The organism is Sphaerisporangium sp. NPDC005289, assembly GCF_040607455.1.
In the GTDB taxonomy this organism is placed as follows: Bacteria; Actinomycetota; Actinomycetes; order Streptosporangiales; family Streptosporangiaceae; genus Sphaerisporangium; species Sphaerisporangium rhizosphaerae.
Genome location: NZ_JBEXGS010000007.1, coordinates 1 through 114477 on the forward strand (window position 1 = coordinate 1; position 114477 = coordinate 114477).

97 protein-coding genes, 1 tRNA gene and 1 pseudogene (1 of these 99 only partly in view) are annotated in these 114477 nt (G+C 72.3%); 48 read left to right on the forward strand and 51 right to left on the reverse strand.

Annotated features, from left to right (window positions below; all coding sequences use genetic code 11):
• Positions 1-763: pseudogene (locus ABZT47_RS14165) on the reverse strand (carbamoyltransferase N-terminal domain-containing protein); the annotation flags it as partial.
• Between the two features lie 164 nt (positions 764-927).
• Here ABZT47_RS14165 and ABZT47_RS14170 point away from each other — a divergent pair.
• Together ABZT47_RS14170 and ABZT47_RS14175 are read left to right on the forward strand one after the other, a co-directional pair.
• Positions 928-1452 carry an HAD family hydrolase gene (locus ABZT47_RS14170; protein ID WP_354840656.1) on the forward strand — a complete coding sequence of 175 codons (525 nt, stop codon included), beginning with the start codon at positions 928-930 and terminating at the stop codon, positions 1450-1452.
• Positions 1453-1465: 13 nt separating this feature from the next.
• Entirely contained in the window at positions 1466-2413 is a 948-nt protein-coding gene (locus tag ABZT47_RS14175; RefSeq protein ID WP_354840658.1) for a glycosyltransferase, read from the forward strand.
• A 149-nt stretch (positions 2414-2562) separates the two neighbouring features.
• Here the strand turns inward: ABZT47_RS14175 and ABZT47_RS14180 are convergent, their stop codons facing one another.
• The 3 genes from ABZT47_RS14180 to ABZT47_RS14190 form a co-directional block, all read right to left on the reverse strand.
• Positions 2563-3288: a hypothetical protein gene (locus ABZT47_RS14180; protein WP_354840661.1), complete on the reverse strand. Its 726-nt coding sequence runs from the start codon at positions 3286-3288 to the stop codon at positions 2563-2565.
• Entirely contained in the window at positions 3246-4994 is a 1749-nt protein-coding gene (locus ABZT47_RS14185) for a histidinol-phosphatase (protein ID WP_354840664.1), read from the reverse strand. The genes ABZT47_RS14180 and ABZT47_RS14185 overlap by 43 nt, the downstream gene beginning before the upstream one ends.
• Before the next feature lie 166 nt (positions 4995-5160).
• Complete coding sequence (locus ABZT47_RS14190; RefSeq protein WP_354840667.1) at positions 5161-5541, reverse strand: VOC family protein; 381 nt, start codon at positions 5539-5541, stop codon at positions 5161-5163.
• Between the two features lie 463 nt (positions 5542-6004).
• Between ABZT47_RS14190 and ABZT47_RS14195 the strand changes: the two genes are divergently transcribed.
• From ABZT47_RS14195 to ABZT47_RS14220, 6 genes are all read left to right on the forward strand, one after another.
• On the forward strand, positions 6005-8053 hold the full coding sequence (locus tag ABZT47_RS14195) for a glycoside hydrolase family 6 protein (RefSeq protein WP_354840669.1): 2049 nt from the start codon (positions 6005-6007) through the stop codon (positions 8051-8053).
• A 267-nt stretch (positions 8054-8320) separates the two neighbouring features.
• Positions 8321-8989, forward strand: a complete 669-nt coding sequence (locus ABZT47_RS14200; RefSeq protein WP_354840672.1) for a HEAT repeat domain-containing protein — start codon at positions 8321-8323, stop codon at positions 8987-8989.
• A 6-nt stretch (positions 8990-8995) separates the two neighbouring features.
• Positions 8996-10000 (forward strand): MerR family transcriptional regulator, encoded by a 1005-nt coding sequence (locus ABZT47_RS14205; RefSeq protein WP_354840675.1) that lies wholly within the window; start codon positions 8996-8998, stop codon positions 9998-10000.
• A 360-nt stretch (positions 10001-10360) separates the two neighbouring features.
• Positions 10361-11803, forward strand: coding sequence for an MFS transporter (locus ABZT47_RS14210; protein ID WP_354840677.1), 1443 nt, complete (start codon positions 10361-10363; stop codon positions 11801-11803).
• Positions 11800-12216, forward strand: coding sequence for a MarR family transcriptional regulator (locus tag ABZT47_RS14215; RefSeq protein WP_354840680.1), 417 nt, complete (start codon positions 11800-11802; stop codon positions 12214-12216). The genes ABZT47_RS14210 and ABZT47_RS14215 overlap by 4 nt, the downstream gene beginning before the upstream one ends.
• 237 nt (positions 12217-12453) lie before the next feature.
• On the forward strand, positions 12454-14052 hold the full coding sequence (locus ABZT47_RS14220; RefSeq protein WP_354840683.1) for an AAA family ATPase: 1599 nt from the start codon (positions 12454-12456) through the stop codon (positions 14050-14052).
• A 264-nt stretch (positions 14053-14316) separates the two neighbouring features.
• Here ABZT47_RS14220 and ABZT47_RS14225 read toward each other — a convergent pair whose 3' ends face one another.
• The 4 genes from ABZT47_RS14225 to ABZT47_RS14240 all read right to left on the reverse strand — a co-directional run bounded on the left by ABZT47_RS14225 (position 14317) and on the right by ABZT47_RS14240 (position 19653).
• Positions 14317-15693 carry a hypothetical protein gene (locus ABZT47_RS14225; RefSeq protein WP_354840686.1) on the reverse strand — a complete coding sequence of 459 codons (1377 nt, stop codon included), beginning with the start codon at positions 15691-15693 and terminating at the stop codon, positions 14317-14319.
• Between the two features lie 342 nt (positions 15694-16035).
• The gene (locus ABZT47_RS14230; RefSeq protein WP_354840689.1) at positions 16036-16602 is read right to left on the reverse strand and encodes a dienelactone hydrolase family protein; all 567 of its coding nucleotides are present in this window, start codon (positions 16600-16602) and stop codon (positions 16036-16038) included.
• Between the two features lie 203 nt (positions 16603-16805).
• Positions 16806-17969, reverse strand: coding sequence for a family 2 encapsulin nanocompartment cargo protein polyprenyl transferase (locus ABZT47_RS14235; RefSeq protein WP_354840692.1), 1164 nt, complete (start codon positions 17967-17969; stop codon positions 16806-16808).
• 295 nt (positions 17970-18264) lie between these two features.
• Complete coding sequence (locus ABZT47_RS14240) at positions 18265-19653, reverse strand: family 2B encapsulin nanocompartment shell protein (RefSeq protein WP_354841469.1); 1389 nt, start codon at positions 19651-19653, stop codon at positions 18265-18267.
• Between the two features lie 760 nt (positions 19654-20413).
• Between ABZT47_RS14240 and ABZT47_RS14245 the strand changes: the two genes are divergently transcribed.
• The 15 genes from ABZT47_RS14245 to hypE all read left to right on the forward strand — a co-directional run bounded on the left by ABZT47_RS14245 (position 20414) and on the right by hypE (position 34926).
• Complete coding sequence (locus ABZT47_RS14245) at positions 20414-22423, forward strand: erythromycin esterase family protein (RefSeq protein WP_354840695.1); 2010 nt, start codon at positions 20414-20416, stop codon at positions 22421-22423.
• A gap of 93 nt (positions 22424-22516) precedes the next feature.
• Positions 22517-23197: an alpha/beta family hydrolase gene (locus ABZT47_RS14250; RefSeq protein WP_354840698.1), complete on the forward strand. Its 681-nt coding sequence runs from the start codon at positions 22517-22519 to the stop codon at positions 23195-23197.
• 134 nt (positions 23198-23331) lie between these two features.
• Positions 23332-23943: an SIS domain-containing protein gene (locus ABZT47_RS14255; RefSeq protein WP_354840701.1), complete on the forward strand. Its 612-nt coding sequence runs from the start codon at positions 23332-23334 to the stop codon at positions 23941-23943.
• 63 nt (positions 23944-24006) lie between these two features.
• Positions 24007-24780 (forward strand): SIS domain-containing protein, encoded by a 774-nt coding sequence (locus tag ABZT47_RS14260; RefSeq protein ID WP_354840703.1) that lies wholly within the window; start codon positions 24007-24009, stop codon positions 24778-24780.
• A 10-nt stretch (positions 24781-24790) separates the two neighbouring features.
• A complete protein-coding gene (locus ABZT47_RS14265) occupies positions 24791-25867 on the forward strand; it encodes a hydrogenase expression protein HypE (RefSeq protein ID WP_354840706.1) in 1077 nt (358 codons plus the stop codon).
• A gap of 40 nt (positions 25868-25907) precedes the next feature.
• A complete protein-coding gene (locus ABZT47_RS14270; protein ID WP_354840708.1) occupies positions 25908-27695 on the forward strand; it encodes a nickel-dependent hydrogenase large subunit in 1788 nt (595 codons plus the stop codon).
• Entirely contained in the window at positions 27682-28263 is a 582-nt protein-coding gene (locus ABZT47_RS14275) for a NifU family protein (protein WP_354840711.1), read from the forward strand. The genes ABZT47_RS14270 and ABZT47_RS14275 overlap by 14 nt, the downstream gene beginning before the upstream one ends.
• Positions 28260-29192, forward strand: coding sequence for a DUF5947 family protein (locus tag ABZT47_RS14280; protein ID WP_354840714.1), 933 nt, complete (start codon positions 28260-28262; stop codon positions 29190-29192). The genes ABZT47_RS14275 and ABZT47_RS14280 overlap by 4 nt, the downstream gene beginning before the upstream one ends.
• Positions 29185-29817: a DUF6084 family protein gene (locus tag ABZT47_RS14285; protein WP_354840717.1), complete on the forward strand. Its 633-nt coding sequence runs from the start codon at positions 29185-29187 to the stop codon at positions 29815-29817. The genes ABZT47_RS14280 and ABZT47_RS14285 overlap by 8 nt, the downstream gene beginning before the upstream one ends.
• Positions 29814-31298 carry a hypothetical protein gene (locus ABZT47_RS14290; RefSeq protein ID WP_354840719.1) on the forward strand — a complete coding sequence of 495 codons (1485 nt, stop codon included), beginning with the start codon at positions 29814-29816 and terminating at the stop codon, positions 31296-31298. The genes ABZT47_RS14285 and ABZT47_RS14290 overlap by 4 nt, the downstream gene beginning before the upstream one ends.
• On the forward strand, positions 31295-31948 hold the full coding sequence (locus ABZT47_RS14295) for a hydrogenase maturation protease (RefSeq protein WP_354840721.1): 654 nt from the start codon (positions 31295-31297) through the stop codon (positions 31946-31948). The genes ABZT47_RS14290 and ABZT47_RS14295 overlap by 4 nt, the downstream gene beginning before the upstream one ends.
• 15 nt (positions 31949-31963) lie before the next feature.
• Complete coding sequence (locus ABZT47_RS14300) at positions 31964-32356, forward strand: hydrogenase maturation nickel metallochaperone HypA (RefSeq protein ID WP_354840723.1); 393 nt, start codon at positions 31964-31966, stop codon at positions 32354-32356.
• Positions 32331-32582, forward strand: a complete 252-nt coding sequence (locus ABZT47_RS14305; protein ID WP_354840726.1) for a HypC/HybG/HupF family hydrogenase formation chaperone — start codon at positions 32331-32333, stop codon at positions 32580-32582. Before ABZT47_RS14300 ends, ABZT47_RS14305 begins: the two co-directional genes overlap by 26 nt.
• A 5-nt stretch (positions 32583-32587) precedes the next feature.
• Complete coding sequence (hypD, locus tag ABZT47_RS14310) at positions 32588-33715, forward strand: hydrogenase formation protein HypD (RefSeq protein ID WP_354840729.1); 1128 nt, start codon at positions 32588-32590, stop codon at positions 33713-33715.
• Entirely contained in the window at positions 33712-34926 is a 1215-nt protein-coding gene (hypE, locus tag ABZT47_RS14315) for a hydrogenase expression/formation protein HypE (protein WP_354840732.1), read from the forward strand. The genes hypD and hypE overlap by 4 nt, the downstream gene beginning before the upstream one ends.
• A 78-nt stretch (positions 34927-35004) precedes the next feature.
• Here the strand turns inward: hypE and ABZT47_RS14320 are convergent, their stop codons facing one another.
• A complete protein-coding gene (locus ABZT47_RS14320) occupies positions 35005-35505 on the reverse strand; it encodes a MarR family transcriptional regulator (RefSeq protein ID WP_354840735.1) in 501 nt (166 codons plus the stop codon).
• Between the two features lie 78 nt (positions 35506-35583).
• Between ABZT47_RS14320 and ABZT47_RS14325 the strand changes: the two genes are divergently transcribed.
• Positions 35584-36114 (forward strand): cupin domain-containing protein, encoded by a 531-nt coding sequence (locus ABZT47_RS14325; RefSeq protein ID WP_354840737.1) that lies wholly within the window; start codon positions 35584-35586, stop codon positions 36112-36114.
• Between the two features lie 118 nt (positions 36115-36232).
• Entirely contained in the window at positions 36233-36640 is a 408-nt protein-coding gene (locus ABZT47_RS14330; RefSeq protein ID WP_354840740.1) for a hypothetical protein, read from the forward strand.
• A gap of 66 nt (positions 36641-36706) precedes the next feature.
• Here the strand turns inward: ABZT47_RS14330 and ABZT47_RS14335 are convergent, their stop codons facing one another.
• From ABZT47_RS14335 to ABZT47_RS14350, 4 genes are all read right to left on the reverse strand, one after another.
• Complete coding sequence (locus tag ABZT47_RS14335) at positions 36707-37798, reverse strand: hypothetical protein (RefSeq protein ID WP_354840743.1); 1092 nt, start codon at positions 37796-37798, stop codon at positions 36707-36709.
• Between the two features lie 63 nt (positions 37799-37861).
• Positions 37862-38326 carry a GNAT family N-acetyltransferase gene (locus tag ABZT47_RS14340; RefSeq protein ID WP_354840746.1) on the reverse strand — a complete coding sequence of 155 codons (465 nt, stop codon included), beginning with the start codon at positions 38324-38326 and terminating at the stop codon, positions 37862-37864.
• A gap of 70 nt (positions 38327-38396) precedes the next feature.
• A complete protein-coding gene (locus tag ABZT47_RS14345) occupies positions 38397-39488 on the reverse strand; it encodes an HD domain-containing protein (protein ID WP_354840749.1) in 1092 nt (363 codons plus the stop codon).
• On the reverse strand, positions 39476-39805 hold the full coding sequence (locus tag ABZT47_RS14350) for a helix-turn-helix transcriptional regulator (protein WP_354840752.1): 330 nt from the start codon (positions 39803-39805) through the stop codon (positions 39476-39478). The genes ABZT47_RS14345 and ABZT47_RS14350 overlap by 13 nt, the downstream gene beginning before the upstream one ends.
• A 162-nt stretch (positions 39806-39967) precedes the next feature.
• On the opposite strand from ABZT47_RS14350, the gene ABZT47_RS14355 reads away from it, so the two are divergent.
• Entirely contained in the window at positions 39968-40642 is a 675-nt protein-coding gene (locus ABZT47_RS14355; RefSeq protein WP_354840755.1) for an SDR family NAD(P)-dependent oxidoreductase, read from the forward strand.
• A 74-nt stretch (positions 40643-40716) separates the two neighbouring features.
• Here the strand turns inward: ABZT47_RS14355 and ABZT47_RS14360 are convergent, their stop codons facing one another.
• The gene (locus tag ABZT47_RS14360) at positions 40717-41736 is read right to left on the reverse strand and encodes a glycoside hydrolase family 11 protein (RefSeq protein WP_354840758.1); all 1020 of its coding nucleotides are present in this window, start codon (positions 41734-41736) and stop codon (positions 40717-40719) included.
• Between the two features lie 617 nt (positions 41737-42353).
• Here ABZT47_RS14360 and ABZT47_RS14365 point away from each other — a divergent pair.
• A complete protein-coding gene (locus tag ABZT47_RS14365; protein ID WP_354840760.1) occupies positions 42354-43382 on the forward strand; it encodes a cellulose binding domain-containing protein in 1029 nt (342 codons plus the stop codon).
• A gap of 46 nt (positions 43383-43428) precedes the next feature.
• On the opposite strand, the gene ABZT47_RS14370 is transcribed toward ABZT47_RS14365, so the two are convergent.
• Positions 43429-44418 (reverse strand): DUF2332 domain-containing protein, encoded by a 990-nt coding sequence (locus ABZT47_RS14370; protein ID WP_354840763.1) that lies wholly within the window; start codon positions 44416-44418, stop codon positions 43429-43431.
• Positions 44419-44706: 288 nt separating this feature from the next.
• Between ABZT47_RS14370 and ABZT47_RS14375 the strand changes: the two genes are divergently transcribed.
• From ABZT47_RS14375 to ABZT47_RS14385, 3 genes are all read left to right on the forward strand, one after another.
• Positions 44707-45576 carry a DUF4328 domain-containing protein gene (locus ABZT47_RS14375; RefSeq protein WP_354840766.1) on the forward strand — a complete coding sequence of 290 codons (870 nt, stop codon included), beginning with the start codon at positions 44707-44709 and terminating at the stop codon, positions 45574-45576.
• Positions 45577-45844: 268 nt separating this feature from the next.
• On the forward strand, positions 45845-47383 hold the full coding sequence (locus tag ABZT47_RS14380) for a cellulase family glycosylhydrolase (protein WP_354840768.1): 1539 nt from the start codon (positions 45845-45847) through the stop codon (positions 47381-47383).
• A gap of 55 nt (positions 47384-47438) precedes the next feature.
• Positions 47439-48314, forward strand: coding sequence for an alpha/beta hydrolase (locus tag ABZT47_RS14385; protein ID WP_354840771.1), 876 nt, complete (start codon positions 47439-47441; stop codon positions 48312-48314).
• Positions 48315-48448: 134 nt separating this feature from the next.
• Here the strand turns inward: ABZT47_RS14385 and ABZT47_RS14390 are convergent, their stop codons facing one another.
• The 3 genes from ABZT47_RS14390 to ABZT47_RS14400 all read right to left on the reverse strand — a co-directional run bounded on the left by ABZT47_RS14390 (position 48449) and on the right by ABZT47_RS14400 (position 50020).
• On the reverse strand, positions 48449-48820 hold the full coding sequence (locus ABZT47_RS14390) for a hypothetical protein (RefSeq protein WP_354840773.1): 372 nt from the start codon (positions 48818-48820) through the stop codon (positions 48449-48451).
• 44 nt (positions 48821-48864) lie between these two features.
• Positions 48865-49245, reverse strand: coding sequence for a roadblock/LC7 domain-containing protein (locus ABZT47_RS14395; RefSeq protein ID WP_354840775.1), 381 nt, complete (start codon positions 49243-49245; stop codon positions 48865-48867).
• A gap of 73 nt (positions 49246-49318) precedes the next feature.
• Positions 49319-50020, reverse strand: coding sequence for a hypothetical protein (locus ABZT47_RS14400; protein ID WP_354840778.1), 702 nt, complete (start codon positions 50018-50020; stop codon positions 49319-49321).
• 455 nt (positions 50021-50475) lie between these two features.
• Here ABZT47_RS14400 and ABZT47_RS14405 point away from each other — a divergent pair, with 455 nt between their 5' ends.
• Positions 50476-50979 (forward strand): DUF523 domain-containing protein, encoded by a 504-nt coding sequence (locus ABZT47_RS14405; protein WP_354840781.1) that lies wholly within the window; start codon positions 50476-50478, stop codon positions 50977-50979.
• 401 nt (positions 50980-51380) lie between these two features.
• Here ABZT47_RS14405 and ABZT47_RS14410 read toward each other — a convergent pair whose 3' ends face one another.
• Positions 51381-52616 (reverse strand): DUF4032 domain-containing protein, encoded by a 1236-nt coding sequence (locus tag ABZT47_RS14410; RefSeq protein ID WP_354840784.1) that lies wholly within the window; start codon positions 52614-52616, stop codon positions 51381-51383.
• A gap of 786 nt (positions 52617-53402) precedes the next feature.
• Here ABZT47_RS14410 and ngcE point away from each other — a divergent pair.
• The 6 genes from ngcE to ABZT47_RS14440 all read left to right on the forward strand — a co-directional run bounded on the left by ngcE (position 53403) and on the right by ABZT47_RS14440 (position 59997).
• Positions 53403-54851, forward strand: a complete 1449-nt coding sequence (gene ngcE, locus ABZT47_RS14415; RefSeq protein ID WP_354840787.1) for an N-acetylglucosamine/diacetylchitobiose ABC transporter substrate-binding protein — start codon at positions 53403-53405, stop codon at positions 54849-54851.
• A gap of 6 nt (positions 54852-54857) precedes the next feature.
• Positions 54858-55811, forward strand: a complete 954-nt coding sequence (locus ABZT47_RS14420; protein ID WP_354840790.1) for a sugar ABC transporter permease — start codon at positions 54858-54860, stop codon at positions 55809-55811.
• 2 nt (positions 55812-55813) lie between these two features.
• Entirely contained in the window at positions 55814-56719 is a 906-nt protein-coding gene (locus ABZT47_RS14425) for a carbohydrate ABC transporter permease (RefSeq protein WP_354840793.1), read from the forward strand.
• 138 nt (positions 56720-56857) lie between these two features.
• Positions 56858-58966: a M6 family metalloprotease domain-containing protein gene (locus tag ABZT47_RS14430; protein WP_354840796.1), complete on the forward strand. Its 2109-nt coding sequence runs from the start codon at positions 56858-56860 to the stop codon at positions 58964-58966.
• A 97-nt stretch (positions 58967-59063) separates the two neighbouring features.
• On the forward strand, positions 59064-59630 hold the full coding sequence (locus ABZT47_RS14435) for a carboxymuconolactone decarboxylase family protein (protein ID WP_354840799.1): 567 nt from the start codon (positions 59064-59066) through the stop codon (positions 59628-59630).
• A gap of 67 nt (positions 59631-59697) precedes the next feature.
• The gene (locus ABZT47_RS14440) at positions 59698-59997 is read left to right on the forward strand and encodes a 4a-hydroxytetrahydrobiopterin dehydratase (RefSeq protein WP_354840802.1); all 300 of its coding nucleotides are present in this window, start codon (positions 59698-59700) and stop codon (positions 59995-59997) included.
• 106 nt (positions 59998-60103) lie between these two features.
• Here the strand turns inward: ABZT47_RS14440 and ABZT47_RS14445 are convergent, their stop codons facing one another.
• Positions 60104-62707, reverse strand: coding sequence for a PEP/pyruvate-binding domain-containing protein (locus tag ABZT47_RS14445; RefSeq protein ID WP_354840805.1), 2604 nt, complete (start codon positions 62705-62707; stop codon positions 60104-60106).
• Positions 62704-63489, reverse strand: a complete 786-nt coding sequence (locus tag ABZT47_RS14450; protein WP_354840808.1) for a helix-turn-helix domain-containing protein — start codon at positions 63487-63489, stop codon at positions 62704-62706. Before ABZT47_RS14450 ends, ABZT47_RS14445 begins: the two co-directional genes overlap by 4 nt.
• 180 nt (positions 63490-63669) lie before the next feature.
• Here ABZT47_RS14450 and ABZT47_RS14455 point away from each other — a divergent pair, with 180 nt between their 5' ends.
• A complete protein-coding gene (locus tag ABZT47_RS14455) occupies positions 63670-64461 on the forward strand; it encodes a class II aldolase/adducin family protein (protein WP_354840811.1) in 792 nt (263 codons plus the stop codon).
• Positions 64462-64476: 15 nt separating this feature from the next.
• Here the strand turns inward: ABZT47_RS14455 and ABZT47_RS14460 are convergent, their stop codons facing one another.
• On the reverse strand, positions 64477-65298 hold the full coding sequence (locus ABZT47_RS14460; RefSeq protein WP_354841472.1) for a fused MFS/spermidine synthase: 822 nt from the start codon (positions 65296-65298) through the stop codon (positions 64477-64479).
• A gap of 92 nt (positions 65299-65390) precedes the next feature.
• Between ABZT47_RS14460 and ABZT47_RS14465 the strand changes: the two genes are divergently transcribed.
• Together ABZT47_RS14465 and ABZT47_RS14470 are read left to right on the forward strand one after the other, a co-directional pair.
• Entirely contained in the window at positions 65391-66944 is a 1554-nt protein-coding gene (locus ABZT47_RS14465) for a penicillin-binding transpeptidase domain-containing protein (RefSeq protein ID WP_354840813.1), read from the forward strand.
• A 110-nt stretch (positions 66945-67054) separates the two neighbouring features.
• The gene (locus ABZT47_RS14470; RefSeq protein WP_354840816.1) at positions 67055-67729 is read left to right on the forward strand and encodes a hemolysin III family protein; all 675 of its coding nucleotides are present in this window, start codon (positions 67055-67057) and stop codon (positions 67727-67729) included.
• A gap of 201 nt (positions 67730-67930) precedes the next feature.
• Here ABZT47_RS14470 and ABZT47_RS14475 read toward each other — a convergent pair whose 3' ends face one another.
• The gene (locus ABZT47_RS14475; RefSeq protein WP_354840819.1) at positions 67931-69136 is read right to left on the reverse strand and encodes a M20 family metallopeptidase; all 1206 of its coding nucleotides are present in this window, start codon (positions 69134-69136) and stop codon (positions 67931-67933) included.
• A 156-nt stretch (positions 69137-69292) separates the two neighbouring features.
• On the opposite strand from ABZT47_RS14475, the gene ABZT47_RS14480 reads away from it, so the two are divergent.
• On the forward strand, positions 69293-69895 hold the full coding sequence (locus ABZT47_RS14480; RefSeq protein WP_354840822.1) for an HdeD family acid-resistance protein: 603 nt from the start codon (positions 69293-69295) through the stop codon (positions 69893-69895).
• 156 nt (positions 69896-70051) lie between these two features.
• Positions 70052-71362: an L-lysine 6-transaminase gene (gene lat / locus ABZT47_RS14485; RefSeq protein ID WP_354840824.1), complete on the forward strand. Its 1311-nt coding sequence runs from the start codon at positions 70052-70054 to the stop codon at positions 71360-71362.
• Positions 71363-71601: 239 nt separating this feature from the next.
• Here the strand turns inward: lat and ABZT47_RS14490 are convergent, their stop codons facing one another.
• The 7 genes from ABZT47_RS14490 to ABZT47_RS14520 form a co-directional block, all read right to left on the reverse strand.
• Positions 71602-71844 carry a response regulator transcription factor gene (locus ABZT47_RS14490; RefSeq protein WP_354840827.1) on the reverse strand — a complete coding sequence of 81 codons (243 nt, stop codon included), beginning with the start codon at positions 71842-71844 and terminating at the stop codon, positions 71602-71604.
• Between the two features lie 202 nt (positions 71845-72046).
• Positions 72047-72122: transfer RNA gene (locus tag ABZT47_RS14495), tRNA-His, on the reverse strand.
• A 71-nt stretch (positions 72123-72193) separates the two neighbouring features.
• Complete coding sequence (gene orn / locus ABZT47_RS14500) at positions 72194-72790, reverse strand: oligoribonuclease (RefSeq protein WP_354840830.1); 597 nt, start codon at positions 72788-72790, stop codon at positions 72194-72196.
• Positions 72791-72811: 21 nt separating this feature from the next.
• Positions 72812-74329: a DUF2510 domain-containing protein gene (locus tag ABZT47_RS14505; protein WP_354840833.1), complete on the reverse strand. Its 1518-nt coding sequence runs from the start codon at positions 74327-74329 to the stop codon at positions 72812-72814.
• 57 nt (positions 74330-74386) lie between these two features.
• The gene (locus tag ABZT47_RS14510; RefSeq protein WP_354840836.1) at positions 74387-75811 is read right to left on the reverse strand and encodes a hypothetical protein; all 1425 of its coding nucleotides are present in this window, start codon (positions 75809-75811) and stop codon (positions 74387-74389) included.
• On the reverse strand, positions 75812-77503 hold the full coding sequence (locus tag ABZT47_RS14515; protein WP_354840838.1) for a serine/threonine-protein kinase: 1692 nt from the start codon (positions 77501-77503) through the stop codon (positions 75812-75814). It lies immediately after the preceding gene.
• Between the two features lie 154 nt (positions 77504-77657).
• Complete coding sequence (locus ABZT47_RS14520; protein WP_354840841.1) at positions 77658-78305, reverse strand: pyridoxamine 5'-phosphate oxidase family protein; 648 nt, start codon at positions 78303-78305, stop codon at positions 77658-77660.
• Between the two features lie 66 nt (positions 78306-78371).
• Between ABZT47_RS14520 and ABZT47_RS14525 the strand changes: the two genes are divergently transcribed.
• Positions 78372-79892, forward strand: a complete 1521-nt coding sequence (locus tag ABZT47_RS14525; RefSeq protein WP_354840844.1) for a PLP-dependent aminotransferase family protein — start codon at positions 78372-78374, stop codon at positions 79890-79892.
• Positions 79893-80014: 122 nt separating this feature from the next.
• On the opposite strand, the gene ABZT47_RS14530 is transcribed toward ABZT47_RS14525, so the two are convergent.
• From ABZT47_RS14530 to ABZT47_RS14540, 3 genes are all read right to left on the reverse strand, one after another.
• Complete coding sequence (locus ABZT47_RS14530; RefSeq protein ID WP_354840847.1) at positions 80015-81169, reverse strand: DegT/DnrJ/EryC1/StrS family aminotransferase; 1155 nt, start codon at positions 81167-81169, stop codon at positions 80015-80017.
• A 184-nt stretch (positions 81170-81353) separates the two neighbouring features.
• Positions 81354-82436, reverse strand: coding sequence for a GNAT family N-acetyltransferase (locus ABZT47_RS14535; protein ID WP_354840850.1), 1083 nt, complete (start codon positions 82434-82436; stop codon positions 81354-81356).
• A gap of 96 nt (positions 82437-82532) precedes the next feature.
• A complete protein-coding gene (locus ABZT47_RS14540; protein WP_354840853.1) occupies positions 82533-83111 on the reverse strand; it encodes a hypothetical protein in 579 nt (192 codons plus the stop codon).
• A 319-nt stretch (positions 83112-83430) separates the two neighbouring features.
• Between ABZT47_RS14540 and ABZT47_RS14545 the strand changes: the two genes are divergently transcribed.
• On the forward strand, positions 83431-84816 hold the full coding sequence (locus tag ABZT47_RS14545; protein ID WP_354840856.1) for a xylan 1,4-beta-xylosidase: 1386 nt from the start codon (positions 83431-83433) through the stop codon (positions 84814-84816).
• 18 nt (positions 84817-84834) lie between these two features.
• Here the strand turns inward: ABZT47_RS14545 and ABZT47_RS14550 are convergent, their stop codons facing one another.
• The 10 genes from ABZT47_RS14550 to ABZT47_RS14595 form a co-directional block, all read right to left on the reverse strand.
• Positions 84835-88071, reverse strand: coding sequence for a hypothetical protein (locus ABZT47_RS14550; RefSeq protein WP_354840858.1), 3237 nt, complete (start codon positions 88069-88071; stop codon positions 84835-84837).
• A complete protein-coding gene (locus tag ABZT47_RS14555; protein WP_354840861.1) occupies positions 88068-89459 on the reverse strand; it encodes a hypothetical protein in 1392 nt (463 codons plus the stop codon). The genes ABZT47_RS14550 and ABZT47_RS14555 overlap by 4 nt, the downstream gene beginning before the upstream one ends.
• 49 nt (positions 89460-89508) lie before the next feature.
• Positions 89509-90309, reverse strand: coding sequence for a polysaccharide deacetylase family protein (locus ABZT47_RS14560; protein WP_354840864.1), 801 nt, complete (start codon positions 90307-90309; stop codon positions 89509-89511).
• Between the two features lie 5 nt (positions 90310-90314).
• Positions 90315-91301: a glycosyltransferase gene (locus tag ABZT47_RS14565; protein ID WP_354840867.1), complete on the reverse strand. Its 987-nt coding sequence runs from the start codon at positions 91299-91301 to the stop codon at positions 90315-90317.
• Positions 91302-91305: 4 nt separating this feature from the next.
• Positions 91306-92028 (reverse strand): glycosyltransferase family 2 protein, encoded by a 723-nt coding sequence (locus ABZT47_RS14570; RefSeq protein ID WP_354840870.1) that lies wholly within the window; start codon positions 92026-92028, stop codon positions 91306-91308.
• 259 nt (positions 92029-92287) lie between these two features.
• Complete coding sequence (locus ABZT47_RS14575) at positions 92288-93301, reverse strand: GNAT family N-acetyltransferase (protein ID WP_354840873.1); 1014 nt, start codon at positions 93299-93301, stop codon at positions 92288-92290.
• 101 nt (positions 93302-93402) lie between these two features.
• Positions 93403-93756: a hypothetical protein gene (locus ABZT47_RS14580; RefSeq protein WP_354840876.1), complete on the reverse strand. Its 354-nt coding sequence runs from the start codon at positions 93754-93756 to the stop codon at positions 93403-93405.
• Positions 93757-94039: 283 nt separating this feature from the next.
• Positions 94040-95809 (reverse strand): sigma factor-like helix-turn-helix DNA-binding protein, encoded by a 1770-nt coding sequence (locus ABZT47_RS14585; protein ID WP_354840879.1) that lies wholly within the window; start codon positions 95807-95809, stop codon positions 94040-94042.
• Between the two features lie 508 nt (positions 95810-96317).
• Positions 96318-98039 (reverse strand): substrate-binding and VWA domain-containing protein, encoded by a 1722-nt coding sequence (locus tag ABZT47_RS14590; RefSeq protein ID WP_354840882.1) that lies wholly within the window; start codon positions 98037-98039, stop codon positions 96318-96320.
• A gap of 667 nt (positions 98040-98706) precedes the next feature.
• The gene (locus ABZT47_RS14595; RefSeq protein WP_354840885.1) at positions 98707-99345 is read right to left on the reverse strand and encodes a hypothetical protein; all 639 of its coding nucleotides are present in this window, start codon (positions 99343-99345) and stop codon (positions 98707-98709) included.
• Between the two features lie 123 nt (positions 99346-99468).
• On the opposite strand from ABZT47_RS14595, the gene ABZT47_RS14600 reads away from it, so the two are divergent.
• Both ABZT47_RS14600 and ABZT47_RS14605 read left to right on the forward strand, forming a co-directional pair.
• A complete protein-coding gene (locus tag ABZT47_RS14600) occupies positions 99469-100341 on the forward strand; it encodes a DUF4184 family protein (protein WP_354840888.1) in 873 nt (290 codons plus the stop codon).
• Complete coding sequence (locus tag ABZT47_RS14605) at positions 100334-101221, forward strand: RNA methyltransferase (RefSeq protein WP_354840891.1); 888 nt, start codon at positions 100334-100336, stop codon at positions 101219-101221. The genes ABZT47_RS14600 and ABZT47_RS14605 overlap by 8 nt, the downstream gene beginning before the upstream one ends.
• A 242-nt stretch (positions 101222-101463) precedes the next feature.
• On the opposite strand, the gene atzF is transcribed toward ABZT47_RS14605, so the two are convergent.
• From atzF to ABZT47_RS14630, 5 genes are all read right to left on the reverse strand, one after another.
• Positions 101464-103338: an allophanate hydrolase gene (atzF, locus tag ABZT47_RS14610; RefSeq protein WP_354840894.1), complete on the reverse strand. Its 1875-nt coding sequence runs from the start codon at positions 103336-103338 to the stop codon at positions 101464-101466.
• 58 nt (positions 103339-103396) lie between these two features.
• Positions 103397-104995 carry a hypothetical protein gene (locus ABZT47_RS14615; RefSeq protein WP_354840897.1) on the reverse strand — a complete coding sequence of 533 codons (1599 nt, stop codon included), beginning with the start codon at positions 104993-104995 and terminating at the stop codon, positions 103397-103399.
• On the reverse strand, positions 104992-105678 hold the full coding sequence (locus ABZT47_RS14620) for an isochorismatase family cysteine hydrolase (RefSeq protein WP_354840900.1): 687 nt from the start codon (positions 105676-105678) through the stop codon (positions 104992-104994). Before ABZT47_RS14620 ends, ABZT47_RS14615 begins: the two co-directional genes overlap by 4 nt.
• A 307-nt stretch (positions 105679-105985) precedes the next feature.
• A complete protein-coding gene (locus ABZT47_RS14625) occupies positions 105986-106633 on the reverse strand; it encodes a GntR family transcriptional regulator (RefSeq protein WP_354840903.1) in 648 nt (215 codons plus the stop codon).
• A gap of 34 nt (positions 106634-106667) precedes the next feature.
• Positions 106668-107519 (reverse strand): serine hydrolase, encoded by an 852-nt coding sequence (locus ABZT47_RS14630; protein ID WP_354840906.1) that lies wholly within the window; start codon positions 107517-107519, stop codon positions 106668-106670.
• Positions 107520-107839: 320 nt separating this feature from the next.
• Between ABZT47_RS14630 and ABZT47_RS14635 the strand changes: the two genes are divergently transcribed.
• Positions 107840-108388, forward strand: a complete 549-nt coding sequence (locus tag ABZT47_RS14635) for a hypothetical protein (protein WP_354840909.1) — start codon at positions 107840-107842, stop codon at positions 108386-108388.
• Between the two features lie 266 nt (positions 108389-108654).
• On the opposite strand, the gene ABZT47_RS14640 is transcribed toward ABZT47_RS14635, so the two are convergent.
• From ABZT47_RS14640 to ABZT47_RS14650, 3 genes are all read right to left on the reverse strand, one after another.
• Entirely contained in the window at positions 108655-112029 is a 3375-nt protein-coding gene (locus ABZT47_RS14640) for a BTAD domain-containing putative transcriptional regulator (protein ID WP_354840912.1), read from the reverse strand.
• A gap of 208 nt (positions 112030-112237) precedes the next feature.
• Complete coding sequence (locus ABZT47_RS14645; RefSeq protein ID WP_354840915.1) at positions 112238-113299, reverse strand: lysylphosphatidylglycerol synthase transmembrane domain-containing protein; 1062 nt, start codon at positions 113297-113299, stop codon at positions 112238-112240.
• 123 nt (positions 113300-113422) lie between these two features.
• Positions 113423-114286, reverse strand: a complete 864-nt coding sequence (locus ABZT47_RS14650) for a PIG-L family deacetylase (protein ID WP_354840918.1) — start codon at positions 114284-114286, stop codon at positions 113423-113425.
• Between the two features lie 172 nt (positions 114287-114458).
• Between ABZT47_RS14650 and ABZT47_RS14655 the strand changes: the two genes are divergently transcribed.
• On the forward strand, positions 114459-114477 hold the beginning of the coding sequence (locus ABZT47_RS14655) for a glycosyltransferase family 4 protein (protein WP_354840921.1). Its footprint extends 1118 nt past the window's final position; only the first 19 of its 1137 coding nucleotides appear in the window; its start codon is at positions 114459-114461; the stop codon falls past the right edge of the window.

Below are 114477 nucleotides of genomic sequence, written 5' to 3' on the forward strand. Positions count from 1 at the left end.
CTGGCCGCCAGATCGGCGTGGTCGGCGGTCCACGACTCGCCCCGGCGCAGCGCTTTGGCGTACTGACCCCAGTCCACCGCCTCCACCCGGAACCCCCGTCCCCGGTGGTGTAGACGCGCTCACGCAGCTCACCCAGATGACGCGGCTCACCGTAGGAGGCCAGCGCCATCACCTTGTACTCATCACTCGACCGCAGGAACCCCAGATGCTCGGTGACCTCCTCGTACATCAACCCGAGCGAATGCGGCAGCTCCTGGGTGGCGAGCACGGTCAGTTCGCCGCCGCGGTAGTGGCCGGCCAGGTGCGACACCGCCTCACCCCGCCCGTCGCACACCAGCACCGCCGAATCACGATAGGGCGCGGCCAGCCCGGCCGAGGCGGCGTGCGCGATGTGGTGCGGCACGTAGGCGACCTGGTCGGGATCCAGTCCCGGCAGGTAGGTGGACAGGAACGACGGGGCGCGGCGGGCGTACGAGGTCCGCAGGTCCTCCCAGCGCTGGTCCTGACCGGGGCCGCCGGGGCGCACGAGCGCGGGGTCGTAGGAGTAGGCGACCGCGTCCAGGTCCTCGGGGCGCAGCCCCGCCTGGCTCAGGCACCACGCGGCGGCCTGCTCGGGGAGCTCCCAGGCCGAGAAGGGCACGGGACGCTTGCCATGTTTGCGGCGGCTGAACCGTTCCTCCTCCGAGGCCGCCACCACGCGCCCGTCGACCACGAGCGCGGCGGCGGGGTCGTGGAAGATCGCGTTGATGCCGAGGAACCTCATCGCTTCTCCCTCCATCGGCGGGGGATGACTACCGAGAGAAGCGCTCCCCACACAGTAAGCAGCGGCATAACGGGCAATAAGGAAGGAGCACGCTGCGTGTCGTCACCCAAAGTAGTCGTTTGTCCCATTCGAAAATGGGCATCCGGCAGGCTGGAGGTCTCCCCGTGCCGATCCGCCCCCGTCCACGCGCGGTCCTGTTCGACCGCGACGGCACGCTCATCCACGACGTCCCCTACAACGCCGACCCGCGGCTGGTCAGCCCCATGCCCGGCGCACGGGCCGCCCTCGACCGGCTGCGCGGGGCCGGAATGCCCCTCGGCGTGGTCACCAACCAGGCCGGCGTGGCCAAGGGCCTGTTCGACGCCGCCGCCCTGCGCAGGGTCAACGCCCGCGTCGAGGAGCTGCTCGGCCCGTTCGGGGTCTGGGCGGTGTGCCCGCACGACGACGGCGACGGGTGCGCCTGCCGCAAGCCCATGCCCGGCCTGGTCCTGCGGGCCGCGCGGGCCCTCGGCGTCGCCCCGGCCGACTGCGTGGTCATCGGCGACATCGGCCGCGACATGGAGGCCGCCCGCGCGGCCGGGGCCAGGGGCATCCTGGTCCCGACCCCGGTGACCCTCCCCGCCGAGGTCGACGCCGCCCCGGAGGTCGCCCGCGACCTCGCCGACGCCGTCGAGCGGGTGATGACATGAGAGAGGCGAGGCCATGAGGGTGCTGCTGTGGCATGTGCACGGGTCCTGGACGACCGCGTTCGTCCGGGGCGGCCACGACTACATGGTGCCGCTCACCGCCGACCGCGGCCCCGACGGGCGCGGAAGGGCGCGCACCTACACCTGGCCCGCCTCCGTCCGCGAGGTCCCGTGGGACCGCCTGCGCGAGGAGGACGTCGACGTGGTCGTGCTCCAGCGGCCGCACGAGCTGGACCTGGCCGAGCGCTGGCTCGGCCGCCGCCCCGGCCGGGACGTGGCCGCCGTCTACGTCGAGCACAACACCCCTGCCGGGGACGTCCCGGCCACCCGCCATCCGCTGGCCGGCCGAGACGACATCCCGCTGGTGCACGTCACGCACTTCAACGAGCTGTTCTGGGACGCGGGGCGGGCGCCCACCCGGGTCATCGAGCACGGCGTCGTCGACCCCGGCCACCGCTACACCGGCGAGCTCGCCCGGGCCGGCGTCGTGGTCAACGAGCCGGTGCGCCGCACCCGGGTCGCCGGGACCGACCTGCTGCCGGCGTTCGCCGCCGCCGCGCCGCTGGACGTGTTCGGCATGAAGGTCACCGGCCTGCCGTACGGCGTCTTCGAGGACCTGCCGCAGCGCGAGATGCACGCCGAGCTGGCCCGGCGCCGGGTCTACCTGCACCCCTACCGGTGGACGTCGCTGGGCCTGTCGCTGATCGAGGCCATGATGCTGGGCATGCCGGTGGTCGCGCTCGCGACCACCGAGGCCGTCGAGGCCGTGCCGCCGGAGGCCGGGGTGATCTCGACCCGGCTCGCGACGCTGACCGCCGCCCTGCGGTCGTTCACCGCCGACCCGGCGGCGGCGGCCCAGGCGGGCAAGGCGGCCCGGGCCGCCGCCTGCGCCCGCTACGGGCTGGACCGCTTCCTCGCCGACTGGGACCGGCTCCTCGCCGAGACCGCGACGGCCCGCGCCTGACGCGTGGGCCGTCACAGCCTGTGGCGCGGCCGCCGCGCCTGTGGCGCGGGCAGTCGTGCCTGTGGCGCGGGCAGTCGTGCCAGACGCGCGGGTCGTCCCGCCCGAGGTTCGGGGCCGCCGGTGTCGGCCCGCGGCCCCGCCTCAGGCGGTCAGCCGTGGTCGGCGCAGCACGGGGTGGGGTTCGGCACCTCGGCCGGCATGAGCATCCCGCCCGCCGCCGGCATGGCGAGCAGGACGATCCGCCCGTCGCGCCACTGCGGCCGGACGAAGTCGTTGGTGGCCAAGGGCGCGTCCGGCGCGGGGTCCTCGGTCCGGCCGAGCACCACGACCCGCTCGACCGCCGAACGGGCGAGCACCTCGGCCGTGGTCAGGGTGCCGGTGAGCGCGTCCCTGCCCGGGAACAGCACCAGACGGCCGCTGGACCCCGCGGCGTGCGCGGCCGCCGCGAGCGCGGCGCCCTCCGCGAGGTCGCCGGGCCCGGTGCGGGCGTCGCCGAGCGCCGCCCCCAGATGGGCCGGCAGCGCGCCGAGGTCGACGACGCCTGCCGGAGCCGTGCCCGCGCCGCCGGCCGAATCGGCCCGCGTACCGCCGGCCCGGGGCGCGCCCGTACCGCCGGCCGAGGTCGTGCCCGCGCCGTCGGTGGGGGCCGTGTCCGCGTCGCTCCCTGTCGCGGCGGGGATGGACAGGGAGCAGGCCACGTGCGCCAGGTCCGTGGTGCGGACGAAGTGCGTGCAGCCCACGGTCCCGGCCGGGAGGCCGAGCGACTCCGCCATCTCGTGGAGAAGGTGCTCGGCCTCCGCGACCGTCCGCGAGCCCGCGTCCAGGCCGAGGATCATCCGCGCGGCGCGATCCAGATCGGGTTGCTGTAGAACCACAGGTCCTTCCACGGGTCGGCGTCGCCGAAGACGTCGATCGCCGGGCCGGCCGGGTCCACCGACGCGCCCAGCAGGCCCACGGCGCCGCGGTTGCCGTCGGTGCCGCGCAGGCGCACGTACACCGGCCGGTCGACGGCGCCGACCTGGTAGGTGAAGGTGACCGTGCCGGTGTTCTTCTTCACCTCGAAGGACTTCACGACCTTGGTCGCCGGGGTGGTGAAGACGTCCTTGTCGGACACCGGGCCGGTCACCTCGCCCTGGATGACGTCCACGCGGGCCAGGGCCGGGATGAACTGCGCCCAGTTGGGCTGGTTCGCCAGGGTGATCTCGATGGCGATCTCCACCTTGGCGCCCTTGCGGACGTGCAGGGTGTCGCCGAGCGTCACCCCGCGCTGGCCGGTGCCCGTCTGGCGGGCGCGGACGACCAGGGCGGTGATCAGGCCGCCGTGGTCCACCCAGACGCGGCCCTGGCGGATGCCGTCCATGACGGCGGTGTAGGAGAACTCGCGCGACCCGACGTGGGTCTTGCTGTAGTAGCCCGGCCAGAAGTCGCCGTTGGAGGTGTTCGGCACGCCCTTGTAGATCGGGTCGTTGTACCGGCCGTCGGTGTCGAAGTTCCCGCCCGGCCCGCGGTCGCTGGTGTCGAGGTACACCGTGTGGGAGTCGGAGTTGGCGGTGATCCACCAGCTCTTGCCCTCGGCCAGGAGGCTGTCCCACAGGCCGCCGACGGTGGCGGTCATCCAGTCGAACCCGCCGAAGGTCTTGTAGCTCTCGGGCGGGTAGGCGGCGAAGGAGTCGGCGCTCGGGCTGTTGTCGTAGAAGCCGCGCCCGCTGCCGGCGCCGTTGGGCTTGGCGATGCCCGCGGCCTGGTGGCCGGGCGCGCCCTCCATGCCGACGGCGATGGACGGCTGCGCGTCCCGCCAGCCGCGGATCTCGTGCGGGGTGTCCAGGCCCTTGCGCGCGGGGTGGTTGGCGAGGAACAGCGCGTCCTCGACGCGGCGCCGGCGCACGGCGTCGGCCAGGAAGTTCAGGCCCGCGATGGCCAGCGCCTCGTTCTGCGGGGTGCCGGCGGTCGCGCCCTTGACCGAGCCGTCGAAGGAGTTCTCGAACTCCTTCAGCGTGGCGACCTCGTTGCGGCCCGGCGCCACGAAGACGGTGCCGTGCTCGGCGGCCGGGATGTTCCACTCGAGCCCCTGGAAGACCAGGGTGTCCTTGACGGCCTTGCGCGTGGCGACGATGTCCGGGTTGACCTTGTCCACGCCGATCTTGGCGTGCGCGACGCTGCCGTGGTCGGTGATGACCATCCAGTCCAGGCCGTAGGCGTTGCCGTGTCTGACCTGGTCGCTCACCTTGTACATGCCGTCGCTGCTGTGCTGGGTGTGGATGTGGTGGTCTCCGGCCAGCCACAGGTAGCCGTCACGGGGCTCGGTGCTCGTGCGGGTGCGCTGCGTGGCGGCGGCCGCGGCGCCCTGCGTGCCCAGCACGCCGGCGGCGGTCAGGCCCGCGCCCAGCAGGCCCGCGCGGCGGAACATCTGGCGGCGCGAGAGTTCGCCGGGGGAGAGCTCGGCGTCGGGAACCGACAGGTCCACGACCGGTGCGAGGTCGCCCTGGCCGGCGTGCCCGGCGCCGTGGGAGTGGTCGTGGGGGTGAGCGTGCGAGTGCTCGTGAGGGTGGTCGTGCCCGTGGCCCATTTCTTGCCCTTCCATCCCGCCGGAGAGATCTTGCTCCGGCTACGTCAGGCAGATTGGCAAGAGCGGCTGAACCGCGCGTGAACAACCCGGATCGGCGGAAGGGCGATCGGCTTGCGACGTCGCGTACGACCCGGGCGGTCAGCGGCCTGGTCAGAGGGCGGTCAACGACGGACGTCGCCGGCTACTCGGTGGTGAACAGGCAGAAGGGGTGGCCGGCCGGGTCGAGGTAGACGCGGACGTCGTCCTGTGGCTGGAAGTCGGCCAGGACCGCGCCCGAAGCCGCGGCGTGCGCGCCGGCGACCTCCAGGTCCTCCACCTTGATGTCGAGGTGGACCATCATCCGCTGGTCGCCGGGGGCGGCGGGCCAGGTCGGCCGGGTGTACGCGGTCTCGGTCTGGAACGACAGGCCCGGTCCGCCGTCCGGGGCGGCGAGCTTCACCCAGTCCGGCTCGTCCTGCGACAGCGTCCAGCCCAGGAGCCGGCGGTAGAACGCCGCCAGTTCCTGGGCGTCGGGGGCGTCGAGCACGATGCCCGACAGCGACATGCTGGGCCTGTCCGACATTCCGCCTCCTGTGACGTGGGGTTCCGTCCCCGGTTCCTGCACCGGCGGAAGCTGGTTAAACGACGGGTTTCAATTGCTTTCAGCGGAGCGTGGGACGGCGGTGGGCGCGGCGAGCGCCGGACCACCGGTCCGTGACCGGCGCGAAAGCACCCAGAACGCGGTTCCAGATGAATGTTTCATCGGGCTGCCCGGTGATCCACTGTGCTGTGACCCGCGTTTGCCAAGGCCATCGCGGGTCCGGTGGGCCACGCGGGACGGCGGCGGTCGCGGCTTTGCGGGGGCGGCGCGCAATCTGCTGTACATCCTCTCGAAACACTCCGACGATGGGAGCGCTCCCACAGGCGATGTCGAGCTGGGTGCTGCTTGGCCGTCTCAAGAAGGCGGCGAACCCCATCAGTTTTATGAGGGAGACAAACAGACAATGGGACCCCACCAGAGATCCTGGCGACGAGGCTTGACGGCGGTGACAGCGCTAGTGCTCACCGGCATCGGGCTCGCCGCGGCCCCGACCACGGCCCACGCCGCGGTCGCCTGTGATGTCACGTATACCAAGTCGTGGGAGGGCGGTGGCGGGTTCGGTGGCAACCTCGTCATCAAGAACCTCGGCGACGCGCTGTCCAACTGGACGCTGACGTTCACCTTCCCCGGCAACCAGCGGGTGACCAACGGGTGGAGCGCCCAGTGGTCGCAGTCGGGCGCCAACGTGACCGCGCGTAACGAGTCCTACAACGGCAGCCAGGCCAGCGGCGCCTCGTGGACGCTCGGGTTCAACGGCAGCTTCAGCGGCAGCAACAGCAACCCGACGAGCTTCGCCATCAACGGCACGACGTGCAACGGCGGCCCTCAGCCGACGCCGACCCCCACGCCGACGCCCACCCCGACCCCGACTCCCACGCCGACCCCCACTCCGACTCCGACCCCGACTCCGGGCGTCCAGTCGCTGGTGGTCAGCCCGACGTCGGTGACCGTCCCCGAGGGCAGCACCGCCACCTACGGCGTGCGCCTGGCGCGGCAGCCCAGCTCCAGCGTGACGGTGACCTCGACCGCCGGCAGCGGCGACTCCGACCTCACCGTCAGCAGCGGCTCCAGCCTGACCTTCACCACGTCGAACTGGAACACCGCGCAGAACGTCACCCTGGCGGCCGCCGAGGACAGTGACACCACCAACGGCACGCGCTCCTTCAGCGTGGCCTCCTCCGGGCTGTCCTCGGTGTCGGTGACCGCCACCGAGGCCGACAACGACGGCGGCACCACCCCGACGCACGTCGACAACCCGTACTCCGGCGCGACCGGCTACGTGAACTCCGACTGGTCCTCCAAGGCCGCGGCCGAGCCGGGCGGCTCCGCCGTCGCCAACCTCTCGACCGGCGTGTGGCTGGACCGCATCGCCGCCATCGAGGGCAGCTCCAGCGTCAAGGGCGTGCGGGCGCACCTCGACGCGGCCGTCCAGCAGGACGCCGCCAACGGCAGCACCCCGCTGACGATCCAGTTCGTCGTCTACGACCTGCCCAACCGTGACTGCTCGGCGCTGGCCTCCAACGGTGAGCTGAAGGTCTCTGAGAACGGCCTCAGCCGCTACAAGAGCGAGTTCATCGACCCGATCGCCGCCATCCTGGGCGACTCGAAGTACTCGAACCTGCGCATCGTGACGGTCATCGAGATCGACTCGCTGCCGAACCTGGTCACCAACACCAGCATCGCGGCGTGCGCCGAGGCCAAGTCCAGCGGCGCCTACGTTCAGGGTATTCAGTACGCGCTGAACAAGCTGCACGCCATCAAGAACGTCTACACCTACATCGACGCCGGGCACCACGGCTGGCTCGGCTGGGACAGCAACTTCCGTCCCTCCGCCCAGCTGTTCGCCGACACCGTGCGCGGCACCACCGCCGGCTTCGCCAGCGTCGACGGCTTCATCACCAACACCGCCAACTACTCGTCCCTGACCGAGCCGTACTTCACCATCAACACCACGGTGGGCGGCCAGTCGGTGCGTCAGTCCAAGTGGGTCGACTGGAACTACTACGTCGACGAGCTGACCTACGCGCAGGCGTTCCGCCAGGAGCTGGTCTCCCAGGGGTTCAACTCCGGCATCGGAATGCTGATCGACACCTCGCGCAACGGCTGGGGCGGCTCGGCTCGGCCCTCCGGGCCCAGCACCTCGACCAACGTCGACACCTTCGTGAACGCCTCCAAGGTCGACCGTCGCGTCCACGCCGGCAACTGGTGCAACCAGAACGGCGCCGGCATCGGCGAGCGGCCCAAGGCGGCTCCCGCCACCGGTATCGACGCCTACGTCTGGATCAAGCCTCCGGGTGAGTCGGACGGCTCCAGCAAGGCGATCGACAACAACGAGGGCAAGGGCTTCGACCGGATGTGCGACCCGACCTACGGCGGTAACGAGCGCAACGGCAACAACCCGACCGGCGCCCTGCCGGACGCCCCGATCGCCGGTGCGTGGTTCTCGGCACAGTTCCGCCAGCTCCTCGCCAACGCCTACCCGCCCGTCAACTGACAACCGAAGACTGCGGACCTCGCCCCGGCTGACACGGCCATGGCGAGGCCCGCCACCACCACCCAGCGTGGTCCCGCTCCGGACAGGGGTCCTTCCGGAGCGGGACCACGCTCTTTTGTGTCCACCGCTGTCCACCGCTGTCCACCGCTGTGCCACCGCGCCCGGGGCGGGCGCGGGGCCTGACCTCTCCTGGCGACCTCACGGCGTAATGCCGCTTGACCTTGACACGGTGACAAGGTCTTCACTGTGGCCGAGGAGGTGGTCCCGATGACCATGCCGGACCAGGACACCGAGACGATCCGAGCCGTCCAGGGGCTGGAGAACGGCGACCCGTCAGTGCGGCTGCGGGCGGCGCTGGCGGTGGGCACGAGCCCCGACCCGCGGTTCGTCGACGCGCTCGTCGAACGGTGCGCGGTAGAGCCGGAATTCTACGTACGCGACATGCTCACGTGGGCGCTCACCCGCCACGCGGCGTCGATGACGGTTCCCAGGCTCATCGACGAGCTCCGCTCGGAGCGCGCGCAGGCACGAAGCCAGGCGCTGCACACGCTGTCCAAGATTGGCGATCGGCGGGCGTGGCCGGCGATCACCAGGGCGCTGCTGACCGACGCCGACGACGAGGTGGCGCGGAGCGCCTGGCGGGCGGCGGTCGTGCTCGTGCCCGAAGGTGAGCGGTCCGAGCTGGCCGGAGTGCTGGCCACACAGCTCGGACGCGGCGAACGTGCGACACAGTTGAGCCTCAGCCGGGCGCTGGTCGCGCTCGATAGTGTGATCACGCCGGCCCTGCGCGCCGCCATGACGCATCCCGACCCCCGTGTGCGTCAGCACGCGATCGCCACGGAGCGGCTGTCACGCGATCCGGATGCCGGATTCGAGTTCGCGATCGAGGAGGCGAAGCGCGTCGTCGCCCTCGGCGGCTCCGGCAAGGAGGAGTGATGGGCAGTGTTGATCGGTGATGTGGCCCGGCGGTCCGGGGTCAGCGCCCGCATGCTCAGGCACTACGACGCGCTCGGCCTCGTGCGGCCGACGGGCCGTACCCGGGCCGGCTATCGCGAGTACTCCGGCGAGGACATCCGGCGGATCTTCCATATCGAGAGCCTGCGGTCGCTGGGGCTGTCGCTGCGTGAGATCGGGCGCGCGCTGGATGACCGCGACTTCACGCCCTCGGAGCTCGTCGACGACCTCATCCGCCAGACGCAGGAACGCATCGCGGCCGAGACGGAGCTGCTCACCCGGCTCCGCCGGATCGGCGCGGCGGAACCCGCGGGCTGGGAGGACGTCCTGCAGATCGTCGCACTCCTGCGGGACCTGGGGGCCACGAGCGCCGGCAGGCGCCAGCGCGCGGCCCTGTCCTCGGCCGGTGAGGTCCCGGTGCCGGTGGAAGCGCTGGTCGAGGCGGCGCTGAGCGAGGCGGACCCGAACGTCGCCGGAGCCCTTCGATGGGCTCTGGCGCAGTCGGGCGATGACGCGCTGGCGCCGCTGGCACAGGGCCTCGGCTCACCGGCGGCCGAGGTGCGCGTCCGTGCCGTCCGGTCGATCGCCGAGATCCCGGACGGCGGAGCGACCACGCTGCTGCGCGACGCGCTCGCGAGCCCCGACGTCGTGGTCCGCAGGTACGCGGCGCTGGCCCTGGGGACACGTGGCGTGGCCGACGCGGTTCCGACGCTCGTCGACATGGTCGTCGAGGGCGTGAACGACGTCGACGCGGCCGACACGCTGAGCGCGCTGGCGAGTCGTCCGGCTTCGGCGGAGGAGATCGCCGCCAGGCTCGTCGGTCGTCTCGCCCTCGGCACCGTCGAAGCGTCCGCCCGTCTACGGGTGACCCAGGCGCTCGCGGAGATCCCGGGAATCACCGCCTCACGAGCCCTCGCGGACCTGGCACAGGACGAAGACCGTGCCGTCGCGCTCACCGCGGCGTACATCCTCCGGATACGCGACGCACGATAACCGCCCTTCGCCGTTGGACGCTGCCCCGGACCTCACCTGAGGGCGAGATCGGGGACGGGTGGGGGACAGCCACGTGACCGCGCCATCGTCGCGGCCGGACGAGATCGGCCGCGGCGAGTCGCGGCAGGCCGCTGTCCCCCAGAGCGCGGCGACGGCGGAGCCCGGCCCGAACGCGCTGCGCGGTCCCCGGCGGACGTCCGTGAACGGAGTCCGGATCAGGAGACCGGCCGTCGCACGCCCCCACGAAGTCGTCCTTCCCCGGCGTTCGCCATGTATCCGCAGCTCATGGGCATAAATCCGGCTATCGCGGCATTGGTTGTACTATTAAAACCATTGTAGGCCTACAAGTATGGAGGCGTCGTGCCGGAGCTCAGCCGCCGCAGGCGAATGCTCATCCTGGTCATCTGCTGCATGAGCCTGTTCATCGTCGGGCTCGACAACACCATCGTGAACGTCGCCCTCCCGGCGATCGAGCGCGACCTGCACGCGCCCGTCTCGGGCATGCAGTGGACCATCGACGCCTACACCCTCGTGCTGGCCAGCCTCCTGCTGCTGGCCGGCTCGACCGGCGACCGCGTCGGACGGCGGCGCACGTTCCAGACCGGCCTGGTGGTCTTCGCGCTCGGCTCCCTGCTGTGCGGGCTCGCGCCGAGCCTCGGCTGGCTGGTGGCCTTCCGCGTCCTGCAGGCCATCGGCGGCTCGATGCTCAACCCCGTCGCCATGTCGATCGTCACCAACATCTTCACCGACCCTCGCGAACGCGCCCGCGCCATCGGCGTGTGGGGAGGCGTGGTCGGCATCAGCATCGGCCTCGGCCCGGTCGTCGGCGGCGCGCTCATCGACTCGATCGGCTGGCGCGCCATCTTCTGGATCAACGTGCCGGTCGCCGCGGCCGCCCTGGTGCTCACCGCCGTCTTCGTCCCCGAGTCGCGGGCCTCGCGCGCCCGCCGCATCGACCCCGTCGGGCAGGTGCTGGTCATCGTGACACTGGCCGCGCTCACCTACGCGATCATCGAGGCGCCGGGGCACGGCTGGGGGTCGCCGCTCATCATCGGGTTCTCGCTCCTCGCGGTCGCCGGGCTCGCCGGCCTCCTCATCTACGAGCCGCGCCGCCGCGAACCCCTCATCGACCTGCGCTTCTTCCGAAGCGTCCCCTTCTCCGGCGCCTCGGTCATCGCGATGAGCGCGTTCGCCGCCTTCGGCGGATTCCTGTTCCTCAACACCCTGTACCTGCAGGACGTCCGTCACCTGTCCCCGTTCCACGCGGGCCTGTGCACGCTGCCGATCGCCGCGATGACCCTGCTCTGCGGCCCGCTGTCCGGACGGCTGGTCGGCGAGCGCGGGCCCCGGCCGTCCCTGGTCATCGCCGGTGTCGCCTTCACCGTGAGCGGGCTCATGCTCACCCGGCTGAGCGCCGACACGCCCTTGCTCTGGATCCTGGCCGCCTACACCGTCTTCGGCCTGGGCTCCGGCATCGTCAACGCCCCGATCACCAACACCGCCGTCTCGGGCATGCCGATCTCGCAGGCCGGGGTCGCCGCGGCCGTCGCCTCGACCAGCCGCCAGGTCGGCCAGTCGCTCGGCGTCGCCATCGCCGGCTCGGTGCTCGCCACCGGCCTGTCCGGATCGCTCCGCGACGGCTTCGCCTCCGCCGGGCGGGCCGGCTGGTGGATCACCGTCGCGTACGGGACTGTCGTGCTCGCTCTGGGTATCATCACCACGGGCAGATGGGCGAAGGGCACCGCGGAGCGGACCGCGGCGCACCTCTCCGTCGAGGACACGAGGATTCCCGTCACGTCATGAGCCACGACCCCCAGATGGCCGCCCGAGCCTGGCACGGCATGCGCACGCTCATCCTCGACCGGTACGACCGCCGCAAGGAGGTCACCGCCGCCCTGGACATGAGCTTCATCCGCGTCAAGGCCCTGCGCCACCTCGCGGGGTCACCGATGACCATGCGCCAGCTCGCCACCGAGCTTTCCATCGACGCGCCCTACACCACCCTGGTCGTGGACGACCTGGTCCGCCGCGGCCTGGTGGTGCGCGACGTCCACCCCGACGACCGCCGGCAGAAGATCGTGACCGTCACCCCCGAAGGCGAGAAGGCCGCCGCCCGCGCCGAGGGCATCCTCGACGAGCCCCCGCCCGCCATCCTCGCCCTCGACCCCGCCGACCTCGCCACCCTCGACCGCATCATCGCCACCCTCACCCGCTGAATGACGATGCTGGTTGGATCAGAGCTCACTGCACCCCGGACCTCCGGCCGGGGCGCTTGCCGGCAGCGCCCGGAACTCGGTGACCGACGGCCGGTCCTGCCGCTCACGCGGCACAGCCCGCAGCACTAGGCGCCCGGTTTCGATGATGTGCTGACTCCGATAGGCGGGCGTGAGAACGGCGGATCTGCATGGTTCCGGCGGCAGGACGCGAGCGCCGGGGAATGGCAGACTGTGACCATGCGGCCACCCCGAGCGAGGTACTTCAACACCACCGGCCCGTGCGGTCCTCTGCACCACTACATGTTGCCCGCCGCGCAGCGGCTTCCGCAGGCGCGGGTGCTCGTCGAGATGGACCGGTACTTCGTGCTGCACGCGCCCCGGCAGACCGGGAAGACCACCACGCTAGGCACCCTGGCCTCCGAGCTGACCGCCGAAGGCGACACCGCCGCCCTGATGTTCTCCTGTGAAGAGACCAAGGTGGCCGGTGACGACTTCGCGGTAGCGGAATCGATTCTGCTGGATTCCATCCGTGAGGCCGCCGAGCGGGCGGGATGGCCCGATGAGCTGATGCCACCCGATGAGTGGCCGCAGTCGCCCCCTGGTACCCGGGTCCGTACGGCGCTGAGCGAGTGGTGCCGCCGCTGCCCGCGCCGGGTGGTGCTGTTCTTCGACGAGATCGACGCCCTGCAGGGAAATGGCATGGTCAGCATCCTCAGCCAGCTCCGCGCCGGTCACAACGCGCGGCATGAGAGCTACCCGTTCCCCGCTTCCGTGGTGCTGTGCGGGTTGCGGGACCTGCGTGACTACAAGGTCGCCTCGGGCGGCGAACCCGGCCGCTCCAACCCGGCCAGCCCGTTCAACATCGTCGCCGAGTCACTGCGTCTCAGCGACTTCAGCGCCGACCAGATCGCGGAACTGTACGACCAGCACACCCAGGCGACCGGCCAGGAGTTCACCAAGGACGCGATAGAGCGCGTCTTCGAACTCACACAAGGACAACCATGGTTGGTCAACGCCCTGGCCTTCGAAACCATCCTCCAGGTAGGGATGACTCCCACCATCACCGTCGGGCAGATAGAGGACGCCAAGGAGCGGCTGATCCGCAAGCGCGCCACTCATCTGGACGCGCTGGTCGCCCGGCTGCGGGAGCCCAGAGTGAAGCGGGTGATCGAGCCCATCCTGGCCGGGGACTTCCCCGACGTCGACCTCACCTTCTCCGACGACCTGTCCTATGTCCGCGACCTGGGCCTGGTCAAGGAGCAACCACCGCTGCAGGTGGCGAACCCGATCTACCGGGAGGTCATCCTGAGGGTGCTCGGCAACCCGTCGGAACAGTACGTGATGGCCGATCCGCGCAGCTTTGTGCTGTCGGACGGCCGGTTCGACCTGCCGCGCCTGTTGCGGGAGTTCGTCGTGTTCTGGCGCGAGCACGGCGAGGTGCTCGTCCGGCAGGAGGGCTACCACGAGGCCGCCTGCCAGATCATCCTCATGGCCTTCCTGCACCGGCTGGTCAACGGCGGAGGCCGGCTCGACCGGGAGTACGCCGCCGGCACCAAACGCCTGGACGTGCTGGTCCGCTGGCCTTACACCGGCCCAGAAGGCGAACGGCTCACGCAGCGCGAGGCCATGGAGCTGAAGGTCTGGCGAGCGGGCGGGAACGACCCGATGCCCGACGGCCTCGCGCAACTCGACCGGTACCTGGACCGCCTCACCCTCACCACCGGCGCGCTGGTGATCTTCGACCGGCGCACCGAAGCCCCGCCGTGGAGCGAACGAGGCGCATTCGAGCAGGCGACCACGCCGTCCGGCCGCCAGGTCACCGTTCTGCGAGTGTGACGAGATCGGCGTCGTCTCCGCCGTCGAAGGGTTCGATCAGCCGATCGGACAGAGGGGGAGTCGGGTCACTATGGGACGTATGGATGGGGCATTGGCGCTGGATGAGATGACGGGGAACGTGCTGACCGGTTCCACGGTAGGCGTGCTGACCGTCCAGGGATGAGGCGCGCTGCCTCGAGCGATCGTGACGGCCGGCATGACTCTGACGTGTCGGCCTTGGATCATCCCTGGTCGCCTGATGGACCCGTGTGGTGCTTGAGGTGCTCAGGCGGGGAGCAGGGCCAGCAGGTTGGCGGGGAAGTTGACGAAGTCGTCCGGGCGGATGGCGCGCAGGACGGTCGCCGCGAGCACCGGGTCGCGCTGGATCATGAGGGTGGCGGTGTCGGGCCGGCTGAAGAACTGCACGGTCATGGACAGCAGTTCGGTGTCGCCGGAGACGTACAGCTTGGCGGGGTAGTACTTGCCGCTTCTCTGCGCATCCGGGTTGGTGTAGTACGCCTCGAACGCCGGCATGGCGCTGACGTCGAAGGCCGGTTCGGCCTTCTCTGACTTGGGATAGATGTTGACGAGCTGAGCGCCCACCATGCGCATTCTGATGATCTGGTGCAGGCGCATCCATTCGACCGCGGGAAGGTAGAACTCGACCTGGTGCCCGATCTCGTGCACGACCGTGGAGACGTCGTCCATCACCGACAGGCGCACCTTGTTGCCCACGCGCGCGGCGTTCGCCCGGTACTGCGTCACGCGGGTGCCGAGCCAGAACCGGCCGGGCTCGACGGTGTCCTCGGTGACCTCGATGTTCGACACGTGCCTCGCGGGAGGCCTGCGAGACGGCTGCACGAGTGCGGCATAGATCACCATGCCGGTCGGCGCGTTCTTGAAGAACTGGTCGGCGTACTTGCCGAAGTGCTTCTGGGTCTTGCAGGCGGCGGTCACCACGATGGTGGGCAGAGAACCGCCCTCGGCCCCGGCGCCGACGGCGAGCTTGCCGTTGTACATGGCCTGGACCACCGGGAGGGCCTCCAGGGCCTGGACCAGCGCGGCCTTCTCGGCGTTGGTGGGATCGGCGGGCGTGTGCGCCGCCTGCAGGATCTGCTCGGCGGCCTCCACCAGGGGGTCCTTGACCGAGCCGCCGGCGTGGTTCTGGATGAGGGCCTTCAGGTCGGCGGGGACGTCCGCGTGGTTGAGGTACAGCTGCCGCTCACAGGCGACCACGTACGGGTCGAAGCGCGCGCGAACCGCCAGGCCCACCTGCGCGACCAGGTGCTCGTCGGCGGCGACGTTGGTGGCCGACGCGTAGGTGTTGGTGGCCTTGGAGGTGACCATGGACGCGTAGGACGAGACCGAGGCCCCGGGGGCCATCAGCGAGCACGCGTGCATCGCCGCGTCGATGTGGTTGCTCAGGACGCCCAGCGCGGGCATGGCGAGGGTGTCGATCCCCGGGTCCTGGATCGCCGCGAGATAGCTTCGGACCGCGCCGTCACATACCGCGTTCTGGGTGATCCCGGCCTCCTTGACGTGGTCCTCCAGGCGCGTCAGCAGCAACGGGAAGGCGGTCGGCGCCACCGCGCCGGGATCGGAGTTCGTCTTGGAACGGTCCTCGCGCATGCCGCTGTCGGGGGACGGTTGAGCGGGAAACATGGTGGGCCTCTTTCGGGAGAGGAACGCTGAACCTGGTGCGAGCACGCCGAATAGGCGCGGTGCTCAGCGGAAGGGGTGGCTTGTGCAGCGTAAGCCGGGCACGTCGCCCCGGCAATCGCCAACCGTCCCGTGTCCGCATCAGGCCAGAGGACCGCAATATCCCACTCGACCGCACCTCGATGTCCCCCGTGGCCCCAGACCGAATCCCGGACGTGGTCTGTCGGCGTACGAGGAGAGCCACCCGGCTACAGCGCAGAGCCGGGTCGGCTTCACATCGAGCGCATCCGATGGTCCATTCGTCCTCTCCTCCCGCCTCGGCGCCGGTGTTCCCCCATCGGCGGTTCAGAGGTGGCGGAGGAAGTCCATGCTTCGCTGCCACGTGAGGGCGGTGGCTTCTTCGTCGTGTTCGCGCAGAGTCGCGTCGGTGTAGAAGTGCCCGGCTCCCGGATAGGTGAAGACCTGTACGACGGAGCCGGCGTCCGTCGCGGCACTTTCCCATGCGGCGACGGCGGCGGGAGGCGCGAACGCGTCCGGGTCGGCGACGTGCAGTTGCACGGGCAGGCCGGCCCGAGCCGAGGCGGGGATCTCGGCTATGCCGTGCACGAGCAGCACGCCCGCCGTGTCGCGCCGATCCGCCAGCAGGTCGCCGATGACCCCGGCGCCCATCGAGACGCCGGCGAGGACCGTGCCGGCGGGCATCTTCCGTACCGCGTCGCGCGCCCGTTCGACGATGACCTCCCAGCCGATCCGTTTCTGCAGGACGAACCCGTGGTCGATCGTCGTCGCGCTCTCACCTGCGTACAGGTCGGGCGTGACGACCTCGTGCCCGGCGGCGCGGAAGCGGTCGGCGGCGGCGCGTTCGACGTCGCGCAGCCCGTAAACGGAATGGAACAGAGCGATGTGAGCCATCCCGCCATCCTCCCCGACCGCCACCACCACCTTTGGCCGTCCAGACCCGGCCGCGCACGTCTTCCCTGGTGACAGAGGCCGACCCGGTTGCGTTGTATCAATTCCTCCGCCTCCAGGGGGTGGAGGGGGAGGAATTGATACACGCGTCTCGCCGAGACCGTGCCTCGCCGCCGGCTCGGACATGGAGCGGGCAGGCCGGTGGATCAGTGGTCGCGCTTGGCGAGGAGGTGGGCCAGGGCGTGGAGTTCGGCGGCGGGGCGGGGGGCGGGGTCGGCGGAGGCGAGGTGGGCGAGCGCCTCGGCCAATAGGTCGTCCGCCCGGGCCTGGGTCCAGGCGCGGCCGCCGGCGGCCTCGATGAGTGAGGCGATGCGCGCCAGTTCGGGGGTCCCGGGCGCCTGTTCGGCGGGGGCGAGAACGGACGAAGCGGACGAGGCGGGTGGTTGACCCACCGGGGAGATCCCCGGTGCGGCTGCGGCGTGCTCGGATCCGGCGGGGGTGGATGGCCGTGCCGGTGAGGTGGGGGGTTGGGGGCGGCGGTAGAAGGCGGCCAGTTCGGCGGCGGGTGGGGTGGCGGAGGTGAGGGCGGCGACGACGGGGAGGGACTTCTTGCGGTTGCGCAGGTCGGAGAAGACCGGTTTGCCGGTCACCGATGGGTCGCCCCAGATGCCGAGCAGGTCGTCGACCATCTGGAAGGCGAGCCCGAGACGCGAGCCGAACGCGCGCAGGGCCTCGATGACCTCCCGACCGCCGTCGCCGGACAGGGCGCCGAGGGCGCAGGAGGCGGCGAGCAGGGCCGCGGTCTTCCCCTCGGCCATGCTCACGCACTCGGCCAGAGTGACCTCGTCGCGGGTCTCGAAGGAGGTGTCGGCGCTCTGGCCCTCCACCAGGTCGAGCACCGCCGCGCCGAGGATCCGCGTCGCCTCGTCGGCGACCGGGCCGCCGCCGGCCTGCAGCACCTCGAAGGCGAGCGTCAGCAGGGCGTCCCCGGCGAGGATCGCCCCGCTGACTCCGAACACGCTCCAGGCGGTCGGACGGTGGCGCCGGGTCGCGTCGCCGTCCATGACGTCGTCGTGCAGGAGCGAGAAGTTGTGCACCAGCTCCACCGCCACCGCCGCGGGCACGGCCGAGGCCGCCGAGCCCCCGGCCGCCTCGGCGGCCAGCAGGACCAGCGCGGGTCGCACGGCCTTGCCCGCGTTGCCCGACGCGGGACGGCCCTGCTCGTCCAGCCAGCCGAAGTGGTAGGCGGCGATGCGCCGCATGGAGGGCGGCAGCGACTCCACCGCGGACCGCAGCGGCGGCCCGGTCAGCTCGCGGCTCCACGCGAGCACCTCCCGGGGCGGCCGCCCGGTGGTCACCGTTTTCGCCATGAGCACGGCTCCTTCCCGCTCGCTCATCGTGCCGGCCATGCGCGTCACGCCCTTTCACCGGCCCTCGGGGCGTCCCGGCGCCCGGCCGGTGGGCGCGCGGGACGTGCGACGACCGCCGGGCGCGGCCGGGGTCGTTCGCACGGCCCTGGCGTCACCCGGTTCGTTCCCCGGGTGGTGCGCCGGCCGTCGGTCCGTCAGTGACCCCGACGGTGGTCGGTCGCCGGTCTGTCAGTGTCCCGGGCGGTGGTCGGCCGCCCGTTGGTTTGTTCCCCGAACGGCGTGTCCGACCGCGGTTTCAGTGACCGATCTCGACGTGTTCGAGCACGCCCAGTGCGTCCGGCACCAGGACCGCGGCGGAGTAGTAGGCGCTGACCAGGTAGGAGATGATGGCGTGCTCGTCGATGCCCATGAAGCGCACCGACAGGCTCGGCTCGTACTCGTCGGGCAGGCCGGTCTGGTGCAGGCCGATGACGCCCTGGTCGTCCTCGCCGGTGCGCAGCACCAGGATCGAGCTGGTGCGGGTCTTGGTGATCGGGATCTTGTTGCAGGGCAGCAGCGGTACGCCCCGCCAGGCCGGCACGGCGTGGTCGAACAGCTGCACGGTGTCGGGGTACAGGCCGCGGCGGCTGCACTCCCTGCCGAACGCCGCGATCGTCTGCGGGTGGGCCAGGAAGAAGTGCGACTTGCGGCGCCGGCACAGCAACTCGTCGAGGTCGTCGGGGGTGGGCGGGCCGGTGCGGGTCTGGACGCGCTGCCGCAGGTCGGCGTTGGGCAGCAGCCCGAACTCGGGGTTGTTGATCAGCTCGTGCTCCTGGCGCTCGCGCAGGGCCTCGATGGTGAGGCGCAACTGCTCGTGCGTCTGGTTCATCGGCTGGTTGTACAGGTCGGCGACGCGGGTGTGGATGCGCAGGATGGTCTGCGCGACGCTGAGCTCGTACTCGCGGGGGCTGGCCTCGTAGTCGACGAAGGTGGTCGACAGCGACGGCTCGCCGGAGTGGCCGGAGGTGATGTCGATGGCGGCCTCGCCGTGCTTGTTGTGCGGGGGCCGAGGGTGCCGTTCGTGCTCCTCCACGTGGTCGCGCAGCGCCGGCGACTGGTCGAGCAGCTCCTGGAACGCGTGGCGGGAGAGGGTGAGGACGGTGGTCGGGGTGACCGCCTTGATCGTGTGCTCCCACGTGGCCGGGGTGGCCGCCGACAGGGAACGGTCGCCGTAGTACTCGCCGTCGGCCAGGACGGCCAGCGTGGTCTGGTCGCCGTACTCGCCGGCGCCGATCTTGTTGACCTTGCCGTGCGCGATGAGGATGAGCCGGTCGGCCGGGTCGCCGATCTGCGCGATGGTGCTGCCGGGCTCATGCTGGTGCTGGGTGAAGCGGCTCGCCAGCGCCTCCAGCACGCCGTCGTCGCCGAAGTGGCGCAGCAGCGGAAGCTCGCGCAGCTCGGGCGGGACGACGCGCACGTCGTTTCCCTGGTTGGTGAAGCTCAGCCGCCCGTCGCCGACGGCGTAGGTGAGGCGGCGGTTGACGCGGTAGGCGCCGCCGGGCGTGTTGACCCAGGGCAGCATGCGCAGCAGCCATCGGGAGGTGATGTTCTGCATCTGTGGCTGCGACTTGGTGGTCGTGGCCAGGTTGCGTGCCGCCGTGGTGGCCAGGCTCTGCTGCGGCCTGCCGTTTTCCGTGCCTGTCATCTCGCTGGTCGTCTCGGTCACGACCACACCACCAATCCCTATCGCATCGAACGGAGGAGACGCTGAAACAGGAGCGAGGTCTTCCCGGATGACTCCGGGTCGTACGGTGCGCAGTGATCGGGTGTTCGCCAGGTGTATTTGAAGGAATAACCGTGGAAACCCGCGCCGGCCCTGGCGGCCGGGGGTCCGGTGATTTCCGGGGCGGAGGCGGAAACACCGGGAACGCGGGGCGAAGCGCTGTGATGCCGTTCGTCTTTCATGGTGCCGGTCGAATGCGCGATGGTGCGCTCTTCGCCGTGGTCGGGGGATCGTCGCTGAGTCGGGAACGGGGGGCTCTGGCCACGTGTCGCTTTCCGCGGCCTGCTCGGACGCAATGATTATGGAGCCTTGATCTTCGGTGTGTCAATTACCGTTTTCCCTGGCCATTGCCCGTGGGGTGAACCAGATGTCAATGGCGAGAAGACGCGCTGGTCGATATTTCATAAAGTGCCGCGTTTATTAATTGAATGTGGTTTGGCGGGTTTGGTGGTCTTCATCGGATGCCCGCCGCGGGCCGGCGCTCCGGCTCGCCGCCCGCCCGATCGCCCGCCCGATCGCCTGCCCGCCGGCGGCTGCGTCACCCGTGCCCGAAGGCCGCCGCGGGAGAAGGCGTAGGCTCGGCGATATGGCCCAGGACCACCCGTCCGAGGCCCGTGCCGCCGGCTCGGCCGGCGCGTCGTGCGGCCGGGTGGCCCGCCGCCGAGCACGATAGGGGGCCTCGATGCCCGACCGCCTCTTCTCGGACCGCAGGGATGCCGGGCGCGCGCTCGCCGGTCTCCTCGACCACCATCGGGGGCGGCCGGACCTGCTGGTGCTGGCGCTGCCGCGCGGTGGCGCCCCGGTGGGGTACGAGGTGGCGCGGGCCCTCGGCGCGGACCTGGACGTCTTCGTCACCCGCAGCCTCGGCGTGCCCGGCCAGGAGGACCTGGCGATGGGCGCCATCGCGGGCGACGGCGTCATCGCCCTCAGCGACGACGTGGTCAGGGGGCTGGCCATCCCTCCCGGGGTGGTCGAGCACGTCGCCGGCCTGGAAGGACGGGAGATCACCCGCTGGGAGCGGCACTTCCGCCAGGGTCGTCCCGCGCAGCCGGTCGAGGGCCGGGAGGTGATCGTCGTGGACGACGGCCTGGCCACCGGCGCCGCCATGACCGCCGCGCTGAAAGCCCTGCGGCGGCAGCGCCCCGCGCGCGTCGTCGTCGCCCTGCCCGCCTGCTCGGCCGCCACCTACGAGGAACTGCGGATGACGGCGGACGAGGTCGTCGTCGCCACCACGCCCTCGCCGTACTTCGTCGTCGACCCCTCTTACTGGGACTTCGTGGAGGTGACGCTGGAGGACGTGCGCGACCTGCTGCGGGCCTCGGCCACCTCGGTGCAGGCCAGGGCGGCCGGGCAGGGGCCCGGGGCCGTCGCGGGCCTGCGTGCGGAGGCGATTCCGCTCGACAACGGCGTGCCGTCGCCGGACGTGCTGTTCGACCTGGTGGGTGAGGCCAGGTTCGTGCTCATCGGCGGCGCTTCCCACGGCACCCATGAGTTCTACGCGGCGCGCGCCGCCATGACCCGGCGCCTCATCGAGGAGCGCGACTTCCGTGCCGTCGCCGTGCAGGCCGACTGGCCCGACGCCTACCGGGTGAACCGGTACGTCCACGGCCGCGGCCACGACGCCACCGCCGAGCAGGCGCTGGGCGGCTTCGAGCGGTTCCCGTCGTGGATGTGGCGCAACGCGGTCGTGCTGGACTTCGTCACCTGGCTGCGCGACCACAACGACGGCGTCCTCGCCGGGCTCTGCGGCCAGGCCGGCTTCTACGGGCTCGACGTCTACGGCGCGCACCGGACGATGCGGCGGGTCGTCGACTTCCTCCAGGAGACCGACCCGGTCGCCGCCGCCCGCGCCCGCGACCGGTACGCCTGCTTCGACCACCTCGGTCCCGAGGACCGGCCGTACGGGCTGAGCCCGGCCTGCGGCGCCGGCGAGAGCAGCGAGGAGGCGATGATCGCGCGGCTCGTCGCCCTGCGGCGCGAGGCGATGAGCTCCGCCCGCGAGGAGGGCCTGCTGCCCGAGGACGAACTGTTCTACGCCGAGCTCAACGCCGCGGCCACGCGGAACGCCGACGAGCACTACCGGTCCATGCTCGGCGGCCGCATCTGCGCCTGGAACCATCGCGACCGCCACATGGCCGACACGCTGGACGCGCTGTCGGAGCACCTCGCGCGACGGCGCGGCGGCTCCGCCAAGATCGTCGTATGGGCGCACGACGCCCATGTGGGGGACGCTCGGGCGACGGAGGCGGCGTGCCGGGGCGAGATCAACCTCGGCATGCTCGTGCGCGAACGGCACGGGGACGCCTGCCGCAGCATCGGAATGACCACCTACACCGGCACGGTCACCGCCGCCGACCAGTGGGGAACGCGGCCCGAACGCAAGTGGCTGCGCCCCGCCCTGTCCGACAGCGCCGAGGAACTGTTCCACGAGGTCGGGGAGAAGCAGTTTCTCACCTGGTTCGCGGCGGCGCCCCGCAGCGCCGACGTGCTGCGCTCGGCCCGTCTGCAGCGCATGATCTCGGCGGTGTACCGCGCCAGGTCCGAGCGCCGGTGCCACTACTTCCGCGCCCGCCTGAGCGACGAGTTCGACGCCGTCCTGCACATGGACGAGACCCGCGCGGTGGAGCCGCTCGACCGGACGCCCGAATGGGACCACGACCGGCTTCCCCGCGCCTGTCCCCCCGGGGGGTGATCGCCGGCGCGGTCCTCACGACGCCGTGGGCCGCGCCGGCCGGGCAGGGCCGGAGGACACCGGCCGTTTCCGCCGACCAGGAAGGAGGAGGTGATGGCGGAACCGCGGAGCCTGGCCGTTCCGGCGGGGGACGTCTCGCTCGGGGCGGACGTGGCCGTGCCGCCGGACGCCCGGGGTGTGGTGGTGTTCGCCCACGGCAGCGGCAGCGGGCGGCACAGCCCCCGCAACCGGCACGTCGCCGCCGAGCTGAACGAGGCCGGGCTGGCCACCGTGCTGATGGACCTGCTGACCCGCGAAGAGGAGGAGATGGACGCCTTCACCGGCGCCCTCCGCTTCGACGTCGGCCTGCTCGCCGACCGGGTGGTCGCGGTCACCGACTGGGTGGCGCGGCAGGAGCGGCTGTCGGCCCTCGGCATCGGGATCTTCGGCGCCAGCACGGGCGCGGCGGCGGCCCTGGTGGCCGCGGCCCGGCGTCCGGACACGGTGCGGGCGGTCGTGTCGCGCGGCGGGCGGCCGGACCTGGCCGGCGACCACCTGCGCGAGGTGCGTCAGCCGACCCTGCTCATCGTGGGCGGCGACGACCCGATGGTGATCGTGCTGAACCGGGAGGCCATGGAGCGGATGCCCGGCCCGACCGGGTTCGCGGTCGTCCCCGGCGCCACCCACCTGTTCGAGGAGCCCGGCACGCTCGACGAGGTGGCCCGCCTGGCCGGAGAGTGGTTCGTCCGCCACCTGAGCGGCGCGCACCCCGGCGGCGCGCCCCCCCATTCCTGAGGCGCCTTCTTCACGGCGCTCAGGGCCCCCAAGGTAGGAGATCAAGCCTTTACTCCGGGTTGTCCGCCTTGGGGTGTCGGCACCGTGTGTACGCATCGTAGCCTGACGACTACGGTACATAACGGAGTGTGAACATGCCTGTGACGTCGACCACGCGCGAGGCGGTCAGCGAAGCCTTCTCCCGGCGGGAGTCCGCGGGGCGCCGGCTCGCCGAGGACTCCGAGCGCATCACGCGCGCGTGCCGTGCCATGGCCGTGCGGTTCCACCGCGGCGGCAAGCTGATCGTCTTCGGCAACGGCGGCGCGGGCACCGACGCCTCCCACATCGCCGTCGAGTTCATGCACCCCGTCGTCGTCGGCAAGCGCGCCCTGCCCGCGATGGCGCTCGGCAACGACGCCGCCACCGTCTCCGCGGTCGGCGCCCGCGACGGCCTGGCCGAGGTCTTCGCCCACCAGGTGCGCCACTGGGGCGCTCCGGCCGACATGGCCCTCGGCGTCTCGTCCGACGGGTGGTGCGCCAACGTCCTGAAGGGGCTGGAGGCCGCCCGCGAGCAGGGCCTGTTCACGATGGCCCTGCTCGGCGGCGACGGCGGCGCGATCGCCCGCAGCGCGGCGGTGGACCACGCGCTCATCGCCGGCTCCGAGGACCCCGCGGTGGTCAAGGAGATCCACGTCACGATGTACCACGTCCTGTGGGAGCTGGTCCACGTCTTCCACGCGCGCACCCGCCCGGACACGGCCCGATGACCCCTCGCGAGGGCACGCCCGCGCCCGTCCGCCGCGCCGCCGCGCGCGCGGGGAGGAGCGCCGATGGGCGCCGGTGACGAGGCGGCCGCGGAGGGGACGGACGGCCTGTACCCCTTCCTGCGCGGACGCGGACGCGGCCACGGGCCCGGCGGCGAGCACGGCCGGCGCGGCGAGCTGGAGGAGCACGCCGTCCGCTCGACCGCGGCCAAGGCGGAGGAGATCCTGCGGCTGCGCGCGCAGGTGGGCGAGCTGCACGCCGAGCGGCTCGCCGCGTGCGCGCAGGACATGGCGGACCGGTTCGCCGCGGGCGGGCGGCTGTTCACCTTCGGCAACGGCGGCAGCAGCACCGACGCCCAGGAGGTCGCCACCCTCCACCTGCGGCCCCGGCACGGACCGCCGCTGCCCGCCCTGTGCCTGACCTCCGACGTCGCCGTCGTCACGGCCCTGTCCAACGACGTCGGGTTCGACGTCGTCTTCGCCCGGCAGATCGCGGCCCTGGCCCGTCCCGGCGACATCGCCCTCGGCCTGTCCACCAGCGGCGGCTCCGCCAACCTCGTCCAGGCCTTCGAGGAGGCGTGGGGGCGCGGCCTGCTCACCGTGGGCCTGGCCGGCTACCAGGGCGGACGGCTCGCCGAGCTGGCGGAGCTGGACGTCCTGGACCACCTGTTCGTCATCCCGTCCACGTCCGTGCACCGCATCCAGGAGGCGCAGACGACGCTCTACCACGTGCTCTGGGAGGTCACCCGGCACCTGCTGCAAGACGCGCCCACCGGCCGCGGCGACGGGCGGGGGCGCGTCCCGACGCTCACCGACACCGGCCAGGAGTGCCAGGAGTAATGGAGGCGGTATGGGCACCATGACAGAGTCCGCGCAGGACAGGGCACGGGAGCAGAAGGAACCCGTCGTCCACATCCTGTGGATCAACGCCGGCATGAGCTGCGACGGCGACTCGGTCTCGCTCACCGCGGCGACGCAGCCGAGCATCGAGGACATCGTGCTGGGCGGCCTGCCGGGCCTGCCGGCCGTGGACGTCCACTGGCCGCTGATCGACTTCCACAGCGGGCCGATGCAGGGCGCCGACGCCATGATCGAGTGGTACTTCCTCGCGGCGCGCGGCGCACTGGAGCCGTTCGTCCTGGTCGTCGAGGGCTCGATCCCCAACGAGTCGATCAAGCAGGAGGGCTACTGGTCGGGGTTCGGCAACAACCCCGAGACCGGCCAGCCGATGACCCTGCCCGAGTGGCTGGACATCCTGGCCCCCAAGGCGACCGCCGTCGTCGCGACCGGCACCTGCGCCACCTACGGCGGCATCCACGCCATGGCCGGCAACCCGACCGGGTGCATGGGACTGGCCGACTACCTCGGCTGGGAGTGGCGGTCCAAGGCCGGCGTCCCGATCGTGAACGTCCCCGGCTGCCCGGTGCAGCCCGACAACATGTCGGAGACGCTCCTGTACCTGCTCTACCAGCTCAACGGGCAGGCGCCGATGATCCCGCTGGACGAGGCGCTGCGCCCCACGTGGCTGTTCGGCCAGACCGTCCACGAGGGCTGCGACCGGGCCGGGTACTACGAGCAGGGGCAGTTCGCCGTCGAGTACGGCTCGCCGAAGTGCCTGGTGAAGATCGGCTGCTGGGGGCCGGTGGTGAAGTGCAACGTGCCGAAGCGGGGCTGGATGGCCGGCCTCGGCGGCTGCCCGAACGTCGGCGGCATCTGCATCGCCTGCACGATGCCCGGCTTCCCCGACAAGTTCATGCCGTTCATGGACGAGCCGCCCGGGGCGATGGTGTCCTCCTCGATCAGCACGGTGTACGGCGGGGTCGTGCGCAGACTGCGCGGGATCACGCTGCACACGGTCGACAAGGAGCCGAAGTGGCGGGCCAAGGGCCGCGCCCTGCTCACCGGGTACCGGGCGCCGTGGAGCTGACACATGACCGCCCGAACCGCACGGCGCCCTGGGAGCTGACATGACCACCGCCAAGGATGAGAACCGCGACCTGGTCGAGATGGCCTGGGACCCGATCACCCGCATCGTGGGCAGCCTGGGCATCTACGCCAAGATCGACTTCAAGGCCCGCGAGGTCGTCGAGTGCCACAGCACCTCGTCGATCTTCCGCGGCTACAGCGTGTTCATGAAGGGCAAGGACCCGCGGGACGCGCACTTCATCACCAGCCGCATCTGCGGGATCTGCGGCGACAACCACGCCACCTGCTCGGTCTACAACCAGAACATGGCCTACGGCGTGCGCCCGCCCGCGCTCGCCGAATGGATCATCAACCTGGGCGAGGCGGCCGAGTACATGTTCGACCACAACATCTACCAGGAGAACCTGGTGGGGGTCGACTACTGCGAGAAGATGGTGCGCGAGACCAACCCCGGCGTGCTCGACCTCGCCGAGCGCACCGAGTGCCCCAACGCCGGCGCGCACGGCTTTCGCACCATCGCCGACATCATGCGCTCGCTGAACCCGCTGGAAGGCGAGTTCTACCGTGAAGCGCTGGTCATGAGCCGCGTCGCGCGCGAGATGTTCTGCCTCATGGAGGGCCGGCACGTCCACCCCTCCACCCTCTACCCCGGCGGGGTCGGCACGGTCGCCACCGTTCAGCTCTTCACCGACTACCTGACCCGCCTCATGAGGTACGTCGAGTTCATGAAGAAGGTCGTGCCGATGCACGACGACCTGTTCGACTTCTTCTACGAGGCGCTGCCCGGGTACGAGCAGGTCGGGCGGCGGCGGGTGATGCTCGGCTGCTGGGGAAGCCTCAACGACCCCGAGCACTGCGACTTCACCTACGAGAACATGAGCTCCTGGGGCCGGGAGATGTTCGTGACGCCCGGCGTCATCGTCGACGGCGAGCTGATCACCAACAACCTGGTGGACATCAACCTCGGCATGCGCATCCTGCTCGGCAGCTCCTACTACGAGGACTGGGCCGACCAGGAGCCGTTCGTCACCCACGACCCGCTCGGCAACCCCGTCGACATGCGTCACCCGTGGAACCAGCACACCATCCCGCGGCCGCAGAAGCGCGACTTCGCCGACAAGTACAGCTGGGTTATGTCGCCCCGCTGGTACGACGGCACGGACATGCTCCCGCTGGACACCGGCGGCGGGCCCATCGCCCGGCTCTGGTCCACGGCGCTGTCCGGCCGGGTGGACATCGGCGGCGTCGAGGCCACCGGGCACAGCGTGATCATCCGGCTGCCGAAGACCGCCACCAAGCCCGAGACGACGTTCGAGTGGAAGATCCCCGAACGCAACGGAGAGCTGCTGTCCAACGCGCTCGAACGCAACCGGGCCCGCACCTACTTCCAGGCGTACTCCGCCGCCTGCGCCCTGTACTTCGCCGAGAAGGGGCTGGACGAGGTGCGGCGGGGGCGCACCCAGACCTGGGAGCCGTTCGAGGTGCCGGAGGAGGCGATCAGCTGCGGCTTCACCGAGGCGGTGCGCGGCCTGCTGTCCCACCACATGGTGATCAGGAACGGCAAGATCGCCAACTACCACCCGTACCCGCCGACGCCCTGGAACGCCAGCGTCCGCGACAGTTACGGGACGCCCGGCCCGTACGAGGACGCCGTGCAGAACACGCCCATCTTCGAGGAGAACCCGCCGGAGAGGTTCAAGGGCATCGACATCATGCGGACCGTCCGCAGCTTCGACCCGTGCCTGCCGTGCGGGGTGCACATGTACCTCGGCGGGGGCCAGGAGCTCCGCAAGCTGCACAGCCCCCACGCCTTCAATGCCGGCACCTGAGCGGACGCGCCCGGCGCGGGACGTGCGGGCCGCCGGGGAGCGCGTCGAGACGCTGATCGACCAGCTCGGCGCGCTCGCCGACCCCGCCGCCCGCGCCCGCGCCGAGGAGCTCGTCCGCACCCTGGTCGGCCTCTACGGGGCCGGGCTGGAGCGGGTCATGGCCATCGTGGTCGAGAGCGAGGCCGCCGAGGTGCTGCGGCGGCTGGCCGGCGACGAGCTGGTCTCCGGCCTGCTCGTCCTGCACGACCTGCACCCGCTCGGCACCGAGGAGCGCATCCGCGCCGCACTGGACGCCGTGCGCCCCTCCCTCGGCCTGCACGAGGGAGGGGTGGAACTGCTCGGCGTCGACGAGGCGGGGGTGGTGCGGCTGCGGCTGTCCGGCAACTGCCACGGGTGCGCCTCCTCGCGGGTCACCGTGACCCAGGCCATCGAGCGGGCCGTGCTCGGCGCGGCCCCCGAGGTGACCCGGCTGGAGGTGGACGGGATGACGCAGGACGCCCCGCCGCTCATGCAGATCGGGCGCCGCCCGCCCGGCCCGTGCCCGGTCCCCGAGGAGGCCGCGCCATGACCGCGTCCGGCTCGCCGGTACCGCCCTGCCCCGGTGGAGCCCGCGGGTCCGGAGCGGTGGCCGGAGCGGTGGCCGGTGCGGGTGTGCCGTCCGCGCCGGCGGCGGTCGCGGGTCACGGCCGGGACGGCGTGGGGCTGCGCCGGTTCCGGGAGCCCGTCGAGTCACGGGGGCCCGTGGCGGAGGTGTGCGAGATGTGCGCCGAGCCGCTGGGCGAGCGGCACGGCCACGCCGTCGACACCGGCACCCGCGCGCTGCTGTGCGTCTGCGTGGCCTGCCGCCTGCTGCTCTCGCGCGGCGGCACCGTCGCCCGGGGCCGCTACCAGGCGGTGCCCGAACGCTACCTGTACCTGCCGCGGATGCGGCTGTCGGCGGCCGACTGGGAGGAACTGCAGATACCGGTGCGCACCGCGTTCCTGTTCCACAACTCCGCGCTCGGCCGGTTCGCGGCGTTCTACCCGAGCCCCGGCGGGGCGACGGAGTCGCTGCTCGACCTGTCCACCTGGGAGCGCGTCCTGGCCGCCAACCCGGAGCTGCCCCCGGCCGAGCCGGACGTCGAGGCGTATCTGATCGACCGCCGCCCGGACGGCTTCGCCTGCCACCTCGTCCCGATCGACGCCTGCTACGAGCTGGTCGGCCTGGTCCGGGTGCACTGGAAGGGCTTCCACGGCGGACAGGAGGCGCAGGAGACCATCGCCGCCTTCTTCGACGGGCTCCGCCGCCGCGCCGAGACGATCCCGGCGGACGCCCAGGGGGACGCGGTTTCAACGGACGCGGTCTCGATGGACCCGCCGCCGGCGGACGACTCGGCGGAGGCGGCCCCGGTGGCCGCAGCTCCGGTGGACGCGGCTCCGGTGGACCCGCCGTCGGGCGCCGGCCGCGGTGGCGCGCCGGTGGCGGCGGCGCGGGAGGAGGGACGAGGGCGTGACTGAGATCGGGTTCCGGTGCCTGGGCGTGCGCCCCGACGCGTACGGGGTCTTCCCGACGCTGCTGTTCCGGCTCGGCATCACCGCGCCGGACGACGGCGCCGTCCACGCCATCGCGCTGCGCTGCCAGATCCGCGTCGAGCCGCGGCGGCGGACCTACGGCGCCGCCGAGAGCGAACTGCTCGCGGACCTGTTCGGCGACCCCTCCCGGTGGGACGAGACGGTGCGCCCGTTGCAGTTCGCCAACGTGTCGGTCATGGTCCCGAGGTTCACCGGCGCCACCGAGATCGACCTGCCGGTGCCGTGCGGCTACGACCTGGAGGTCGCCGCGGGCAAGTACTTCGCCTCGCTGGACGACGGCGAGGTGCCGCTGCTGCTGCTGTTCAGCGGCACGGTCTTCGCCAGGGCGGGGGAGGGGTTCACCGTCCGTCAGGTGCCGTGGGACCGCGAGGCCCGCCAAGGGCTGCCGGTCTCGACGTGGCGGGAGATGATCGACCGCTACTTCCCCGGCGGCGGCTGGCTGCGCCTGTCCACCGACACGCTGCGGGCGCTGCAGAGGTACAAGTCCGAGCGCGCCCTGCCCACATGGGACGAGGCCATGGAGGCCCTGCTCAAGGAGGCCCGCCGATGAGGGCGCCGATGGACGTCGCCCGCAAGGTGGCCGACGCCGTGCTGTACGAGGGCTACCTGCTCTATCCCTACCGGGCCTCCGCCGCCAAGAATCGGCTGCGCTGGCAGTTCGGCGTGCTCGTGCCTCCCGCGTACACCGCCACCGCCGAGCCGTCCGCGAGCGTGACCGAATGCCTGGCGGACGGCGCCGCGCACGCCCTGCTGCGTCTTCGCCTGCGGTTCCTGCACGTCAAGGAGCGCAGGGTCGAACGCTTCCGGCAGGGCCGGTTCGTGCCGGTCGCCGAGTTGGACTGCGACGGCGTCACCCATCTGACCTTCGACGAGGCCACCGCCCGCGAGGTCGAGGCCGTCGTGCCCATGCCCGGACTGGTCGGCGCCGAGCGGGCGGTCCGCGTGCGCCTGCCCGGTGACCGCGCCGAGCGGCCCATCACGGCGGCGTCCGGCGAGGTGCTGGGCCGCGTCGTCACCGCGCACCGGCCGGTGCGGGCGGTGCTGCGGATCGCGGCCGAGCGGCAGGACGGCCCGTACGGGCTGCTGAAGGTGCGGGTCAGGGTGGAGAACGCGGCCGAGGCGCCGCCCGCCGCCACCCGCGAGGAGGCGTTGCGGCACTCGCTGGTCGCCGCCCACCTGCTGCTCGCGGTCACCTCCGGCGCGTTCCTGTCGCTGACCGACCCGCCGGAGTGGGCGCGCCCGGCCGCGCGGGGCTGCCGCAACGTCAACACCTGGCCGGTCCTGGTCGGCGAGCCGGGGCGGCGCGACGTCGTGCTCTCCTCCCCGATCATCCTGGACGACCACCCCGGCATCGCGCCCGAAAGCCCCGGCGACCTGTTCGACGCGACCGAGATCGACGAGATCCTCCACCTGCGGACGCTCACGCTGACCGAGGCGGAGAAGCGCGAGGCGCGGGCCACCGACCCGCGGGCGGCGGAGATCATCGACCGGGCCGGCGACCTGCCGCCCGAACTGCTGGAACGCCTCCACGGCGCGATCCGCCGCCTCGGCCCGCCCGCCACGCCGCCGTCATCGTCGCCATCGCCACCGTCCTGGTCGGCTTCGCGGCCGTCCTCGTCAGGGCCGTCGCCCGGACCCCGCCGGCGGGGATCGTCGTCCGGACCTTCCGGACCTTTCGAACCTTCCGGACCGTCCGAGGCCGAGGAGGACGGGAGGGTGACCGTGGGCGGGGTGGAGATCGGCCGGGGCGCGCGCGTCCGGCTCACTCCCGGCGCCCGGCGCGCGGACGCGCACGACATGTTCCTGACGGGCAGGACCGCCCAGGTGGAGGCGGTGCTCCGCGACGTGGACGGCACCCGCTACCTCGCCGTCACGCTGGACGACGACCTCGGCGCCGACCTGCACCGCTCCCACGGTCGCTTCCTGTACTTCGCCCCCGACGAGGTGGAGCCGGTCGTCCCGGACGGGGCGGAGGCGGTCCTTCCGGACGGGATGGAGCCGGTCGTTCCGGACGGGGAGGCGGGGGCGTGAGGACGCTGGTCGCGGGCGTGGGCAACGTCTTCCTCGGCGACGACGGCTTCGGCGTCGCCGTGGCCCGGCACCTGGCCTCGGCCGGCGTGCCGGAGGGCGTCGTGGTGTCCGACTTCGGCATCCGCGGCGTCCACCTGGCCTACGAGCTCACCGGTGGCGGGTACGACCTGGCGATCCTGGTCGACACCGTCGCCCGGGACGATCCGCCCGGCACCCTGTACGTCCTGCGTCCCGTGCCGGAGCAGGTGCCCGGCACGTTCGTGGACGCCCACGACATGACCCCCGAGGCGGTCCTGGCGCTGGCCGGGACGCTCGGCGGGGACCTCGTCCCCGTCCTGCTCGTGGGATGCCGGCCGGCGGACCTGTCGCCCGGCATGGAACTGAGCCCGCCGGTCGCCGGCGCCGTCGGCCGGGCGGCGGACCTCGTCCTCGAGATCGTCGAGGACCACGGAAAGGAGACCGATGGTGAAGCGACTGATCATGTTGACGGCCGTGGTGGCGGTCGGCGTCATGGTGTACCGGTCGATTCCGGACCTCAAGCGGTACATGAAGATCCGTCAGATGTGACCCGCGCGCCGGCGGGCGAGGTCGCCCGCGACCGGCCGGCCGGTGCCCGCACAGGGAGTCGGACACCGACCTTCCAGATCTGAGAGATGAGGTGGACCGTGCACGAATACGGGATCGCGGAGTCGATCCTCGCCGCGGTGGAGGGACGGGCGGACGGCCGTCGGGTGCGCCGGGCCCGGGTGCAGGTGGGCGCGTTGCTGCGCGTCGCCGAGCCGTCGATCAACGACGCGTGGAGCCTGGTCACCGAGGGGACGCTGGCCGAGGGCGCGCGCCTGGACCTGGTCACGCTCCCGGTGCGGCTCACCTGCCGTGACTGCGGGAACGCCACCACCTCGGTGGACCCCTACGCGGTGTGCCCCGCCTGCGGGACCACCGACGTCGACACCGAGGGCGGCGACGATCTCGTCCTCGAATCCATCCAGCTCGCGGAGGCGACTCATGTGCCTGGGGATCCCCGGGGAGATCGTGGAAATCCTGTCGGATCGTCCTGACCTGGCCAAGGTGGACGTCAGCGGCGTGCGGCGGGCCGTCAACATCGGCCTGCTGGAGGGGGAGGCGCTCGCGCCGGGCGACTGGATCCTCATCCACGTCGGCTTCGCGCTGTCCAAGATCGACCAGGTGGAGGCGCGGGCGGCGCTCGACTTCCTGGAGAGCATCGGCCAGGCGTACGAGGACGAGATGGCCGCCCTGCGCGACTCCGTGATCGAGCAGGGGTGAGGCCGATGCGGTTCGTCGACGAGTACCGCGACGCCGGCAAGGCCCGGGCCCTGGCGGCGCGCATCGCCGCGCTGTGCGAGCCCGGGCGGGCGTACAAGTTCATGGAGGTGTGCGGCGGGCACACCCACACGATCTACAAGCACGGGCTGGAGGACTACCTGCCCGCGTGCGTCTCGCTGGTCCACGGCCCGGGATGCCCGGTCTGCGTCATCCCGATGGGCCGGGTGGACGACGCGATCGCCATCGCCGAGCAGCCGGAGGTGATCATGACGTCGTTCGGCGACATGATGCGCGTCCCGGGCGGCAACGGCTCCTTCCTGGACGCCAAGGCGCGCGGCGCGGACATCCGCATGGTGTACTCACCCCTGGACGCCCTCAAGATCGCGCGCGACAATCCGGACAGGCGCGTGGTCTTCCTGGCCATCGGGTTCGAGACCACCGCCCCGTCCACCGCGATGACCGTCATGCGCGCCGCGGCCGAGCGCATCGGCAACTTCTCGGTCTTCTGCAACCACGTGACGATCATCCCGGCCATCAAGGCGATCCTGGACTCGCCCGACCTGCGGCTCGACGGGTTCATCGGCCCCGGGCACGTCTCGACGGTGATCGGCTGCCGGCCGTACGAGTTCATCGCCCACGACTACGGCAAGCCGCTCGTGGTCGCCGGGTTCGAGCCGCTGGACGTGCTGCAGGCGGTCCACCGCAACCTCGTCCAGCTCGCCGAGGGACGGGTGGAGATCGAGAACCAGTACGGCCGCGTGGTGCCCTGGAACGGCAACCCCAAGGCCCTCGCGGTGATCAACGAGGTGATGGAGCTGCGTCCCACCTTCGAATGGCGGGGCCTGGGCTTCATCTCCGACTCCGCGCTGTGCGTGCGCGAGCGGTACGCCGAGTTCGACGCCGAGCGCGTGTTCCAGGTCCCCGGCTTCCGGGTGGCCGACCCGAAGGCCTGCCAGTGCGGCGAGGTGCTCAAGGGCGTACTCAAGCCGTGGGAGTGCAAGGTGTTCGGCACCGCCTGCACGCCCGAGACCCCGATCGGCACCTGCATGGTGTCCTCGGAGGGGGCCTGCGCGGCGTACTACAACTTCGGCCGCTTCTCGCGCGACCGGGTCAAGGAGGCGACGCGCGCATGAACCGCGACGAGCAGGTGCTGAACCCGGCTCCGCCCGAAGCCCAGGACCGCGAGCGGCTCGTCCTCGCGCGCATCGAGCGGGCGCGCCGCGCCCGGCCGCGGCTGCGCGAGGAACTGGTCACCCTCGCCCACGGCGCGGGCGGCAAGGCCGGCCGCACCCTGGTCGAGGCGGTCTTCTTGGAGGCCTTCCGCAACCCCCTCCTCGAGCCGCTGGCCGACGGCGCCATCCTCGCGCCCGGGACGTCCCGCGAACGGTCGGACGCCGAACGGTCGGACGCCGAACGGCCGGTCGAGCGGTCCGCCGATGGGCGGGTCGACCAGGCGGCGAGCGCCCCGGCGCTGGCCTTCACCACCGACTCCTACGTGGTGACCCCGCTGTTCTTCCCCGGTGGCGACATCGGGGACCTCGCCGTCAACGGCACCGTCAACGACCTGGCCATGTGCGGGGCGCGGCCGGAGCACCTGTCGGCGGCGTTCATCCTGGAGGAGGGGTTCCCGATCGCCGACCTGCGCAGGATCGCCGCCACGATGGCCGAGGCGGCGCGGGCGGCCGGCGTGACGATCGTCACCGGGGACACCAAGGTCGTGCAGCGCGGCAAGGCCGACGGCTGCTACATCACCACGGCCGGCGTCGGCACCGTGGCGCCCGGGGTGCGGCTCGGCGCGTCCGAGGTCCGGCCGGGGGACGCGGTCATCGTCTCCGGGCCCATCGGCGAGCACGGCGTCACGGTGATGCTCGCGCGCGGCGGGCTGGACATCGAGGCCGACGACCTGGTCTCCGACACCGCGCCGCTCAACGGCCTGACCGCCCGTCTGCTCGACGCCTGCCCCGGCCGGCAGGTGCGGTGCCTGCGGGACGCCACCCGGGGCGGGGTGGCCACCGTGCTCAACGAGGTGGCGCAGACGGCCGAGGTGGCCGTGGTCGTGGAGGAGGAGGCGGTCCCGGTGCGCCCGTCCGTGCGCGGCGCGTGCGAACTGCTCGGCATCGACCCGCTGTACGTCGCCTGCGAGGGCCGCATGGTCGCCGTGGTCGCCGGCGACCGCGCCGACGCGGCCCTCGCGGCCCTGCGCGGGCATCCGCTGGGGGAGGGCGCCGCCGTCGTGGGCCGCATCGGGGAGGACCCGCCTGGCCTGGTCCTGCTCAAGACCGGCTTCGGCGGCACCCGCATCGTCGACCTCCTCGTCGGTGACCCGCTGCCCCGCATCTGCTGATCGACAGGGTGGAGATCAACCCGGGGGCCTCGCCGGTCAGGACGCCGGTGAGAAGCAGGTCGGTCGGGTTCCGCGCCGTCAGCCGAGCGTGTGGAGAAGGGTCCGCAGGGCTCGGTCGAGGGTGCCGGCCTCGCCGGGCGGGAGGGAGGAGACGAGCCGCCGCAGGTTGGCGGCGTGGTCGGTCATCGTCGCGTCGATCACCTCGCGTCCCCGGGGAGTGAGCGCGACCAGGAAACTACGGCGGTCGGCCGGGTCGAGCCGGCGTTCCACCAGACCCGCCTCCTCCAGCCGGTCCAGCCGGTTGGTCATGCCCGCGCGCGACATCATCAGCATGTCGGCCAGCTCGGACGGGATGAGTGTGTAGGGCTCGCCGGCGCGCCTGAGCGCCGCGAGCACGTCGAACTCGCCGCGCCGCAGCCCGTGCCGGGTGAAGACCTCCTCCACGAGCGGCTGCAGCACCTCGGCCAGCCGCCAGAGCCGGCCGAGCGTGCCCATGGCCGACAGGTCCAGGTCGGGACGCTCGCGCCGCCACTGCCCGAGGATCACGTCGGTCAGGTCGTGCTCATCCTGCTCGCTCATGGCGGCAGCATATTTGACGCAAGATAGTTAGCCCTCGTACTATTCGGATCATAACTATCAGCGAGCGAAGGATGGACGATGTCCTCTACCGATGGCCGCGCGACCGAGCCGGTCCTGACGCGTGCGGGTGAGGCCGAGCACCTCGGCGGGTCGCCCAACGGCACCTGGCTGCTGGCCGACGCCGGCGATACGGGCGGCGTCATGAACGCCGTCCGCACCACCTTGGGCCCGGGCACCGACGGCCCGCCGCCGCACTTCCACAAGCGGGCGCCCGAGCTGTTCTTCATGCTGGACGGCGCGCTGCGCGTCCTGACCGGCGAGCGCGTCGTCACGATCGAGAAGGGCGACTTCCTGCTGGTGCCCCCGCTGATGACGCACGCGTGGGGCACGCCGGACGGCGTGGGCGCCGACGTGCTGATCATCAAGGCGCCGGGCGACGACCGGTTCGACTACTTCCGGCTGGCCGACCGCGTCCGCCGGGGCGAGGCCGGCCCGGGGGAGATCTTCCAGACCCAGGAACGCTTCGACAACCACTTCGTCGACAGTCCCGTCTGGCGACAGGCGACCGGAGCGGGCGGCCAGGCCCGGGCCAGGCTGGTGGACCTCTGACCGCGCCGGAACACCGCCGCGGCGGCGGCGGATCCGGGCGATGCCCAGGTGGGTGGGTATGTACATGGACGGCGGCGCATGTGCGATGACGTCGCCGGCCGAACGGGGGGTGGAGATCATGACTGAGCCACGAGGGCCTGGCGGTGCCGCCGGGAGCATGCCCGACATCGAGGAGATCCGCCGGCAGGTCCACCGGGACGTCGCCATGGCCGGCGACCGCGCGTTCGACAGCCCGCCGCGCGGCGGCGTCCGTCCGCCGCGGGTGATGACCGAGGTGGAACGGCACGGCGTGTCCCCGATCGACAGCCAGGCCAGTTCACCGCTGGGAGTGGGCACGAGCAGCACCGCCCGCGCCGAGCGCATCGCGCACCGCAAGGAGGAGCCCGGGCGCAGGAAGGTCGGCGTCGAGCACCGGGCCCGCCGCCCGTACGGCGTCTCCACTCCCGAACACGGCACCGGCGTCGGCCCCTCGGGGCCCGTGGACGAGGAAAGCCCCTACTTGCCCCCCGGCGACCAGGCCGGCTGACCGGACGGCCGAGCCGGCCCGGGCCCCGCGCACCGGAGCCCGGGCCGGCTCACCTGGCCGCCGGCGTCAGCCGCCGCAGGCGGCGAAGACGAAGGTGTTCTTGACCCGGTAGGTGTCGCGGACCCGGACGGCGCCGGTCCCTGGGTCCACCTGGAGAATGTGCATCGTGCCGTTGCCGGCATCGCCGGTGAGGACGTGCAGGGTGACCTGGCGGGCGCCGGTCCAGTCGACCATGTCCGGCGCCCCGCCCCCGGGCAGTTTCACCCGCACGCTGTTCACCACGGCGTTGGAGCGCAGGTCGAACAGCTTCAGAGCCCGGGAGCCCTCGGAGTAGAAGGCGACCAGGTCGCCGTCCGCGTGCAGCGCCATCGGCACGTCCTGCGCCGCGATCTGCGGCGGCACCTGCCGCGTCGCCTCCGCGCCGCTCAGGTCATAGGTGATGATCTCCGTGGTGTTCTCGTCGGTCTGCCTCCTGGTGAGCACCTGGTCCTCGTCGCCGCTGAACCCCAGCAGTTCGTCCCCCGCAGGCAGGGAGCCGAGCCGCCTGCCGGACGCCACGTCGTAGAGCCACAGGAACTTCTCGTTCGCGCCGTCGTGTACCGCCAGCGTGCTCCCGTCGAGCGACAGGGCCAGGTCGAGGCCCATCATGTTCGTCTTCGCGGGCAGCGCGGCCGCCGGCATGACGTGGACCTTCCCGGTGAGCTCCCGTACCACCAGGCGGTCGTCGCGTTCGCGCACGTACGCGATGTGCCCGCCGTTCCCGCTGACCGCGATCGGGGCCGGCGAGTCCTTGTGCACCTTGCGATGCCCGTCGCGGGGGAACACCCGCGCGTCGGGCAGTTCCCTGACCTTGCCGCTGTGCAGCATGAGCCGCCAGGGCCCGCAGGGCCTGTCCTCCTTCTTCTTGTTCGTGCACGTCCTCAGCGCGGCATAGCGCACCGCGTCTCCGGTGTCTCCCGCGTGCTCGTGCCCGGACATCCCCCGTCCGGTCGTGCCCGTCCCGGCGGCGCTCCGGGGGCCGGCGGCGGCCATGGTGGTGGCCGCGCCGAGGCCGGCGGCGGTGGCCGGGCCGCCGTGGCCGGGCGCGACGGCGGCCGACGCCGGTGCGGCGACCATGAGCCCCCCGAGGACCAGCGCGGCCAGTGTGCGTATTCTCATGACTTCTCCCTTCGCACTGGTTAGAGCGCCGGCCAGGGAAGAAAGTTCGCGCAGGAAGAGGGTTCAGAGCGTCCGGGTCATGTAGACGCTGTTGGGGTCGTGCCCGTAGTCCGCGAACGGCTCGCAGCAGGCGAAGCCGAGCTTCTCGTACAGCCTCCTGGCGGGCAGGAAGAACTCCTGCGACCCGGTCTCCAGGCTCAGCCGGGTGAACCCCTCGCGCCTGGCCTCGCCGATGATGTGCTCCAGCAGCAGGGTGGCGACGCCGCTCCGCTTGCGCCGCGGCGCCGTGCGCATGGACTTCACCTCGGCGTGCCCGGCGTCCAGCCTCTTGATCGCGCCGCAGCCCACCAGGATGCCGCCGTCCATGACCGACCAGAAGGTGACGTCGGGCTTGCGGAGGGCGTCGAGGTCGAGGGCGTGCACGCTCTCGGGAGGGGTGATGGACCGCATCTCCGCGAGGTGCGCCTGGAGGAACTCGGCGATCGGCGGACCGGAGAGGTCGTCGACCACGATCTCGATGCTGCTCACTCTGTCTCCGGGGCTCGGCTTCGGCGGGTGCGTTCCCAGCGTAGGCGGCTTCGGGCGAGGTCTCCCGTCGTCAGCAGCGGTCCTTGGAAGGGCGGGGATGGGGCACGCCGAGCCGCGAGCGCAGCGTGCGCACCCCCGCCTGCAGCACCGGAGGGAGTGACAGCAGCATGGCCAGGGCGTCGCCGAGGCCGGTCGCCGCCGTCTTGACGACCACCCACCCCACCGGCGGCGCGAGCAGCGTCCACGCGCGGACGTCGCTCGCGATGGCCCAGCGGACGACGCGGGCGCCGCGTTCCAGCAGCCGCCGGACCGGGACGGGCGTCGTCCGCCGGAGCGCGAGCGCCATCCGCGGCATGCCCGCGAGAAGCTGCGCGGTGAAACGGGCGCGGGCCCGCCCGCCGGGCAGCGCGTGCAGCTCGCCGCGCCACTCCGCCAGCCAGCGGGCACGGGCCGAAGCGGGAAGCAGGGCCGCGCCCAGCGAGATCGCCCCGAAGGCCATGCGCATCCCGCTCTGGTCGTCCGCGGAAGGTCGCGACCGCGGGACGGCCTCGCCGTGGCCGGTCAGGGCGGTCTGGGCGGTCTGGGCGGCGATCGTGGCGGTCGCCAGCTCCTCGATCTCTCTTTCGATCTCCGCCACGCCCAGCCGCCGGGCGACGGGCACGAACACCTCCAGGGACTGCCGCGACTTCAGGCGCTGCTTGGCGGGGCTGAGGAACCGCAGCGTCCGCAGGTTGTGCAGCCGGTCGGCCAGCTTGAGCATGAGCACGCGCGTGTCGGTGGAGGTCGGCCAGCCGTCAGGGGGGCCCGCGGGGTCCTCCAGGCGCCGCAGGACCGCGAGCAGGCCGGTGACGCCGGCGCCGAACTCCCCGGCCAGCTCGGCCTCGGAGCAGCCGGTGTCCTCCAGCACGTCGTGCAGCAACGCCGCGCACACCACCTCGTGATCCATGCCCGCCTCGGCGAGGATGACGGCGACCGCCACAGGATGGGTGATGTAGGGGTCGCCGCTGCGGCGTCTCTGATCGCGATGCCAGTACGCGGCCACCGCGTACGCGCGCTCGACCAGCTCGGCGCGTTCGCCGGTGGGAGCCTCGCGGAACGCGCGCAGCACCGCGCCGGCGCCGCAGGCGCCCTCGGCGGGCGCGCGCCGGGTCACGACGCCCATCCCGTCGTCCCGGGGCCGGCGAGCCAGGCCGGGACGGGCTGCCGCCGGGAGCGGTAGGCCCGTGCGATGGCGTCGCGGCCGAGGGCCGCGCCGTCCGCCGTGATCGTGTAGTAGCGGCGCCGCGGACGGCCCTCGCTGACATGCGCGGCGGGATCCTCCCACCGGCTCTCCACCCAGCCGATCTGCTCCAGCCGGGCCAGTATGGGGTAGACCGTGCCGCTCGGCAGGCCCGTCGCCTCGCACACCTCCAGCCCGTAGCGCTGTGTGCCGGGCTCGTCGAGAAGCGCCCGGAGCACCTCCTGCACCTGCGTCGTCATCCGGGGACCACCTGGCATACTGGAACTCTACATAGGTAGAGATAGCCCGCCAGATCTCCCGGCGGCGACAGTGTGCTCACCTGGGCGACGCCCCCCGGGCGTCCGGGTCTCCCGTCGCGGCGGCGTCTCGCCGTTCGTCGAGCGAGGCCGAAGGAGGCGCAGATGTCCGGAGCTGTGATCATCGGAGTCGGCCCCGGCATCGGGCAGGCGGTCGCGCGCCGGTTCGCGCGCGAGGGGCTGCCCATCGCCGTCATCGCGCGAGGGGAGGCGACGGTGCGGGAGGCGGTCGACTCTCTGGCGTTCAGCGGGGTGCCGGTCGAGGGCCTGGTGGCCGACGCCACCGACGAGGACGCTCTGCGGGACGCCCTCGACGCGGCGGCCGACCGGCTCGGCCCGCCCGACGTCGTGGTCTACAACGCGGCTCTGGTCAGGGCCGACCGGCTGCGAGAGCTGACGGCGAAGACCCTCCTGGACACCTGGGCGGTCAACGTGGCCGGAGCGTTCACCGCCGCCATGCACGTCCTGCCCGCGATGGCCGAGCGCGGCGCCGGCACGTTCGTCATCACCGGGGGGATGCCCGAGCCGGAGCGGCGGTACGCCAGCCTCTCGCTCGGCAAGACCGGTGTGCGCACGCTCCTCGCGCTGCTGGACCAGGAGTACGGGCGCTCCGGCGTGCACGTGGCCACCGTCACCGTGGGCGGGGTCGTCGGGCCGGGCACCGCCTTCGACCCCGACGAGATCGCCGAGCACTACTGGCGGCTGCACACCCAGCCACGCGACCGGTGGGAGCGGGAGGTGCTGTACAGCGGTCGCGAACCGGCCGCGAGCGAGGAGTGAGGCCCCACGGTGGTGTGGCGCGGCGGCCGGGGGCCGCCGCGCCACGCGGTGCGTCGTTCGGGTTCGTACGCCGGTCAGCCTGCGCTGCAGGAGACCGAGGGCCAGTTGTAGTTGCCGTTGTGCTGGATGGTGACGCCGAAGTTGTTGCCGCTGCCGTTGGGCTTGGCGGTCAGCACCTGGGCGCTGGGGTAGCTCGCGCTGATGTTCCAGGTGGAGAGGATCTTGGCGGGAGAGGGCACGTTCATCGTGACGGTCCAGTTGCTGGAGCCGGAGACCGCGACGTTGAGGTTGTAGCGGTCGCTCCACGACTGGCCGGCCGACAGGGTCGCGGTGCAACCGCCACCGCCGCCACCGCCACCGCCACCGCCACCGCCGCCACCGCCGCCACCGCCGCCACCGCCGGAGGTGCCCAGGGTGATGTTGGAGTTGCCGCTGCTCTGGTAGCCCTCGGTGGCCAGGATCATGTAGTCGTGGGAGCCGAGGTTCATGCCGTAGCGGGCCCAGGCGTCGAAGTGGTTGCCGGTGGTGATGGTGCCGCCGGTCTTCTTGGACTGGCGGACGCTCCAGTACTGGTTGAAGGTGCTGCTGTTGCCCTCGATGGAGGGGGCGTTGTACCGGGTGGTCATGTAGATGTCATAGGTGCCGCCGTCGCTGGTGACGGTGCCCTTGTAGGTCCCGGTGGGCCGGTAGGTGCCCCAGTTGTCCAGGATGTAGTACTCCACCAGCGGGTTCCTGGTCCAGCCGTACAGCGCCAGGTAGGCGTTGCCGGAGGGGTTGAAGCTGCCGGAGTAGTTCACCGACATGCGGCCGCCGTTCCTCCAGCCCTTGCCGGCGACGAAGTTGCCGACGTTGCTCCAGGAGGTGCTGTAGTTCCCGCCGCCGCCCAGGTTCATGGACGACGATCCACCGCCGTCACTCCAGAAGGAGTAGAAGTAACCGCCGTCGGTGCCGGTCTGGTTGCTGGTGATGGCCGCGTGGGCGGTGCCGGGGAGCATGGTGATGATCGAGACCAGGGCTATGACCCAGGCGCGGCCGATGAGCGCCCAAGGACGGCCAGGTCTGCGGATCTTCGGAAGGATGGGGACGTCGTTCATGTGCGCGCTTCCTCCTCGTGAAAGCTGGCGGTGCCAGGCGGCGTGGCACGATCCGGCGGGGCGCTTGCCGGTGACCGGGTGAGGGCCACGGCACGCCGGCGTCGTGCGACGCGGCGGAGGTGTCCGGCCGTCTTCCGGTGGACGGCCGGAGGACCAGGTCGCGGCTGGTGACCTGGATCGACAGCTTCATGCCTGCCGATGGCGCCAGTGTTCGCCCGGTTTCCTGAAAGTGTCAATCAGATGCCGAAAGATTGCGACTGCCTCACCTTTGTGGATGACGCGTTCAAACTGCTCACGGACAGCGCACGGCGGTTTGTCATGGATGAGGCGTCATGAAATTTTCGGCTATCCGCCGAAATGTGCAGAGGACGGAACGGGTTGAACGCTCGACATCGGCCGCGCTGAGCGGTGCCACGGCGTGAACCGCCCAGGAGCGGGGGTGCGGCCAGGTTCGGCGGGCTGAAATTTCCATCCGCGACCTGTGACTTCGCGGGCCCGCCTGGCCGCGGTGTCGACATACGGCGACACGCGGTCCTACCGTCGGCGTAGCGCGTCGATCGGTATGGCGGGGCCGGCAGGCCACCGCCCCCCCACCTCCTGGCCGCCAGGGAGTCACCATGCAACGGCGAGTCATCTCCATCGTTCTCGCGGCGCTCACCGCACTGGCCGGGCTCGGGGTGACCACGCCCGCGTTCTCGGCCACGGCTCCCGCGCGGATCACGTCGCTCGCCGACACCAGTCCGCCGACGGTTCCCACCGGGCTGAGCACCACGGTCAGATGCAATCCCCTGTCGGTGACGCTGAGCTGGACCGCCTCCACCGACAATGTCGGGGTCACCGGCTACGACGTGTACGCCGCGTCCTACGGCGGTTCGTTCACCTCGGTCGGGACGACCACGGCGACCTCGTTCACCCAGCCCATCAACGGGCTGTACCAGTACGAGGTGCGGGCACGCGACGCGGCCGGCAACACCTCCGCCTTCACCGAGCCGGTGCGGGTCGTGCCGCCCCCCTGCCCGACGATGCCGCCGGACCCGCAGCCGCCCACGACGCCAGGTACGCCGACCGCGACCGTCACCTGCGGCTCGGTGACGCTGACCTGGACCGCCTCGACGGACAACGTGGGCGTCACCGGATACGAGATCTGGCGTGCGCCCGGCGCCACCGGCGGCACGTTCGCCCTGGTCGGCACCACGACGACCACGTCGTTCACCCAGTCCGGTGTGGGGGTCTACCGCTTCCAGGTGCGGGCGCGTGACGCGGCGGGCAACTACTCCGCCTTCACCTCACCGGTCACCGTCTACGTCCCGGCCTGCCCGACCAGGGGCTGTACGGCCGTGTACAGCCCGGCCGGTGACTGGCCCGGCGCGTTCCAGGGGAAAGTGGTCGTGACCAACACCGGCACCACGGCGACCACCGGGTGGACGGTCACCCTCACCTTCTCCGGTGGCCAGCAGATCACGCGGACCTGGAATGCCGCCATGAGCAACACCGCCAACCCGTACACGATCACGAATTTGAGCTTCAACGGAGCGCTGCCCCCCAACGGCTCCACCACGTTCGGCTTCCAGGCGACCACCACCAGCGGCGCCGACGACACCCCCACGACCACCTGCATCCGAACACCGTCCGGCACGATCGGGTGATGGAGGGAACCGTCGAGGGACACCTACATGGAGGAGCTGATCTCCTTCACGGTGCCTCGCCCAGATCGTGGCCGTCGTTGAGCCAGCGCAGGTGGCCGCCGTGGATGGCGGAGAACGCGACGGGGCGCCCGTCGAGCGCGACGGTGTAGGTGAGGGTGTCCGCCGGGGGCCGCCGCCCGAGGCGAGCGGCGACGTCCGGCAGGATCTCGGCATCTTCCTGGGAGATCCAGTGCCCGTCGAGCCGCCGCACCCGGTCCACGAACGTTGCCCGGCCGGCTTCGGGCACGTAGTAGAGCACCGCGGTGTGGAAGACGACGAGCGTGGCCGACGGGGGCGCCTGGGCCGCCACCTCGCCGAGGCGCGCGTTGAGATCTCCCCGCACGACGCGGGGAGGGTCCTGCCGGGCCAGCTCGATCGCGGCGTCCAGGCGCCGCAACCGTTCGTGGTGTTCGGGCCAGACCAGCGTCCGCAGCCATCGGACGTCGTCGGGATCGGTGACGTCGAGCGGGTTCAGGTCGATGCCGGCCCGCCACGCGACGGTGACCGCCCCCGGCCCGGGCAGGGGCGGCTCGCCCTCGACCTGGCACCGCACCCGCAACGGGCTGTCCACCGCGCCGGCCAGGGTGCCGTCGTAGTCGTACCCGTAGCGGTCGGGGAGCAGGCACAGCCCGGCCGACGCCCCGGCCTCCAGCAGCGCCAGCGGCTGCGGCAGCGAGGCGAGCAGGGGGTACAGCGCGGCGCACCGCGCCGGCTCGTTGGTCTGCGTGCGCCGGGAGAGCATCGTGGCCACGACCGCGTCACGGTGGTCAAGGACGGCCTCGCGGAACGCCCGGTAGCCGTCCGGAGTCCCGGTGACATGCCGGGCGGCGGCGAACAGCAGGTTCGGCTGCCGCTTGGCCGCCGGGAGGCCGGACAGCAGGCCGAGCAGGTCACGGTCGTCCGCCACCCCGAGGGCGAGTTCCTCGTAGAGCGGCGAGCTGCCCCGCGCCTCCATGGACGCGAACCGCCGGTACAGCTCCGCGGTCGCCGGTGCCATGACCGCACCCTAACCCGGGGGGAGAGCGGATGCATGGGCGGTGGCGCGCGCGCCAGGGCGTGCCTGCCGACCGGTGGGGCGCGGGCGGGGGGCGTTCCTGCCGGCCGCGGGCTCCCCGGCACGGACCGCGGCGAGGTCCCCGGCGCCCCGCACTGAACGCATGACGGCCGGCGGGCGGTCCGTTCCGGCGGGCGCGGGTGCGGGTAATCACGGATGCCGCGGTCGTGGCGTGCTCAATAGCATTGGGTGCTTGATCGTTGTTGTCCGTCAGACCCGGCAGGAGTCCCCATGGCTTGTCCGCGGTGCGGGTTCGCGCTGCCCACCGACGCCGTGAGGTGCCCCACGTGCGGCATCGCCGCCGACGCGCACCTTCGGATTCCCGCCGAGGTGTATGGCGCCGAGGCCGAGCCCGGCTCGCCGCTTCCCGGCGCCCACGCTCCCGGTCCGGCCGTTCGGGACTTCGCCGGTCGCGGCCTGGGTGGTCACCAGGGTGCCGGGTCGGGGCCTCTGCGGCCCATCCACGGTCAGGCGGTCGGAGTGATCGTGGCGCTGGCCCTGTGGGTCGTGGGCGAGCTCGTCGCGTGCCTGACCACCGTGGTCCGCATCTTGGTGCTCAACCGGCTGGGCTCCGAAGGGTCGTCGATGGAGGAGGACCTCGAGTTCGCTGGTGGCCTCGACGTGCTCGGCGCTCTGGTCCGGACGGTCGTCCTGGTGATCGCCGCCGTCGCCTTCCTCGTCTGGCTGTTCCGCGCCCGGGCGAACGCCCAAGGGCTGAGCTGGGTGTATCAGCGTCATGGCAAGGTCTCGCTGGTTCTGGGGTGGATCGTCCCGGGCGTGAACTTCATCGTTCCCAAGCAGATCATCGACGACATCTGGCTGGCCAGCCGGCCCGGGACGCCCGCCCAGACGTGGGACGGTGAGCGCCGCTCATGGCTGGTGCGGTCCTGGTGGGCCGGCTATCTGCTCTCCATGTACGGCATCCGGTTCGCTCAGCGGGCGATGGAGCTGGGGACGGACGGAGACCCGGTCGTGGTCGTCACGTGGCTGGAGGTCATCGCCACGCCGATCGGCATCGCCGCGGCGGTCCTCGCGGCGATGGTCGTCTGGCGGATCAGCGCCTTCCAGGAACTGCGTCGCGGCGTGGGCGCCGGGGGCTGAACCTTTCAGTGGATCTGTGCCGCGTCGCGACGGTGATTAATCGGTTCAATTTCCGTGGGGTGTGCGCGTTTGTCCTGGCCGGGATGGGCTGGGGTGCCCGCGGTGCCCGCATGGCGCCTGACCGGTGATGACCAGCGGCCACGCGGAGCGTCCGCCGTAGCGGTGGAGGGTCGCGACCGCCGACTTAATCGATTAATTTCGGGACGCTTCATTCGGCGGTCCATCGCGTGCCGTACCGGTGGCCGTTCATTCCCGGAAAGGACGCCTGATGAGACGAAGTCTCGCCACTTTCGCGGCGGCCGCGCTGGTCGCCGCGGGTGGGATCGCAGCGGTGATGGCGCCGGCCGCCGGCGCCGCCGCAGGGTGCACGGTGGCCTACAAGATCACCAATCAGTGGAGCGGCGGATTCCAGGGCGACGTGGCCATCACCAACCTCGGTGACCCGCTGACCGGCTGGAAGCTGGAGTTCGACTTCCCCGACTCCGGCCAGAAGGTCGCCTCGGGGTGGAACGCCACCTGGACGCAGTCCGGCGCGCACGTCACGGCCGTCGGCATGTCGTACAACGGCTCCATCGCCACGAACGCCACCGTCTCCGGCATCGGGTTCACCGGCACCTTCGGCGGCGCCAACCCCGTCCCCACCGCCTTCTCGGTCAACGGTGTGGCCTGCACCGGAGTGCCGACCGTGTCCCCGACGCCCACCCGGACGCCCACGCCGACGCCCACTCCCACAAGGACGCCGACCCCGACCCCGACCCCCACGCCGACCCCCACGCCCACGCCGAGCGTGCCGCCGGGTTCGGCGCCCAAGCTGCACGTCTCAGGCAACAAGCTCGTCAACCAGGCGGGGCAGGCCGTCCGGCTTCTCGGCGCCAACCGCTCGGGCGGGGAGTTCGCCTGCATCCAGGGCAACGGCATCTGGAACGGGCCGATGGACGACGCGTCCATCAACGCCATGGCCGCCTGGAAGATCAGGACCGTCCGCGTTCCGCTCAACGAGGAGTGCTGGCTCGGCACCGGCAACGTCCAGCCGCAGTACGCCGGCACGACCTACCAGAACGAGGTGAAGGGGTACGTCTCCAGGCTGCTGGCGCACGGCATCACCCCGATCGTGGAGATGCACTGGAGTTACGGCTCCTACACCGGCAACTCCTCCGCCTGCACCGACGTGCACGCTTCGTGCCAGAAGCCCATGCCGGACGCGCAGTACGCGCCGAGCTTCTGGACCTCGGTCGCCAACACCTTCAAAAACGACACCGCGATCGTGTTCGACCTGTTCAACGAGCCCTACCCCGAGCGGGCCACCGGCAGCGCGGCCTCCGGCTGGGCGTGCTGGAAGAACGGCGGCACCTGCGCGGGCATCGGCTACCAGGTGGCGGGCATGCAGACCCTGGTCAACGCCGTGCGCGCGACCGGGGCGCAGAACGTGATCCTGCTCGGCGGGCTCGCCTACTCCAACGACCTGACCCAGTGGCTGTCGTACAAGCCGTCCGACCCGGCCGGCAACCTCGTCGCCGCCTGGCACTCCTACAACTTCAACGTCTGTGCCAACCAGAGCTGCTGGGACAGCCAGCTCGCCCCGGTGGCCGCCCAGGTGCCGCTCGTGGCGGGGGAGATCGGTGAGAACGACTGCGCCCACGGGTACATCGACCAGCTGATGAGCTGGCTGGACCAGAAGGGCCTGTCCTACCTGGCGTGGACGTGGAACAACTGGGACTGCTCCAGTGGACCGTCCTTGATCACCGACTGGAACGGCACGGCCACGAACTACGGGGCCGGCTTCAAGGCCCACCTCGCCACCCAGTGACCGCCTCCGGCGGGGGGTCTTGTCGCCGAGCGAAACAGAATGGAATTCTGTCGGCATGAATCGCGCGACGACCAACGGCGTCGAGATCGCCTACGAGGCCTTCGGGCCCCCCGCCGGCCGGCCGCTACTGCTGATCATGGGTCTCGGCTCGCAATTGATCAACTGGGACGTGGAGCTCTGCGAGCTGTTCGCCGACACGGGGCACCGCGTCGTCCGCTTCGACAACCGGGATGCCGGCCTGTCCACCCACTTCCACGAGGCGGGCGTGCCCCACTTCAACCCGGGACCGGACGGCGTGCTCGCGCCGCCGCCGTACCTGCTGGAGGACATGGCCGACGACACCGCCGGCCTGGTGGACGCGCTGGGCTGGGACGCCGCCCACGTGCTCGGCGCGTCCATGGGCGGGATGATCGCGCAGAGCTTCGCCATCCGCCATCCGTCCAGGACGCTCAGCCTCACCTCCATCATGTCCACGCCGTCTCCGCACATCGGCTCGCCCACCCCTGAGGCCATGGCGGTGCTGGTCACCAGGTCGGCCCCCGAGCGCGACGCCGTCGTCCGGCGGGCGATCGAGTCGCGCCGGGTCATCGGCTCGCCCGGCTACCCGGCGGACGACGAGCGCGTCGCCCGGCTGGCCGGCGAGAGCTTCGACCGCGCCTACGACCCGGCCGGGTTCGCCCGCCAGCTCGCCGCCATCCGCGGGTCGGGCGACCGCACCGCCGCGCTCAGGGAACTGTCGGTTCCCGCCCTGGTCATCCACGGCGAGGCCGATCCGCTGGTGCGACCGCCCGGCGGCCAGGCCACCGCGGACGCCATCCCCGGGGCCAAGCTGCTGACCTTCCCGGGGATGGGACACGACCTGCCGCGCGAACTGTGGCCGGACATCGTCGCCGCCGTCACCGACCTCACCGAGCGCGCCCACCGCCCCTGATCGAGGACGCGCCCGCCGCCCTGAACACGCGTGCCGTGATCAGGGGCGCGGTGCTGCCCTGAACACGCGTGCCCTGATCTCGGACGCGGTCGTCGCTGTGGACGCGCCTCCTCCGTCGCGGGGCGCGTCCACCGTCAGATGTCGAGCTTCTCGTCGATCGCGCGGAGCGAGTGCCGCGCCATCGCGAGATTGGCGCGACCCCGGTCCAGTGCCAGGTACAGGAACAGGCCCTTGCCGCCCCGGCCCGACAGCGGGCGGATGATGTGGTACTGGTTGCTCAGCGTGATCAGGATGTCCTCGATGCCCTCCTTGAGGCCGAGGGCGTCCATCGTGCGCAGTTTGGCCTTGATGACCTCGGTGTTCCCGGCGGCCGCGACCTGAAGGTCGAGATCCTTGGAGCCGCCCAGCGTGCCGAGCGCCATGCCGCTGTTGTAGTCGACCACCGCGGCGCCGACCGCGCCGTCGACGGCCATCATCTCCTTGAGGGAGACATCAATGCCGGCCATGTTCGTCGTTGTTCCTCTCGTGGGTGCGAGCGCGCCGGCCGCCGCTATCCGGCCGCCGGCGCGCGTTCGACGATGGCGGCGAGCCGCGCCGCCGTCCTGCGTCCCTCCATCCGCAGCAGCCCGAGGTTGGCCCCCCTGGCCGCCAGGACGGTGAGAACGAGCTTGGGGCCCGCGGCGTAGCAGGCCGCGTGGCCGCCGGCGCCGGAGATCAGCGTCTCCTCCAGGGCGCCGGCGTGGATCAGGCCGGTCATGCGGTGGCTCAGCGCGTGCAGCGCGGAGGTCAGCGCCGCCGCCTGCTCGGCCTCGGCCCGGATCTGTGCCGTCACGAGCATCCCGTCCACCGTGCACACCAGGGCGCCGGTCACCTCGTCCATGCGCTCGCGCAGGAGGAGCATCTCTTCGTGCACGTCGCGGCGTAGATCCATCGGTAGCCTCTTTCCGGCCCGCTTGAGCGACTGCAGCCTCATCACGCCGTCTCGTCCTGGTCGTCGGCACCGTTCACGGCAGCTTCTCCAGGGCGTCGCGCAGCCTGAGCAGCATGCCGACGTCGCCTGGATCGCCGCTGACCCGCGGCAGCCCCGGCGCCTCCGGGACTCCGGGCGGGGGAGTGGCCGCGGACGGGACGGCGTCCGGACGGATTCCCGCGTGCCCGGCCCGCTTCGGCAGCACGAACGCCGAGCCGGCCGGAGCGGCCGATCCCGGAGACGGGCCTGCTGGAGCGGCTGATCCCCGGGACGGGGCGGGCGCGGATCGGGCGGGGGTGGACGGGCCGGGCGGGGACTGCGTGACCAGGCGGCCGGAGATGGCGCGCAGGCGGTGGCGCGCGAGCGCGAGGTTCGCGCGCTCCAGGTCCAGCCGCAGGTAGAGCAGGATCGGGCCGGTGAGCGCCGTCTCCAGGGGCCTCAGCAGGTGGTGGCCGGTGTCGGCGGTGATGATCACGTCCTCCACCCGCACGGTGCCGTCGGGCGAGGTCAGGGCCAGCCCGTCCAGCGTCGCGCGCAGGGTGCGGCGCAGCGCGGCGGCCGACTCCTGCGGATCGAGGTCGGTGACCGTCCGTCCCGCTGCGACGGCCTTGCTGTCGGTGCTGCCGGTGTCCTCGATGACGAGGGCGTCCAGCGCACCCGGAATGGCCAGGATGTCGGTGAGACAGTCCTCGATGTCGAGCATGGTCGACTCCTCGCCGGTCGATCCAAATCGCATGTGGCGGCCAACTCTAGGGAAATGACCGGGGGATTCCATTCGGCGTAAATAGCTGTGAAAGATATGAGATAGAAGGATGTCTCACCAAGTAGAAGGATCGATCCCCCAAGTGGCAGGCGCTGGCTCGAATACCACTCGGTGTGACGGGGAAAATGTCTGGCTGGCGCTATTTGTCCCACAATGAAGCGGGGAAACGGGGATTTATTGCCCTGTTTGTCTCCCCTGCCCGGAGCGTCCAGCGCCGCTACCGCGAGCGACTCGGCGCTGCTCCGAGGGTCCCGGGGCTGCTGCCACGGGACCAGGGACTCGCCATCAGGGAACCAGGGACCGCTGCCACGGGACCGGAGGATCCTGGGGAGCGCTGCTACGGGACCGGAGGACTCTGGGAGCGTTGCCAGGGGAACCGGGCCGCTGCCGGGAGACGCTGGGGCAGCGGCGGTGGCTACCGTGGAGGGATGGAGAGGATCCTGGTCAGTGCGTGTCTGATCGGTCGTCGGGTGCGGTTCGACGGCCGCGCCAAGACCCTCGACGACGCGCTGCTCGCCCAGTGGCACGCCGAGGGGCGACTGGTGCCGTTCTGCCCCGAGGTGGAGGGCGGGCTGCCGGTGCCGAGACCGCCCGCCGAGATCGAGGGCGGAGTCGGCGGCGCCGCCGTGCTGTCCGGGGTCGCGCGCATCCTCACCCCTGACGGCGCCGACGTCACCCGGCACTTCCTGGCCGGGGCGCAGGCCGCGCTCGCGGTCGCCCTGTCGATGGGCGTCAGGCTCGCCATCCTCAAGGACGGCAGCCCGTCGTGCGGCAGTCTGCGCGTCCATGACGGCACCTTCCGCGGGCGGACGACCCCCGGCGCCGGCGTGACGGCCACCCTGCTCGAGGCCAACGGCATCCGCGTCTTCACCGAATCCCACCTCCCCGACGCCGCCGCCCACCTCCACCACCTGGAATCCACCCCGACTTGACCCCGGAGCCCGGTGGGCCGCCGTACGAGTGGCGCCGGCATCGCCGTACCGCGTCCCACCGCCGCGGCGCCATTGGAGCAGGTGCCGCGGATGCGTGGGGATGGCCGGTGGTCCGATGTGCGTGGGCCGGTTGGGTCCGGGCGGCCGGTGGGCCGCCGTACGGGTCCCGCCGCCATGGCGCCATTGGTTAAGGGGGGCCAAAGTCCAGTGTGGGCGGATCGGGGTGGCCGGTGGGCCGCCGTACGAGTGGCGCCGGCATCGCCGTACCGCGTCCCACCGCCGCGGCGCCATTCAGGGGCTCGTTGTGGGAGAGGAGTCGGGGCGTTGTGGAGAGGGCGGTGGCCTTCGCACGCGTATTTCGGGGGGGCGTGCTGTTCGGGGGTGGTTCTGGTGGCGAAGGGTCAGGGGTTGAGGGGGTCGGATGGGTGGGCGTCGCCTATTACGGCTTTTTCGTCGGGTTTGAAGACCAGGACGGTGTCGATGTAGGACTTCACGGCCGCTTCCAGGCCGACGTCGCGGCCGGCGGCCTCGGACATGAACCAGCGGTGGTCGAGCACCTCGTGGAAGAGCTGGGCGGGTTCCAGCTTGCCGCGCAGCTCGACGGGGATGGCGTTGACGGTCGGCTGGAAGGTCTCGGCCAGCCAGCGGTGCGCGACGATCGCCTCGTCCTCGTGGCGCAGCCCTTTGGCGACCCGGAAGGCGTCCAGGTCGTTCAGCAGCCGCCTGGCCTGGTTCTCCTCGACGTCCAGCCCGGTCAGGCGCAGCAGGCGGCGCTGGTGGTGGCCGGCGTCCACGACCTTCGGCCGCACGATCAGCCGGGCGGTGCCGGCCTTGCGCCTGACCATCATCTCGGCGACGTCGAAGCCCAGGGAGTTGAGCCGCCGGATGCGCTGGTCGACGCGGTGCCATTCCACGTCCTCGACGATCTCCTCCTGGGTGAGCTCGTCCCATAGCCGGTGGTAGCGCTCGATGAGCTGCTCGGCGAAGGCCAGCGGGTCGATCGAGGGGTGGAGCAGGCCGCCGGCCTCCAGGTCGAGCATCTCGCCGTAGATGTTCACGTGGGCGACGTCGATGTCATGGGAGCGCTGGCCCTGGGTGAGCACCGGGTGCAGTTCGCCGGTCTCGGCGTCCACCAGGTAGGCGGCGAACGCGCCCGCGTCCCGGCGGAACAGCGTGTTGCTCAGCGAGCAGTCACCCCAGAAGAAGCCGGCCAGGTGAAGGCGCACCAGGAGCACCGCGAGGGCGTCGAGCAGGCGGATCAGCGTGTCGGGGCGCAGCGTTCCCGACAGCACGGCCCGGTAGGGCAGCGAGAACTGCAGGTGACGGGTGATCAGCGCGGAGTCCAGCGGCTCCCCGTCGGCCGAGGTCCTGCCGGTGACCACGGCCACCGGCTCCACGGAGGGAGTGTCCAGGCGGCTCAGGTCCCACAGCAGCTGGTACTCGCGTTTGGCGTACCGCTGGCTGATCTCCTTGATCGCGTAGACCCGCCCGGACAGCCGGGCGAACCGGACGACGTGCCGGGAGATGCCGCGCGGCAGCGTCACCAGGTAGTGCTCGGGCCACTGTTCCAGCGGTAGGTCCCACGGCAGGCGGATCAGGTCGGGATCGCTGGGGGCGCCGGTCATCTGGAGCGGCAAGCTCGTGCTCCTCGGAGATCGATGGGATCGGGCGGGATCGGGGGGATCGGGGGGATCGGGGGGATCGGTGGTGCGAGCCGGGTCGCGGGGACGGGCGGGGTGACAGGCTCGATCGTGGACAAAGGGTCGTATAAGCCTATTCGTTCCGTTCCTTCCGGCTCCGACGCTAGCCGTTCCGCGCGCGTGACGCCGGACCGGTCCGCCTGGCGGACACCAGGCCCCGCCGAGGGCGAGATCGCCGGTCTGTGGAGGTGATCCTGTCCGGTCTCGCCTGGTGGACCCCCGGCCCCGTCGGGGACGAGATCGCCGGTCCCGTGGAGGTGATTTCGTCGGGTTCGCCGTCCGCCGCCGCCGGAGCGGGCTCTCCGGCGGCCGGTCGCGTCCGGGGAGGCGGCTCTCCGGACGCCGGGCCGCGCCTGCGGTGGCGACAGGCCTGGGCGCGGTCGGCGTTATCCGATCGTGACGATCGGGCTGCGTGGGCGGGAAGGCGACCGGACCTGTGAGGGCGTGTGGCGGGGTCGGCGGGCATCTGGTCTAGACCGGGTATGGGGGGTGTCGAATTACGGGCTGTTTGTGCCATCATCGGCCCATGACCTGTGCCGTTGTGAGATTACGCCGGGGTTTCCTCACGCCTCCGGCGTGCCCCTCTGTCGCGGGTCGAATGCTGGTCGGCCACAGCTCGATCACGGGTTGGCCCATACCACTTGACGGTGTAGGGGGATGGACGTACGTTCCTCCAAACGTTTAGGAAACTTTCCTAATTGATAGCCCATTCTGGAGGGTTGCATGTCCAACTCCGCCGGCACGCCCCGAGAGATCACCCGGCGGCAGATGCTCCGCCGGATCGGCCTGACCGCACTCGTCGCAGGACCGGCGGCCGGCGTGCTCAGCGCCTGCGCGACCAGCGGCACCGGCACCGCCGCCCCCAGCGCCACCGCGAGCGGCGCCGCGACCTCGGCGGCCAACCCCTTCGGGGTCAAGGCGGACGCCCCGCTCGAAGTCGTCATCTTCAAGGGCGGCCTGGGTGACAGCTACGCCACCGACGTGCACGAGCCGCTGTACAAGAAGGAGTTCCCGAAGGCCTCGGTCAAGCACGTCGCCACGCAGCAGATCTCCCAGACGCTGCAGCCCCGCTTCGCCAGCGGCGACGTCCCGGACTTCATCGCCAACTCCGGCTCCGACCTGATGGACAACGGGGCCCTGCAGTCCGAGGGCCAGCTCCTCGACCTCACGCCGCTGTTCGACGCGCCCTCCATCGACGACCCGAGCAAGAAGGTCAAGGACACGCTGATCCCCGGCACCTACGAGTCGGGCCTGGTCGCCGGCAAGCCCTACATCCTGAACTACGTCTCCAGCGGCTACGGCCTCTGGTACAACGCCAAGCTGTTCCAGGAGAAGGGCTGGGCTCCGCCGAAGACCTTCGACGAGTTCAAGACGCTCTGCGAGACGATCAAGAAGGCGGGCCTCACGCCGTACGCCTACGCCGGCAAGAACGCCTCCTACTACCAGTACTGGATGATCCTGATCACGGCCGCCAAGGTCGAGGGGAACCAGGTGCTGATGGACATCGACAACCTCGTGGACGGCGTCTGGAACCGTGACTCGATCAAGCAGTCCGCCGCCGCGTGGGCCGAGATCGGCAAGTTCATGGACAAGAGCTACGAGGGCCTGATCCACACCGAGGTCCAGACCAGGCAGAACCAGGACAAGGTCGCGCTGTACCCGTCCGGATCGTGGCTGGAGAACGAGCAGAAGTCCAACACCCCGGCCTCGTTCGAGTACGCCGTCACGCCGACCCCGAGCCTGACCACGGCCGACAAGATGCCGTTCGAGGCGATCCGCTCGGCCGCGGGCGAGCCGTACATCATCCCGGCCAAGGGCAAGAACACCGCCGGCGCGCTGGAGTACGCCCGCATCATGCTCTCCAAGGAGGGCGCGAAGGGCTTCACCGAGAAGTCCGGCAGCCTCACCGTCGTCTCCGGCGCCGCCGAGGGGCTCTCGCTCAGCCCGGGCCTGAAGAGCGTCAACGACGCCCTCACGGCCGCGGGCAGCAACATCGTCACCTACAGCAGCTTCGAGAACTGGTACAAGGAGCTGGAGACCGAGCTGCGCAAGCAGACCAACTCGCTGATGTTCGGCCGCATCTCGGCCGAGGAGTTCTGCGCCAACATGCAGAAGAAGGCCGACTCGGTGAAGGCCGACTCCTCCATCACCAAGCAGAACCGGACGGTGTAGTCGATCATGCGGCATGGCGACGGCGGGCTGGCCGGGTGGCTGCTCTCTGCCAAGATGCGGACATACGGGTTCATCGTGTCCTTCCTGGCGATCCCGGTGGTCCTGTACGTGGTCTTCGTGATCAGCCCGTACATCCAGGCGTTCTACATCTCGCTGACCAACTGGAAGGGCATCTCGGCCAACCCGCAGTACATCGGCTTCGAGAACTTCGGCCGGCTGCTGGGCGACGAGGTGTTCTGGGCGGCGGTGCGCCACCACGCCCTCCTGCTGCTCGCCATGCCGCTGATCACCATCGCGATCGCGCTCTTCTTCGCGTTCCTGCTGAACATCGGGGGCGGAGGCGGGAGCGGGAAGACCAAGGGCGTCTGGGGGTCGCAGTTCTACCGGGTGGTGTACTTCTTCCCCCAGGTTCTGGCCGTCGCCGTCGTCGGCGTCCTGTTCCAGGCGATCTACCGCCCCGACGGCACCGGCGTGCTGAACGGCCTGCTGGCCACCGTCGGGCTCGGCCCGGTCGGCTGGCTGATCAACACCAACCTCGCCCTCTGGGCGATCATGGCCGTGGTCGTCTGGCAGTCGGTCGGGTTCTACGTCGTGCTGTTCTCCGCCGGCATGTCGGCCATCCCGCGCGACGTGTTCGAGGCGGCGGCCCTGGACGGTGCCGGCCGGTTCCGGCTGTTCTTCAGCATCACGCTCCCGCTCATCTGGGACACCATCCAGGTCGGCTGGGTGTACCTCGGCATCGCCGCCTTCGACTGCTTCGCGCTGGTGCAGGTGCTGTCGGTGGACCGGGGCGGCCCGGACAACGCCACCACGGTGCTGCCTCTGGAGATCTGGCGCACGGCGTTCACCTTCTCCAAGTTCGGCTACGCCTCGGCGATGGGCGTGGCGCTGTTCTTCCTGACCATCACGTTCGCGGCGCTCAGCCTGCGCGTGACGCGGCGCGAGAGGATCGAGTTCTAGTCATGGCGCTTCAGACCGATGCGGTGCGGGTGGCCAAGGCGCCGCGCGCGGCCACGACCCGGCGCCGGCAGAACCCGGTGGGCGTGTTCGGCGCCCTGTCGCACGTCGCCCTGATCGTGTGGACCATCCTGGTCGTCGGCCCGATCCTGTGGACGTTCCTCGCCTCGTTCAAGACCAACCCCGAGATCGTCGGGGACGCGCCCCTCGCGCTGCCGCACGACTACAGCTGGGCGGCCTGGGGCCGGGCTTGGGACAAGGCCCACGTCGGCAGGTACATGCTGAACACCGTCTTCGTGGTGGGCGTGAGCACGTTCTTCACCATGCTGTTCGGCTCGATGGCCGCGTACGTGCTGGCGCGCTACCGCTTCTGGGGCAACCGGGCGATCTACTTCCTGTTCGTGTCCGGGCTGTCCTTCCCGGTGTTCCTGGCGCTGGTGCCGCTGTTCTTCGTCGTGCGGAGCTTCGGCCTGACCGACACCTTCACCGGCGTGATCCTGGTCTACATCGCTTACTCGCTGCCGTTCACGGTGTTCTTCCTGACCGCCTTCTTCAAGACGCTGCCCACCTCGGTGGCCGAGGCGGCCATGATGGACGGCTGCTCGCACACCCGCACGTTCTTCCAGATCATGATGCCGATGGCCAGGCCGGGCCTGATCAGCATCACGATCTTCAACATCCTCGGCCAGTGGAACCAGTATCTGCTCCCGATCGTGCTGCTGTCGGGCAACGTCGAGGACAAGTGGCTGATCACGCAGGGCATCGCCAACATCAACACCAGCGCCGGGTACGAGGCCGACTGGCCGGGGCTGTTCGCGGCCCTGAGCATGGCGATCCTGCCGATGCTGATCGTCTACATCGTCTTTCAGCGGCAGATCCAGTCCGGACTCACCGCGGGCGCCGTCAAGTAGCGCCGCACACCCCTCTGCCATCTCTTTCGCTAGTTGTCGGATAAAGACTCTTTCGTACTTCCGGCAACTGGTGGAAGATCTCCGGCAAAGACGTCTGTCACGTCCTGGGCCGGCCGGCCCGGGCGGAGGGGTGAGGCCGTGAGCGAGTCGTCGACCCATCGCAGGAAGAGACGACTGACCGTACTGTTCATCGCCGCCGTGCTGGCCCCCGTGGGGCTGGGGGCGGCTCCGGCCCTGGCGGAGCCGCCGCCCGCGCCGGCCCATCCGTGGCAGGCCGACCTGTGGCCGCAGCGGCAACCGTGGCAGGAGGGGGAGCCCGCCGCCCTGCTCCGGGGCAGACCCGGCGGCCCGGCCGTGATCGACCCGCAGAACTGGAAGAACCCCGACCACATGACCTGGGAGGACTACAAGCCCGTCCCGGGCACCGACTGGTCGGACCCGGCGGGCGCCGCCTCCAAGCGCACCTTCAAGGGCGCGCTGGTCCTGCTCGACTACCCCGGCCAGTCGTTCGTGGTGACCCGCCCGCCGCACTCCACGGTCTTCGGCAACCCGAGCACCGAGGCGCACGACATCCCCCGCGACAAGGTCGCCCAGTTCTACAAGGACTTCCTCAACACCCCGAACCAGCTCAACCGGGGCCACACCATCAACGAGTACTGGATGGAGGACTCCGGCGGCCGGTACGGGGTCGACCTCACCGCCTTCGGCCCGTACGAGATGCCCGGCAAGTCCCACGAGTACGCGATGGAGTTCCAGAGCGGCACCGCCTGCCCGGCCGGGGACACCTGCAACCGCAACATCCGCACCGACGGACGCGCGGCCTGGGCCGCCGACGCGGGCGAGGCGACGATCGGCCAGTACGACTTCGTGTTCTACCTGAGCGCCGGCCAGGACGAGTCGTCCACCTGGCAGGAGTTCGGGCCGATCAAGTTCCCCACCAAGGAGCAGGTCACCGACCCCTTCGGGCCGCCCGACCCGGCCCTGCCCAACTGGGCGAGGACCCGGTACGTCGAGTGGACGTCCTGGGCCTCGGCGTCCACCATCTGGCCGAACGCGGGCGGCGGCTCCTCCACCCAGGCCGAGAGCTCCGGTCAGGGCGTCTACGCCCACGAGTTCAGCCACATCCTCGGCATCGGCGACAACTACAACAACCCGTTCGGGGTCCCGCCGCGGCGCGCGTACACCGGCATCTGGGAGATGCTCAGCCGGGGCAGCTTCAACGGCCCCGGCGGCCCGCACAGCCGCTGGACCATCCCGCCGACGGGCGGCGGCTCGATGGGCGCCCAGCACATGCTCCGCAACAAGATCAAGCTGGAGATGGTGGACGAGAAGAACGTCCTGCGGCTGTCGCGGGAGGCGCTGGCCGCGTCCGGCCTGGTCGTCGCCCGGGTGAAGGCCCGCGAGGCGCAGCCGGGCGACAGCGAGCTGTCCGGGGTCAACATCGCCCTCGGCACCGGCGACCTCAGCCCCAAGTGCGACGTCGCCACCGACCCGCTGTGCGACGGCGGCGGCTACCAGAACTACACGGTCGAGGTGGTCGACCGCATGGGCGCCGACTCCTTCACTCCCGACTCCGGCGTGCTGCTCGCCAAGACCAAGAACCAGGACCAGGCGCCGTTCGAGTGGGTGATCGACGCCAACCCGCAGGACATCGGCATGACCGACTACGTCCTGCCGGACGGCACGCGGGTCCCGATCACCATCGGCGACTACCGGCAGCTCTCCGACGCCCTGTTCCACGCGGGCACCGACTCCGGCAGCGAGTACGAGTACGTGGACCAGGCCAACCGCCTGCACTTCTACGTGCTCGGCCTGCAGCGCGACAAGAAGGGCATCCTCTCCTACACGGTCGCGATCCGCTCGCTGGACGGCGCGGGGCCGCAGCGGCACGGCGTCAGGGTCCTGCCCAGCGCGGCGGTCGGCACGGGCACGCAGTGGGCGGCCTGCCGCTTCCCGCTCGCCAACACCGGCAAGGCCGCGGCGCCCCAGGGGCAGCACCCGGAGGACGTCGGCGCGTACCTGAAGTCCGACGTCTACCGCCTGTCGGCCAGTGTGGAGGGCAAGGGCTGGTCGGCCTGGACGCCGAACACGCTGGCCGCCGTCGGGTTCGGCGACTCCACCCTCGTGCCCGTCTACGCCCAGCGGGCCAAGGGCGGCGACCACCTCGGCCGGCTGAAGCTGACCGCGACCTCCGAGAGCGACCCCGCCAAGACCTCGACGGCGACCTGCCGGCTGGTCGGCCTCTGACCACACCGTCCGTACCACCGGCGCCCGCGGGCCCGGTGGTACGGCGTCGCCCCGCCCGCGGGCGGGCATCCGTCACCGACACACATGAGAGAGAGCCATGGCGCACATCGAATTAGGGAACGACGCACCCGGCATCGTCGGGCTGATGCTGTACCGGCCGGACACCGCCAAGGTGCTCAACGAGCTCGCCGAGATCCTGCTGCGGGGCGAGAACACGCTGACCAGGGGCGAGCGCGAGCTCATAGCCTCCTACGTGTCCGACCTGAACCGCTGCCGGTTCTGCCACGGCTCGCACGCCGCGTTCGCCGCGGCGCAGCTCCCCGGCGGCGCCGAGACCGTAGCCCAGGCCTGCGCCGACCTCGACACCGCCGACATCTCGGCGAAGATGAAGGCGCTGCTGCGCGTCGCCGGCGCGGTCCAGCGCATCGGCACCGACGTCACCCCCGCCCTGGTCGAGGCGGCGCGCGAGAACGGCGCCACCGACCTGGAGATCCACGACACCGTGCTCATCGCCGCGGCGTTCTGCATGTACAACCGGTACGTCGACGGCCTGGGCACCTACGCCCCGGAGGATCCCAAGGCGTACGAGGAGATGGCCGGCCTGATCGTCGAACGCGGCTACGGGGCCTCGGTGGCGGCCATCCAGGAGGCCTCGGCAGGCTGACCCGCCGGGTGAGCCGGGCCGCCGGGCCCGCGCGACAACCCTTCCCGCCGCGTGCGAGACTCCTGGCATGAACAGGTTGGACGAAGCGGCGATCGCCACCCGGCTGAGCACGGTGCCCGACTGGAAGCGCGAGGGCGACGAGATCCGGCGCACGATCGTCGCCCCCGACTTCCGCACGGCCATCGCCATCGTCAACGACGTGGCCGAGCAGGCGGAGGCCATGAACCACCACCCGGACGTCGACATCCGGTGGCGGCGGCTCCACCTGGCCCTGACCACCCACGACGCCGGCGGCCTGACCGAGAAGGACTTCACCCTCGCCGCCCGCGTGGACGCCATCGCCGCCGACCACGGCGCCACGTCCTGATCCCGACGCCCGCGACCGGGGGCCGCCGTGCGGCCCCCATCGCCTGTCATGGCTTGTCACGGCCTGTCACGGCCGCCGTGCCGCCGTCCGGACCTCTGCCGGGCCGTTATGGGCGGCGGGCCGGCGTGAGGACCTCCACGGTGCCGTGCTCGCCGTCCACGCGCAGCAGGTCGCCGGTGCGCACCCGGTCGGTGGCGTTGCCGCAGCCGACGACGGCCGGGATGCCGAGCTCGCGGGCGACGATCGCCGCGTGTGACAGGGGGGCGCCCACGTCGGTGACGACGGCCGCGGCCCGCGGGAACAGGGGCGTCCATCCCACGTTGGTGACGGTCGTGACCAGGATCTCGCCCGGCATGAGCGCCTCGCCCTCCTCCACGCTCGCGATGACCCGCGCCCGGCCCTCGACCACGCCCGCCGCGCCGGGGAAGCCGGTCACCGCCTCGGCCGCCGGCGCCTCCCGGTCGTGCTCGTCGTACACGTCGCCGCGCCGCGCGGGGTCGGCCGCCCACCGGAAGGGGTCGAACCGGCCCCTGATCAGCGCGGGGTACGGCGGCAGCGCCCGGTAGCGGTCGTAGAGCCGGCGTCGTCCGGCGACCGCCGCGAGCGCGGACACCCCGTCCGCCGCCCCGTCCGCCGCGCTGCCGGCGCCCGGCGCGTCCCCGGCGCCGCCGCCGGGCGACCGGGCGTCGAGGACGGCGAGGATCTCCTCGACGGACAGGAAGAACAGGTCCTCGCCATGTCCGGTGATCTCGCCGGCGCGCAGCACGAAGTCGCGCACCGGCCAGAAGGCCCGGACCACCTCCGAGCGCGCCACCTCCCGGTCGCGGAGCGCCCTGGTCATGCGCGCGACCGTGCGCCGGGCGCGCCGCACCTGATGCGGGTGCTCTTCCTCCAGCCGGCGCCACGCGGCGGCGCGCCGCTCGCTCTGGCGGGCGAGGAGCGCGTCGAGGTCGTGCTCGGCCTCGCGGAGGCCGGCGAGCTGGGCGTCGATCCACCGGGGATCCTCGCCGGGGCGTGCGACGGAGACCTCGAACTCGCTCGGCCCCCGGTGGCCCCACTCGCGGGCGAAGGCGTCGCGGTCGATCTCCCCGCGGGACAGCCGGTCCAGGCCGACGAGCAGGCCGAGGCTCGCCAGAGCGGAGTCGCCGCCGTGCAGGCCGCTGCTCAGCGCGGCGACCTCGGACTCGCCGACCAGCTTGGCGAGCCGTATGCGGCCGAGGCCGAGCGCCCCGCTGTCCTGGCGGGTGGCGGCCTCCAGCATGTGCGAGCATTCGAGCAGGTACGGGCCGAGCTCCTCACGCCAGAGGGCGGCCAGAGCGGCGGCCGTGGGTGCCGCCGCGACGCGTCCGCGCAGCGCTTCGCACCGCCCCGGCGCCGTGGCGAAGAACTCCGGCAGCCGGCGGGTGTTGACCCGTACTTCCCGCTTGACCGCCACCGCCGCCGGGAGGATCAGCCGGGCCATCCGCCACCACGACAGCGGCACCGTCGGGATGTCCATGCCGGCGGGCAGCCTGCCGAACACCGGCTCGATGAACATGGCGAAGCGCTTGCGCAGGCCGAACGCCGCCGCGAGCGTCATGGCCAGGCTGAGGTTCATGTAGAAGCGCCCGCCGATGCGCCCGTAGGCGCGGAACTCGGCGACGGACGAGGTGCGCATCGCACCGGACATGAAGATCTCGACGAAGGAGTAGGTGCTCGGCGTCATCACGTCAGGGATGGCCTCGCCGAGGTTGCCGTTGCTCCACAGGTAGTCGCCGGAGAGGCTGTCGTTCCACAGGTCCGCGGGCGCCGCGGCCTCCAGGGCGGTGATCGGGCGGGCCTGCAGGATGGACGGCCGCCCGGCGTGGAGGGCCCACTCGACGTCCATGGGAAGGCCGTACAGCTCCTCGACGCGCTCGCCCAGGCGGGCGAGGGCGGCGATGGCGGCGGCGTCCAGCACCGGGGCGGCGCGCAGGTCCTCGGGCACCGGCACCTCCGCGGTGCCGGCTCCGGCGCGCACGGTCATCACGGCCTTCTCGGCGGTGTGCCGGGCGATGACCGCTCCTCCCGGCCGGGCCACGACCACCGTGTCCGGGGTGACCTGGCCGCCGACGACGGCCTCTCCGAGACCCCACGCCGCGTTGAGTACCATGCGGTCGCGCGCCCCGGTGACCGGGTCGGCGGTGAACAGGACGCCGGCCGCGTCGGCGGGCACCAGCTCCTGGACGACCACCGCCATCGTCACCTCCTCGTGCGCGACGCCGTTGCCGGCGCGGTAGGCGATGGCCCGGGCGGTCCACAGGGAGGCCCAGCAGCGCCGGACGGCGGCGATGAGGGCGGCCTCACCCTGGACGCCCAGGTAGGTCTCCTGCTGCCCGGCGAAGGACATGCCCGGCAGGTCCTCGGCGGTGGCCGAGGAGCGCACGGCGACCACGGGCTCGCCGAGGGCCTTGTACGCCGCGCGGATCGCCGCGCTCACCGGCTCGGGGACCTCGCGCCCGGCGAACAGCGGCCCGATCGCCCCCTCGTCCTGGGCGGCGACGGCGGCCAGGACGGCCTCGCGCAGCCCACCGGCGACGAAGCGCTCGTAGGCCGTGGTGGTGACGTGGAAGCCCGGCGGGACCGGCAGCCCGGCGGCGGCCATGCGGGCGAGCGAGGCGCCCTTGCCGCCGGTGAGGGCCAGGTCGGCGGCCGGGTCGGCCAGGGGCAGCACCAGAGGGGGCTCGCTCACTGTCGGTAGTCCTCTCCGAGGTCGGTCGTCGTCAGGGACAGCCCGAGCCGTTCGCGGGCCACGCGCAGCGCCTCGTCCAGAAAGGCGAGGGCCGCCCCGGTGGCCTCGGCGGTCTGGTCGGGGGTGAGCGGGCGGCCCGCGTCCAGGGCGCGGTGCAGGGTGTCGGCGAGGAGTTCCGCCAGGTGCTCGCCGGAGAGCCGGTGGTCCTCCGGCATCCGCGGAGTGATCATGAAGAAGCCGTACATGGTGCCGGTGATCACGTTCACCTGCTCGACCGCCGACAGGTCGGTGCGGACGGCCCCGTGCTCGCGCAGCGCGCCCAGGTAGACCTCCGACAGCGAGCGCATCGCCGCGGTGGTCTGCACGGTGGGCTTGTTGCGGATCAGCTTGCCGAGCACCTCGGCGTCGCTCAGCAGGCTGGCCTTCATCAGCGGCCGGGTCATGACCGCCAGGGCGAGGTGCCGGAACAGGGAGCGGGGCGTGGCGCCGTCGGCGTCGGCGGCCAGGCCCGCGCGCACCTGTTCGAGCATGGCGACGCGGTCGCGGCGCAGCAGGGCGGCGAACAGCGCCTCCCGCGACTTCCAGTGCAGGTAGATCGTGCCCTTGGCCACCCCCGCGGCGCGGGCGATGTCGTCGATGGTCGTCTTGTCGTAGCCCCAGCGCAGGATCAGCTCGGCGGCGGCGTCGAGGATGCGGTGGGCGCGTTCTTCACGGCCTGGCCCGGGGGGAGCGCCTCGGCCGGCGCGAGGTTCGGTGTCGGGGGACGGCATGGCCTCACTCACGATGGACGGATGACCAGATAAGCTCATTTGGTCATCGGTTGGTCATCGAACGGTAAGCCCCGGTCGTCCCCGTGGTCAAACCGCCGCGTCCGGCGGACGGCGGCAGGGCCTTCACCGGCCGGGCGACGACGGCCATACTGGGTGGTAACCGACAGATGTTCGGGCAATGAGGAGACCCAGATGAGCCTCTCGGACCTGCGTCCGGTCCCCGGCGAGCAGCTGACCTTCCGGCTGCCCCCGAAGTTCGAGAACGTGGCCGACGAGCGGCGCCACCGCCAGGAGCGGCTGGCCGCGGCGCTCAGGTTGTTCGGCCGCTTCGGCTTCGAAGAGGGCGTCGCCGGCCACATCACCGCGCGCGACCCCGAGCACCTCGACCACTTCTGGGTGAACCCCTTCGGCATGAGCTTCAAACACGTCAAGGTCAGCGATCTGATCCTGGTCAACCACCAGGGCGAGGTCGTCGAGGGGCGTTACCACGTCAACAAGGCCGCGTTCGCGATCCACGCGATGGTCCACCAGGCCCGGCCGGACGCCGTGGCCGCCGCGCACAGCCACTCCGTGCACGGCAAGGCCCTGTCGTCGCTCGGGCAGTTGCTGGAGCCGCTCACGCAGGACGCGTGCGCCTTCTACGAGGACCACGGCCTGTTCGACGACTACACCGGCGTCGTGGTCGAGACCGAGGAGGGCCGCAGGATCGCCCGGGCCCTGGGCTCGCACAAGGCCGTCATCCTGCGCAACCACGGCCTGCTGACCGTCGGCGACTCGGTGGACGCCGCCGCCTGGTGGTTCGTCACCATGGAGCGCTCGTGCCAGGCCCAGCTCCTGGCGAAGGCCGCCGGTGAGGTCGTCCCGATCACCCACGAGAACGCCAAGCTCACCCACGGGCAGATCGGCAACGACCTGGTGGGGTGGATCAACTTCCAGCCGCTGTACGACCAGATCGCCCGCGACGAACCCGACCTGTTCGACTGAGGCCGGGCGGGCGCGTCAGGTGAAGAGCTCGGGCGGCGGGACGGGGGTGAGCACCGCGTCGCCGTCCCTGATCGGCGCCGCGCCCGCGACGAACCTCACCAGGTCCTCCTCGTACACGCACCGGGCCTGGGTGAGGCCGCCCGCCGCCTTGCGGGTCAGCTCGGGCAGCGGCAGCGGCGCCGCCGAGGCGGTCACGATGAGGTTGCCGAACCGGCGCCCGCGCAGGATGCCCGGCTCGGCAAGCAGCGCCACGTGGCGGAAGGTGCCGCGCACGGTGGCGACGACGCGGCGCGCGAAGGCCAGCCCCTTGCCGTCGGCGATGTTGACCAGCAGGGTGCCCGGGTCCTTCAGCACGCGGGCGATGTCGCCCATGTACTCGGCGGTCGCCAGATCCACCGGCATCGTCGCGCCGCTGAAGGCGTCCAGGATGAACAGGTCGGCCGAGGCGTCGCGCAGGCCGGCGGCGGCGCTGCGGCCGTCGGCCACCCGCACCTTCAGCCGGGGCACCGACCGCAGCCGCAGCTGGTCGCGGACGAGCTGCACCAGCGCCGCGTCCGGCTCGATCACGATGTGCCGCGAGCCGGGCCGGGTCGCCGCGACGTACCGGGGCAGGGTGCAGGCGCCCGCGCCCACGTGCACCACGTCCAGCGGACCCTCCTCGATCGCGTCGATCACGTCGGCCATCAGCCGGACGTACTCGAAGTCGAGGTAGGTGGGGTCCTCCAGGTCCACGTACGACTGAGGGACCCCGGCCATGCTCAGCAGCCAGCCGTGCGGCCGGTCCAGGTCGCGCAGCAGCTCGACCTCGCCCATGTCCACCGGGTAGCGGCCGGGCATGGGGCCCGCCTCGGCCTTACGCTTCCCCACACGGTCTCCCATGGTTCTGATATATCGGGATGTGCCATACCCGGCACTCTTGGGAGAACCGTATGCGCCGCCGAGGACTGCTCGCTCTCTTCGGGGTGACCGTCGTCATCATCGCGGCCTCCCTGGTGGCGCTGGTGCTGGACGCGCGCCGGATCACCGGCACCCCCGAGGCGGCGGGGCGGGCCTACCTGGACGCCTGGGCGGCGGAGAACCTGCCTTCGATGAGGGAGATGGTGTTCTCCCCGCCCGCCGACTTCCTGGACCAGCACCGCCGCCTCAGCACCGACCTGCAGGTGCTGTCGATCAAGCTGACCCCCGGCACGCTGGTGCGGCACGGCGAGCGGGCCGCCGACCTGCCGTTCGAGGGGGTGCGGCAGATCGGCGAGCTCGGCCAGTGGCGGTTCTCCTCGGTGCTCCATCTGGCCGTCAGGGACGGCGCGTGGAAGGTCGTCTGGACGCCGCAGACGCTCCACCCCGGCGTCGCGGCCGGTGAACGGCTGCGCCTGGCGGAGATCCCGGTGCCGGGCACCGAACTGCTGACCCGCCAGGGACGGCCGCTGCCGCACGCCAGCGGCGCCGAGACCTACCTCCGTGACCTGTCGGGCAAGGTCGACGACTTCTACGACGCACCGTCGGCGGGGTGGGCGATCGAGGCCGGCACCTCCGCGGGCAGGTCAAGGAACCTCGTGGTGTTCCGCCGGCCGGCCGAGCGGACCTTCCGCACGACGCTGGACTGGTGGACGCAGGCGGCGGCCGCCCGGGCGCTCGACGGGCTCGACCGGCCCGCGGCCGTCGTCGCGGTGCGGCCGTCCACCGGCGAGGTGCTCGCCGTCGCCGACCGGCTCGCCGGCCAGGGGGCCTTCTACCAGCCCGCCCCGCCCGGCTCCACCTTCAAGATCGTCACCGCGGCGGCGCTGCTCGGCGACGGGATGAGCGCCGACACCCCGGTGCCGTGCCCCGCCCGCTACACCATCCCGAACGGGCGCACCTTCACCAACCACGACGACCAGGACCACGGGACGGTCAGCCTCCGCCGGGCGTTCGCCCTGTCGTGCAACACGACCTTCGCCCGGCTCGCCGTCGAGCGCCTGGGCGATGGCGCGCTCCGGCGGGAGGCGACGGAGCTGGGGTTCGGCGGCGACCTGAAGTCGGGCATCGGGGGGACGTGCGGGACGATGCGCAGGGCCGGCGACCGCGACGAGCTGGGCGCCGACGCGATCGGGCAGAACTCGGTACAGGCCACCCCGTTGTGCATGGCCCTGGTCGCCGCGGCGGTCCGGGACGGCACCTGGCGCCCGCCCCGGCTGATGTCGGAGAAGGCCGTCAAGCGCCTGGAGATCGACGGCCGGCCGAAGCCGAGACGCATGCCCGGCCCGGTCGTCGCGCAGCTCAGGTCCATGATGGCGGCCGTCGTGACCGAGGGGACGGCCGCCGGCTCCGCCCTGCCCGGCGGGGTGGCGGGCAAGACCGGCACGGCCGAGACGGGGACGGGCGAGGATCACTCATGGTTCGTCGGCTACCGCGGGGACCTGGCGTTCGCCGTCTTCGTCGAGCACGGCGGCGCGGGGGCGGGCGCGGCGGCCACCGTGGCGGCCCGCTTCCTGGGCGCTCTTTGAGGCTGTTCCGTAAAGTCTGGGCGCTCTCTGAGGTCGTTCAGTGCAGTGAGGGAACTCACCGCCTACGGAACCGTAGGTTACGGTACCGTAGGTTGGCAGGAGGTTCGATCATGTACGCACCGGTTCTCGACCGCCCCTCAGGCCCGGCGGTGTCCCCTCCCCGGCTGCGCGGCTGGCTGCACGCGGGCGCGCTGCCCGCCACGCTGCTCGCGGGGTTCGTGCTCGTGGCCTTGGGGCCGACGCTCCAGGCCCGCCTGGCCGCCGCCGTCTACGCGGTGACCTCGGGCCTGCTGTTCGGCGTCTCGGCGACCTACCACCGGGGCCGCCCGGCGCCGCGCCTGGCCGAGGCCCTGCGGCGGCTCGACCACGCCAACATCCACCTGATCATCGCCGGCACGTACACGCCGTTCGCGCTGCTCGCGCTGGAGGGCACGGCGCGGGTCGTCCTGCTCACGGCCGTCTGGACCGGCGCGGCGGCCGGGGTGGTCTTCCGCGCCGTGTGGATGGGCGCGCCCCGCTGGCTGTACACGGCGCTGTACATCGCGCTGGGCTGGACGGCCGTGCTCCTGCTGCCCCAGCTCGTGCGCGGCGCCGGGGCGGCGGCCGTCACGCTCGTCGTCGCCGGCGGCCTGCTCTACAGCGCCGGGGGAGTGGTGTACGGCCTGCGGCGTCCGGACCCCTGGCCCCGGTGGTTCGGCTTCCACGAGGTGTTCCACGCCTTCACCGTGGCCGCGTACGTCGTGCAGTACGTCGCGGTCTCGCTGGTGGTCTACGCCGCCGCCTGACCCATGCTCCACGCCCCGGTCCGGCCCGTGCTCCACGCCCCGGTCCGGCCCGTGCTCCACGCCCCGGCCCGGCCCGTGCTCCACGCCGCGGCCCGGCCCGTGCTCCACGCCGCGGCCCGGCCCGGTGGTCCTCGCCGTCCGACCCGGTGGCCGACCCCCGCCGTCCCGCCCGGCCCGCGGCGCGGCAGGGGGAAGGCGCGCTCAGGCGGTGGCCGCCTCGAGGCCGAGCCGGCGCTCGGCCAGCTCGGCGTACAGGGCCGCGCCGTCGGGCAGCACCGTGTCGTCGAAGGCGGCCTCGGGCGCGTGGTTGTAGGCCGCCCGCGCGGGGTCGGCCCCGTCCGGGCAGGCGCCGAGGGCGACGAAGGCCGAGGGCACCTGGTCGCAGACGAAGGAGAAGTCCTCCGAGCCGGTGAACGGCTGCGGCGCGGTGATGTAACGGTGCTCGTCGAAGACCTCGCGCACCGTGTCCCCGGTGAAGTCGGCCTCGGCGGAGCTGTTGACGGTCACCGGGTAGCTGACGTCGTACTCCGCGTCGACCTCCAGTGCGTGCGCGGCGGCGATGCCCTTGAGCAGCGTGAGGATGCGCTCCTGGACGCGGCCGTGCGCGGCGGCCGAGAACGACCGCACGGTGGCCTCGAACGTCGCCTCCTCGGGGATGATGTTGTCGGCGGTGCCGGCGTGGAAGCTGCCCACGGTGACCACCACCGGGTCGAACACGTCGAAGCCCCGCGTCACCATCGTCTGCAGCGCAGTGACCATCTCGCAGGCGGCGGGGATGGGGTCGGCGGCCCGGTGCGGCATCGACCCGTGGCCGCCCCTGCCGCGCACCGTGACCTTCAGCCGGTCGGCCGCCGCCATGATCGGCCCGCCCCTGCTGACGAAGAGGCCGCGCGGCAGCACCGAGCTGATCACGTGCAGCGCGTAGGCGGCGATCGGGCGCCGTCCCGAGGCGTCCAGCACGCCTTCGTCGATCATGATCTTCGCGCCCCCCTGGCCCTCCTCGCCGGGCTGGAACATGAACACCACGTCGCCGGCGAGCCGGTCGCGCCGCGCCGCCAGCAGGTGGGCCGCGCCGGCGAGCATGGTGGTGTGCAGGTCGTGGCCGCAGGCGTGCATCCGCCCGGGCAGCGCCGAGACCACCGCGGCGCCGCTGCGCTCGGAGACGGGCAGGGCGTCCATGTCGCCGCGCAGCAGCACGGTCGGGCCGGGCCGCCCGCCGCGCAGCACCGCCGTGACCGAGCTGAGCCGCTCGCCGGTGGTCACCTCCAGGGGCAGCCCCGCGAGGGCGCCGAGCACCTTCTCCTGGGTCCGCGGCAGGTCCAGGCCGAGCTCGGGCTCGCGGTGCAGGGCGTGGCGCAGCCGGACGAGCTCCTCGCCCAGGTCCTTGGCGGCTTCGCGGAGCGACACCGGGCATCCCCTCCAGGTTCCTCACCGATACATCCCAGACTTCAGACGATATAGCCCGACTTGGCGGCAGGTAGACAGCATTTGGCGACTTTTTGGTCTGTTACCAGGGTCTTTCCGGATAGGAACGGAACGGTAGCTCGACGGGGGAGATTCGACATGCATGAGGTCAGCGGCCAGGCAGGCCGTCACTGGACAGAGATGGGCCGTCACTGGTGGGTCCAGGCGGCGCGCGGCGCGTGCGCGATCATCTTCGGCGTCCTGGCCGTCGTGTGGCCGCTGATCACGCTGCTCACGCTGGTCATCCTGTTCGGCGCGTACGCGATCGTCAGCGGGGCCTTCGCCCTGTTCGGCGCCTTCCGTGGCGTCCATCCCCGCGACTCGCGCACCTGGCTGGCCATCTCGGGCGTCCTGGCGATCGTCGCCGGCATCGTGGCCTGGGTCTGGCCGGGCATCACGGCGCTTGCCCTGCTCATCCTGATCGCCGCCTACGCGGTCGTCATCGGGGTGTCGGAGATCGTCGCCGCGGTCGCCCGGCGCAAGGCCGGCGAGACCGACTGGGCGTACCTGGTCAGCGGCGTGCTCGCGGTGATCTTCGGCATCCTGCTGTTCGCCTGGCCGGCCTCCGGAGCCCTCGCCCTGACCTGGCTGATCGGCCTGTTCGCCATCCTCTACGGCGCCTCGCTGCTGCTGCAGGCCTACCGGGTCCGCGAGAGCGCGCGCAGGGGGAGCACCGCGGGCCCCGCCGCGCACGCGGTCTGACCGTTCCGCCGTCGCCCGTTCCGCCCGCCGGAGGGCCGCCTGTCCTGCATGATTCCGCGTGGTAAGCCGGATGTGCCGGAGGACTTCCACATAATCATGGACTCGGCCGGGAATATTCTTGCCGACTATCGGACAGGCTCCTCATGGGGAGGGCACATGAGCGTGCTCGACCGGCTGGCCCGCCACCTGCTCGTCGACGGTTACCGCTTCGAACTCGACCTCGACCGGAGCCGGGGATCGTGGATCGTGGACGCCGGCACCGGCCGGCGCTACCTCGACTTCTACACCTTCTTCGCCTCCGCGCCGCTGGGCGTCAACCCGTTCGACGACGATCCGGAGTTCCTGGCCCTGCTCGGCCGGGTGGCCGCCAACAAGCCGGCCAACTCCGACATGTACACCCGCCACCTGGCCGACTTCGCCGACACCTTCGCCCGGGTGCTGGGCGACCCCGCGCTTCCCCACCTGTTCTTCGTCGAAGGCGGCGCGCTCGCCGTGGAGAACGCCCTGAAGTGCGCGTTCGACTGGAAGAGCCGCCAGAACGAGGCGCACGGCCGCCCGCGCGAACTCGGCACCAAGGTCCTGCACCTCACCCGCGCCTTCCACGGCCGCAGCGGGTACACCCTGTCGCTGACCAACACCGAGCCGGTCAAGACCGAGCGCTTCCCGATCTTCGACTGGCCGCGCGTCGAGGTGCCCGCGATCCACTTCGGCGAGGTGGAGGCGGCCGAGGAACGGGCGCTCGCCCAGGCGCGCGCGGCCTTCGACCGCCACCCGCACGACATCGCCTGCTTCATCGCCGAGCCGATCCAGGGCGAGGGCGGCGACAACCACATGCGGCCGGAGTTCCTGCTGGCCGTCCAGCGCCTGTGCCACGAGCGGGACGCGCTGTTCGTCATGGACGAAGTGCAGACCGGCGTCGGGCTCACCGGCACGCCATGGGCCTACCAGCAGCTCGGCCTGGCCCCCGACATCGTGGCGTTCGCCAAGAAGGCCCAGGTCGGCGGCATCATGGCCGGCCGCAGGGTGGACGAGGTGCCGGGCAACGTCTTCCAGGTCAGCGGGCGGATCAACTCCACCTGGGGCGGCGGGCTGGTGGACATGGTCCGCTCGCGCCGCATGCTGGAGATCATCGAGCGGGACGGCCTCATCGCGCGCGCGGCGGAGCTCGGCGAACGGCTGCTCGGCGGCCTGCGCGAGCTGGAGGCCGGGTTCCCCGGCCTGGTCCGCGCCGCGCGCGGGCGCGGGCTCATGTGCGCCTTCGACGTGCCGGACCGCCGTGACGATGTCGTGCGCGCGCTGCGAGAGGACCAGGGCGTGCTGGTGCTGCCCTGCGGCGAGCGGTCGGTGCGGCTGCGCCCCGCCCTCTCGGTCACCGCGGAGGAGATCGCCCACGGCCTGACAGCGCTCACCCGGACCCTGACCACCGTCCGCGAGACCACCCCGAACGCCCTCCGCGTGCCCGCCTGACCACCGGACAGGCCGCCCGCGAAGCGTCGCCGGGTCGTCCGCCGTAGCCGGCGCCGGCCTCGCCGTACCACGACCCGCCGGCCCGGCGCCGATCACCTACAGCACGTGGCCGTGATGGAGAACCGCGCCCGGTGAACGTTCTGGTCACCGTGCTGGTCGCGGGCGGGGGTGTGTCGCTCGACGCCGGGCCGCGGGTGCCACGCCGGCCGCCTCCCCGTGGCCGGCGTGCCGTTCGTCCGTCAGGTGGGCGGGCGGGCGGGGGCGTTGGCCTTCCACAGGCCGATGGCCGTCATCCGGCAGTCGGCCCCGAGCTTGGAGTAGATGCGGTTCACGTGGTTCTTGACGGTCTTCTCGCTCAGGAACAGCCGCTGGGCGATCTCACCGTTGGAGTGGCCCGTCGCGATCAGGTCCATCACCTCGGCCTCGCGTTTGCTCAGCCCGGCGTGCGCGTGCTCGTTGTAAGTGGCGTCATCGACACTCATCCGGCCTCCGTGGCACGAATCATTGTCTGATCGCCGAGCCCCCCGCGCTGGCGGTGTGCGGTTTTTGCGAGCATAGCCCGCCATCGCGGCCTTTGGGGGCCAGCCAGTCCGAGAAATGCTCACTTTCCGCGAAAGCGATGGAGAGGGCGGTGACGCCGTGAAAGCGCGATGGCCGGTCCGAGAGGGACCGGCCATCGACCGCTGGGGTGAGTGATGGGACTTGAACCCACGACATCCAGGACCACAACCTGGCGCTCTGCCAACTGAGCTACACCCACCATGTCCGCGGTCATCGCCGCGGCACAGGAAAAGTGTAGCGGGCTTTGGGGGGTTCTGGTGCCGTGCCGCGTCAAGATCCGGTTATGGCCTCCGCCACCTCACGTGCGGTGGCGGTGTCGGGGCCCGGCTGCGGCACGAAGACGGCGGCGCGGTAGTAGCGCATCTCCTGCACGCTCTCGGTGATGTCGGCCAGCGCCCGGTGGCCGCCCTGCTTGGCCGGGGAGGCGAAGTAGACCCGTGGGTACCAGCGGCGGACCAGTTCCTTCACCGAGGAGACGTCCACCATGCGGTAGTGCAGGTAGGCGTCGACGGCCGGCATGTCGCGCGCGATGAAGGAGCGGTCGGTGGAGATGGAGTTGCCGCACAGCGGCGCCTTCTTCGGCTCCTGCACGTGCCGCTGGATGTACGCCAGGACGAGCGACTCGGCCTCGGCGAGCGTCACGCCGTCCGCAAGGGCGCTGAGCAGGCCGGAGGAGGTGTGCATCTGCCGCACGACCTCCGACATCTGCTCCAGCGCCTCCTGCGGCGGCTTGATGACGACGTCGATGCCCTCGTCCAGCTGGTTCAGCTCGCCGTCGGTCACGACGCACGCGACCTCGACGAGCGCGTCATTGCCGAGGTCGAGCCCGGTCATCTCACAGTCGATCCAGACCAACAGGTCACTCATAATGCTCAGCGTAGTGCCCGGTCATGAGGCCTTGAGAGAGTCCAGTACGCGATCGATCAGCGATGTGTCCAAATTGTCGGGTACGGAGGCGTAAAGGACAGAAGGTCGCTTGCCCAGACCCTGGTCCACCAGGGCGATCACCCCGTGCTCCTTCTTGAAGTCCCAGCCCGCCTTCTTGGCCTCGGGCGTGAAGTCCATCTCGAACCTGAGCATCCACGCCTTCTTGCCGCTGACCTCGAAGCTCTCGTCCTTGACGATCTTGCGCTTGTGCGGCGGGCTGTAGAAGAGCTTCTCGTAGTTGATCAGGAAGCTCCCGGCCGCGTTGCGCAGGTCCTGCGGGCCCGAGTAGTCGAAGACCTGGGGGAGCGTGCACACCGTCACCGTGCCCACCCAGTCGTGGTCCTGGCCGTCGTAGTTCTTCTGCGAGGTGGCCTGGTAGCCGCTGGTCCACAGCGGGAAGCGCGGGTCGGGCCGCCCGGTGCCGTTCAGCTCCGCCCACGTCGGCACCGACCACTTGCCGCCGGGGAAGGTGAAGGACAGCCCGTTGCGGGGGTCGGTGATGGTGTCGCCCTTCGGCGGGGGCAGCTGGGCCGGGAAGTCCGTGACGCTCGGATCCGGGGTCGGGGTGTCCAGCGGCGGGTCGGTGGCCGGGGCCGACGGCTCCGCGGTCTCGCTCGGCAGGGGCGTCGACGCCGCGGTCGGGGTGCCGTCGCGATTGACGAAGGTGAAGGCGAGCACCAGGGCGATGACCACGAGGATCGCGACGGCGCCGCCGCCGAGCACCCACGGCAGCGGGCTCTTCTTCGGCGGCGGGGGCCCCTGCGGGCCGAACTCCGGCACCGGCATCTGGGCCGTGGCCCCGGGAGGGCCCCACTGCTGCGGCCCGCCGTACGGGCCCGGCTGCCCTGGTTGTCCCGGCTGCCCGTACTGCCCGGCCGGCTGGCCGTAGGCGCTGGTGGGCTGGGCGTACGGACCCGTCGGCTGACCGTACTGGCCCGGCGGCTGCCCGTACTGGCCGCCCGGCCCGCCGAACTGCGGCTGCCCACCGGGAGGGGCGAAGGCGCCGGGCTGCTGGTGCGCCCCGGTGCCCTGCTGTCCCCCGGGGCCGGGCGCGCCCGGCTGCGGGTACGGCCCGGTGCCCTGCTGCCCGCCGATCGCCCCCGGCTGCGGCTGCGGCTGGGGGCTGGGGGCCCCGGGCCGCGGGTACGGGCCGGTGCCGCCCGCGCCCAGGTGAGGCTGCGGCCCCGTCTGCGGCCCCGTCTGCGGACCGGTCCCCGGCTGCGGGGGCGCGTCCTGCGGGGTGCCGGCGCCCGGCGGGGAGCCGCCCGCCTGGGACGCCTGGGAGGAGTCGTCCGGGGCGGACCCCGCGCCCTGCTGGGGCGTGCCCTCCGGCCGGCTCCACTGGCCGGTCGTCACCGGGGCCTGGCCCGAGGAGGCCTCCAGGGGGTGGGTGGCGTCGGTCCACTGCGTGCCATCCCACCACCGCAGTTGCGGTGATCCGTATGGGTCCGGGTACCAGCCGGCGGGGGTCTGCGTCATGTCGTCAGAATAGTGACATCCCCGTTATTACGCGCATTTGGCGAGCGATCTGCGCGGTCAGCATTTATAAGTGAACGTCGCCGCGTCCTCGATCGGGGCGCCCGAGGCGCCGACCGGCGACAACACGCGCAGCCGCGCCGTCAGTTTCCGGGTGCCGTGCCCGCTCACGTCCCATTCCAGGGTGACCTCGTGGCTGGACCGCCCGGACGGCACGGCGTCGGTGTGCTTGATCGGCTTCTGCTTGCTCAGCAGCCATTCGTAGGAGACCTGGCCGGCCGATCCGTTCGTGGTGAGCACCCCGACGACGTTCACGGTGGTGTCGCACCCGGCGGCCTTGGGCTGCTTGACCTGGACCGCCGTCACCGAAAGCGGCGCGCCGCGCTGGAACCACAGGAAGGCCGCGGCCAGCAGGATCAGCGCGAACAGCACGGCGGACCCGACGAAGCCGCCGCGCCGGCGCCGCCGCCTGCGCGGAGCGGCCAGCCGCTCGGCGGCCGCCACGGTGGGCTGCTCGCGCCCGGCCCGCCAGATCTGCGCGGCGGTCGTGTCCGCGGGCACCCCGGGGCCGAACCGCATCTCGCCGCCGGCCGGCGTCGTGGCCGCGGGCGGGGCCTGCCCGGTCTCGGCCGCCGGGTGGGCCGGCCGCTCACCGGCGCCCGCCGGCACGTACAGCAGGGTCACGACCTCGCCGGTGTCCACGCCCTGCGGCGACGGGGGCAGGTGCGGGGGCTGCCCGGTGGGCACCGCCGACGCCGACCACCACTGGATCGTCTGGACCAGCCGCTCACGGGTGGCGAACCCCGAGGGCAGCAGGTCGCGCCCGTTGACCAGGGCGTCGCGCGCGGCGCCGAGGCCATGGGTGGTCGCGGTGGCCGCCGCGCGGTCGAACAGCCGCGCCGCCTGCTGGTCGCCGGCCGCCCACGCCGCCGCGAGCCCGCGGGCCAGCGAGGCCCACGCGGCCAGATCGCGCTCCACCGAGGCGTGCGCGCCGCGCAGCGCCGGGACCAGCCCGCGCTCGGCGAGCAGCGCCGTGCCGTCCTCGGCGATCACCACGGTGCCGGCGTGCAGCGCGCCGTGCACCAGGCCCGCCGAGTGGACGGCGAGCAGCGTCTGCGCGGTCTCCACCAGGATCGTGGCCGCGCTCCCGGCGTCGGGGACCGGGCCGGAGGCCGTGGCCCGCATCAGCTCGGCCAGCGACGGCGTGCCCGGCCGGGCGGTGAGCAGCCACACCTGTCCCCGGGCGGCGACCAGGTCGGTGATCGGCACCAGGCCCGCGACGCCGCCGCGTGTCAGGCGCCGGTCGGCGGTCACCTCGGCGACGACCCGGTCGCGTGCCCCGGGGTCCACCAGGACCCCGGGATCGATCCACAGGACCCCGCCGCGTCCGCCGTCCGGCGTGACCGCGTCGGTCCAGGTGCCGGTCTCACCGGCGCGAGATCGGCCCGTCAGCCGGTATCCCGCGATACTCTCGCCATCTGGCATCTACCGCCGCCTCCGGTGCCGTCCCGCCATGCGCTGTCTGAGGACAAGTGTGGCGGGAACCGCCCCGGTCGTCACCAGGCCGACCGCCAGCACGCCTGCCGCGTCCCTCCGCGGGGTCGTCTCGGGCGACGGGGTGTCGCCGACGTCGCCCCTCGGCGGCGGTGACGACGGCGACTCCGAGGGCCGCGTCGAGGGACTGGGCGACGGCTCGGGGGAGGGCTGGGGCGGCTGCTGGGTCGGGCGAGGAGTCGGGGTTGGCTTGGGCTTGCCGGAGGGCAGCGTGTCGTCCACGTTGGGATCGGAGGTGTCGGGCTTGTCCGACGGGCTCGGCTTGGCCGAGGGCTTGGCGGACTTCGTCGGCTTCTTGCTGGGCGAGGGCTTCGGCTTCGGCGAGGTCTTGGTGGCGGTGGGCTGGGGGGCGGTCGAGGGGACCGCGGCGGCCGTGGTCTGGGGAGGAGCCGCCGTCGGCTCGGCCGTCGGGCTCTCGGACTCCTCCGCCTGCTCCGTCGGCTCCTCGGAGGGCTCCTGCGCCGGCGACTCGGCGATCGCCGGCTCGGGCGAGCCTCCGGCGATGGCGGGCGTGGCCGACGGCGTGGTGGTCGTCGTCTGCGCCTGCAGCGAGCTGTCGCCGAGCGTCCCCACCAGGACCGCGCCGCCCGCCGCGACGACCGCCAGGCCCACGGCGCCCACCATGAGCTTGACGCTCAGCTTGCTCAGGCCCCGGCGGACGCCGCCGAGCTCGGTCTCCGCCAGCGAGGTGCTGGCGCCGGGCAGCTCGTCGACCAGCGGGAACAGCAGGGCGAGCAGCCCCGCCAGCGCGGCCAGGCGGCGGCGTCCCTTGTCCTCCCAGTCGGGCCCGTACGCCTGGAGGGCGACGTCCTCCAACTCGGCCAGGAACGCGTCGGCGGTGGCGGGCCGCTCGGAGGCGCGCTTGGCCATGCCGCGCTCGATGAGCCCCCGCAGCGGCGCGGGAACCTGCTCGACCGGCGGCGGCATCGCCTGGTGCTGCCGCGCCAGCGCCGCCATGTTGCGCGACTGGAACGGCCGGGTGCCGGTGAGGCACTCGAAGAAGACGATGGTCGCGGCGTACACGTCGGTGCTGGGGCCGGCGGGAGCGCCCGCCCACTGCTCGGGCGCCATGTACGGGGGCGTACCGGCGCCGCTGACCCCGTCGCCGGAGCGTACGGCGATGCCGAAGTCGATGAGCTTGCTGTCCCCGGTGCCCTCGATGACGACGTTCTCGGGCTTGAAGTCGCGGTGCACGACGCCGCTGGCGTGCGCGGTGGCCAGGCCCAGCAGCGACCCCTTGAGCAGCACGAGCGCCGCCTCGGCGCCGGTCGGGCCCTCCGAGCGCAGCATCGCGCGCAGGGAGACGCCGTTGACCAGCTCCATGATGATGGCGGCGCCGCCCTGGTGCTCGATGTACTCGTAGAACCGGGCGGCGTGCGGGCTGTCCATCAGCTCCAGCAGCCGCGCCTCGTGGCGGAAACGGACGACGAACCCCGGGTCGGCGCACAGCTCGTCGGACAGGTACTTGATCGCGACGTAGGTCTGGTCCGCGTCGTAGCGAGCCATGACGACACGTCCGGACCCTCCGCTGCCCAGGTCACGAATCTCGGTATATCCGGGGACTCGCCATGCCCCGCTCTGGCCGTCCATGCGGTCTCCTTTTGTGGCCGGGCCCCCACCCATGACGCGACAACGAAGCCTAATGGCGACGTGGCTGATCCGTGATGTTTAAATAGATATTTGCTATATTGTCGGCGCCATTGTCAGCGATGGGCGCGGCCCGGTGGCGCTTTACGCCCGGCCTTCCGCGCGGTCGTCCAGGGCCCTTTCCGTGCGGTCACCCGGCGTCCGGCCGCCCCCTGCCGGCGATGTGGGCGGGCACCGGCGTCCCCGGCGGCAGCGCCGGGTCGGGCTCGGGCTCCCCCCAGCTCACCCGCAGCGGCAGCACCCCCGCCCACAGCGGAAGCGCGTAGTCCTCCTCGTCGTCCACAGGAGGCCCCTGGCGCACCTTCACCGACGCCTCGGCGAGGGACAGCGCGACGACCGCCGTGGCCGCCAGCTCCTTCCCGCCCGGTGGCCGGGTGGCCTCCCACTGGCCGGGCGCCAGGTTCTCGGTGATCGCCCGCAGCCCCGCCAGCCGCTCGTCGGCGTCCTCGACCGGCCGCGGCGTGCCGTAGATCATCGCCGAGCGGTAGTTCACCGAGTGGTGGAACGCCGAGCGCGCCAGCACGACGCCGTCCAGATGGGTGACGGTCACGCAGACCTCCCCGCCCGCGCGCAGCGACGCGGCGCCGGTCGATCCGTGCAGGTAGAGCGTGTCGCCGATGCGGCCGTACCCGGTGGGAACCACCATGGGCGAGCCGTCGACCACCACGCCCACGTGGCAGATCAGCCCGGCGTCCAGGACGGCGTACAGCTCGGAACGGTCGGTGCGGCCGCGCGGCTTGCCGCGCCTGAGGGTGGTGCGCGAGGTCGAGGACAGCATGTGATTACCGTACGAAGAAGTGAACCTGTGCTGCAGGTCCACTGGCGCGCCGTTTCAGGAGACCACTTGCCGCTCCACGTCGACCTTCCCCTCGTCCTCGACCGGGACGCGTCCGTGCCGCTCACGGTGCAGCTCGGCGACCAGCTCCGGGCCGGCATGCGCGCGGGCATGCTCAGGTCGGGAGAGCGCCTGCCGTCCAGCCGCGCGCTCGCGCGGCTGCTCGGCGTGAGCCGCACGGTCGTCACCGACGCCTTCCAGCAGCTGTACGCCGAGGGCTGGCTGGAGGGACGCCACGGCTCGGGCACCTACGTGGCCGACCTGTCCGGGATCGCCGGTCCGGCCGGCGGCGCCTCGCACGCGCCCCCGGCCGAGGGCGCCGGTCCGGCGGGCGGCGCCCCGCACGGGCCGCCGGAAGGGGCGCCCTCCGGGAACGGCCCGGCGACGCGGGCGCCCGCCGGACCGGCGGGCCCGGCGGCCGGGTGGGCGGGGCGGGACACGGTGTTCGCCGCCGCCGGCGCGCAGGACGTGCCGGACGCCGGGGTCGTCGACCTGCGGCCCGGCCGGCCATGGGTGCGGGACTACGACCGGGCGGCCTGGCGGCGGGCCTGGCGCGGGGCCGCCGACCGGCCGCCCTGCGACGTCATCGACCCCTACGGGCATCCCCGCCTGCGGGAACTGCTGGCCGGCCACCTGCGCAGGGCGCGGGGCGTCCCGGTGGGCCCGGAGAACGTGATGGTCACCCGGGGCACCGGCCACGGGCTCGACCTGCTCGCCGCCGCCCTGCTGCGACCGGGCGACCGGGCCGGGGTGGAGGAGCCCGGGTACGGCAAGGCCCGCTCGATCATCGCCGCGCGCGGCGGCCGCATCGCCCCGTGCCCGGTGGACGAGCAGGGCGTCCTGACCGCGGGGCTGCCCGACGACCTGCGCATCCTCTACACCACGCCCGCGCACCAGTACCCGCTGGGCGGCAGGCTGCCCATCCCGCGCCGCGAACGGCTGCTGGCCTGGGCCCGCCGCACCGGCGCCACCGTGGTCGAGGACGACTACGACGCCGAGTTCCGCTACGACGTGGCGCCCCTGCCGGCCCTGTACGGCCTGGACCCCGGACGGGTCGTCCTGCTCGGCACGCTGTCGAAGTCGCTGGCGCCGGACGTGGGCATCGGCTGGCTGGTGGCGACGCCCGCCCTGCTCGGCGAGCTGGCCCGCGTGCGCGTGGAGCTCGCCGACCGGACCTCCGGCCCGGTCCAGGAGGCCGTCGCGGTGCTGCTCGAACGCGGTGACCTGGACCGCCACCTGCGACGGGCGCGGCTGTCCTACGCGCGCCGCCGCGCCGCCATCGTGGAGATCCTCGGCGGGCGGGTGAGCGGCGACTCCGCCGGCCTGCACGTCTTCCTCAGGCTGCCCGCCGGCCAGGTGGGCCGCCTGGTCGCCGCGGCGGCCGAGCGCGGCGTGTTGCTGGACACCACCGAACGGCACCACCACGGCCCGGTGCGCCACCACGGGGTGGTCATCGGATACGGCTCGGCGTCCCTGGCCGAGGTCCGCGAGGGCTGCGCCGTCATCGCCGCCCTGCTGTCCGGCCGCTGACCACGGCCCGCTGACCACGGCCGCCGGCCAGGGCCGCGGGCCACGGCCGCGCCGGACGGGGGAGGCGACGGGCGCGGGGCCGGAGCCGTGTGCGGCCGGGGCCGGGAGTCAGGGGACGGGAGTCAGGCGGCGCGGGGGAGCAGGTGGTCGCCCGGCGGGGGCGGAGCCGGGAGCAGCGACTCGACCACCGGCAGCGCGCGCCCGGCGTACAGCGGGTCGACCGGCAGCACGTGCCGCGCCCACCAGCGGGCCGTCTCGCGCTCCGGCGACGGCTCGACGAACCCCTCGGCGTAGTCGTCGTAGGGCGGGTCGTAGAGGTAACCGGTGGGCACCCCGCGGCGCTCCAGCGCGGCGATGGCGCCGTCGCGGTCGGCGACGAGCAACGGGACGCGGAACAGCGGCTGGTCGATCTGGGCGCGGACCCCGGCGGCGGCCGTCGGCAGCTCGGCCAGCCGGGCGACGCCCGCCAGCCGCGCCGCCCGCTCCTTGGGCAGGCGCGCGAGCCGCCGCCCCTGGTACCACCGGGCGACGGCGCCGCGAGAGCCGCGGTAGTCGTGCAGGTCGGCGCGGACCCACGCGTCGAACGCCGGCAGGCCGTGCCCGCCCGCGAGCGTCGCGGCGAGCTCCTGCGGACGCAGGGCGATGCGGTAGCCCTGGCGCGGCTCCTGCAGGCCCAGAACGCGGGCCAGCCGCATGGCGGGGCGGGCCATGTCCAGGCGCAAGGCGGTGCGGCGGGCGGCGGAGGTGGCGACGCCGAGCAGGTCCCTGCGCAGGGCGCCCGGCTGGAGCAGCAGGTCGCGCTCGCGCTCCAGCTCGCGCCGGTCGGCCGGGCTGTCCACGGCGAGCACGCCCCCCGACCCCGCCCCCGCGTGCTTGGACATGCTGAAGACCCCGGCCACGCCGAATGTGCCGAGCGGCCGGCCGTCCACCGACGTCTCGGCCGCGTGGGCGACGTCCTCGATCACCAGCAGGCCGGTCATGCCGAGCACGTCGTCGGGCAGGCCGTACAGGTTGGTGGTGAGCACGGCGTCCACCGCGCCCAGCAGCACCCGGGCCAGCTCGATGTTGCCGTCCAGGACCGAGACCGGCGCGATGACCGGGATGAGCCCGGCGGCCAGGACCAGGAAGAGGATCTCGTCGGCCGAGATCGGAGACATCAGCAGCCGCTGCCCGGGTGTGCACCAGTGCCGCAGGGCCAGGTACAGACCGAGCCGGTTGGACGGCAGGTACACGGTCTCGCGCCCCGTGCGCGCCGCGAGATGTCTTTCGGGACTCACTGCTCCCTCTTTCCGCCGCCTGGTGGTGCCTGGACCAGGTCCGGCAAAGCAGAAAGGTAGCGCATGGGAGCCGGGCGGTTACCCCATCTATGCGGGCCCGTTACCCGGCTGGGCGGGCGCCTGTTACACGGCGAGCCCCGTGTGGACGCCGGTCATCAGGGATGACGCGCGGACGCGGAGCAGGTCACGAGGCGATGGTGGTGCGGATCCTGCCGTAGGTCTTCAGCGCCAGGTCGGCGGTCTCGCGGAGCACCGAGTTGGCGAGGACCGTTCCACGGGCCTTACGGACGGGCACGCGGACGAGCCAGTGAACTCCGGCCCCCGGAGTCGGCCGGGCGACACGGCCCTCGGTGACCCACAGCTCGCCGGTCTTCAGCTTGTCCTTGTACTCCTTCTCGCCGCGGCCCATGTCGATGAGGCGGATGCCGGCCTCGGCGGCGCGCTCGGCCATCGCCAGGTGGTGGATCAGGCCGGGGGAGTACTTGGCGTAGGCCGGGTCGTAGGCCGGGAACCAGCCGGCGAGGGTCGTCTTGGTGCGGAGCCCGAAGTGCCCGGCGACCGGCCGGCCGTCGACGTACACCATGTCGAGCTGCCCGCCGAAGTGCTCGGTGTCGATGTGCAGCAGGTTCTCCACCAGGCGCACGATCCACGGCCGCGCGAAGCGGTCGGTGCGGCCGGTGCGGCGGTACTGGTCGGTCTTCCAGTCGAGCAGCGTGCGCAGGACGGCCTCGTCGGTGACGCCGAAGTCGTGGCGCATCGGGCCGAAGTCGCGCTGGAGCTTGCGCGTCTTGTACGCGGTGGACTTGTAGGTCTTGCCCGACACCTGCTTGAGCGTCTCGACGTAGGCCGCGTAGCCGTCGGACAGGTCGATGACCGGCGAGGGGTGCCGAGTGTGCTTGGCGGGCACCAGCGGCTGGCCGGCCAGCAGGTGGTCGAACTCGAACACCGCCAGCCCGCAGGCCTTCATCAGCTCGTTCGGGTCGAGGTCGATGTCCTTGGCGTGGACCATGCCCTGGGCGTCGGTGAGCCCGGCGGCCACCGGCATGCCGATGCCGAACTGGTGGCGCTCGAAGGGGAAGAAGCCCACGATGTCGGCGCCGTCGGTGAGGACGGCCACCCGCGCCTGCTCGCGCACCCGGCCCGTCTCGATCGTGAACTCGGGCGAGAGGAAGGGGCTGTCGAGTGCGGGGTCGGCGGCCTGCAGAGCCCGCCAGCGGGCCGTCTCTGAGGGACCGAGTTCCCTGGGATGGACGACGGTTACGCGCATGGGCTCCTACTGGGGTGATCCCTGTGGTGTTGAGACGGCGCCTACACCTTCTACCCAGCTTGGTGCCTGCCATGTAATAGGGCGATAAAGATCGTATCACGGTGCGATTGGGGAATGCTGGTAGCGATCGCGCTCCACGCCGCGTCCGTCCGCGCCGATCCTGCCGGCGCCGTTCACACCGCCCTCGCGCGGGCGCGGGACGTCGAGGCTCGCGGGCGGCTCGCCGACGATGCGGTGCACGTCGATCGCCCCCGGGTCCCCCTCGGAGGCGCCGGGCACCTGCGAGGCGCCGAAGTGGCCGCCTCTGGCCCACACCCGCGGACTGCCCTGCGCCGCCACCGACAGGGGGTAGGGCAGGGGAGGGCCGGCGGGCCACCGGCGCGGCACCGCCCAGGAGTCCAGCCAGGACAGGATGTCGTCCAGCCCGTCCATCTTGCTCTCGGTGAACGGCTCCTCCACCGATCCGAGCACGCGGATCTGGACGCACACCCGTCCCTGCCGGTTGAGCGCGCCCGGCAGCCCGCAGGCCGCCCTGGTGGGCGGGAGTGACTGGATGATCTGCCCGGTGACGGGGTTCCACACCAGATGGGCCGGTCGGGAGATCTGGACGAGCCGCTGGGCCACCGATTTGGCCGACACCCGTTGGGGGTCGGTCGGCCAAATGAACCAGACCACCCGGGGCGCGCCTCCGGCCATCGGCCCTGCGTCCTCGAGAGCGGGAATTCGACTGGCGACGGGCAGCCATGCCTGGGCCACTGTGCCCCCTCAAATCCTCGGTCGCGGCTTTTATACCCCTTTAAACAAGCCGTTGACACCTTATGCTGCTTGATTCTTGGAACAACACTTAGAGTGATACTTGCGGCGTTAAAAGGGTTATGGGCGTGTCTGGTGGTAAGTGGGCGAGCCATGAGCACCATGGCGGACGGCGCCCACGGGCGCTCGCGCGGTGGGAGCATTCAAGGGTCCTGCAAGCGTGAGCGGATACGGTGACGGAGTGTTGGAGAGCAGTGGCCGGCATGCTCGGCGTCGTTACATCCCGCGAGGGCCTATCGCCATCGGCGCCGGCGTCCTCGCCCTCGCCCTGGTGGCCGGGCTCCTGGCCATCGCCGCCCAGCGCGGCGGCGGGCGGTCCGACGGCGTCGCGGCCACCATCCTCGCCACCCCCGAGCCGCCGCCCAGCCTCGAGCAGCCGCCGGTGGTGGACAGCTGGCCGCGGTGGGGCGTGACCCACACCCAGTACAGCGCCGACAACGAGCGCGACGAGGTCCGCTCCAAGGTCGCCGACCTGTTCGCCCGCGTCCCCATGCTGGAGAATCAGCACATCATGGGCTGGGGCGCCGGCAACCCCGAGCCCGCGCCCGGCAAGTACGACTTCCGCGACCTCGACCGCCGCGTCAAGCTGATGGCCGCGACCAAGTCCCAGCCCGTGCTCACGCTGTGCTGCGCCCCCGACTGGATGAAGGGCGGGTCCGAGGGGCGCACCAACTGGAGCAAGATCGAGATGGCGCCGGAGCGTGACCACTTCGAGGACTACGCCCAGCTCGCCGCCACCGTGGCCCGGCGCTACCCGACCGTGACCCACTACATGGTGTGGAACGAGTTCAAGGGGTTCTGGGACGACGCCCACAACGACTGGGACGTCGAGGCCTACACCGACCTGTACAACCGGGTGTACGACGCGCTCAAGGCCGTCAACCCGAAGATCCAGGTCGGCGGCCCGTACATCCCGATCGACAGCCACGTCAGCAGCGCCAACGCCTCCACCCTGCGCGGCCCCTGGGGCGCCGTCGACCGCAGGAACCTCGCCAGCATCGACTACTGGCTCACGCACAAGAAGGGCGCCGACTTCATCGTCGTCGACGGCTCCTCGGCCACCAACGACCGCGGGCTGGTCCCCGACGAGTTCACCGCGCTCAAGAAGTTCTCCGCCGTCACCGCGTGGCTGCGGCAGCGCGGCGGCGATCTGCCCGTCTGGTGGGCCGAGTGGTACATCGCCCCCGACAACATCGACTGGGACGAGCAGCACCGCTCGGCGGTGCAGGCGGTGGCCATGATGGAGTTCGCCAGGAGCGGCACGGCCAGCGTCCTGTACTGGAGCCCGCAGCGCAAGGCCGGCGACGACTGCCCCGGCTGTCTGTGGACGCCCGGCGTGGGCGACGAGATGCCCATGGCCGGCCTGCTCAGCGGCTTCACCCGGTGGTTCTCCGCCGGCGCCGAGCTGGTCGACCTGAGCGTCTCCGACCCGCGCGTCCAGGTGCTCGCCGTCGACCGGCAGATGGTCATGGTGAACACCGCGGCCACCGCCCTGACGGTCACCGTCGACGGCAAGTCGTTCGAGCTCGCCCCCTACGACGTCAAGTGGAGCGACCGCGGCCGGTGACCCCGGGCCGCCCCGCGGTCAGCCGGAGGTCAGGGTCAGGAAGCGCTCCACGATGACGGCGAGGGCGGCGGCGGTCATCAGCAGGCCGATGATCACCAGTTTGCGCCGCCCGCGCGCGGCCCGCTCGGTGCCCCGCAGCCGCGCGAGCTCCGCCGCGAACAGCGTCGAGACGGCCAGCGCCAGCGCCACGAGCCCGAACGGCGTCCACGGCGTCGAGCGGTCGCCCACCATCGTCACCGGAGCCGGCGGCGGGATCTCCGACCCCTTCGGATAGGTGCGCAGGGTGTAGATGGCGGCGTCCTGGTTGGCGTACACGCGCTTGAGCTTGGTCGAAGCGTCCAGCGCCGCGCGGAACCGCTCGCCCCACTCCGGGGGGAAGCCCTCGTTCAGCTCCAGATACGCCGCCTGGCCCCGCGTGGTGATCAGGAACGTGTTCGGGGCCTTGCCACGCAGCGCCGTCAGCACCCCGGCCAGGTCGGCGGGATCCTTGGTGACGAGCGCCTGGTCGTACTCGACCCGGTCGATGTCGCGCTCGCGCCACGGGATGGTCGGCGTGACCTCCTCGCCGAGGATCGGCACCAGGTACAGCAGCCGCGCGCTCGGCCGGTCGTGGGCGTACACGTAGTGCATCGCCGCGGCCTCGCCCGTGGTGACCCGCTCGAACTTCTCGTTGCCGTACCGCGCCACCAGGAACGCGCCCGCCAGCGCCAGGGCGGTCACCGCCGCGAGCACCGCCGAGACCCGCCGCGTCGTCCCCGGCGCGTACCGCATGGTGCGGCGGCGGATCGGCACCGTCTCGCCCTCGCGGGCGTCGGTGGTGTGCGCGGGCAGGTTCGGGAAGAACGCGTACGCGCCCAGGATGCACGCCGCGGGCAGGGCGAACATGTAGACCCGCAGGCCGATCTCGCCGCCGTAGCTCTGCAGGCCGAGTGCCAGCGTGGGCACGCACAGCAGCACCGCCGCGGCCCGGTCGCCGACGCCGCGCCGCAGCCGGCGCAGCAGCCCGACGGCCGCGAACAGCAGGATCACCCCGCAGATCCCGAGCCGCACCTTCAGCACGATGCCGTGCTGCGCGTCGGTGCCCACCAGCCGGTCGCCGGTGTTCTCCTGCAGGTTGGCGAAGATCTTGCCGATGCCGCCGAACAGCTCGTCGATGCGGCCGCTCCAGAACGGCGTCGCCTGGTAGTTGATCCAGGCGATCACGATCAGCCCGAAGAACACCGGCAGCGCCAGGGACAGGGCGCTGCGGCGCAGCAGGATGAGCCCCGTCAGCGCGCCCATCATCATGAACGGCGTGATCTGGTGGGTCGCCGTCGTGGCGAAGAACAGCCCGACCAGCAGCGTCAGCAGCACCACCCGGTCGGTCACCGTCGTCGGCCTGGCCGGCAGCTCCCCGGGCGTGAGGCGGTCGAGCCGGGCCAGCGTGCGCCGCAGAAGACCCTTGGAAGGCAGCGGCGCCGTCCTGGGCTCCGCGCGGCCGAACCAGCGCATCAGGACGGCGACGAACACCAGGTACAGCGCGAAGGTGAAGCCCTGCGGGGAGAAATAGTCCTGCCCGATCCACTGCACCAGGATGAACAGCAGCGCCGCGAACCAGCGGGCCCGGGTGGTCGCCACGATCTGCCGAAGGATCAGCACGAACGGCAGCAGATAGAGCAGGTTGGACACCAGCGGCGTCCACTGCAGCACCGTCGAAGGATCCTCCACCCCGGCGGCGCGCAGAACGAACCCGAACAGCGCGAAGAATCCCGGCCAGGCGAAGCGGGCGTCCAGCCCTGGCAGCGCCTCGCCCGCCCGTCCGATGTACTCGGCGAAGCCCGCGTGCACCCAGGCCGTGGGGAAGCGCGGCTCGGCCTCGACCAGCGCCGCCGCCCCGTGCAGGGTGAAGGTCACCGCGGCGAGCTGGAACAGCAGCAGGCCCTTGCGGTCGGTGTTCTGGGTCAGCGTCACGAAGAACGAGACGATGATGAGGGCGATCGCGGCGAAGGCCGTGACCGGCAGCACCGAGATCAGGCCGAGCCCGTTGATCCGGTCGAGGTCGACGCCGCGCATGGCCCCGTGCGGCACCCGCAGCGCCAGCACGTACATGACCAGACCTTCAAGGGTCAGCAGCGGCGGCAGCCACGACGCCACGCTCGCCGCCAGCCGCGACACCCGCGGCTCCGCCCGGTCGCCCGCCTCCACCGCCTCCGCCACGGCGACCCCGGACGGAACCGCCCCCGACGCGGTCGCGGCGGAGAGCTTGGGGGGAGTCCCGGGCGCGGCCTGCGCGACGGCCGGAGTCGTGTCGGGGTCATCGGACTCGTCCGAGTCGTCGGGGTCGTCTGGGGCGTCCGTCCGGCCCGGCGCAGCCTTGGCCCTGTCGTCCAGCCGAAGCGGCTCCTCGGGCGCGGGCGGCGCCTGGACGGCCCGCGCGACCGGCCGCGGGCGCGAGGCCGGCAGCGGCAGCGGGATCACCTGCGTGACGTCCTGGTCGACCGGTTCCCCGGCCGGCACCACGGCGAGCTCGTCATCGGAGTGGGCGGTGTCGTCCCCGTCGCCGTCCCCGTCGTCGTCCGACGGGGCGTCGGCGGGGGCGTCGGCACTCGCCGTGTCCCGCGCCGTGCCGGCGTCCTCGGTGGCGTCCTTGGCAACGCGGGACGGGGTGGGCTGGACGGGTAGTTGCAGCACCTGGGTCACATCGGCGTCGTCGACGTCGTCGTCCCCGCCCATGGCGTCGTCGTCCCCGCCCATGGCGTCGTCGTCCCCGCCCATGGCGTCGTCGTCCGCGCGCTCGGCGTCGTCGGCGTCGTCGGTGTCACCAGGCTCGGCGGTGCCGACGTCGTCGTCGCTGTCACCGGCTTCGGCGGTGTCCGCGGGCGCGGGGGCGCGGTCGATCGACAGGGCCACCGGCCGGGTGAACTCGGAGGTGACGTCGGATTCGTCCTCCGCGTCGAGAGCGTCCTCGCCGTCCGGACCGTCCTCGGCGTCGGTGGCCTCGGTGTCGGTGGCCTCGGCGTCGAGATCGTCCTCGGCGTCCCGGCCGGCGATCCCGGCGCCGGGATCGCCGGCGTCCGGGCGGTCGGCGGCGTCGGGGGGCTGCTCGGCCTCCAGGTCGGCCTCGGGGCCTGCGTCGTCGGCCTCCGCGCCTGCGTTCTGGTGTGCGGGGTGACCGGTGTCCGGATCGTTCGCGGGGTCGAGGGCGTCGTCGTCCGCCGGGGTGGCGATCTTCGTCGCCGTGTCCTCTGTCACCTCGTCGCCTGTCCGTTGCCTCACGTGGACCATGATGCGGTCTCGGACGCCTCCCGCGCGCTCGATGACCGCGGCGTCGCCGAGTCGCCGAGTATCCGGCGCAGCCCCGGGAGGATCAGCAGGGCGACCAGCACCTCGCTGAACAGCAGCCCGTACCCGACCGCGGTGATGCCCGCCACCGGCAGCAGGATGACCGAGGACGACAGCACCAGCACCGCCAGGCCGATCTGCACGACGGCGAGCGTGCGGGCGTCGCTGCGGGCGCGCAGCCCGCTCAGGTAGATCTCGATCAGCACGCGGGGCAGCACGGCGACGGCCATCAGCCGCAGCAGCGGCGCCCCGTGCTCGGCGAAGCCCGGCCCGAACACCGCCAGGATCAGCGGAGCGGCCACGACGGTCACCGCCACCACCGGTATGATGATCATGTACGCGCGCCGCAGCGCCTGGCGGCAGTTGGCGGCCAGCATCGAGCGGTCGCCGGACCCTTCGACGGTGAGCGAGGTGGCCATGTTGATGGCCAGCAGCTCGATCATCGCCCCCAGGGTCTGCGGGATGGAGAAGTACCCGAACATCTCGCCGTTGACCCGCGAGGCGACGTACACCGGCAGGAAGTACACGATGGCGAGGATCGAGAACGCACCAGGGTAGTCCCCGGCGAGGAAGCGGCCGATCTCGCGCAGCCGGGGCGGGCGCGAGCCGGCCGGTGCCAGCTTGGCGTGGCGCGGCACCAGCACGCCGAAGATGAGGATGTTGATCGGGATGAGCGCCAGCGCGGTCGGGACCACCCACGAGACGTAGATGCCGTCGTCGGGCAGGGCCCCGGCCAGGACCACCAGCAGGCCCATCTTGACCAGGCCGAAGCTGAAGCTGTTCACCGGCACCCAGACGGCCTTGCGCATGCCGGCGAGCGCCACGTCCTGCAGGGTGAACACCGACCAGATGGCCACCGAGGCCAGGAAGAACAGGCCGGGGCCGACGCCGGCCAGCGTGGAGTAGTTCTCTCCCCAGAACGGCAGGGTCAGCAGGAACGCGCCCGCGGCCACGACGGCCGTCAGCGTGGAGATGAGGTAGCCGCGGCCGATGAGCCCGCCGGTGCGCCGGCCGGCCACGGGGATGAACCGGGCGAGCGCGCCGGTCAGCCCGAGCGCCGTGAGCCCGGCGAACAGCCGCATCGCGGTGATCAGCGCCTGGCTGCGCCCGAAGTCCTCCGGCGAGTACAGCCGGGCGGCCAGCAGCCAGTAGCCCATGCCGAGCACCGCGGTCACGCCGGTGTTGGCCATCAGCGCGTAGCCGTTGAGGAACAGCGGGTTGCGCAGGTCGTGAAGGAGCCGCCGCCACAGGACGGTCAATCTCCCGGCGGCCTCATCGGCGTCCGTCGCCTCCGGCCTGTCGCCGGTCACTGTCGTCTTCATGGTCGCGTCACCCCCCTCATCGACGCGCGGCGTCTTCCCCGCGGCTACTTCACTCACGCCCGACCACGTGGCGCAGGCCGTACCTGGTGCGGCGCACCACGGCGTACCCCTTGGTCAGCGCGTGTTCCTTCATGTAGATGATCGGCACGCCGCGCCCCTCGACGGCCCGCCGGAAGCGGTCCATCGTCGTGGAGCGGCCCACGGTCAGGCGCGGCAGCGCCATGACGTCGTCGGCGTCGCAGGCCAGCGCGTTGGCCACGGCGCAGGCCGCCCAGTAGCCGGCCTTGCGCACCTCCTTGCGCACACGCGCGGAGGAGTAGCCGTAGGGGTAGGCCATCGTGGCGACCGGCCGCCCCACCTTGTCCTCCAGCAGGGCCTTGTTGCGGCGCAGCTCCTGGCGCAGGGCGGCCTCGGGTAACTGGTCGAGCTGCGGGTGGCTGTGGCTGTGCCCGGCGATCTCGACGCCGCAGGAGGCGGCCTCGCGGGCCTGGCTCCAGGTCAGCATCTTGTCCAGCGGGCGGCCCGCGGCGTCGCTCCCCGCGTCGCCGACCCATCCGCTGGTGAGGAAGACCGTCGCGGGGAAGCCGAGCCGTTCGAGGATCGGCAGGGCCTCGCCGTGGAAGTCGGCGTACCCGTCGTCGAAGGTGACGACCACGGGACGCTCGGGCACCGGCGCGCCGCCCGTGCCGTACAAAGTGGCGACCAGGTCGCCGAGCGTCAGCGGCGTGAACCCACGGTCCTTCAGGTAGGTCATCTGGGATTCGAACACCGACGGGCGGACCGCGAGCGGGCGGGTCGCGCTGTTCGGACGGTCGGTCACCGAGTGGTACATCAGGATCGGCACGCGCATGGTGGTCACCGTTCGTGGTCGATGGTTCGTCCGGCCCGGTCACCGCGCACGCGCAGCCGCGCGGAACCCACGGCGTACCCCCACGTGGTCCAGGCGAGGCCGGCGACGATGGCGCCGGCCCTGGCCAGCCCGGCGGGGTCGCCCCGCAGGGCGTCGGCCACGCCGCGCAGGACGCCGCGCGGCAGCGTCTTGACGGCGTGGGCGCGCTCGCTGGACAGCCCGTCGCCGGCGCCCACGCTCTGGGAGACCAGCGCCTTGGACAGGCCTTCCGCGTAGCATCGGGACCGGAAGTAGCGGAAGGTCGCCCGGGAGGCGGGCACGCGGTGGCCGATGACCGCCCGCGGCTCGAACATCATGATCGAGCCCGGCCTGCGCTGGGAGAGCCGGATGCAGAACTCGGTCTCCTCGCAGCCCAGCGGGCGGCTCTTACGGCCCTGGACGCTGCGGCCGATGCCGGAGTGGAAGCCTCCGACCTCGCCCACGACCTCCCGGATGAAGGCGGCGTTGCCGCCCATCACGTTGCGGATCGGCTTGCGTTCGGCGGGCAGGCCGCGGTAGGTGCACCCGATGGTCCAGTCGAACTCCTCGGGGAACCACCGCGGCCGCTCACCGGTGTCCCACAGGGGCTTGGTGAGCCCGCCGACCCCCACGACCGTTCCGGAGCCGGCGGGCCGCTCCGACATCGTCTCCTCGAAGGCCGCGAGCCAGTCGGCGTCCGCGACCGCGTCGTCGTCCAGGAACGCCACGACGTCACCGGTGGCGGTGGCCACCCCGGTGTTCTTGCCGCCGGACAGGCCCCGCGCGTGGGTGTTCTCCACGACGATCGCGTCGGCGTACTCCCGCTTGAGCCGCAGGTGCAGCTCGGGGTTGTAGTCGACGACCAGGATCAGTTCGTACGGCTGGCGTCTCTGGCTGCGCACCGACTGCACGGCGGCCCTGATGTCGTCCCACCGCTCCTCGGTGTAGACGCAGATGACGACGGAGATGTTCATACCGTTATGCCGCGCCCTGGTCGGCGGCGGGCTGCTGGGCGGCCGCCGCGGGAGGGATGTCGATGACCGGGCGCCGCCACTCGCGGATGATGGTCTTGAGCACGCGCCAGCCGTCCCGCACGACGCGCAGGTTGCTCTCGCCGTGGATGCGGTTGCGTTCGTGGCTCGGCACCTCGTGCACGCGCAGGCCCGCCTTGGCCGCCCGGATGTTGAGCAGGGTCTCGACCTCGAAGCCTTCGCAGTCGAGGTCCAGGACGTCCAGGTGGCGTGCCCAGAAGGCGTTGTAGCCGTAGCACAGGTCGGTGTACTGGGTTCCGTAGATCCGGTTGACCAGCGAGCGCAGGACGCTGTTGCCCAGGCGGCGGCTCAGCGTGAGGTCGTCGCTGCCGCCTCCGCTGGCGTAGCGCGAGCCCTTGACGAAGTCGGCGCCGGTGACCAGGGCGCCCACGAAGTGGATGATCTCGCGGCCGTCGGTCGAGCCGTCGGCGTCGATCATGACGATGATGTCGCCGGTGGCCTCGGCGAAACCGGTGCGCAGAGCGTCGCCCTTGCCCTTGCCGCGCTGATGCACGACGCGGAGGTTCGGGCGCAGACGCCGCGCGACGGCGACGGTGTCATCGGTGGAGTTGCCGTCCACGAGGATGACCTCGTCGATCCAGTGCGGAAGCGTGGCGAAAACGTGCGGAAGGTTCTCCGCCTCGTTCATGGCCGGTACGACCACGCTCACCGTCGGCGAAATGGCCAGGTGGGGAGTGAGAGGTGTGAAACGGTCCACTGTCGGCAGTGGCCTCAGCGTATGAAGCTGAGATTTCCCGTTGTGCTTGGTGATCTCGGGACTCATTTTCGAGGGATGTCCTTCCGGGCGGTCTGACATCGGCGGCGACTGCCAACAGGACCGGCGCGACTGGACGGAGAGGGGTTTCTCCGTCCCGGTCAGAGCAGTAGAGGGTGTGCGGTGTGCTGTGCTTGGGAGGGGGAGCTAGCCGTCAGCGCGCCCCCGAGGGTTCCTTCTCGACGGACTCCGGCTGGAGGGATGTGCGCACGCGCCCGAAGCCCTTCAGCAGCCTGTCGGCCAGCCGGTAGAGCGAGGGGCGGTCGACCACGATGTTGCGGGCCTTGTTCACCGGCGTCCGGCCCATCCAGTGGACGGCCGCCGCCGCCGACGGACGGGAGACCCGGCCTTCGGAGACGTGGATGACGTCGTTCTTCAGCCAGCCCTTGTACTCCCGGCCCCCCTTGCCCATGTCGACCTGGCCCAGACCGTGGGAGGCGGCCTGCTCGGCCATGTGCAGGTGGTGCATGATCCCGGGGGAGTACCGGGCGAACTCGGTGTCGTAGGCGGGGAACCAGCCGACCAGCGTGTTGTGGGTGCGCAGGCCGAAGTGGCCGGCCACGGGGGTGTCGCCGGCGTACAGCATGGTGAGCACCCCGCCGAACGACGGAGTGTCCATGGCGTGCATCTCGTCCAGGAGCTGGACGATCCACGGCTGGGCGAACCGGTCGACCCGGCCCGTCCGGCGGTACTGGTCGGACTTCCAGCCGGTCAGCGTGCGCATCGACTCGGGATCGGTGGCGCACCATTCGAGGCGGATGTCGCCGTGCTCGCGTGCGAGCTTGCGCTCCTTGTAGCGGACCGTTTTGTAGTTCTTGGGAGAGTTCGTCCGCACATGGTCGATGTAGGCGTCGTAGCCGCCGGTGAGGTCCATCATCGGCACCGGGCGCACCGCGGACTCGTGCGGCGCCCACGTGGGCTGCCCGGCGACCATGTGGTCGAAGTCGAACACCGACAGCCCCGTCGCGCGCAGGATCTCGCGGGCGGAGATGTCGAGGCCGGGCACGGAGATCAGGGCGTGACAGGTGGTCAGCCAGCTTCCGAGGGGCTTGCCGATGCCGAAGGCGTGCCTTTCGAACGGCAGGAAGCCCGCTATCTTGCCGCCGTCCTCGATGACGGCGACCCGGACATAGGAGCGCAGCCGGCTCAGGGCCAGCGTGAACTCCACGGAAAGGAAAGGATTGTCGAGCGATGGCGTGGCGCGCTGGAGTTCGCGCCATCGGGTGAGTTCGGCGTCCCCTAGTTCTCCAGGCCGAACGACCGTGACCTTCACCTTGACCCGGCCCCCTGTTCGGTGCGCACGTTGCCGTTCCCCCGGTACAGAGACCGAAGCACCCACATGAATCCGCCGAGCACCGCGACGGTGGCCACACCCGCGCGGGAGGACCACGCGTCGAACATGAGCATGGCCTCGGCTAGTAAGACGTTTACAACGAGACTCGCGGCGGCGCCCACCGTTAGTGCCGCGAGAGGGTCACGATCACGCAACAGTCCGACGACCGACGCTCCCGGGACCACGAGTAGGAAGAGCGGGACCAGGACCACGCGTGCCGGTGTGCGAATGTCGGCGAGCGCGATGACCGCCCCCGCCGCACACGCGATCGCCAGCACCCATGTGAGCACTGTCCTTCTCCTACGCATTCTCTCCTGGCTCCGCTGGTCAAGACCGACCAAAAGGCTTGGATGATCGGTCTCTTCATAGGACCAACCACGCCACGCCGACGTCAATGCCGACGCCCCAACCCTGCCACGGGTTTACAAGGCCCAGGGCAAGAACCATAGCGCGGCCGATCAAAGGACCGGCCGCGCCAATGACTGTTGCCCCCGAGACCGCCGTGACTGTAGGGACTTGGGGGTATTCACACGGTACTATCCGTTCGCCCCAAGTGTGGACTCGGTGCCGGAATCAGGTGGCCTCGGTGGTGGCCTGCTCGCTCGCGGTCTCCGTCGGAGACGGGTCCGACGTGGGCTGCTGGTCGGGCGGCGGATCGGAGGCGGGCGGCGGGTCCTGGGCCTCCCACGAGATCGCGCATGTCGCCGCGCCGGCCGCGGATTGCAAGGTCACGGCGCCTTTGCCGTCCTCCTCCGGAGCCGAGACCACGACCGAGACCCGCTGCTTGACCCCCGCCTTGAGCGTGCCCGACGCCGGGGAGACCGACAGTGCGCCGGTCGCGGCGGCCGTCCAGGACACACTCGCGTTGCGCGCGGAGATGAGGATCTCACCCGCGTCCTTCCCGCCGAAGGCCCCCGGGCAGGAGACCACGAGCCGGGCGGCAGGGGAGGGCGGCCGGGGCGTAGGCGTGCGCGAGGGGGGCGCGCTCGACGACGTGGCCGCCGGCGCGGCGGCCGACGTGCGCGCCTGCGGCGCCAGCGTCGGCGTCGGCGTCGGACGGGTCCGCGAGGACGACGTGGGGGAGGGACCGGCGGAGGTCGCCTCGTCGGTCGGCTCCGGGCCGTAGCTGATCTGCAGCTCGCCGGGGGTGCGGCTCGGGAAGCGCAACGTCGGGGTCGTGCCGCCGGGGTGGGAGGCGTCCTGCCCGGTCGCGACGACCATCGCCCCGGTCGCCACCAGCACGCAGGCGATGGTGGCGAAGACGGGCGTGGACCTGCGGGAGGCCCTGCGCGTGACCGGCGCACCGCGCCTGCGCGCCGGGCCGCGCCCGGACCTCCCCGAGCCCACGCCCGTCCCGTCCTGTTCCCCGGCCATGCCGTGCCGGGGGGTCTCGGCGTGGGCGACGCCCATGCCGTAGTAAGGGGTCTCGGCGGCCTGGTCGGCGGCGGCGCGCCGCTCGTCCCTGCCGCCCCGCCGCTCCGCGCGCAGCCGGCGCTCGGCCGCCGCCGCCGGGGGGAAGCCGTTCTTGTCGAACCCGTCGGCGAGCGTCATGATCGCCGTGCGCGCCTCGTCGTGCCGCGGCCGGGCGCACGACTCCGCGACCCGCCGCCGCAGCGACAGGGGTGGGAAGGCCACCGGCACCGAGTCCAGCAGCCGCTCGGCCGACACCCGGCGGCGGCGGCCCTCGGTGCACTCCTTGCAGCCGATGATGTGCCGGGTGATGCGCCGCCGCAGCTGCTGCGGCAGCGGCCCCTCGATGGAGTCCAGCAGGGCCGACAGGTCGGGGCAGTGCGCACGCCCGCTCCTGGCCAGGACCACGGCGGCCGCCGCGTTCTCCAGGTGGTCGCGGGCCCGCTCCAGGCGCGTCCCGGCCTGGCGCGAGGTGATCCCGAGCACGGCGCCGATGTCGGAGGCGGCCAGCCCGTGCCGCACGCCCAGCACCAGCGCGTCGCGGTCCTTGGGCGCGAGCTCGTCCAGGGACTCCCGCACGATCTCCGCCAGCTCGGGGTCCTCCTCGTCCCCCGGCAGGTACTGCTCGGTGTCGGTGCCGTGCGCGGGGGTCCGCCCGCGGCGGGTGCCGCACTGGTAGCGCGTCAGCGCGTACAGCCAGGCCCGCAGGCGGGCCGGCTCACGCAGGACGCCGATGCGGCCGTGGGCGGTGACGATCGCGTCGTGGACGGAGTCGGCGGCGGCGTCGATGTCGCGCAGCAGTGAATGGGCATAGTCGTTCAGTCGGTCGGCATAGGCGTCGTAGAGACCGTCCGCCGCGCGGCTGTCCGCCTGGCGCAGACGTTCCACCAGTCGCTGGTCGTCGGCACGGCCGACGCTCGGCCATCCGGGCACGAATCTTCCTCCCCCGCAGGACGGGTACCTGGCTTGCGGTCACGCACGATCGCGAGAATTTCCCCTGCCCGCGCCAGGCCCACACGCGTAGGACGTCCGCTTCCTTCAGAGGGTTCACCCGGAAATAAACAATAATCAGCGGGTATGACCTGGGAAAATAGGGATTGAGGAGTCTGCTGGAACCAGTGTGACGTCTGCGTGAGAGGGGGTGAAGATCCCTCACCCTCGGTGGCGATCCGCTGACGAAACGTGACGGCACGGCGTTTCGGACGACCGCCCGCGCGGGCGTTTCGGATCGGCCCCGCACGGCCGCGGGACGGCGAAGCGGCGGCGGCCGTCCCGCAAGCGCACATGTCGCAGCCGAATGCCGGGAGGCCGGCCTGCCGGCGGTCGTCCGGGAGACCGCGGCGGTGGTCCGGACGGCGGACGTCGCGAGGGATCAACGGCGAACGCCCGGCTCCGGATCTCAAGGACCGGTGCCGGGCGCATGGGCCGTCCGCGCCGCTTCCTACTGCGAGCCGCCCCCGCCGGTGCCGCAACGGGGGGCGCACAGGCGCCGGGAGATGCCCTCCAGGAACACCTTGCGGATCTCCAGGGCGTTGTTGGGGAAGAACGCCTGGCCCTGGGTGGCCTTGGCGATGGCCTGCATCTGCCGCCGGCCCGCCGCGTCGTCGGCGCCGAGCGCCACGATGATGATGCTGATCGGCTGGGTCTGGTCGAACTCCTGCCGCAGCTTCTTGAGTATCGCCGCGTTGCTGATGCCGCCCTCGGGGTCGTCGTTGCCGACGCCGTCGGTGAAGACGAGGATCGTGTTGATCTTGTCGGCCTCGTACTCGGCCTTCATCTTGTCGTAGGCGGCGGCCAGCGTGTCGTTGAGGCCGGTGTCGCCGGTCGGCTTGGCCTTGATCTGCTGGAGCGACTGCGAGACCACCTCGCGTCGGATGGCGCCGTTCACCTTGGCCCCGAGCGGCCCCACCGGCACGGCCTCGCGGTAGTCGACGCCCTTGCCGTTGAGGTTGGTGGAGAACACCCAGGTGCCGACCTCGGTCTTGTCGGGGAAGAGCTTCAGGCCCTCGATGGCCGTCTGGGCGATCAGTCGCATGCGGTCGCCGGGCGCGCCCACCGCGGGCAGCGCCATCGTGCCCGAGATGTCCAGCAGGGCCAGCAGCCGGCCGCCCAGCTTCAGCCGGGACCACGCCTGCGACAGCCGCGTCACCGTGGCCGCGTCCGGGATCTTCAGGGACCGCGGGGTCGCCGGGTTCAGCCCGTTGGCCTGGCTGATGGCGCCGCCGGCCTTGCCGTCGGGCGTGCGGAAGCCGTACTCGCGGATGGTCTTCTTGGCGTCGGCGGCGGTCAGCGCGGCGGTGAACTCCTTGGCGGCCTGCCGCTTCTGCTCGTCCTTCGCGGTCACGACGACCGGGTAGTCGAGGCTGATCGTGCCCTCGGCCGGATAGAGCGCCACGACCTCGCCGGGCTTGCTCTTGTCGTTGTTGGACCAGATCTCCTGCTCGGAGGCGATGCCGATCGGGGCACGGGAGGACGGCTTGGCCATGCTGGCGAACATGTTGCCCGGCGAGTTCACCGCGTTCTCCGACAGTTGCCTGAGCACGCCGACCAGTTGGTCCTCGCCCGCGCCGGACGCCTGGAGCACTCCGGACCCGGCCAGCAGGGCGCTCATCCCCGCGGCGTTGAGCGTGGGGTCCAGCGGCAGCACGCGGATCTTGCGGCCGAGGCCGTCGGGGGTCGCGGCGTTGGCCGCCGACATCAGCCCGCTCCAGCTCGGCTCGCCGAAGGCGCTGCGCAGCTTCTCGACCACGGGCTTGGGCGCGGCCAGCACCACCGGGGAGCGGGCGACGGAGCCGGTGGGCTCGGGGATGCCCTCGCCCTTGGGGCTGGAGCGCAGCCTGGCGACCCACAGGCTGGAGTCCGGGATCCACACGTCGCCGTCGAACTTGCCGGTGGTCGCCCCGGTGCCGGCCAGGGCGTTGGTGACCCCCGCGGGGTCGCTGCCGGAGACCGCGACCTGCACGCAGGACGCGCCGTCCGCCGGAGCGGCCTTCTTGTTGTAGGCGGCGGCGATCTTGCTGATCGCCGGCTCGATGTCGGGGGAGGCCACCACCTTGAGCGCGACCGTGCCGTCGCCGCAGGCCTTGTCGCGGCTCATGATCACATAGGCGGCGACGCCCAGCAGTACGGCGAGCGCGACGGCGCCCGCCAGAGGAACCAGCACCTTGCCCCGGCCCCCCCGGCGGCGGCCTGACGGCTCGTGATAAGGGTTGTAGCCGCCCTCAAGCTCGTCTGTCCGGTGGCGTCCACCCACGATGTCCTCTTAGGTGTCGATCTTCAGGGGTACGGTGGCGCGCTTCGCAGCGACCATATAGGGAGATGTCGGGTAATGCTTACGGAACCATAGCGTCAAGCTTTATACCGGCAAAACCGATCTTTTGCTGCGGCGATGACCGGATTCGGGGCACAATCCGGTGGTTGATGCCCGTATTTCGCGATACATCTTGACGCCGCGCGAACGCGATGTATCGTGTCACGGTATATCGCGATTTCTGGTGCTCGGTCGCGGAGCCGTAGGGGGCCGGGGGCGGCCCGGGGCAGGGGGTGACACTCGTGTCGACGCTCGTCGAGGCACGTGCCACACCGGAGGTGACGGCCCTGGCGGGGCCCACCGGCCGGGGGGCGGCGGAGCGGCGGCCCGATCTGCTGTTGATCGAGGCCGACCACCCCGGCTGCCCGGACGAGGTGCGCCGCGCCCTCTGGGAGTCCGACTGCGTGCGCGAGGTCGCCATCGCGGGACGGGTCTGCCGGGCCCTCGCCGACCCGGGCACCGCGCCGCTGGTGGCCGCCGCGCTGCGCGCTCAGGGCCTCCGGCTCGCCGTGGTCATCGTTCAGTGGCGGCAGCAATGGCCGCGCCAGGCCCTGCCGCCCTCGCGCACCGCCACTGCGGCCAGCGCGACGGCGACGGCCGGATCGAGCCACCACCAGCCGAGGGAGGTGGCGGTCAGCCCCGCCAGCACCCCGGCGGCCAGCAGGGCGCACAGCATGTTCTGCGTGCCCTCGCCGGCGGTGGCCGCCGAGCCCAGGCGCGCGCCGAGCCGCCGCTTGGCCAGCCCGAGCAGCGGCATGCTGACCAGGCTGATCGTGGTGACGGCGATGCCCAGCGCCGTGGACGCCGGCCGCTGACCCTCGCGAAGGTCATAGGCCACGTGGGCCAGGAGATAGGGCGCGAGCACCCAGAAACTGACCGCCACGGCCCGCTGCGCGCGCGACTCGGCGGTGGCCGAGTGGAGCCGGCGCCCGGTGAAGCGCCAGATGACGATGAGGCTCGCCAGCGCCTCGACCAGGGACGCCCAGCCCCAGCCGATGAGCGCCACCGAGTGGGCCGACAGCCCCGCCGCCAGGCCGAGGGAGCTCTCGGCGCCGAGCCAGACAAGCGTCGCGACCGACAGCCGCCTGGCCAGCCGCGCGTCGCGCAGGAACTGCGGCGCGGCCGAGGGACGCGCCCGCGTACCCGGATCTGGCACCATGGCCCCCGATCACCTGAAAGCCGATCCGACAGCGCTGCGTAGTCTATCGGTCACACGCAGTGCCCTGCCGTCGTCGGCGCGCGGCCATGGACGGCCGGCGGGCCGTCCATGGAGGAGATCCCATTGCCCTTCACCCCCGCCCACGTCGCCGTGGTCATCCCGTTGATCGGCTCGCCGCGGGTGCGCAAGGTGCTCGATCCCTGGGCGCTCGGCGTGGGGGCGATGGTCCCCGACCTGCCGATGTTCCTGCCCTACCTGTCGAACTACAGCCGGTGGCACTCGCCGGCCGGGGTGGTCACCGACGACGTCGCCGCGGTCTTCGTCCTGCTGGCGTTGCTGCAGTTCGTCCTGCGCGACCCGCTGACCGCGCTGCTGCCCCCCCGCCTGGCCGCGCGCGTCGCCGCGCTGCCCGGACCGGCCTGGCGGCGCTTCCCCGCCATAGCGCTCGGCGCGGCGGCGGGCGCGGCCACGCACGTCCTGTGGGACTCCTTCACCCACGAGTGGGGAGCCGCGCTCTGGGGCTGGGCATGGATGACCGCGCCGGTGGTCGGCTGGCTGAACGGCGCCCAGGTGGCGCAGTACGCCTCCTCCGTGCTCGGCCTCGCGCTGACCGTCTGGTGGGTCCTGCGCTACCTGCGCGCCGCCCGCACCGCCCCCCGGCCCGAGGCCCCCGGCTTGGGGCCGGTCGGCGTGCGGCCGCGGCTCACCGCGCGGGCGGGAGTCGCGGGACGGCCAGAGGTCACGTCGCGTGCGGGAGTCGCGGGACGGCCGGAGCTCACGGCGCGTGCGCGGTGGGGCGTGCTCGCCGGCGCGGCCGCCGGCGCGTGCTCCGCGGCCGCCCTGTGGACCTTCGTCGACCCGCCGAACCCCCTGTACGGCTGGGCCGGCGTGCTCGCCAAGACGGGCGTCGGCCTGGTCGTGGGGCTGTGCGCGGTGCTGACCGTCTACGCCCTGCTGTGGCAGCTCGCGCGGGTCATACGCTTGACGCGTGCCTGAGCTCATCACCGTGGTGGACCCCGCCGACCCCCGGCTGGCCGACTATGTGCGCCTGCGCGACGTCGAGCTGCGCAAGAGCCTGGAGGCCGGGCGCGGCCTGTTCATGGCCGAGGGCGAGAAGGTCATCCGGCGTGCCGTCGCGGCCGGATACCCGGTCAGGTCGGTGCTCACCACGCCGAGGTGGCTCGCCGGGCTGGCCGACGTGCTGGGCGAGGCCCGCGTCTACCTGGTGTCGGAGGAGGTGATGGGCGGCATCGCCGGCTTCGCCGTGCACCGCGGGGCGCTCGCCTCCATGGCCCGCCTGGAGCTCCCCGCCGTGAGCGACCTGCTCGCCGGCCGGTTCACCGCCCCGGGCGACCCCCGCTTCACCCCCGCGCCCCCGGCCCCGACTCCACCACTCCCGCGGCGGGTGCTCGTTCTTGAGGACCTGGTCGACCACGGCAACGTGGGCGCCATCTTCCGGTGCGCCGCCGCGCTCGGCGTCGAGGCCGTCATCCTGTCGCCGCGCTGTGCCGACCCGCTGTACCGGCGCTCGGTGAAGGTCTCCATGGGCGCGGTGTTCGCCGTCCCGTACGCCCGCATGACCAACTGGCACGCCGGGCTCGCCGAGCTCCGCGAGGCGGGGTTCCGCACCCTGGCGCTCACCCCCGACCTTTCGGCCACGCCGCTGGAGGCCGCCGCCGTCGGCGGCCGGGTGGCGCTGCTCCTCGGCTCCGAGGGCGACGGTCTGTCCTCCCGCTGGCTGCGCGAGGCGGACGAGGCGGTGCGCATCCCCATGAGTCCCGCCGCCATGGACCTCGGCGTCGACTCCCTCAACGTGGTCGCCGCCGCCGCCATCGCCTGCCACGAACTCACCCGATCTCCGGCCGCTCTCACCTGACAGGCGGGGCGGACGGCGGCGAGGTCGCCGCCGTCGCCTTCCCACCCGTCCCCGCCCGGCGGGTTTCCGGGGGTTCGGCCGGCGGGGGCCGGTTGCCGGCCACCGGAAGCTATGACACCACCGCCGGGCTGTGGGAGCTCTCCGACCCCTACGCCCCCATCCCGCCGTCCACGCTCGCCCATCCCGCTGTCCACGCTCGCCGGGCACCGCGACCGGCGGGGAACGGCGCCGCCCGGCGGGGGCTACCGGGGGGTGCGGGCGGTGGTGAGGAGGTAGGCCGGCCAGCTTCCGTGGGCGCTGATGTCCTTCGCCGACTCGGTGGCGTACGCCTCGCACAGGAAGCCGAGGACGCGGCGGCCGTCGGCGAGGTCGACGGTGCCGAGCGTCAGCGGCGGCGCGGTGTCGGCGAGCAGCGTGCCGAGCGCCTGCGTGCCCAGCTCGTACAGTTCCACCTCGACCGCGACGCCCGCGCCGGGCCGGCGCACCAGGCCGGGACGCGCCGGCTCGCCGCCGTCCAGCGCGTAGAGCCGGTAGAGCGGCGCGGTCATGGCCGTGCCGAGGCCGGCGGCGCCGAGCGCGGCGAGCCGGCCGTGCAGCGGCTGCCCGAGCCGGTGCGCCCCGACGACGGCCAGCACTTCCCGTCCGCGATCATGGACGCCCGTCGCCGTCTCCGGGGCCTCGGTGGGTGAGGACGAGATGTCCGTCCCGGAGGCGCCGGGCCGTGCGCGGGAGGCGCCCGCGGTCGCGTCGCCGCCGGATGGCGTGGTGGCCTCGGCGGGTGACTGGAAGGCGTCGGCCAGGCCGGCGAGCAGGGCGTCCGCGCCGGCCGGGGCCAGCAGGCTGAGGCCGTGCGGGCGGCCCGCCGCCGTCATGCCGCCGGGCACCGCGACCGCCGCCAGGTCGAGCAGGTTGGCGAAGGTCGTGTAGTGCCCGAGGACGGTGTTGCGGTCGATCGGGCTCTCCAGCATCTCGGCGACGGTGAAGGTCGTCGGCACCGTCGGCAGGGCGAGCGCGTCCATCGCCGCCCACGCCCGCCGGGTCTTCGCGCGCAGCGCCCGCAGGCGGTATAGGCCCTCGAAGGCGTCGACCGCGCTGAGGCCGGCGCCGCCGCCGAGCACCTCGCGGGTGACCGGGTGCAGCTCGCCGGGGTGACGGGCGGCGAAGTCGCCCACCGCGGCGAGCCGTTCGGCGATCCACGGCCCCTGGTACAGCAGCCGTCCCGCGGCGAGGAACGGGTCGAGGTCGACCGGGACGATCCGGTGCCCGAGCCCGGCCAGCCGCTTCACCACCTCGGCGAACGCGGCCTCGGCGGCGTCGTCGCCGAAGAACGACAGGTGCTCGGGCACCCCGACGCGCATCGCGCCGACGGCGGGCGGCGCAGGGGAGGGGACGGGCAGCGGGCGCGACCACGGGTCGTCGGGCTCGGGACCCGCCATCACCGACAGCACCGCGAGCCCTTCGGCGGCCGACCGGGCGAAGACGCTCGGGCAGTCCAGCGACGCGCACGCCGGCACGACGCCCAGCGTGCTGACCAGACCCCGGCTCGGCTTGATCCCGGTGGTGCCGGTGAGGGCGGCCGGCACCCGGCCCGACCCGGCCGTGTCGGTGCCCACGGCGAAGGTCACCAGCCCGGCGCCCACCGCGACCGCGGAGCCCGAGCTGGACCCGCCGGAGATCAGGCCGGGCACCAGCGGCGACTCGCACGTGCCGTACGGGCTGCGGGCGCCGGACAACCCGGTGGCGAACTGGTCCAGGTTGGTCTTGCCGACCAGCAGCGCCCCGGCCGAGAGCAACCGCTCGACCAGCGGCGCGCCGCGCTCGGGCACGTAGGCGTAGGCCGGGCAGGCCGCCGTGGTCGGCAGCCCGGCCACGTCCACGTTGTCCTTGACGGCGAAGGGGACCCCGTACAGCGGCGGGCGCGAGCCGGGGTCCGGCCAGCGGCGGGCCAGTTCGGCGGCGTCGCCGAGCAGGTCCGCCGCCGGCCGCAGGGTGATCCACACGTGGTCGTCGCCGCGGGCGGCGATGCGCCTGAGCACCTCCGCGGCCACGCCGGCCGGGGTGAGCGACCCGTCGCGGTACCCGCGGGCCAGGTGCGCGAGATCGAGCGAGATGGTCATCGGATCCCTCTGTCGTGGGCGCCGCCGGCCGCGTGCCGGCCGGCGGGTCGGCCGGGGGTCATGAGGCCGCGGGCACCTCGGCGGCCACGGGCTCGGCGGCGGGCGGGGCGGTCGCGGCGTCCTCGGCCCCGGCCGGGCGAAGGAAGGCGAAGGCCAGCAGCACCAGCCCGGCGAACAGGTAGCCCAGGGCGATCTGGCCGCCCGCGTTCCACGCGACCCGCTCGCCGTGGATCAGGCCGACGAACGACAGCGCCGCCCCGATGCCCGCGTACGCGGCGGCCCACAGGAACGAGCGGTCGATGATGAACGCGGCGATCGAGCCCAGCACCAGCCCGGCGAGCACCGCCCCGCCGCCGAGCAGGGCCGTGCCCTCGTAGACCGTGCCGCTCTGCGCGATGGCCGCGTACCCGACCTTCTGGGCGCTGGTGCCCGCCGCCGCCAGCGCGTTGTCCATGTAGCCCTGCGCCCAGGCGGCGATGTTCGGGATGATCGCCAGCACGACGGCGACGGCGTGCGCCCGCGGCACGGCCTGGAACGCCTGGGCGCCGATGAGCAGCCCGATGTACAGCAGGATGGGCACGATCGCCGGCGTCGGGAACACCGCCCCGAGCAGCGAGAACATGCCGAGGAAGCAGAAGGCCGCGATCACGACGCCGCTGGCCATCGAGTAGCCGCTGCGGCCGCCGGCCGACTTCCACCCCGGGTGGCCGATGTAGACCGCGGGCGGGAACGGCGAGCCGAGCATCGAGCCGACCACCGCGCCCGCGCCGTCGGCGAGCAGGACCGACCGCAGGTTGTAGGAGTCGCCCGCGGCGGCGGCGCTCTCGACGTTGCTCATGCCCTCGGTGAAGTTGTAGATGCCGAGCGGGATCGCGGTGGCCAGCAGCGGCGACACCTCGCGCAGCCCGTCGAGCAACCGGCCGAGGTTGAAGGAGGGCAGGCTGACCGCGATGTCGCCGGCGGCCCGGCCGACGTCGGCCGGGTTCATGTACCCGCCGATCCAGGCGATGGCGGTGCCCGCGAGCAGCGCGGCCAGGCCGACCGGGATGCCGCCCGGCAGGCGCAGGTCGGTGAAGAAGCCGACCAGGATGATCACCAGCACGGGGAGCGCGATCCAGGCGGCCTCCCACATCTGCGCGGCGGGACGCATGGCGATGAAGGCGATCGAGATGCCCGCGAGCGTGCCGAGCATGGCCGCCCTCGGCGTGAACCGGCGGATGTAGGGGCCGACGAACGCGCCGATCACCACGATGAGGCCGATGATGAAGCACCAAGCCAGCCCGGCGGCCCACGCCGTGAGGGGGTTCTTCGTCGTCAGGTAGGTGGGCAGCATGATCACGAAGACGACGATGAACATGTGCGGCACGCTCGGCCCGTACGGCATCGCGCAGACGTCGTCGCGGCCCTCGCGGCGGGCGAGCCGCCGGGCCAGGTAGGTGTAGTAGAGGTTGCCGATCAGGAGCTGGATGCCCATCGCCGGCAGGATGACCCCGAAGACCTGCGCGCCGGGCAGGTGCACGACGCCGAGGCACAGGCCGCTCAGCACCAGCACGTTCACCATGACGTTGAAGCCGAGACCGAAGAAGGCGTTGGTGTCCCCGCCGACCCACCAGGGCAGGCGCGGCGGGGCTGACAGGGGGGTGGTGGTCGTGGTCATCGTGCGCTCCGCGCTTCTAGTGCCTTGAGGTAGTGGCCGGAGGGGGCGACCCACCCGAAGATGCCGCCCTGTGCCGCGATCATGTCGAGTCCGTGGCGCTGGAACTCCGGGAAGTAGGAGCCCACGCAGTCCGACAGCACCAGGCACTCGTAGCCCCGGTCGTTGGCCTCCCTGACGGTGGTGTGCACGCACACCTCGGTCGTGACGCCGGTGACGACCAGGCTGCGGACGTCCATGTCGCGCAGGATCTCGTCCAGCCCGGTGGCGTAGAAGGCGCCTTTCCCGGGCTTGTCGATGACCAGCTCCCCCGCGATCGGGGCGAGCTCGTCGATGATGTCGTGGCCGCGTTCGCCGCGGACCAGGATGCGCCCGTACGGGCCGGGGTCGCCGATGCGCATCGAGGGCGCGCCGCGGCGCAGCTTGGCGGGCGGGCAGTCGGACAGGTCGGGCAGGTGCCCCTCGCGGGTGTGCACCACGGGCACGCCTGCGGACCGGGTGGCGGCGAGCACCTCGCGCAGCGGGGGGATGACGTCCTGGAGCAGGGTCACGTCGTTGCCCAGGCTCTCCCCGAAGCCGCCGGGCTCGACGAAGTCGCGCTGCATGTCGATGACCAGCAGGGCGGTGTGCGCGGGGTCGAAGCCGTAGGGATACGGCTGGGCCTCGACGAGAAGCGGATCGGACACGTTGGCCTCCGTTCCTCCGATTCCTCCCTTGTCGATTGTCGACAGGATTGTGTCGGGGGTTCTTCGGCCCGGTTACGCTTCTGTTAGCCGCTCTGCCCGGGTACGGGTCACGGCTGTCTCGGGCCGGAGTTCGCCGGCTTTTTGCCGGGGTCTCCCCGAGCGCCGGGTCTTCCGAGCGCCGGAGCCCCCTCGAGCGCCAGAGTCCCCTCGACGCCTGGACCCCTCGAACGCCCGGACCCCCGAACGCCGGTGACGGGAGCAGCGCCGGGTGGCGCCTGTAGCGGGTGGATCTCCACCGCTTTCCAGGTCAGCCGATGTAGGTGCGGGCTCCGTGCGCGGCGAGGGCCGCGACGACCGTCGCGGGGTCGCCCGAGGCGACCGCCTCGTACAGGCGCCGGTGGCGCACCACCCCCTCCGACGGCGTGCGCTGCTCGGCCTCCCTGCGCAGGTTGGCCGCCATGTACAGCTGCAGCTTGGACACCACCGGCTCGTACGCCAGCAGCAACTGGCGGTGGCCCGCCAGCGCCACCAGCGCGATGTGGAACCGCCGGTGCGCCTCGTTCTCGGCCAGGGCGTCCCCCGCCTCGACCGCCCCGCGCATGCCTTCGAGCGCCTCGGCCAGCCCCGACAGGTCGTGCGCCCCCGAAGGGGGCAGCGCCGTCCACACCGCGTAGCGCTCCAGCACGTCGCGCAGCCCGAACAGCTCGTCGACGTCCTTGCTGGACAGCTCGGCCACCCGGACCCCGCGCCGGGGCAGGTGCTCGACCAGGCCCTGCTGCGCGAGCGAGCGCAGCGCCTCGCGCAGCGGCGCCCTGCTGGTGCCGAAGCGCTGGGTGAGCTGCTCCTCGATCAGTCGCTCGCCCGGGGCCAGCGCCCCGCTGAGTATCTCGTGACGCAGCCGCCGCATCGACAGCTCGACGAGGCTGGGGGAGTCGAGGACCCCGTCAGATTCCACCCGCACACCTCCCGGGGCCCATTGTCCGCGAGCCTCAGACGCCGTTCGCGCTCGCCCCGTCGAGAAGGACCCGGGCGCTGCTGTAACGGGCGGCGTCGCTCCTGTCGCCGAGGACCGCCCCGACCAGCGTGTGGCCGCCGCGCACCGAGGTGAACAGCAGGCAGTAGCCGGCCGGGCGCGTGTAACCGGTCTTCAGCCCCTGCGCCTCGTCGGGCAGCAGGCGGTTGGTGTTGCGCCAGACGTGGGCGCGGTGCACGGCCGTTTTCCCGGTCGCGTACCGCGGGGTGCGGGCGATGGTGGCGATGACAGGGTCGGCCAGGACGGCGTTGGCCAGCCTCACCTGGTCCTGTGCGGTGGAGCGGTCGCCGCCGGGCTTGGGCAGCCCGTCGGCGTTCTTGTACAGGGTGTCGCGCATGCCGAGCGTCTTGGCCGCGCGGTTCATCTTCGCCACGAAGCCTTTCACGCCCGGTCCGTAGCGCCGGGCGAGGGCGTTGGCGGCGTCCGCCCCGGACGGCAGCATCAGCGCGTACAGCATGTCGCGCACGGTCAGCCGCTCGCCGGCCCGCAGCCCGGCGTGGGTGGCGCCGTTCGCGGCGGCGTGCCTGACGTCGTCCTTGGACACCGTGACGAGGTCGTCCAGCGACGCCGAGCGGCGCACCACGTACGCGGTCATGACCTTGGTCAGACTGGCCACGGGAACCCGGCGGGTCTGGCGCCTGGCGTACTCGACCGTCCCGGCGGTGACGTCGACCAGGTAGGCCTCCTTCGCCGTGACCGCCGCCGCGCCGGCCCGGCCGCTCGTGGGCAGCGCGGCGAGGGTCGCGCTCGTGGAGGGAGCGGCGGTCGTGGCGCTCACGGTTCCGGCGGCCGGGGGGGTCGTGGACATCGTCGCCCCAGCGGCCCTCGCGGGCGCCGTGAGGGCGGCCGGGGGGCGCGGTGCCGGGCCCGCGAGGGCCGGGCCGGCCGGGCCGGCCGTGATCAGGGCCGCTACCAGGATTGGGAGAACCGCCATGCGCATCCCGTTATGATCCCATGCCCACCAATCTGGGCATGCGCATTGACGCGAGATGCCCGGGCGGCGATCGTGGTACTTTCCGCCCGCGCGATCCCGGCCCCCGCACCGGCCCCCGTCGCGACTGCAAGCGGACGGCAAGTAGGAGACAACCAGCCCCGCGTACACCTGAGGGTGAACGAAAGGGGCGGGGCATGAGAGCGGGGCGCAGCATGGAGCCGGTACGCCGTCTGGCGCCGATCATGGCAAGCGGCGTGGCGAGCGTCTTCAAGCTGCTGATCGCGACGCTGGCCTTCTGCGGCGCCTACTTCGGCGTGGCGGACACCGGTGGGCCCGCCGTCCCGGCGCGGGCCGGCGAAACGGCCGCCGGCGAGCAGGTCAGGACCGTCACCCTGTCCGCCCAGGCCATGCCGGTCGAGATGGGCCGCGCGCCGAGGCCCGGCCTGGTGACGGTCGGCGCCGCGGAGCCCGGCGCGCCCTGCCCGCGCGCCTACCACGCGCAGAGCTTCCTGGCCGCCGGCGCCGGCCGTGCAGCCGCCTACGAGTGGAGCCTGCGGCGCTGGAACCCCGTCCGCCACGCGTGGAAGACCGTCAAGGTCTCCGCCGCCGGCCGGGTTCTGGGCGGGCCGCGCACCGTCGAGTGGCGTCCCCGCGTCGCCGGCGCCCCGGGCTGGTACCGCGTCGAGCTCGCGGTGACCGGCGGCCGGACGATCGCCGGCGAGAGGTTCAAGGTCACCTGCTGAGGGCAGGACCCGGGAGCCACGTGTCGGCCGGACCGGCGCGGCCCGGCCGGCACGCGGCAAAGATCGGTATGACCGCTCTGGGAAGCACAACGCGGCGGCCCTCCGCGCCGAGAACACGCAGTGTCCCGTGACGCCGGTGCCGCGGCACCGGCACGCCAGGCCCAGATCACCGTCCGGTGCCCGGACCGCGCCCGGATCACCGGCCTCGCCCCCTGCCTTCACCGGTGAAGGCAGGGCGGGTCAGACGGTTCCCAAGGCGGGGCGGGTCAGACGGTTCCCAGGCCCTTTCGCGCCGCCGTGACCCAGCGGGGGACGCCGACCCGTTCGGCCACCGCCAGCGCCTTCTCATAATGCCTGCGCGCGTCCTCCGGCTGCCCGAGGTGCATGGCGAGGTCGCCGAGCGTCTGCGCGACCGGCCACAGCGCCACGACGCCGGTGCCGGCGCCCGCGATGCGGTCCGACAGCGGGCCGAGGGTCGAGTAGGCGTCCTGCATGCGGTCGCGGTCGCCGAGCAGCATCCCGGCCAGCGCCCGCCACGTCGTCGCCAGCTCGTACAGGAAGTCGGCGCGGACGGGGGGCCGGATGGCCGCGATCGCCCGCGCGTCCTTGGTGTGGCCCGCCGAGGCCAGCGCGACGGCGTAGGCGTCCAGCGTCCACTTGGCGCCGCGCCGGTGCGCCTCCTCCAGGGCCTCGACCATGTCGGCGGCCCTGCCGTCCACCAGGTGCAGGCAGAACGTCGTGATCAGTGGCAGGTCCTGGCGGCCCTCCAGCATGCCGGCGCGCGCCGTGAGCCGGGCGGCGTCGCGGTAGGCGCGCTCGGCGCCGGCGTAGTCGCCGGTGATCATCATGCGCATGCCGGCGTACCAGGCGCCCACCGCCGACGGCGCGGGCAGGTCGTACCGCCTGGCCAGCCGCTCTGCGGAGCTCATCTGCGCGTCGGCCTCGGCGAAGTCGCCGCGCGCCGCCGCGCACTCCATCAGCACCAGGTGGGCCAGCGCCCGCACCGCGATCTGCCCGGACGCGGCGCCGACCTCCAGCAGCTCGCGGCCGATGGCCTCGCGCTCGTCGACCACCGTGATCACATACGACTGGCGCAGCCGGCCGCTCAGCGCGACGGCGAGCAGCGCCGGGTCGCCGCTCTGCCGGGCCAGCTCCTCGGCCTCCAGCGACGCCTCGTACCCGCGGCCGGTGGCCGAGCCCTCCAGCTCCAGCGCCAGGGTGGCCAGCAGGCTCGCGCGCAGCGACCGCTCGCTCGGCGGCAGCTCGATCAGCGCCCGCTCGGTGACGTCGACGATCTCCCACGCGGTGCGGGTGAGGTCGCGGGCGATGCCCTTGTAGGGGACGGCCACCGACGCGGCGATGCGCGCGGTCAGCTCCAGGTCGCCGAGCGGCAGGGCGGCGTCCATCGCCTCGCGGCGGCGGGCCCGTGCCGCCGTCATGTCGCCGCACAGCGCCAGCGCTTTGATCAGCCGGAGCTGGAGCATCAGCCGCTCCTTGGGCGGCCCGCCCGTGGGGTGGGCACGGTCGAACGCCGCGATGGCCCGCTCCCACAGAGTCGCGGCCTCCCGGTGGGCGAAGCGCCGCTCGGCCTGCTCGGCGGCCAGGCCCGCGTAGTGGACGGCCTTGGCCGCGGTCTCCACCGTGCCGGCGGCGTCGTAGTGGTGGGCGAGCGCCGCCACGTCCGACCGCGACCGGCTCTCGATGACCGAGGCGACGGCCGCGTGCAGGCGGGACCTGCGCAGCCGCGAGGCGTCGGAGTACAGCGTGTCGCGGACCAGGTCGTGGTCGAACCGCAGCATGCCCGGCCCCGGCTCGGTGACCAGGCCGGCCAGCAGCCCGGCCTCGACGGCGTCGACGACGGCGTCCTCGTCGCCGGAGATGTCGACCAGCACGTCGATGTCCACGTCCCGGCCGATCACCGCGGCCTGCAGCAGGATCTGCTGGGCCGTCGCCGGAAGGCGGGCGATGCGGCGGCGCAGCACGTCGCGCACGCCGGAGGGCACCTCGGAGATGACCTCGGCGGCGGTGGCGCGGCCCCCGGTGGACTCGGAGTCCAGCAGCCGGACGGTCTCGCGGACGAAGAACGGGTTGCCGCCGGTGCGTTCGACGATCGTGCCCAGGGCCTCCTCGTCGACCTCGCGGACGCAGGTGGCGCGTACCAGTTCGGCCACGGCCTGCTGGTCGAGCCCTTCCAGGCCGACCCGCACCGGCCCGAGCCGGGCCAGGGCCGCCAGCACGTCGGACTGCTGGTCGTTGAGCTCGCCGTCGCGGCAGGTCACCACGAGCAGCACCCGGCCGGTGGCCAGCAGGCTGGGCAGCGCGCGCAGCATGGCGAGCGTCTGGTCGTCGGCCCAGTGCAGGTCTTCCAGGGTGAGCAGCACGGGCGCCTCGCGGGTGATGCCGGCGATGTAGCCGCCGACCGCGCGGTGCAGCCGGAAGCCGCCGGAGGCCTGGTCGTCCTCGTCGGCGGGGGCGGCGTCGTCCAGCAGCGGCGCGAGCAGCGGGCCGTACTCGCCGGCGCCGCGCACCGCGACCAGCGCGCGCAGGACCTCCACCCACGCCCAGCCCGGCGGGGTGGCGCTGCTGTCGGGGCAGCCTCCCGAGGCGGTGATCCAGCCCTGGCGGGCGAGCTCCTGGCCGAGCTGGCGCACCAGCGTGGTCTTGCCCGCGCCGGGGTCGCCGCCGACCACGGCGGCGGTGAAGCGCCCGGACAGGGCGTGCGGCGCGGCGCCGGTCAGCCGGGCCAGCTCGGCGTCCCGGCCGACGAACGGCTCGGCGGGCAGCGGCGGGACGTCCGCGGCGGGGCTCTCGGCGCGCGGCGGCCAGGTGCCGCCGGGTTCGGCGAAACGCTGCTGCCGCTGCGGGACCGTCAGCTCCAGCCCTGGATCCTGGGACAGGATGTCGGACTCCATCTTGCGCAGCGCGGGGCCCGGGTCGATGCCGAGCTCGTCGGCCAGCATCGTGCGGGCCCGCCGCAGCGCGGCCAGGGCGTCGCCCTGCCTGCCGCAGCGGTACAGGCCCAGGGCCAGCAGCCGCCAGCCCTCCTCGCGCAGCGGATGCTCGCCGGTCAGGGCCTCCAGGTCGGGCACGGTCTCGGCGTGCAGGCCCAGGCGCAGGCCCGCGTCGGCGTGGCGCTCGCGGGCCACCAGCCGCAGCTCGGCCAGCCGGTTGACCTCCGCCTCGGCCCACTGCTGCTCGGCGAAGTCGGAGTAAGGGGTGCCGCGCCACAGGCCGAGCGAGGTCTCAAGGCCCGAGCGCGCCGGCTCGGGATCGTCGTTGTCCAGGTACTTGCCGGCCGAGCGCACCATCGACTCGAAGCGGAGCGCGTCGACCTGGTCGGGCGCGGTGCGAAGCGCGTACCCGGAGGCGACGGTGACCAGCAGGCGGTTGGGGCCGCCGCGCGGCCGGCCGGGCTCGAGGACGCGGCGCAGCCGCGAGATGTAGACCTGCAGCCCCGACTGGGCGCCCTTGGCGGCCTCGTCGCTCCACAGGTCGAACAGCAGTGTGTCGACCGGCACCACCTGGCCGCGCGCGACCAGTAATCGCGCCAGTACGGCGCGTTGCCGAAGCCCGCCGAGGTCGACCTCACCGTCGCCGTCGTCGTACGCCTCGACCGGCCCAAGAACGCGGAACGTCACCATGTCAGCCGCCACGCTATGCGGGCCCGTCGAGCGCGCACAAGCTATTCGTCAAGGCCCGCCTTCCTTCTCTCGCCGCGCCGTCGCGGATGCCTCGGGCGGCCCACGGGTGTGACGAGGCTACAGGACGGGGAACGCACGGCGACAACGACGTGGCAGGGGGTATCGGCCCGCACTTCGGCCCGGCGGCGCCGCGCGTCCGCGCCCGGGTTCAGGCGTGGGACGCGGGCTCGGGCGAGCGGTCGTTACCGGCCGTTCTGCGCCGCAGCAGCGACCACGCGCCGAGCGCGAGGCCGCCCCAGGGGATCTCGATGGTGTAGGTCCAGAAGCCGAACAGGATCGCCGCCGCGGTCGCCGGGCCGGGCTGCTGGCCGAAGGCGATCAGCAGCGCCGCCGTGCCGCCCTCCATGATGCCCGCGCCGCTCGGCGTGACCAGGGCGCTGGTGAGCACCCGGCTGACCGCGAAGACCGCGACGGTCTCGGCCGGTCCGGGGTAGGCGCCGGTGGCCACCGCGCAGGCCGCCATCATCAGGCACTGCATCACCAGGAAGCCCACCATGCCGAGGGAGAGCCCGGGCCAGCGCCGGTGCACGATGCCGGCCGTGTCGGCGCGCAGGCGGTGGACGGCGTCCGCGGCGTAGTGCTCGGCCGGGCGCAGCCTGCGGGGCAGGACGCGCAGCGCGCCGTCGGCGGCGCGGCCGAGCAGGTCGGCGGCCCGCTCCCAGTAGAGGGCGGCGGCCACCACGGCGACCAGCACGAGGATCGACAGCGCGCCGCCCCAGGCCGCGCTGGTGACCCGGGGGTCGGGGATGCGCCCGGCGACGAGCAGGGCGATGATGCCGGCGGCCGGCAGGATGAACCGGAACAGGGTGTTCCAGATGCCGGTGACCAGCGTGTAGACCACGACGGGACGGGTGGCGAAGCCCCAGCCCTTGGTCATCCCGAAGGTCAGCGCCACGCCGGCCGCCCCGCCGAACGGCAGCAGGTTGCTGACCGCGCTGCCCGCGGCGTTCAGCGTGAGCGCCTGCAGGTGGGTGAGGCCGGGCAGGCCCGAGGTCATCACGAAGGTGTAGGCGTACAGGCTGAGCAGCCACAGCACGGTCATCAGCAGGATCATCGGCCAGCTCAGGGCCGCGAACCGCGCCCCGATCTCGCTCCAGCTCACCTGCGCGCCGGTGAGCGCGTGCACGATCTGCGGCAGGAACACCACGAGCAGGACCGCCAGGGCCAGGGAGGCCACCGAAAGGCCGGCCTGCACCCATCTGTTCCTCATCAGTGCTCTCCATGTCCGTTCACGGGCCGCCCGTCGCGGCCCCCGCCGATGCGCGATCCCAGTCTGCCGGGCCGTCGCGGCGCCCATCTCCTCCGCAAGGACGAGATGGCCCCTGGCCGCCCCCTAGCCCGCCTCCCCGGCGGCCTCCTCCACGGCCCGCGCCGCCGCCCCGGCCTCCGGCAGGTCGTCGAAGGGATGCGTGCGCCGGGTGCCCGGCGGCAGGTCGCGGCGGACGTACCACTCGGTGCCGAAGATCAGGCGGTACAGCGGGCCGGGGATCCGCAGCATGACCGCCAGCGTGCGGTCGCTCCCGCCTCCGCTCGCCTGGCTGGCGTGGGCCGCCATGCTGGCCCGTTTGACCCTGGCGAACCTGCGCACGTTGACCCGGTGGGTGATCACCTCGCCGGGAGAGTAGGCCCGCTCGAAGGAGCGCACGTCGAACTCCGGCGGGAAGCGGTAGAAGCGCTGGGCGAGCCGCAGGGCCCGCAGCAGCGGGTCGCGGTTGACGGTGGCCTCGAGCAGGATCGGGGTGCCGGCGATGCCGGCCGCGCGCTGCCCCACCCGGTACACCTGCACGTGGTCGGGGTGGCCGTACCCGCCGGCCGGGTCGTAGATGGTCAGCAGGTCGGCGCCCTCCTCCCGCAGGACGGCCGCGAGCCGCTGGGCGGCCTCCTCGATGTCGGCGTCGATGAAGGCGTTCTCCGGCCGGTCGTCGCCGACGCCGCCGCCCTCGCCGAGGCCGGAGTCGCCGTAGCCGAGCAGCACCACGCGGGCCACCCCGAGCACGGCGGCCGAGGCGTACAGCTCGGCGGTGCGCGCCTCGGCCAACTCGTCGCCGTGGGGCAGGTCGGCCAGGCCGCGCTCGCCGGCGGTCGCCACGACGAGGACGACCCGATGGCCCTCGGCCGCCAGCATCGCCATGGTCCCGGCGGTCAGCAGCGCCTCGTCATCGGGATGGGCGTGGAAGAACACCGCGGTACGTGCCACGCCGCCATGATTCCACGGCGCCGCCGCCGAGCTCTCCGCCGCCTCCCACGCGGTGCCTCCAGAAGCCCTCCGCAACGCTTCAAGAACCAGCCGCCCCCGGCTCGCGCCCCCGGCTCGCGCGTTTGATGCCGGTGGCGGCCTCTGCCAGTCTGGCGGGGTGCGGATCCTTCACGTGAGTGACTGCTACCTGC

What these genes read in the sequence shown, in the direction of transcription:
- ABZT47_RS14175 (WP_354840658.1), top strand. Translation starts at nt 1,466, where the DNA reads ATGAGGGTGCTGCTGTGGCATGTGCACGGGTCCTGGACGACCGCGTTC.
- ABZT47_RS14185 (WP_354840664.1), bottom strand. Translation starts at nt 4,994, where the DNA reads ATGGAAGGGCAAGAAATGGGCCACGGGCACGACCACCCTCACGAGCAC.
- ABZT47_RS14190 (WP_354840667.1), bottom strand. Translation starts at nt 5,541, where the DNA reads ATGTCGGACAGGCCCAGCATGTCGCTGTCGGGCATCGTGCTCGACGCC.
- ABZT47_RS14200 (WP_354840672.1), top strand. Translation starts at nt 8,321, where the DNA reads ATGACCATGCCGGACCAGGACACCGAGACGATCCGAGCCGTCCAGGGG.
- ABZT47_RS14215 (WP_354840680.1), top strand. Translation starts at nt 11,800, where the DNA reads ATGAGCCACGACCCCCAGATGGCCGCCCGAGCCTGGCACGGCATGCGC.
- ABZT47_RS14220 (WP_354840683.1), top strand. Translation starts at nt 12,454, where the DNA reads ATGCGGCCACCCCGAGCGAGGTACTTCAACACCACCGGCCCGTGCGGT.
- ABZT47_RS14225 (WP_354840686.1), bottom strand. Translation starts at nt 15,693, where the DNA reads ATGTTTCCCGCTCAACCGTCCCCCGACAGCGGCATGCGCGAGGACCGT.
- ABZT47_RS14230 (WP_354840689.1), bottom strand. Translation starts at nt 16,602, where the DNA reads ATGGCTCACATCGCTCTGTTCCATTCCGTTTACGGGCTGCGCGACGTC.
- ABZT47_RS14235 (WP_354840692.1), bottom strand. Translation starts at nt 17,969, where the DNA reads ATGGCGAAAACGGTGACCACCGGGCGGCCGCCCCGGGAGGTGCTCGCG.
- ABZT47_RS14240 (WP_354841469.1), bottom strand. Translation starts at nt 19,653, where the DNA reads ATGACAGGCACGGAAAACGGCAGGCCGCAGCAGAGCCTGGCCACCACG.
- ABZT47_RS14245 (WP_354840695.1), top strand. Translation starts at nt 20,414, where the DNA reads ATGCCCGACCGCCTCTTCTCGGACCGCAGGGATGCCGGGCGCGCGCTC.
- ABZT47_RS14250 (WP_354840698.1), top strand. Translation starts at nt 22,517, where the DNA reads ATGGCGGAACCGCGGAGCCTGGCCGTTCCGGCGGGGGACGTCTCGCTC.
- ABZT47_RS14255 (WP_354840701.1), top strand. Translation starts at nt 23,332, where the DNA reads ATGCCTGTGACGTCGACCACGCGCGAGGCGGTCAGCGAAGCCTTCTCC.
- ABZT47_RS14260 (WP_354840703.1), top strand. Translation starts at nt 24,007, where the DNA reads ATGGGCGCCGGTGACGAGGCGGCCGCGGAGGGGACGGACGGCCTGTAC.
- ABZT47_RS14265 (WP_354840706.1), top strand. Translation starts at nt 24,791, where the DNA reads ATGGGCACCATGACAGAGTCCGCGCAGGACAGGGCACGGGAGCAGAAG.
- ABZT47_RS14270 (WP_354840708.1), top strand. Translation starts at nt 25,908, where the DNA reads ATGACCACCGCCAAGGATGAGAACCGCGACCTGGTCGAGATGGCCTGG.
- ABZT47_RS14275 (WP_354840711.1), top strand. Translation starts at nt 27,682, where the DNA reads ATGCCGGCACCTGAGCGGACGCGCCCGGCGCGGGACGTGCGGGCCGCC.
- ABZT47_RS14280 (WP_354840714.1), top strand. Translation starts at nt 28,260, where the DNA reads ATGACCGCGTCCGGCTCGCCGGTACCGCCCTGCCCCGGTGGAGCCCGC.
- ABZT47_RS14290 (WP_354840719.1), top strand. Translation starts at nt 29,814, where the DNA reads ATGAGGGCGCCGATGGACGTCGCCCGCAAGGTGGCCGACGCCGTGCTG.
- hypD (WP_354840729.1), top strand. Translation starts at nt 32,588, where the DNA reads ATGCGGTTCGTCGACGAGTACCGCGACGCCGGCAAGGCCCGGGCCCTG.
- hypE (WP_354840732.1), top strand. Translation starts at nt 33,712, where the DNA reads ATGAACCGCGACGAGCAGGTGCTGAACCCGGCTCCGCCCGAAGCCCAG.
- ABZT47_RS14320 (WP_354840735.1), bottom strand. Translation starts at nt 35,505, where the DNA reads ATGAGCGAGCAGGATGAGCACGACCTGACCGACGTGATCCTCGGGCAG.
- ABZT47_RS14325 (WP_354840737.1), top strand. Translation starts at nt 35,584, where the DNA reads ATGTCCTCTACCGATGGCCGCGCGACCGAGCCGGTCCTGACGCGTGCG.
- ABZT47_RS14330 (WP_354840740.1), top strand. Translation starts at nt 36,233, where the DNA reads ATGACTGAGCCACGAGGGCCTGGCGGTGCCGCCGGGAGCATGCCCGAC.
- ABZT47_RS14335 (WP_354840743.1), bottom strand. Translation starts at nt 37,798, where the DNA reads ATGAGAATACGCACACTGGCCGCGCTGGTCCTCGGGGGGCTCATGGTC.
- ABZT47_RS14345 (WP_354840749.1), bottom strand. Translation starts at nt 39,488, where the DNA reads ATGGGCGTCGTGACCCGGCGCGCGCCCGCCGAGGGCGCCTGCGGCGCC.
- ABZT47_RS14350 (WP_354840752.1), bottom strand. Translation starts at nt 39,805, where the DNA reads ATGACGACGCAGGTGCAGGAGGTGCTCCGGGCGCTTCTCGACGAGCCC.
- ABZT47_RS14355 (WP_354840755.1), top strand. Translation starts at nt 39,968, where the DNA reads ATGTCCGGAGCTGTGATCATCGGAGTCGGCCCCGGCATCGGGCAGGCG.
- ABZT47_RS14360 (WP_354840758.1), bottom strand. Translation starts at nt 41,736, where the DNA reads ATGAACGACGTCCCCATCCTTCCGAAGATCCGCAGACCTGGCCGTCCT.
- ABZT47_RS14365 (WP_354840760.1), top strand. Translation starts at nt 42,354, where the DNA reads ATGCAACGGCGAGTCATCTCCATCGTTCTCGCGGCGCTCACCGCACTG.
- ABZT47_RS14370 (WP_354840763.1), bottom strand. Translation starts at nt 44,418, where the DNA reads ATGGCACCGGCGACCGCGGAGCTGTACCGGCGGTTCGCGTCCATGGAG.
- ABZT47_RS14375 (WP_354840766.1), top strand. Translation starts at nt 44,707, where the DNA reads ATGGCTTGTCCGCGGTGCGGGTTCGCGCTGCCCACCGACGCCGTGAGG.
- ABZT47_RS14380 (WP_354840768.1), top strand. Translation starts at nt 45,845, where the DNA reads ATGAGACGAAGTCTCGCCACTTTCGCGGCGGCCGCGCTGGTCGCCGCG.
- ABZT47_RS14385 (WP_354840771.1), top strand. Translation starts at nt 47,439, where the DNA reads ATGAATCGCGCGACGACCAACGGCGTCGAGATCGCCTACGAGGCCTTC.
- ABZT47_RS14390 (WP_354840773.1), bottom strand. Translation starts at nt 48,820, where the DNA reads ATGGCCGGCATTGATGTCTCCCTCAAGGAGATGATGGCCGTCGACGGC.
- ABZT47_RS14395 (WP_354840775.1), bottom strand. Translation starts at nt 49,245, where the DNA reads ATGGATCTACGCCGCGACGTGCACGAAGAGATGCTCCTCCTGCGCGAG.
- ABZT47_RS14400 (WP_354840778.1), bottom strand. Translation starts at nt 50,020, where the DNA reads ATGCGATTTGGATCGACCGGCGAGGAGTCGACCATGCTCGACATCGAG.
- ABZT47_RS14405 (WP_354840781.1), top strand. Translation starts at nt 50,476, where the DNA reads ATGGAGAGGATCCTGGTCAGTGCGTGTCTGATCGGTCGTCGGGTGCGG.
- ngcE (WP_354840787.1), top strand. Translation starts at nt 53,403, where the DNA reads ATGTCCAACTCCGCCGGCACGCCCCGAGAGATCACCCGGCGGCAGATG.
- ABZT47_RS14420 (WP_354840790.1), top strand. Translation starts at nt 54,858, where the DNA reads ATGCGGCATGGCGACGGCGGGCTGGCCGGGTGGCTGCTCTCTGCCAAG.
- ABZT47_RS14425 (WP_354840793.1), top strand. Translation starts at nt 55,814, where the DNA reads ATGGCGCTTCAGACCGATGCGGTGCGGGTGGCCAAGGCGCCGCGCGCG.
- ABZT47_RS14435 (WP_354840799.1), top strand. Translation starts at nt 59,064, where the DNA reads ATGGCGCACATCGAATTAGGGAACGACGCACCCGGCATCGTCGGGCTG.
- ABZT47_RS14440 (WP_354840802.1), top strand. Translation starts at nt 59,698, where the DNA reads ATGAACAGGTTGGACGAAGCGGCGATCGCCACCCGGCTGAGCACGGTG.
- ABZT47_RS14455 (WP_354840811.1), top strand. Translation starts at nt 63,670, where the DNA reads ATGAGCCTCTCGGACCTGCGTCCGGTCCCCGGCGAGCAGCTGACCTTC.
- ABZT47_RS14460 (WP_354841472.1), bottom strand. Translation starts at nt 65,298, where the DNA reads ATGCCCGGCCGCTACCCGGTGGACATGGGCGAGGTCGAGCTGCTGCGC.
- ABZT47_RS14465 (WP_354840813.1), top strand. Translation starts at nt 65,391, where the DNA reads ATGCGCCGCCGAGGACTGCTCGCTCTCTTCGGGGTGACCGTCGTCATC.
- ABZT47_RS14470 (WP_354840816.1), top strand. Translation starts at nt 67,055, where the DNA reads ATGTACGCACCGGTTCTCGACCGCCCCTCAGGCCCGGCGGTGTCCCCT.
- ABZT47_RS14480 (WP_354840822.1), top strand. Translation starts at nt 69,293, where the DNA reads ATGCATGAGGTCAGCGGCCAGGCAGGCCGTCACTGGACAGAGATGGGC.
- lat (WP_354840824.1), top strand. Translation starts at nt 70,052, where the DNA reads ATGAGCGTGCTCGACCGGCTGGCCCGCCACCTGCTCGTCGACGGTTAC.
- ABZT47_RS14490 (WP_354840827.1), bottom strand. Translation starts at nt 71,844, where the DNA reads ATGAGTGTCGATGACGCCACTTACAACGAGCACGCGCACGCCGGGCTG.
- orn (WP_354840830.1), bottom strand. Translation starts at nt 72,790, where the DNA reads ATGAGTGACCTGTTGGTCTGGATCGACTGTGAGATGACCGGGCTCGAC.
- ABZT47_RS14505 (WP_354840833.1), bottom strand. Translation starts at nt 74,329, where the DNA reads ATGACGCAGACCCCCGCCGGCTGGTACCCGGACCCATACGGATCACCG.
- ABZT47_RS14510 (WP_354840836.1), bottom strand. Translation starts at nt 75,811, where the DNA reads ATGCCAGATGGCGAGAGTATCGCGGGATACCGGCTGACGGGCCGATCT.
- ABZT47_RS14515 (WP_354840838.1), bottom strand. Translation starts at nt 77,503, where the DNA reads ATGGGTGGGGGCCCGGCCACAAAAGGAGACCGCATGGACGGCCAGAGC.
- ABZT47_RS14520 (WP_354840841.1), bottom strand. Translation starts at nt 78,305, where the DNA reads ATGCTGTCCTCGACCTCGCGCACCACCCTCAGGCGCGGCAAGCCGCGC.
- ABZT47_RS14535 (WP_354840850.1), bottom strand. Translation starts at nt 82,436, where the DNA reads ATGCGCGTAACCGTCGTCCATCCCAGGGAACTCGGTCCCTCAGAGACG.
- ABZT47_RS14555 (WP_354840861.1), bottom strand. Translation starts at nt 89,459, where the DNA reads ATGAAGACGACAGTGACCGGCGACAGGCCGGAGGCGACGGACGCCGAT.
- ABZT47_RS14560 (WP_354840864.1), bottom strand. Translation starts at nt 90,309, where the DNA reads ATGCGCGTGCCGATCCTGATGTACCACTCGGTGACCGACCGTCCGAAC.
- ABZT47_RS14565 (WP_354840867.1), bottom strand. Translation starts at nt 91,301, where the DNA reads ATGAACATCTCCGTCGTCATCTGCGTCTACACCGAGGAGCGGTGGGAC.
- ABZT47_RS14595 (WP_354840885.1), bottom strand. Translation starts at nt 99,345, where the DNA reads ATGGTGCCAGATCCGGGTACGCGGGCGCGTCCCTCGGCCGCGCCGCAG.
- atzF (WP_354840894.1), bottom strand. Translation starts at nt 103,338, where the DNA reads ATGACCATCTCGCTCGATCTCGCGCACCTGGCCCGCGGGTACCGCGAC.
- ABZT47_RS14615 (WP_354840897.1), bottom strand. Translation starts at nt 104,995, where the DNA reads ATGACCACGACCACCACCCCCCTGTCAGCCCCGCCGCGCCTGCCCTGG.
- ABZT47_RS14630 (WP_354840906.1), bottom strand. Translation starts at nt 107,519, where the DNA reads ATGTCCACGACCCCCCCGGCCGCCGGAACCGTGAGCGCCACGACCGCC.
- ABZT47_RS14635 (WP_354840909.1), top strand. Translation starts at nt 107,840, where the DNA reads ATGAGAGCGGGGCGCAGCATGGAGCCGGTACGCCGTCTGGCGCCGATC.
- ABZT47_RS14640 (WP_354840912.1), bottom strand. Translation starts at nt 112,029, where the DNA reads ATGGTGACGTTCCGCGTTCTTGGGCCGGTCGAGGCGTACGACGACGGC.
- ABZT47_RS14645 (WP_354840915.1), bottom strand. Translation starts at nt 113,299, where the DNA reads ATGAGGAACAGATGGGTGCAGGCCGGCCTTTCGGTGGCCTCCCTGGCC.